The 112,399-nt window shown below is 62.2% G+C and carries 110 protein-coding genes and 1 tRNA gene (1 of these 111 cut by a window edge); 29 read left to right on the top strand and 82 right to left on the bottom strand.

Annotation, left to right across the window (positions count from 1 at the left end; genetic code table 11):
- From acnD to AC07VU_RS15520, 4 genes are all read right to left on the bottom strand, one after another.
- Positions 1-726 carry the 5' portion of a Fe/S-dependent 2-methylisocitrate dehydratase AcnD gene (acnD, locus tag AC07VU_RS15535; RefSeq protein ID WP_495030106.1) on the bottom strand. The gene continues 1,869 nt to the left of window position 1, outside the view, so only the first 726 of its 2,595 coding nucleotides appear in the window; the start codon lies at positions 724-726; its stop codon lies beyond the left edge, outside the window.
- Between the two features lie 102 nt (positions 727-828).
- Complete coding sequence (prpC, locus tag AC07VU_RS15530; RefSeq protein WP_087088669.1) at positions 829-1,956, bottom strand: bifunctional 2-methylcitrate synthase/citrate synthase; 1,128 nt, start codon at positions 1,954-1,956, stop codon at positions 829-831.
- Positions 1,957-2,139: 183 nt separating this feature from the next.
- Positions 2,140-3,036 (bottom strand): methylisocitrate lyase, encoded by an 897-nt coding sequence (gene prpB, locus AC07VU_RS15525; protein ID WP_009042912.1) that lies wholly within the window; start codon positions 3,034-3,036, stop codon positions 2,140-2,142.
- Positions 3,033-3,755 carry a GntR family transcriptional regulator gene (locus AC07VU_RS15520; RefSeq protein WP_274306033.1) on the bottom strand — a complete coding sequence of 241 codons (723 nt, stop codon included), beginning with the start codon at positions 3,753-3,755 and terminating at the stop codon, positions 3,033-3,035. The genes prpB and AC07VU_RS15520 overlap by 4 nt, the downstream gene beginning before the upstream one ends.
- A 269-nt stretch (positions 3,756-4,024) precedes the next feature.
- Between AC07VU_RS15520 and rloA the strand changes: the two genes are divergently transcribed.
- From rloA to pabB, 4 genes are all read left to right on the top strand, one after another.
- Positions 4,025-4,567, top strand: coding sequence for a retropepsin-like aspartic peptidase RloA (rloA, locus tag AC07VU_RS15515; protein ID WP_101337258.1), 543 nt, complete (start codon positions 4,025-4,027; stop codon positions 4,565-4,567).
- A 5-nt stretch (positions 4,568-4,572) separates the two neighbouring features.
- On the top strand, positions 4,573-6,105 hold the full coding sequence (gene rloB / locus AC07VU_RS15510) for an osmotic stress tolerance membrane protein RloB (protein ID WP_007930639.1): 1,533 nt from the start codon (positions 4,573-4,575) through the stop codon (positions 6,103-6,105).
- Entirely contained in the window at positions 6,105-7,091 is a 987-nt protein-coding gene (locus AC07VU_RS15505) for an alpha-L-glutamate ligase-like protein (RefSeq protein WP_007930638.1), read from the top strand. Before rloB ends, AC07VU_RS15505 begins: the two co-directional genes overlap by 1 nt.
- A 243-nt stretch (positions 7,092-7,334) precedes the next feature.
- Positions 7,335-8,678, top strand: coding sequence for an aminodeoxychorismate synthase component I (gene pabB / locus AC07VU_RS15500; protein WP_457275941.1), 1,344 nt, complete (start codon positions 7,335-7,337; stop codon positions 8,676-8,678).
- 119 nt (positions 8,679-8,797) lie between these two features.
- Here the strand turns inward: pabB and thrH are convergent, their stop codons facing one another.
- Positions 8,798-9,415, bottom strand: a complete 618-nt coding sequence (gene thrH / locus AC07VU_RS15495; RefSeq protein WP_009047891.1) for a bifunctional phosphoserine phosphatase/homoserine phosphotransferase ThrH — start codon at positions 9,413-9,415, stop codon at positions 8,798-8,800.
- 169 nt (positions 9,416-9,584) lie between these two features.
- Between thrH and AC07VU_RS15490 the strand changes: the two genes are divergently transcribed.
- The 3 genes from AC07VU_RS15490 to AC07VU_RS15480 all read left to right on the top strand — a co-directional run bounded on the left by AC07VU_RS15490 (position 9,585) and on the right by AC07VU_RS15480 (position 13,196).
- Positions 9,585-10,319 (top strand): phosphoadenylyl-sulfate reductase, encoded by a 735-nt coding sequence (locus AC07VU_RS15490; RefSeq protein WP_277588203.1) that lies wholly within the window; start codon positions 9,585-9,587, stop codon positions 10,317-10,319.
- Between the two features lie 545 nt (positions 10,320-10,864).
- The gene (locus AC07VU_RS15485; protein ID WP_007930634.1) at positions 10,865-12,412 is read left to right on the top strand and encodes an NCS1 family nucleobase:cation symporter-1; all 1,548 of its coding nucleotides are present in this window, start codon (positions 10,865-10,867) and stop codon (positions 12,410-12,412) included.
- A 55-nt stretch (positions 12,413-12,467) separates the two neighbouring features.
- The gene (locus AC07VU_RS15480) at positions 12,468-13,196 is read left to right on the top strand and encodes an aspartate/glutamate racemase family protein (protein WP_053260249.1); all 729 of its coding nucleotides are present in this window, start codon (positions 12,468-12,470) and stop codon (positions 13,194-13,196) included.
- A gap of 57 nt (positions 13,197-13,253) precedes the next feature.
- Here AC07VU_RS15480 and AC07VU_RS15475 read toward each other — a convergent pair whose 3' ends face one another.
- Positions 13,254-14,177, bottom strand: coding sequence for a LysR family transcriptional regulator (locus tag AC07VU_RS15475; RefSeq protein ID WP_457275939.1), 924 nt, complete (start codon positions 14,175-14,177; stop codon positions 13,254-13,256).
- A gap of 127 nt (positions 14,178-14,304) precedes the next feature.
- Here AC07VU_RS15475 and AC07VU_RS15470 point away from each other — a divergent pair, with 127 nt between their 5' ends.
- Positions 14,305-15,051: a 3-oxoacyl-ACP reductase family protein gene (locus tag AC07VU_RS15470; protein ID WP_009042902.1), complete on the top strand. Its 747-nt coding sequence runs from the start codon at positions 14,305-14,307 to the stop codon at positions 15,049-15,051.
- Positions 15,052-15,209: 158 nt separating this feature from the next.
- Here AC07VU_RS15470 and AC07VU_RS15465 read toward each other — a convergent pair whose 3' ends face one another.
- The 9 genes from AC07VU_RS15465 to AC07VU_RS15425 all read right to left on the bottom strand — a co-directional run bounded on the left by AC07VU_RS15465 (position 15,210) and on the right by AC07VU_RS15425 (position 19,345).
- Positions 15,210-15,905 carry an HAD-IA family hydrolase gene (locus tag AC07VU_RS15465; RefSeq protein WP_053260246.1) on the bottom strand — a complete coding sequence of 232 codons (696 nt, stop codon included), beginning with the start codon at positions 15,903-15,905 and terminating at the stop codon, positions 15,210-15,212.
- Positions 15,906-16,095: 190 nt separating this feature from the next.
- Positions 16,096-16,455: a hypothetical protein gene (locus AC07VU_RS15460; RefSeq protein WP_495030105.1), complete on the bottom strand. Its 360-nt coding sequence runs from the start codon at positions 16,453-16,455 to the stop codon at positions 16,096-16,098.
- Positions 16,452-16,640: a hypothetical protein gene (locus AC07VU_RS15455; protein WP_007923002.1), complete on the bottom strand. Its 189-nt coding sequence runs from the start codon at positions 16,638-16,640 to the stop codon at positions 16,452-16,454. The genes AC07VU_RS15460 and AC07VU_RS15455 overlap by 4 nt, the downstream gene beginning before the upstream one ends.
- A gap of 42 nt (positions 16,641-16,682) precedes the next feature.
- The gene (locus tag AC07VU_RS15450; protein ID WP_007923000.1) at positions 16,683-16,841 is read right to left on the bottom strand and encodes a hypothetical protein; all 159 of its coding nucleotides are present in this window, start codon (positions 16,839-16,841) and stop codon (positions 16,683-16,685) included.
- Positions 16,842-16,955: 114 nt separating this feature from the next.
- Entirely contained in the window at positions 16,956-17,372 is a 417-nt protein-coding gene (locus AC07VU_RS15445; protein WP_075118753.1) for a hypothetical protein, read from the bottom strand.
- A 351-nt stretch (positions 17,373-17,723) separates the two neighbouring features.
- Positions 17,724-17,912: a hypothetical protein gene (locus AC07VU_RS15440; protein WP_007922997.1), complete on the bottom strand. Its 189-nt coding sequence runs from the start codon at positions 17,910-17,912 to the stop codon at positions 17,724-17,726.
- Between the two features lie 225 nt (positions 17,913-18,137).
- Positions 18,138-18,605 carry a cupin domain-containing protein gene (locus tag AC07VU_RS15435; protein ID WP_223815873.1) on the bottom strand — a complete coding sequence of 156 codons (468 nt, stop codon included), beginning with the start codon at positions 18,603-18,605 and terminating at the stop codon, positions 18,138-18,140.
- Positions 18,606-18,647: 42 nt separating this feature from the next.
- Complete coding sequence (locus tag AC07VU_RS15430; protein WP_457275936.1) at positions 18,648-18,932, bottom strand: hypothetical protein; 285 nt, start codon at positions 18,930-18,932, stop codon at positions 18,648-18,650.
- A gap of 323 nt (positions 18,933-19,255) precedes the next feature.
- Positions 19,256-19,345, bottom strand: a tRNA-Ser gene (locus AC07VU_RS15425).
- Between the two features lie 318 nt (positions 19,346-19,663).
- Here AC07VU_RS15425 and AC07VU_RS15420 point away from each other — a divergent pair.
- The 3 genes from AC07VU_RS15420 to AC07VU_RS15410 all read left to right on the top strand — a co-directional run bounded on the left by AC07VU_RS15420 (position 19,664) and on the right by AC07VU_RS15410 (position 22,408).
- Positions 19,664-20,353, top strand: coding sequence for a crotonase/enoyl-CoA hydratase family protein (locus AC07VU_RS15420; protein WP_087088707.1), 690 nt, complete (start codon positions 19,664-19,666; stop codon positions 20,351-20,353).
- A gap of 228 nt (positions 20,354-20,581) precedes the next feature.
- Positions 20,582-21,304 carry a lysophospholipid acyltransferase family protein gene (locus AC07VU_RS15415; RefSeq protein ID WP_053260240.1) on the top strand — a complete coding sequence of 241 codons (723 nt, stop codon included), beginning with the start codon at positions 20,582-20,584 and terminating at the stop codon, positions 21,302-21,304.
- Positions 21,305-21,436: 132 nt separating this feature from the next.
- A complete protein-coding gene (locus AC07VU_RS15410) occupies positions 21,437-22,408 on the top strand; it encodes a magnesium and cobalt transport protein CorA (protein ID WP_053260239.1) in 972 nt (323 codons plus the stop codon).
- 80 nt (positions 22,409-22,488) lie between these two features.
- Here the strand turns inward: AC07VU_RS15410 and AC07VU_RS15405 are convergent, their stop codons facing one another.
- The 3 genes from AC07VU_RS15405 to AC07VU_RS15395 all read right to left on the bottom strand — a co-directional run bounded on the left by AC07VU_RS15405 (position 22,489) and on the right by AC07VU_RS15395 (position 26,696).
- Positions 22,489-23,217, bottom strand: coding sequence for an amidotransferase (locus AC07VU_RS15405; RefSeq protein ID WP_495030104.1), 729 nt, complete (start codon positions 23,215-23,217; stop codon positions 22,489-22,491).
- 103 nt (positions 23,218-23,320) lie between these two features.
- Positions 23,321-25,465: a 3-hydroxyacyl-CoA dehydrogenase NAD-binding domain-containing protein gene (locus AC07VU_RS15400; protein ID WP_495030103.1), complete on the bottom strand. Its 2,145-nt coding sequence runs from the start codon at positions 25,463-25,465 to the stop codon at positions 23,321-23,323.
- Between the two features lie 25 nt (positions 25,466-25,490).
- Positions 25,491-26,696, bottom strand: a complete 1,206-nt coding sequence (locus AC07VU_RS15395) for an acetyl-CoA C-acetyltransferase (RefSeq protein WP_495030102.1) — start codon at positions 26,694-26,696, stop codon at positions 25,491-25,493.
- Between the two features lie 687 nt (positions 26,697-27,383).
- On the opposite strand from AC07VU_RS15395, the gene AC07VU_RS15390 reads away from it, so the two are divergent.
- Entirely contained in the window at positions 27,384-28,196 is an 813-nt protein-coding gene (locus AC07VU_RS15390; protein WP_495030101.1) for a c-type cytochrome, read from the top strand.
- Between the two features lie 406 nt (positions 28,197-28,602).
- Here the strand turns inward: AC07VU_RS15390 and AC07VU_RS15385 are convergent, their stop codons facing one another.
- The 11 genes from AC07VU_RS15385 to AC07VU_RS15335 all read right to left on the bottom strand — a co-directional run bounded on the left by AC07VU_RS15385 (position 28,603) and on the right by AC07VU_RS15335 (position 36,611).
- Positions 28,603-28,944: a ribonuclease E inhibitor RraB gene (locus AC07VU_RS15385; protein WP_009042886.1), complete on the bottom strand. Its 342-nt coding sequence runs from the start codon at positions 28,942-28,944 to the stop codon at positions 28,603-28,605.
- A 222-nt stretch (positions 28,945-29,166) separates the two neighbouring features.
- Positions 29,167-29,424 carry a hypothetical protein gene (locus AC07VU_RS15380; protein ID WP_007928144.1) on the bottom strand — a complete coding sequence of 86 codons (258 nt, stop codon included), beginning with the start codon at positions 29,422-29,424 and terminating at the stop codon, positions 29,167-29,169.
- A 113-nt stretch (positions 29,425-29,537) separates the two neighbouring features.
- On the bottom strand, positions 29,538-30,146 hold the full coding sequence (locus tag AC07VU_RS15375; protein WP_007928143.1) for an START domain-containing protein: 609 nt from the start codon (positions 30,144-30,146) through the stop codon (positions 29,538-29,540).
- A 43-nt stretch (positions 30,147-30,189) separates the two neighbouring features.
- Positions 30,190-30,444, bottom strand: a complete 255-nt coding sequence (locus tag AC07VU_RS15370) for a YkgJ family cysteine cluster protein (RefSeq protein ID WP_080710501.1) — start codon at positions 30,442-30,444, stop codon at positions 30,190-30,192.
- Between the two features lie 168 nt (positions 30,445-30,612).
- Positions 30,613-31,125, bottom strand: coding sequence for a translation initiation factor 2 (locus tag AC07VU_RS15365; RefSeq protein WP_114759670.1), 513 nt, complete (start codon positions 31,123-31,125; stop codon positions 30,613-30,615).
- Positions 31,126-31,204: 79 nt separating this feature from the next.
- Positions 31,205-32,644, bottom strand: a complete 1,440-nt coding sequence (locus AC07VU_RS15360) for an aminotransferase-like domain-containing protein (RefSeq protein ID WP_007928140.1) — start codon at positions 32,642-32,644, stop codon at positions 31,205-31,207.
- A gap of 203 nt (positions 32,645-32,847) precedes the next feature.
- The gene (locus AC07VU_RS15355; protein ID WP_053260229.1) at positions 32,848-33,660 is read right to left on the bottom strand and encodes an OmpA family protein; all 813 of its coding nucleotides are present in this window, start codon (positions 33,658-33,660) and stop codon (positions 32,848-32,850) included.
- On the bottom strand, positions 33,657-34,013 hold the full coding sequence (locus AC07VU_RS15350; protein ID WP_009042881.1) for a DUF4398 domain-containing protein: 357 nt from the start codon (positions 34,011-34,013) through the stop codon (positions 33,657-33,659). The genes AC07VU_RS15355 and AC07VU_RS15350 overlap by 4 nt, the downstream gene beginning before the upstream one ends.
- A gap of 9 nt (positions 34,014-34,022) precedes the next feature.
- The gene (locus AC07VU_RS15345) at positions 34,023-34,847 is read right to left on the bottom strand and encodes a substrate-binding periplasmic protein (RefSeq protein ID WP_274306019.1); all 825 of its coding nucleotides are present in this window, start codon (positions 34,845-34,847) and stop codon (positions 34,023-34,025) included.
- 82 nt (positions 34,848-34,929) lie between these two features.
- A complete protein-coding gene (locus AC07VU_RS15340; protein ID WP_277588193.1) occupies positions 34,930-35,859 on the bottom strand; it encodes an electron transfer flavoprotein subunit alpha/FixB family protein in 930 nt (309 codons plus the stop codon).
- Between the two features lie 2 nt (positions 35,860-35,861).
- Positions 35,862-36,611: an electron transfer flavoprotein subunit beta/FixA family protein gene (locus AC07VU_RS15335; protein WP_007928126.1), complete on the bottom strand. Its 750-nt coding sequence runs from the start codon at positions 36,609-36,611 to the stop codon at positions 35,862-35,864.
- A 546-nt stretch (positions 36,612-37,157) separates the two neighbouring features.
- Here AC07VU_RS15335 and AC07VU_RS15330 point away from each other — a divergent pair.
- Complete coding sequence (locus tag AC07VU_RS15330) at positions 37,158-38,822, top strand: electron transfer flavoprotein-ubiquinone oxidoreductase (RefSeq protein ID WP_277588192.1); 1,665 nt, start codon at positions 37,158-37,160, stop codon at positions 38,820-38,822.
- A gap of 175 nt (positions 38,823-38,997) precedes the next feature.
- On the opposite strand, the gene AC07VU_RS15325 is transcribed toward AC07VU_RS15330, so the two are convergent.
- Positions 38,998-39,888: an AraC family transcriptional regulator gene (locus tag AC07VU_RS15325; RefSeq protein WP_495030100.1), complete on the bottom strand. Its 891-nt coding sequence runs from the start codon at positions 39,886-39,888 to the stop codon at positions 38,998-39,000.
- Positions 39,889-40,068: 180 nt separating this feature from the next.
- On the opposite strand from AC07VU_RS15325, the gene AC07VU_RS15320 reads away from it, so the two are divergent.
- On the top strand, positions 40,069-41,121 hold the full coding sequence (locus AC07VU_RS15320; protein WP_495030099.1) for an NAD(P)-dependent alcohol dehydrogenase: 1,053 nt from the start codon (positions 40,069-40,071) through the stop codon (positions 41,119-41,121).
- Between the two features lie 92 nt (positions 41,122-41,213).
- On the opposite strand, the gene AC07VU_RS15315 is transcribed toward AC07VU_RS15320, so the two are convergent.
- From AC07VU_RS15315 to AC07VU_RS15290, 6 genes are all read right to left on the bottom strand, one after another.
- Positions 41,214-42,011: an IclR family transcriptional regulator gene (locus AC07VU_RS15315; RefSeq protein WP_053260224.1), complete on the bottom strand. Its 798-nt coding sequence runs from the start codon at positions 42,009-42,011 to the stop codon at positions 41,214-41,216.
- 55 nt (positions 42,012-42,066) lie between these two features.
- A complete protein-coding gene (locus AC07VU_RS15310; protein ID WP_253363238.1) occupies positions 42,067-43,377 on the bottom strand; it encodes an MFS transporter in 1,311 nt (436 codons plus the stop codon).
- Positions 43,378-43,533: 156 nt separating this feature from the next.
- Complete coding sequence (gene dgoD / locus AC07VU_RS15305) at positions 43,534-44,682, bottom strand: galactonate dehydratase (protein WP_274306015.1); 1,149 nt, start codon at positions 44,680-44,682, stop codon at positions 43,534-43,536.
- Between the two features lie 47 nt (positions 44,683-44,729).
- Positions 44,730-45,350 carry a 2-dehydro-3-deoxy-6-phosphogalactonate aldolase gene (locus AC07VU_RS15300; protein WP_274306014.1) on the bottom strand — a complete coding sequence of 207 codons (621 nt, stop codon included), beginning with the start codon at positions 45,348-45,350 and terminating at the stop codon, positions 44,730-44,732.
- A 13-nt stretch (positions 45,351-45,363) separates the two neighbouring features.
- Entirely contained in the window at positions 45,364-46,362 is a 999-nt protein-coding gene (locus tag AC07VU_RS15295) for a 2-dehydro-3-deoxygalactonokinase (RefSeq protein WP_495030098.1), read from the bottom strand.
- A 462-nt stretch (positions 46,363-46,824) separates the two neighbouring features.
- On the bottom strand, positions 46,825-47,304 hold the full coding sequence (locus AC07VU_RS15290) for a GNAT family N-acetyltransferase (protein ID WP_007928100.1): 480 nt from the start codon (positions 47,302-47,304) through the stop codon (positions 46,825-46,827).
- A 263-nt stretch (positions 47,305-47,567) separates the two neighbouring features.
- Between AC07VU_RS15290 and AC07VU_RS15285 the strand changes: the two genes are divergently transcribed.
- The 3 genes from AC07VU_RS15285 (at position 47,568) to AC07VU_RS15275 (ending at position 49,839) form a co-directional block, all read left to right on the top strand.
- Complete coding sequence (locus tag AC07VU_RS15285; protein WP_495030097.1) at positions 47,568-48,218, top strand: HD domain-containing protein; 651 nt, start codon at positions 47,568-47,570, stop codon at positions 48,216-48,218.
- A 107-nt stretch (positions 48,219-48,325) separates the two neighbouring features.
- Complete coding sequence (locus AC07VU_RS15280) at positions 48,326-49,540, top strand: MFS transporter (RefSeq protein WP_495030096.1); 1,215 nt, start codon at positions 48,326-48,328, stop codon at positions 49,538-49,540.
- 143 nt (positions 49,541-49,683) lie between these two features.
- Positions 49,684-49,839, top strand: coding sequence for a hypothetical protein (locus tag AC07VU_RS15275; protein WP_274306010.1), 156 nt, complete (start codon positions 49,684-49,686; stop codon positions 49,837-49,839).
- A gap of 25 nt (positions 49,840-49,864) precedes the next feature.
- Here AC07VU_RS15275 and AC07VU_RS15270 read toward each other — a convergent pair whose 3' ends face one another.
- The gene (locus tag AC07VU_RS15270; RefSeq protein WP_274306009.1) at positions 49,865-50,845 is read right to left on the bottom strand and encodes a DUF3829 domain-containing protein; all 981 of its coding nucleotides are present in this window, start codon (positions 50,843-50,845) and stop codon (positions 49,865-49,867) included.
- A 396-nt stretch (positions 50,846-51,241) separates the two neighbouring features.
- Between AC07VU_RS15270 and AC07VU_RS15265 the strand changes: the two genes are divergently transcribed.
- On the top strand, positions 51,242-51,622 hold the full coding sequence (locus AC07VU_RS15265; RefSeq protein ID WP_053260217.1) for a Rho termination factor N-terminal domain-containing protein: 381 nt from the start codon (positions 51,242-51,244) through the stop codon (positions 51,620-51,622).
- Between the two features lie 76 nt (positions 51,623-51,698).
- On the opposite strand, the gene AC07VU_RS15260 is transcribed toward AC07VU_RS15265, so the two are convergent.
- The 8 genes from AC07VU_RS15260 to AC07VU_RS15225 form a co-directional block, all read right to left on the bottom strand.
- Complete coding sequence (locus tag AC07VU_RS15260) at positions 51,699-52,631, bottom strand: PfkB family carbohydrate kinase (RefSeq protein WP_495030095.1); 933 nt, start codon at positions 52,629-52,631, stop codon at positions 51,699-51,701.
- The gene (locus AC07VU_RS15255) at positions 52,624-54,090 is read right to left on the bottom strand and encodes a purine-cytosine permease family protein (RefSeq protein WP_495030094.1); all 1,467 of its coding nucleotides are present in this window, start codon (positions 54,088-54,090) and stop codon (positions 52,624-52,626) included. The genes AC07VU_RS15260 and AC07VU_RS15255 overlap by 8 nt, the downstream gene beginning before the upstream one ends.
- A gap of 154 nt (positions 54,091-54,244) precedes the next feature.
- A complete protein-coding gene (locus AC07VU_RS15250) occupies positions 54,245-55,243 on the bottom strand; it encodes an ADP-ribosylglycohydrolase family protein (protein ID WP_495030093.1) in 999 nt (332 codons plus the stop codon).
- Positions 55,240-55,953, bottom strand: a complete 714-nt coding sequence (locus AC07VU_RS15245) for a GntR family transcriptional regulator (protein WP_007928081.1) — start codon at positions 55,951-55,953, stop codon at positions 55,240-55,242. The genes AC07VU_RS15250 and AC07VU_RS15245 overlap by 4 nt, the downstream gene beginning before the upstream one ends.
- Positions 55,954-56,023: 70 nt before the next feature.
- Positions 56,024-56,587 carry a DUF1285 domain-containing protein gene (locus AC07VU_RS15240; RefSeq protein ID WP_274306005.1) on the bottom strand — a complete coding sequence of 188 codons (564 nt, stop codon included), beginning with the start codon at positions 56,585-56,587 and terminating at the stop codon, positions 56,024-56,026.
- Between the two features lie 21 nt (positions 56,588-56,608).
- Positions 56,609-57,211 carry a DUF4823 domain-containing protein gene (locus AC07VU_RS15235; RefSeq protein WP_274306004.1) on the bottom strand — a complete coding sequence of 201 codons (603 nt, stop codon included), beginning with the start codon at positions 57,209-57,211 and terminating at the stop codon, positions 56,609-56,611.
- Between the two features lie 235 nt (positions 57,212-57,446).
- Positions 57,447-58,415 (bottom strand): GTP 3',8-cyclase MoaA, encoded by a 969-nt coding sequence (locus AC07VU_RS15230; RefSeq protein WP_007928078.1) that lies wholly within the window; start codon positions 58,413-58,415, stop codon positions 57,447-57,449.
- A gap of 139 nt (positions 58,416-58,554) precedes the next feature.
- A complete protein-coding gene (locus tag AC07VU_RS15225; protein WP_007928069.1) occupies positions 58,555-59,193 on the bottom strand; it encodes a TetR/AcrR family transcriptional regulator in 639 nt (212 codons plus the stop codon).
- 78 nt (positions 59,194-59,271) lie between these two features.
- Here AC07VU_RS15225 and AC07VU_RS15220 point away from each other — a divergent pair, with 78 nt between their 5' ends.
- The gene (locus tag AC07VU_RS15220) at positions 59,272-60,405 is read left to right on the top strand and encodes an aminotransferase class V-fold PLP-dependent enzyme (protein WP_495030092.1); all 1,134 of its coding nucleotides are present in this window, start codon (positions 59,272-59,274) and stop codon (positions 60,403-60,405) included.
- Positions 60,406-60,622: 217 nt separating this feature from the next.
- On the opposite strand, the gene AC07VU_RS15215 is transcribed toward AC07VU_RS15220, so the two are convergent.
- The 12 genes from AC07VU_RS15215 to AC07VU_RS15160 all read right to left on the bottom strand — a co-directional run bounded on the left by AC07VU_RS15215 (position 60,623) and on the right by AC07VU_RS15160 (position 70,509).
- Positions 60,623-61,408 (bottom strand): TatD family hydrolase, encoded by a 786-nt coding sequence (locus tag AC07VU_RS15215; RefSeq protein WP_277588180.1) that lies wholly within the window; start codon positions 61,406-61,408, stop codon positions 60,623-60,625.
- Positions 61,409-61,490: 82 nt separating this feature from the next.
- On the bottom strand, positions 61,491-62,477 hold the full coding sequence (locus tag AC07VU_RS15210; RefSeq protein WP_053260209.1) for a DNA polymerase III subunit delta': 987 nt from the start codon (positions 62,475-62,477) through the stop codon (positions 61,491-61,493).
- Positions 62,470-63,102 (bottom strand): dTMP kinase, encoded by a 633-nt coding sequence (tmk, locus tag AC07VU_RS15205; RefSeq protein WP_007928062.1) that lies wholly within the window; start codon positions 63,100-63,102, stop codon positions 62,470-62,472. Before tmk ends, AC07VU_RS15210 begins: the two co-directional genes overlap by 8 nt.
- Before the next feature lie 19 nt (positions 63,103-63,121).
- Positions 63,122-64,342, bottom strand: a complete 1,221-nt coding sequence (gene mltG, locus AC07VU_RS15200; protein ID WP_274305999.1) for an endolytic transglycosylase MltG — start codon at positions 64,340-64,342, stop codon at positions 63,122-63,124.
- Between the two features lie 3 nt (positions 64,343-64,345).
- Positions 64,346-65,161, bottom strand: a complete 816-nt coding sequence (pabC, locus tag AC07VU_RS15195; protein WP_457275925.1) for an aminodeoxychorismate lyase — start codon at positions 65,159-65,161, stop codon at positions 64,346-64,348.
- Positions 65,161-66,405, bottom strand: a complete 1,245-nt coding sequence (gene fabF, locus AC07VU_RS15190; protein ID WP_007928055.1) for a beta-ketoacyl-ACP synthase II — start codon at positions 66,403-66,405, stop codon at positions 65,161-65,163. The genes pabC and fabF overlap by 1 nt, the downstream gene beginning before the upstream one ends.
- A 111-nt stretch (positions 66,406-66,516) precedes the next feature.
- Entirely contained in the window at positions 66,517-66,753 is a 237-nt protein-coding gene (gene acpP, locus AC07VU_RS15185) for an acyl carrier protein (RefSeq protein ID WP_003175607.1), read from the bottom strand.
- A 196-nt stretch (positions 66,754-66,949) separates the two neighbouring features.
- Entirely contained in the window at positions 66,950-67,690 is a 741-nt protein-coding gene (gene fabG, locus AC07VU_RS15180) for a 3-oxoacyl-ACP reductase FabG (protein ID WP_053260206.1), read from the bottom strand.
- Positions 67,691-67,706: 16 nt separating this feature from the next.
- Complete coding sequence (gene fabD / locus AC07VU_RS15175; RefSeq protein WP_009047834.1) at positions 67,707-68,645, bottom strand: ACP S-malonyltransferase; 939 nt, start codon at positions 68,643-68,645, stop codon at positions 67,707-67,709.
- A 126-nt stretch (positions 68,646-68,771) separates the two neighbouring features.
- Entirely contained in the window at positions 68,772-69,782 is a 1,011-nt protein-coding gene (plsX, locus tag AC07VU_RS15170; protein ID WP_457275924.1) for a phosphate acyltransferase PlsX, read from the bottom strand.
- A gap of 3 nt (positions 69,783-69,785) precedes the next feature.
- Entirely contained in the window at positions 69,786-69,968 is a 183-nt protein-coding gene (gene rpmF, locus AC07VU_RS15165) for a 50S ribosomal protein L32 (RefSeq protein WP_003179396.1), read from the bottom strand.
- 13 nt (positions 69,969-69,981) lie between these two features.
- The gene (locus AC07VU_RS15160) at positions 69,982-70,509 is read right to left on the bottom strand and encodes a YceD family protein (RefSeq protein WP_007928051.1); all 528 of its coding nucleotides are present in this window, start codon (positions 70,507-70,509) and stop codon (positions 69,982-69,984) included.
- A 105-nt stretch (positions 70,510-70,614) separates the two neighbouring features.
- Between AC07VU_RS15160 and AC07VU_RS15155 the strand changes: the two genes are divergently transcribed.
- Complete coding sequence (locus AC07VU_RS15155) at positions 70,615-71,193, top strand: Maf family protein (protein ID WP_087088753.1); 579 nt, start codon at positions 70,615-70,617, stop codon at positions 71,191-71,193.
- 56 nt (positions 71,194-71,249) lie between these two features.
- On the opposite strand, the gene sppA is transcribed toward AC07VU_RS15155, so the two are convergent.
- The 3 genes from sppA to rluC are packed head-to-tail and all read right to left on the bottom strand — an operon-like array spanning position 71,250 to position 73,866.
- The gene (sppA, locus tag AC07VU_RS15150; protein WP_277588175.1) at positions 71,250-72,239 is read right to left on the bottom strand and encodes a signal peptide peptidase SppA; all 990 of its coding nucleotides are present in this window, start codon (positions 72,237-72,239) and stop codon (positions 71,250-71,252) included.
- 18 nt (positions 72,240-72,257) lie between these two features.
- Positions 72,258-72,920 (bottom strand): HAD-IA family hydrolase, encoded by a 663-nt coding sequence (locus tag AC07VU_RS15145; RefSeq protein WP_123412513.1) that lies wholly within the window; start codon positions 72,918-72,920, stop codon positions 72,258-72,260.
- Positions 72,910-73,866, bottom strand: coding sequence for a 23S rRNA pseudouridine(955/2504/2580) synthase RluC (gene rluC / locus AC07VU_RS15140; protein ID WP_007928042.1), 957 nt, complete (start codon positions 73,864-73,866; stop codon positions 72,910-72,912). The genes AC07VU_RS15145 and rluC overlap by 11 nt, the downstream gene beginning before the upstream one ends.
- A 716-nt stretch (positions 73,867-74,582) precedes the next feature.
- Between rluC and rne the strand changes: the two genes are divergently transcribed.
- Positions 74,583-77,795 carry a ribonuclease E gene (rne, locus tag AC07VU_RS15135; protein WP_495030091.1) on the top strand — a complete coding sequence of 1,071 codons (3,213 nt, stop codon included), beginning with the start codon at positions 74,583-74,585 and terminating at the stop codon, positions 77,793-77,795.
- Positions 77,796-77,898: 103 nt separating this feature from the next.
- Here the strand turns inward: rne and AC07VU_RS15130 are convergent, their stop codons facing one another.
- From AC07VU_RS15130 to AC07VU_RS15075, 12 genes are all read right to left on the bottom strand, one after another.
- A complete protein-coding gene (locus AC07VU_RS15130) occupies positions 77,899-78,492 on the bottom strand; it encodes a nucleotidyltransferase family protein (RefSeq protein WP_495030090.1) in 594 nt (197 codons plus the stop codon).
- Positions 78,489-79,484, bottom strand: coding sequence for an XdhC family protein (locus AC07VU_RS15125; RefSeq protein ID WP_495030089.1), 996 nt, complete (start codon positions 79,482-79,484; stop codon positions 78,489-78,491). The genes AC07VU_RS15130 and AC07VU_RS15125 overlap by 4 nt, the downstream gene beginning before the upstream one ends.
- The gene (locus AC07VU_RS15120; RefSeq protein ID WP_495030088.1) at positions 79,484-81,802 is read right to left on the bottom strand and encodes a xanthine dehydrogenase family protein molybdopterin-binding subunit; all 2,319 of its coding nucleotides are present in this window, start codon (positions 81,800-81,802) and stop codon (positions 79,484-79,486) included. The genes AC07VU_RS15125 and AC07VU_RS15120 overlap by 1 nt, the downstream gene beginning before the upstream one ends.
- Complete coding sequence (locus AC07VU_RS15115) at positions 81,799-82,269, bottom strand: (2Fe-2S)-binding protein (protein ID WP_274305990.1); 471 nt, start codon at positions 82,267-82,269, stop codon at positions 81,799-81,801. The genes AC07VU_RS15120 and AC07VU_RS15115 overlap by 4 nt, the downstream gene beginning before the upstream one ends.
- Positions 82,270-82,517: 248 nt before the next feature.
- Positions 82,518-83,537 carry a UDP-N-acetylmuramate dehydrogenase gene (murB, locus tag AC07VU_RS15110; protein WP_495030087.1) on the bottom strand — a complete coding sequence of 340 codons (1,020 nt, stop codon included), beginning with the start codon at positions 83,535-83,537 and terminating at the stop codon, positions 82,518-82,520.
- Entirely contained in the window at positions 83,534-83,998 is a 465-nt protein-coding gene (locus tag AC07VU_RS15105) for a low molecular weight protein-tyrosine-phosphatase (protein WP_274305988.1), read from the bottom strand. The genes murB and AC07VU_RS15105 overlap by 4 nt, the downstream gene beginning before the upstream one ends.
- On the bottom strand, positions 83,998-84,762 hold the full coding sequence (gene kdsB, locus AC07VU_RS15100) for a 3-deoxy-manno-octulosonate cytidylyltransferase (RefSeq protein WP_495030086.1): 765 nt from the start codon (positions 84,760-84,762) through the stop codon (positions 83,998-84,000). Before kdsB ends, AC07VU_RS15105 begins: the two co-directional genes overlap by 1 nt.
- Positions 84,759-84,944 (bottom strand): Trm112 family protein, encoded by a 186-nt coding sequence (locus AC07VU_RS15095; protein WP_007931663.1) that lies wholly within the window; start codon positions 84,942-84,944, stop codon positions 84,759-84,761. The genes kdsB and AC07VU_RS15095 overlap by 4 nt, the downstream gene beginning before the upstream one ends.
- 22 nt (positions 84,945-84,966) lie before the next feature.
- Positions 84,967-85,977: a tetraacyldisaccharide 4'-kinase gene (gene lpxK / locus AC07VU_RS15090; RefSeq protein WP_277588169.1), complete on the bottom strand. Its 1,011-nt coding sequence runs from the start codon at positions 85,975-85,977 to the stop codon at positions 84,967-84,969.
- Positions 85,977-86,405 (bottom strand): ExbD/TolR family protein, encoded by a 429-nt coding sequence (locus AC07VU_RS15085; RefSeq protein ID WP_277588168.1) that lies wholly within the window; start codon positions 86,403-86,405, stop codon positions 85,977-85,979. The genes lpxK and AC07VU_RS15085 overlap by 1 nt, the downstream gene beginning before the upstream one ends.
- Complete coding sequence (locus tag AC07VU_RS15080; protein ID WP_007931657.1) at positions 86,402-87,037, bottom strand: MotA/TolQ/ExbB proton channel family protein; 636 nt, start codon at positions 87,035-87,037, stop codon at positions 86,402-86,404. Before AC07VU_RS15080 ends, AC07VU_RS15085 begins: the two co-directional genes overlap by 4 nt.
- A gap of 102 nt (positions 87,038-87,139) precedes the next feature.
- Positions 87,140-89,371: a DNA internalization-related competence protein ComEC/Rec2 gene (locus AC07VU_RS15075; protein ID WP_495030085.1), complete on the bottom strand. Its 2,232-nt coding sequence runs from the start codon at positions 89,369-89,371 to the stop codon at positions 87,140-87,142.
- A 148-nt stretch (positions 89,372-89,519) separates the two neighbouring features.
- Between AC07VU_RS15075 and AC07VU_RS15070 the strand changes: the two genes are divergently transcribed.
- The gene (locus AC07VU_RS15070) at positions 89,520-90,035 is read left to right on the top strand and encodes a DUF2062 domain-containing protein (RefSeq protein WP_053260192.1); all 516 of its coding nucleotides are present in this window, start codon (positions 89,520-89,522) and stop codon (positions 90,033-90,035) included.
- Between the two features lie 48 nt (positions 90,036-90,083).
- Here AC07VU_RS15070 and AC07VU_RS15065 read toward each other — a convergent pair whose 3' ends face one another.
- The 4 genes from AC07VU_RS15065 to AC07VU_RS15050 form a co-directional block, all read right to left on the bottom strand.
- Positions 90,084-90,863 carry an ABC transporter permease gene (locus tag AC07VU_RS15065; protein WP_007931651.1) on the bottom strand — a complete coding sequence of 260 codons (780 nt, stop codon included), beginning with the start codon at positions 90,861-90,863 and terminating at the stop codon, positions 90,084-90,086.
- Positions 90,860-91,792, bottom strand: a complete 933-nt coding sequence (locus tag AC07VU_RS15060; RefSeq protein ID WP_007931649.1) for an ABC transporter ATP-binding protein — start codon at positions 91,790-91,792, stop codon at positions 90,860-90,862. Before AC07VU_RS15060 ends, AC07VU_RS15065 begins: the two co-directional genes overlap by 4 nt.
- Positions 91,793-91,924: 132 nt before the next feature.
- Complete coding sequence (locus tag AC07VU_RS15055) at positions 91,925-92,548, bottom strand: glutathione S-transferase family protein (protein ID WP_274305983.1); 624 nt, start codon at positions 92,546-92,548, stop codon at positions 91,925-91,927.
- Between the two features lie 42 nt (positions 92,549-92,590).
- Positions 92,591-93,250, bottom strand: coding sequence for a transglutaminase-like domain-containing protein (locus AC07VU_RS15050; protein ID WP_274305982.1), 660 nt, complete (start codon positions 93,248-93,250; stop codon positions 92,591-92,593).
- A gap of 245 nt (positions 93,251-93,495) precedes the next feature.
- On the opposite strand from AC07VU_RS15050, the gene AC07VU_RS15045 reads away from it, so the two are divergent.
- Both AC07VU_RS15045 and AC07VU_RS15040 read left to right on the top strand, forming a co-directional pair.
- Positions 93,496-95,943, top strand: coding sequence for an acyl-CoA dehydrogenase (locus AC07VU_RS15045; protein WP_274305981.1), 2,448 nt, complete (start codon positions 93,496-93,498; stop codon positions 95,941-95,943).
- 84 nt (positions 95,944-96,027) lie between these two features.
- Entirely contained in the window at positions 96,028-96,435 is a 408-nt protein-coding gene (locus AC07VU_RS15040) for a PA2817 family protein (protein WP_007931642.1), read from the top strand.
- 72 nt (positions 96,436-96,507) lie between these two features.
- Here AC07VU_RS15040 and AC07VU_RS15035 read toward each other — a convergent pair whose 3' ends face one another.
- Positions 96,508-97,491 carry a LysR family transcriptional regulator gene (locus AC07VU_RS15035; protein ID WP_009042832.1) on the bottom strand — a complete coding sequence of 328 codons (984 nt, stop codon included), beginning with the start codon at positions 97,489-97,491 and terminating at the stop codon, positions 96,508-96,510.
- A 91-nt stretch (positions 97,492-97,582) separates the two neighbouring features.
- Between AC07VU_RS15035 and AC07VU_RS15030 the strand changes: the two genes are divergently transcribed.
- The 3 genes from AC07VU_RS15030 (at position 97,583) to AC07VU_RS15020 (ending at position 99,721) form a co-directional block, all read left to right on the top strand.
- Complete coding sequence (locus AC07VU_RS15030; RefSeq protein ID WP_007931638.1) at positions 97,583-98,209, top strand: alanyl-tRNA editing protein; 627 nt, start codon at positions 97,583-97,585, stop codon at positions 98,207-98,209.
- Between the two features lie 101 nt (positions 98,210-98,310).
- Positions 98,311-99,081: a 2OG-Fe(II) oxygenase gene (locus tag AC07VU_RS15025; protein WP_062823195.1), complete on the top strand. Its 771-nt coding sequence runs from the start codon at positions 98,311-98,313 to the stop codon at positions 99,079-99,081.
- Position 99,082: 1 nt separating this feature from the next.
- Complete coding sequence (locus AC07VU_RS15020) at positions 99,083-99,721, top strand: LysE family translocator (RefSeq protein WP_009042830.1); 639 nt, start codon at positions 99,083-99,085, stop codon at positions 99,719-99,721.
- A 79-nt stretch (positions 99,722-99,800) separates the two neighbouring features.
- On the opposite strand, the gene AC07VU_RS15015 is transcribed toward AC07VU_RS15020, so the two are convergent.
- Complete coding sequence (locus AC07VU_RS15015) at positions 99,801-100,622, bottom strand: alpha/beta hydrolase (RefSeq protein ID WP_274305979.1); 822 nt, start codon at positions 100,620-100,622, stop codon at positions 99,801-99,803.
- A gap of 298 nt (positions 100,623-100,920) precedes the next feature.
- Between AC07VU_RS15015 and AC07VU_RS15010 the strand changes: the two genes are divergently transcribed.
- Complete coding sequence (locus AC07VU_RS15010; protein ID WP_274305978.1) at positions 100,921-101,052, top strand: hypothetical protein; 132 nt, start codon at positions 100,921-100,923, stop codon at positions 101,050-101,052.
- 78 nt (positions 101,053-101,130) lie between these two features.
- Here AC07VU_RS15010 and AC07VU_RS15005 read toward each other — a convergent pair whose 3' ends face one another.
- From AC07VU_RS15005 to AC07VU_RS14995, 3 genes are all read right to left on the bottom strand, one after another.
- On the bottom strand, positions 101,131-104,007 hold the full coding sequence (locus tag AC07VU_RS15005; RefSeq protein ID WP_495030084.1) for an ATP-binding protein: 2,877 nt from the start codon (positions 104,005-104,007) through the stop codon (positions 101,131-101,133).
- Positions 104,008-104,324: 317 nt separating this feature from the next.
- Entirely contained in the window at positions 104,325-105,296 is a 972-nt protein-coding gene (locus tag AC07VU_RS15000) for a fimbrial protein (protein ID WP_274305976.1), read from the bottom strand.
- A 107-nt stretch (positions 105,297-105,403) separates the two neighbouring features.
- The gene (locus AC07VU_RS14995; protein ID WP_274305975.1) at positions 105,404-106,120 is read right to left on the bottom strand and encodes a fimbrial biogenesis chaperone; all 717 of its coding nucleotides are present in this window, start codon (positions 106,118-106,120) and stop codon (positions 105,404-105,406) included.
- A 1,076-nt stretch (positions 106,121-107,196) separates the two neighbouring features.
- Between AC07VU_RS14995 and AC07VU_RS14990 the strand changes: the two genes are divergently transcribed.
- Positions 107,197-110,700 carry a GLUG motif-containing protein gene (locus AC07VU_RS14990; protein WP_495030083.1) on the top strand — a complete coding sequence of 1,168 codons (3,504 nt, stop codon included), beginning with the start codon at positions 107,197-107,199 and terminating at the stop codon, positions 110,698-110,700.
- Positions 110,701-110,830: 130 nt separating this feature from the next.
- Here the strand turns inward: AC07VU_RS14990 and AC07VU_RS14985 are convergent, their stop codons facing one another.
- Positions 110,831-112,045 carry a sugar transporter gene (locus AC07VU_RS14985; protein WP_274305973.1) on the bottom strand — a complete coding sequence of 405 codons (1,215 nt, stop codon included), beginning with the start codon at positions 112,043-112,045 and terminating at the stop codon, positions 110,831-110,833.
- Positions 112,046-112,399: the final 354 nt, after the last annotated feature.

Raw genomic sequence — 112,399 nt, 5'->3', positions numbered from 1 at the left:
CAGCTCGACGCCGACGATTTCCGGCAGGCGCATCCAGGACGCCCGGCCGAGCATCACGCTTTCGGCTTCCAGGCCGCCAACGCCGATGGCGATCACGCCCAGGGCATCCACGTGCGGGGTGTGGCTGTCGGTGCCGACGCAAGTATCGGGGAAGGCCACGCCATCGCGCGCCTGGATCACCGGGGACATTTTCTCCAGGTTGATCTGGTGCATGATGCCGTTGCCCGGCGGGATCACGTCGACGTTCTTGAAGGCCTTCTTGGTCCAGTTGATGAAGTGGAAACGGTCTTCGTTGCGCCGGTCTTCCACCGCGCGGTTCTTGGCGAACGCATCCGGGTCGAAGCCGCCGCACTCCACCGCCAGCGAGTGGTCGACGATCAACTGGGTCGGCACCACCGGGTTGACCTGGGCCGGGTCGCCACCCTGGTCGGCGATGGCATCGCGCAGGCCGGCCAGGTCCACCAGGGCGGTCTGGCCAAGAATGTCATGGCACACCACGCGGGCCGGAAACCACGGGAAGTCCAGGTCGCGCTTGCGCTCGATCAGTTGCTTCAGGGAAGCGCTCAGGGTCGCCGGATCGCAGCGCCGCACCAGGTTTTCCGCGAGCACGCGCGAGGTGTACGGCAGGCTGTCGTAGGCGCCGGGCTGGATCGCCTCGACAGCCGCGCGGGTGTCGAAGTAGTCCAGTCGGGTACCGGGTAACGGTTTACGAAATTCAGTGTTCATCGTCAGGACTCGGTCACGGTGATTGCAAAAGGTGGGGCTGGCACCGGCACTGAACCGCCCTCCTGCAGGGCTTCGGGTTCAGCCAGTGACGGCAGCCACCGGTCAGCGACGTTCGATTGGCACGAACTTGCGCTGTTCAACGCCGACGTACTCGGCGCTTGGACGGATGATGCGGTTGTTGGCGCGCTGTTCGAACACGTGGGCGGCCCAGCCGGTCAGGCGCGAGCAGACGAAGATCGGGGTGAACAGCTTGGTCGGGATGCCCATGAAGTGGTACGCCGAGGCATGGTAGAAATCGGCGTTGGGGAACAGCTTCTTCTGCTCCCACATGGTCTTGTCGATGGCTTCGGAAACCGGGAACAACACCTTGTCGCCCACCTCAATGGCGAGCTTTTTCGACCAGCCCTTGATCACCTCGTTGCGCGGGTCGTTGTCTTTGTAGATCGCGTGGCCGAAGCCCATGATCTTGTCCTTGCGCTCGAGCATGCCGAGGGTGCCCTTGATCGCCTCTTCCGGCGAAGCAAAGCGCTCGATCATCTCCATCGCCGCCTCGTTGGCGCCGCCGTGCAGCGGGCCACGCAGGGAACCAATGGCCGCGGTGACACAGGAGTACAAGTCCGACAGGGTCGAGGCACAGACCCGGGCAGTGAAGGTCGAGGCGTTGAATTCGTGCTCGGCGTAGAGGATCAGCGACACGTTCATCACCTTGGTGTGCAGCTCGCTCGGCTTCTTGCCGTGCAGCAAGTGCAGGAAGTGGCTGCCGATGCACGGCTCGTCGGTCACGCAATCGATGCGTTTGCCGTCGTGGCTGAAGCGGTACCAGTAGCACATGATCGCCGGGAAGGCGGCCAGCAGACGGTCAGTTTTGTCGCGCTGCTCGGAGAAATCCTGTTCCGGCTCGATATTGCCGAGGAACGAGCAACCGGTGCGCATCACATCCATCGGATGGGCGTCCGCCGGAATGCGTTCCAGCACTTCCTTGAGCGCCTGCGGCAGGTCGCGCAGCTTGCTCAACTTCCGGGTGTAGGCATCCAGTTGCGCCTGGGTCGGCAGCTCGCCGTACAGCAGCAGGTAGGCCACTTCCTCGAACTGCGCGTCGGCCGCCAGTTCGCGTACGTCGTAACCCCGGTAGGTCAGCCCGGCACCGGCCTGGCCCACGGTCGACAAGGCAGTCTGTCCGGCCACCTGGCCACGCAGGCCAGCGCCACTCAATACTTTTGCTTCGGCCATTGCTCTCTCCAATCTTGAATTTGTTAGGGAATCGGCAAATCGTCAAAACCAATACTGCTTTCTGTAGCCGCTGCCGCAGGCTGCGACAGGACCGAAGGTCCTCCTGCGTCGAGAGGCGCGCCGCGGCCGTGCCGGCCGATCGCAGCCTGCGGCAGCGGCTACAGGTTTTGCATCAGTACGGCATCACCCCTTCTTCTGGGCGAACAGCGCATCGAGCTTCTGCTCGAAGGTGTGGTAGTCGATGCGGTCGTACAGCTCCATGCGGGTCTGCATGGTGTCGATCACGTTCTGCTGGGTACCATCGCGACGGATCGCGGTGTAGACGTTTTCCGCCGCCTTGTTCATGGCGCGGAACGCCGACAGCGGGTACAGCACCAGGGAAACATCCACGGATTTCAGTTGCTCGGTGGTGTACAGCGGCGTGGCGCCGAACTCGGTGATGTTGGCCAGGATCGGCGCTTTCACCCGGCTGGCGAAGATCTTGTACATCTCCAGCTCAGTGATGGCTTCCGGGAACACCATGTCGGCGCCGGCTTCGATGCAGGCGGCGGCGCGATCCAGGGCCGACTCCAGCCCCTCCACCGCCAGGGCGTCGGTGCGGGCCATGATCACGAAGCTGTCGTCGGTGCGGGCATCCACCGCGGCCTTGATGCGATCGACCATTTCCTGCTGGGAAACGATCTCCTTGTTCGGCCGGTGGCCGCAGCGCTTGGCGCCGACCTGGTCCTCGATATGAATCGCCGCCGCGCCGAACTTGATCATCGACTTGACGGTGCGCGCCACGTTGAACGCCGACGAACCGAAACCGGTGTCCACGTCCACCAGCAACGGCAGGTCGCAGACGTCGGTGATGCGGCGCACGTCGGTCAGCACGTCGTCCAGCCCGGTGATGCCCAGGTCCGGCACGCCGAGGGAGCCGGCCGCCACCCCGCCGCCGGACAGGTAGATCGCCTTGAACCCGGCGCGCTTGGCCAGCAGCGCATGGTTGGCATTGATGGCGCCGACCACCTGCAACGGTCGTTCGCTGGCGACCGCATCGCGAAAGCGCTGGCCTGGAGTGCTCTTGTTGTTGGAACTCATGACTCACCTCGTGGAGTGGCTGTCTGCGGGGCGCCGTCCTGGTAATGACGGGCAATGTTGCGTTTGGAAGCACCGATGTGACGGCGCATCAACAACTCGGCCAGTTCGCCGTCGCGATCGGCAATGGCATCGAGAATCCGGTGGTGCTCGGCGAACGCCTGGTGCGGGCGATTGGGCGTGGCGGAAAACTGGATGCGGTACATGCGCACCAGTTGGTACAGCTCGCCGCAGAGCATCTGCGTGAGGGTGCGGTTGCCCGCGCCCTGGATGATCCGGTAATGGAAGTCGAAATCACCTTCCTGCTGGTAGTAGCCGACCCCGGCCTGGAACGCCGCGTCGCGCTCATGGGTATCGAGGACCCGGCGCAGCTCGTCGATTTCCTCGTTGGTCATGCGCTCGGCGGCCAGGCGGCAGGCCATGCCTTCCAGGGATTCGCGGATTTCATAGAGCTCGATCAGTTCGGCCTGGCTCAGGGACACCACCCGCGCCCCGACATGGGGCACCCGCACCAGCAGGCGCTGGCCTTCCAGACGGTGGATCGCCTCGCGCAAGGGGCCACGGCTGATGCCGTAGGTGCGCGCCAGTTCCGGCTCGGAAATCTTGCTGCCCGGGGCGATCTCGCCCTTGACGATGGCCGCCTGAATGCGTCTGAAGACGTTTTCGGACAAGGTTTCCGAATCGTCCTGCGTCACGGCGGGGGGATCGAGCTGATCCAGCATATTGTCGACACCTTGAAAATCAATGCGACAAAAACTAGCCAATACAACCGATGCAGTCAAAGGAAAAATAGATATTGTCGACAATCATCTAATAACCCTTTGCACCAAACCGGCACAAAAGCCCCCGCCCCGCCGCTGGCGCCATAAAACCAGCATGCTAGAATGCCGCCCGCATTTGCCTGTCACATTAATAAGGCAGCACACGAGGGAGCTTGCGCAGCAATGCCAGTCGCCTTGAACTGAAGAACCCATGCAACGCACCAGGATCTATGAGACTCAAGGCCTTCTCCATACTGTTCTGCCTGCTCGGCGTGCCGGGCCTGAGTGCCGCCGCCGGCAAGACCGTTTACGGTCTGAATGAATACGCCAGACTGTCCGGGATCGACCTGGAAGTCGCCGCCAAGCTCGACACCGGCGCCAAGACCGCCTCCCTCAGCGCCCGCGATATCAAGCGCTTCAAGCGCAATGGCGAGTCCTGGGTACGTTTTTACCTGGCCATCGACGCCGCCCATTCCCACCCCATCGAACGTCCGCTGGCCCGCGTCAGCAAGATCAAGCGCCGCGCCGGCGACTATGACCCCGATGAGGAAAACAACAAGAAGTACACCGCGCGCCCGGTCATCGAGCTGGATATCTGCATGGGCGGTGCCCTGCGCAGCATAGAAGTGAACTTGACCGACCGTAGTGCATTCCAATACCCGCTCTTGATCGGTTCCGAAGCGCTCAAGCGCTTCGATGCACTGGTCGACCCCAGTCTTAAATACGCTGCTGGCAAACCTGCCTGCGCCACCGACGCTCATACCGCAGAGTAATTCCAATGCGCTCTCTTACCCTCCATCTGAAAATCCTGATCGCCATCCTGGTGGTGCTGGGCATTTCGATCACGGCCTATCAGATTTTCGTGCTCGGCATCCCGGTGACCGAAGACGCCACCGACGACCTGTGGAACATCGACGCCAAGGTCGAGTTCGTTGCCAACGCCAAGGACCCGATCAAGATCCAGATGTTCGTGCCACCCTTGAGCCGCGACTATGTCAGCCTGAACGAGAGCTTCATCTCCAATAACTACGGGGTGGCGGTGAACCGCGTCGACGGCAACCGCAAGGTGACCTGGTCTGCCCGCCGCGCCAAGGGCAACCAGACCCTCTACTACCGCCTGGTGCTGACCAAGCGCTACACCGCGGAAAAAGCCAAGATCAAGGGCCCGACCTTCCGCGACAGCATCGCCGTCGAAGGCCCGGAAAAGATCGCCGCCGAAGCCTTGCTCGCGCCGATCCGCCAGCACTCGGCCGACGTCGAGACCTTCATCAGCGAAGCCATCAAGCGGGTCAACAACAGCAGCGACGACAACGCCAAGATGCTCCTGGCGGGCGATCCGTCGCCGGCGAACAAGGCCAAGATCGTCGACCTGCTGCTGTCCATCGCCCACGTACCGATGGAAAAGGTCCACACCATCCGCCTGGTGGCCGACCAGCCGCAGGCTCCGGAACTGTGGCTGCGCAGCTTCAACGGTACCGACTGGCTGTACTTCAACCCGGAAACCGGCGAACAAGGCCTGCCCAGCGACCGCCTGTTGTGGTGGATCGGTGACGACAGCCTGATCACCGTCGATGGCGGCAAGAAAGCCACCGTCACCTTCAGCCTGAACAACAGCGAAATGAACGCCATTCGCCTGGCCAAGCTGACCGACGAGAACACCGACGCCAACTTCCTCGAATACTCGCTGTACGGCCTGCCGCTGCAGACCCAGCAGACCTTCATGATCATGGTGATGATCCCGATCGGCGTGCTGGTGATCCTGGTGCTGCGCAACCTGATCGGCCTGCAGACCCTGGGTACCTTCACCCCGGTGCTGATCGCCCTGGCCTTCCGCGAGACCCAGCTGGGCTTCGGCATCGTGCTGTTCACGGTGATCACCGCGCTCGGGCTGTCGCTCAGGTCCTACCTGGAACACCTGAAGCTGCAGATGCTGCCGCGGCTGTCGGTGGTGCTGACCTTCGTCGTGGTGCTGATCGCCGCCATCAGCCTGTTCAGCCACAAGCTCGGCCTGGAACGCGGCCTGTCGGTGGCCCTGTTCCCGATGGTGATCCTGACCATGACCATCGAACGCCTGTCGATCACCTGGGAAGAACGGGGCGCCGGCCATGCGATGAAAGTCGCCATCGGAACGCTGTTCGCCGCCTCCCTGGCGCACCTGATCATGAGCGTGCCGGAGCTGGTCTACTTCGTCTTCACCTTCCCGGCGATGCTGCTGATCCTGGTGGGCTTCATGCTGGCGATGGGTCGCTACCGCGGCTACCGCCTGACCGAGCTGATCCGTTTCAAAGCCTTCGTCAAGGCTGATTCGTAATGTTCGGCCTGTGGAAGACCTGGAAGGCCTTGGAAGCCCGGGGCATCATGGGGATCAATCGGCGTAACGCGGACTACGTGCTCAAGTACAACAAGCGCAGCCTGTACCCGATCGTCGACGACAAGATCATCACCAAGGAGCGCGCGATCAAGGCCGGCATCCATGTGCCGGAACTGTACGGCGTGATCTCCACCGAGAAGGAAATCGACAAGCTCGACGAGATCATCGGCGGGCGCAACGACTTCGTGATCAAGCCGGCGCAAGGCGCCGGCGGCGACGGCATCATCGTGATCGCCGACCGTTTCGAGGGTCGCTACCGCACGGTATCGGGCAAGATCATCAGTCATGAAGAAATCGAACACCACATCTCCAGCATCCTCACCGGCCTCTATTCCCTGGGTGGCCACCGTGACCGGGCGCTGATCGAATACCGGGTGACCCCGGACCAGATCTTCAAGAGCATCAGCTACGAAGGCGTGCCGGACATCCGTATCATCGTGCTCATGGGCTACCCGGTGATGGCCATGCTGCGCCTGCCGACCCGCCAGTCCGGCGGCAAGGCCAACCTGCACCAGGGCGCCATCGGCGTCGGTGTCGACCTGGCTACCGGCTTGACCCTGCGCGGCACCTGGCTGAACAACATCATCGCCAAGCACCCGGACACCACCAATGCGGTGGACGGCGTGCAACTGCCCTACTGGGACGGTTTCATGAAGCTGGCGGCCGGCTGCTACGAGCTGTGCGGCCTGGGCTACATTGGGGTGGACATGGTGCTGGACCAGGAAAAGGGCCCGTTGATCCTCGAACTCAACGCCCGCCCCGGCCTGAACATCCAGATCGCCAACGACTGCGGCCTGACCCAGCGCACCCACGCGGTCGAAGCGCACCTGGCAGAGCTGAAAGCCCGCGGCATCAGCGAAACCGTCGAACAGCGCGTGCAGTTTGCCCAGGACCTGTTCGGCCATATCCCGGCGGTGGAAGGCTGAACCACAGCAACGGAAAACCCTGTAGCCGCTGCCGCAGGCTGCGCCCGACCGCGAAGCGGGCGCCGCTTTCGACATCGCCGAGGACCTTCGGTCCTTTCGTAGCCTTCGGCAGCGGCTACAGGGTATGCGGCGAGACGGGCAATGCGTCGTAAACCGGGCAATCCCCGACATCCCTACTAGGAGCAAATCCCTGAGGGGACTACAATCGCCAGCCGCGCTCCTCCGATGGCTGATCCACCCCGCATGTCGACCTGTTCCGTACACCCTCTGCCCTATCGCACCAACCCCGCCGAGTATTTCGCGGCGATCCGCCATGCCCCTGGCGCCGTCCTGCTCGACAGCGGCCGGCCCAGTGCCGAACGCGGCCGCTATGACCTGCTCAGCGCCTGGCCACGGACGCAGTTGGCCGTCCTCAAGGACGAAAGCGGCGAAGATTTCCTGCAACGCCTGCGGCTCAACCTGGACCAATTGGGCCAGGCGGCGATCCCCGCGCCTTACCAGTTGCCTTTCGCCGGCGGACTGATCGGCTACCTGAGCTACGACTTCGGACGCCATCTGGAACGCCTGCCCAGCCAGGCCCTGGATGACCTGCAACTGCCCGATGCGCGCTTCGGCCTCTACGACTGGGCACTGATCAGCGACCATCAGCAGCGCACCAGCCAACTGGTGTTCCACCCCGCGCTTGCCGCCAGCGAACGCCAGCGCCTGATCGCCCTGTTCGGCCAGGCGCCAGTCAGCGCCAACGACAGCTTCAAGCTCAGCGGGCCGATGCTGCCTGACCTCAGCGCCGCGCAGTACCAACAGGCGTTCGAGCGCATCCAGGCGTACATCCAGGCCGGCGACTGCTATCAGGTCAACTTCGCCCAGCGCTTTCGCGCGCCCTGCGCTGGCGATCCGTGGGTTGCCTACTGCGCGCTGCGGGCGGCCTGCCCGACGCCTTTTTCCGGGTTCCAGAGCCTGCCGGAAGGTGGCGCGGTGCTGAGCCTGTCGCCGGAGCGCTTCGTGCGGATCAGTGAGCGCCAGGTGGAAACCCGGCCGATCAAGGGCACCCGCCCGCGCGGCCAGGATGCCGCCGAAGACACGGCGAACGCCGCCGAGCTGCTGGCCAGCCCCAAGGACCGCGCGGAAAACCTGATGATCGTCGACCTGCTGCGCAACGACCTGGGCCGCACCTGCCGCATCGGCTCGGTGCGGGTACCGGAGCTGTTCAGCCTGGAGAGTTACCCCAACGTGCACCACCTGGTGAGCAGCGTCACCGGCGAGCTGGCGGACGACAAGGACGCCCTGGACCTGATCGCCGGTAGCTTCCCCGGCGGCTCGATCACCGGCGCGCCGAAGATCCGCGCGATGCAGATCATCGACGAGCTGGAGCCGACCCGGCGCGGGCTGTATTGCGGTTCGCTGCTGTACCTGGACGTGCGGGGCGAGATGGACAGCTCGATCGCCATCCGCAGCCTGCTGGTCAAGGATGGGCAAGTCTGCTGCTGGGGCGGTGGCGGGATTGTCGCGGACTCGGACTGGCAGGCCGAGTATCAGGAGTCCATCACCAAGGTGAAGGTCCTGCTGGAGACCTTGCAGAGCCTCTGATCATGCCCCTGTAGCCGCTGCCGAAGGCTGCGATAGGGCCGCAGGCCCTTCAGCGTTAGGGAAGACGCCGCGGCCGTACCGGCCGATCGCAGCCTTCGGCAGCGGCTACAGGTACAGCGTTACAGGCTCAATTCGCGGTTCGACGCCTTGAGGAACTCCTGCTTCAGCTCGGCAAAGCTGTGCACCGCCGGGAACTGTGGAAACTCGCGAATCACGTTGTCCGGGGCATGGAACAGAATGCCGGCATCGGCCTCGCCGAGCATGCTGGTGTCGTTGTACGAATCCCCCGCCGCAATCACCCGGTAATACAGGCTCTTGAAGGCCAGCACCGACTGGCGCTTGGGGTCTTTCTGGCGCAGCTGGTAACCGGTCACCCGGCCACTGTCGTCGGTGACCAGGCGGTGGCACAACAGCGTGGGAAAGCCCAGCTGGCGCATCAGCGGCTGGGAAAACTCATAGAAGGTGTCGGACAGAATCACCACCTGGAAACGCTCGCGCAACCAGTCGACGAACTCGATGGCGCCGTCCAGCGGCTTGAGGGTGGCGATCACTTCCTGAATGTCCGACAGCTTCAGGCCGTGCTCGTCGAGAATCCGCAGGCGCTGCTTCATCAGCACGTCGTAATCGGGAATATCCCGGGTGGTCGCCTTGAGGGATTCAATCCCGGTTTTTTCGGCAAAGGCGATCCAGATTTCCGGGACCAGTACACCTTCCAGGTCGAGACAGGCAATTTCCACAGGACACTCCCATTTGTATTGGTTATTCGAGCGAGCAAAAGGACTGCCGAACTCTAGCGATTCGCCCTGGCCCACGCAACGCGAGGAGCGCGCCAGCCGGGGGCGGATTTTGTTACCATCGCCAGTATCTAGAGCGCTCAGCGCCACCGACCTGTAGGAAACCGCCCTGATGAGCCCATCGTTCAATGTCGCTGAACTCGCCGCGACCTATGCCCAAAAATCCGCCCAGGACATTCTCAAACTGGCATTCGCCGAGTTTGGCGATGACCTGTGGATCTCTTTCAGTGGTGCCGAGGATGTGGTGCTGGTGGACATGGCTTGGAAGCTGAACAAGAACGTCAAGGTGTTCAGCCTCGACACCGGGCGCCTGCACCCGGAAACCTACCGCTTCATCGAGCAGGTACGCGAGCACTACAAGATCGACATCGAAGTGGTTTCGCCGGACCACACCAAGCTCGAACCCTTCGTCAAGGAGAAAGGCCTGTTCAGCTTCTACAAGGATGGCCACGGCGAGTGCTGCGGCATCCGCAAGATCGAACCGCTGCGCCGCAAGCTGTCCACCGTCAGCGCCTGGGCCACCGGCCAGCGCCGCGACCAGAGCCCGGGTACCCGCAGCCAGGTGGCGGTACTGGAGATCGACAGCGCCTTCTCCACCCCGGAGCGCACCCTGTACAAGTTCAACCCGCTGGCGCAGATGACCAGCGAAGAGATCTGGGGGTACATCCGCATGCTCGAGCTGCCGTACAACAGCCTGCACGAACGCGGCTTCATCAGCATCGGCTGCGAGCCTTGCACCCGCCCTGTGCTGCCGAACCAGCATGAGCGCGAAGGCCGCTGGTGGTGGGAAGAAGCCACGCAGAAGGAATGCGGCCTGCACGCCGGCAATATCATCAGCAAGGGCTAAAGCCCCCAATTCCTCTTTCTTCTGTAAGAACGAAGCTTGCTCGCGAGACGGTGTATCTGACACACCGCTTCGCGAGCAAGCTTCGCTCCTGCAGAAGCCCCTCCTCCCGGTAAAAATCTTGTACACATAAGTGTCACCACAGGTGCCATTTTTGTGTGCACTTTATGCCTCTACGCCCCAAAAAGTTACACCCTCCTCCCTGGGCCATTCTCCACCGCGCTCACACCCTGCCCCCTCGAAAAATAAATACCTGTTCAATCGGTCAATTTATAGTTTCGCAGTTTCAGTTACTTAGAAAATCTTAAGAACAGACCGAAATTATCGGTCGCTTGCTTAGATTGGGATCTGGCACGGAAGTGGCTTAGGTCGATTCGCATCTTGTATACAACTTAAATAAAAAATACATACACTTTATATCCGCAAGCCGGGTTCCCGAATCCGCCTGCAGATGCCCAGAACCCAGTGATTCCCGGACTGCGCCGAAGACTGCCGAGCCTTGCGCTCAAGCACAGTCAGCGCGGGTCCGCGATCAGGAGCCTGCCGGAATGCGTACCAGTCCTTCCAATAACATCGCACTGGATTTGCCCTCCTCCCATACCCACGCCAACCTCGACCCCAGCATCGCCCACGACACCGCTTCGCCAGTCGACCTCAGCCCGCGCCTGCACAACCGCGACCTGGCGCCGACCAAGGTCGAAGGCCGGCGCTGGGGTGGCTACAGCATCTTTGCCCTGTGGACCAATGACGTGCACAACATCGCCAATTACTCCTTCGCCATCGGCCTGTACGCCCTGGGCCTGGGCGGCTGGCAGATCCTCCTGTCCCTGGGGATCGGCGCGGCGCTGGTGTACTTCTTCATGAACCTGTCCGGCTACATGGGCCAGAAGACCGGCGTGCCCTTCCCGGTGATCAGCCGTATCAGCTTCGGCATCCATGGCGCGCAGATTCCGGCGCTGATCCGCGCGGTGATCGCCATCGCCTGGTTCGGTATCCAGACCTACCTGGCCTCGGTGGTGTTCCGGGTATTGCTCACAGCCATCCACCCCGGCTTCGCCGACTACGACCACAACTCGATCCTCGGCCTGTCGAGCCTGGGCTGGGTGTGTTTCGTGGCGATCTGGCTGGTGCAGCTGGCGATCCTCGCCTACGGCATGGAGATGGTCCGGCGCTATGAGGCCTTTGCCGGCCCGGTGATCCTGGTGACCGTTGCCGCCCTCGCCGCCTGGATGTACACCCAAGCCAACGCCAGCATCGCCTGGTCGATCCATGAGCCGCTGAGCGGTGGCGAGATGTGGCGCCAGATCTTCGCCGGCGGCGCGCTGTGGCTGGCGATCTACGGCACACTGGTGCTCAACTTCTGCGACTTCGCCCGCTCCTCGCCCTGCCGCCGGACCATCAAGATTGGCAATTTCTGGGGGCTGCCGGTGAACATCCTGGTGTTCGCAGCCATCACCGTATTGCTCTGCGGCGCGCAGTTCCAGATCAACGGCAAGATCATCGAAAGCCCGACCGAAATCATCGCCTCGATCCCCAACACCTTCTTTCTGGTGCTCGGTTGCCTGGCATTCCTGATCGTCACCGTGGCGGTGAACATCATGGCCAACTTCGTCGCCCCGGCCTTCGTGCTCAGCAACCTGGCGCCGAAATACCTGACCTTCCGCCGCGCCGGGCTGATCAGCGCGACCCTCGCGGTGCTGATCCTGCCGTGGAACCTCTACAACAGCCCGCTGGTGATCGTGTACTTCCTGTCCGGGCTCGGTGCCCTGCTGGGGCCGCTGTACGGGGTGATCATGGTCGACTACTGGCTGCTGCGCAAAGGCCGGATCAACGTGCCCGAGCTGTACAGCGAGCACCCGCAAGGCGCGTATTTCTACAGCCATGGGGTCAACCTGCGGGCGGTGGCGGCATTCGTTCCCTCGGCGCTGATCGCCATCGTCCTGGCCCTGGTGCCGGGGTTTGCCAGCGTCTCGCCCTTCTCCTGGCTGATCGGCGCCGGCATTGCCGGCCTGCTGTACCTGATCGTCGCCAAACGCCAGCCCTACTATGCGGATGTCAGCGGTGAATCCATCGCCGTCGATAACGTCAGCCACTAACCTTGAACGGCCCGTCTGCGGCGGGCCCCGAATGCCTCAACGATAAGGACAGCCCATGCGAATTCTCGTGGTCAACGTCAACACCACCGACTCCATCACCCAGGCCATCGCCCGCCAGGCCCAGGCCGTGGCCGCGCCCGGCACCGAAATCATCGGCCTGACCCCACACTTCGGCGCCGACTCCATCGAAGGCAACTTCGAAAGCTACCTGGCCGCCATCGCCGTCATGGACCGCGTGTTGTCCTACGACCAGCCCTACGACGCGGTGATCCAGGCCGGTTATGGCGAGCACGGCCGCGAAGGCTTGCAGGAGCTGCTCAACGTGCCGGTGGTGGACATCACTGACGCCGGCGCCAGCACCGCGATGTTCCTCGGCCACGCCTATTCGGTGGTGACGACCCTGGATCGCACCGTACCGCTGATCGAGGACCGCCTGAAACTCTCCGGCCTGTACGACCGCTGCGCCTCGGTTCGAGCCAGCGGGCTGGCGGTGCTGGAGCTGGAAGAAGACCCGACGCGTGCCGTGGAAGCCATCGTGCGCCAGGCCGAACTGGCGGTCAGCGAAGACAAGGCCGAGGTGATCTGCCTGGGCTGTGGCGGCATGGCCGGCCTGGACGAACAGATCCGCCAGCGCACCGGCGTGCCGGTGGTGGACGGCGTGACCGCGGCGGTGACCATCGCCGAATCCCTGGTGCGCCTGGGGCTGTCCACCTCCAAGGTACGCACCTACGCCACGCCACGGCCAAAAACCATCATCGGCTGGCCCGGGCGCTTCGGGCGCTGAGCCTTCGCCTGTCGCGAGCAAACCCGCTCCTGCCGGGAAGCGGGTTTGCTCGCCTCTTCAAACCGCGCTGAAGCGTTGCTCCAGGCCCTGCTCGGCGAACTGCTCGATCACGAAGTCGACGAAGGCCCGGGTCTTGCCCGGCAACAGTTTGTGCTCGGCGTAATAGATCGAGATGTTGCCGTCGTCGACGTACCAGTCCGGCAATACCCGCACCAGGGTGCCGGCGTTCAAGTAACCGACGGCGAACGGCATGCTCACCAGGGCCACCCCCAGGCCCTGGGCGGCAGCGGCGCAGGCCGCTTCCGAATCGCTCATGGTCATCCGCGCCTTCAGGCTCAACGGGCTTTGCTGCCGGGTGCGGCTGGTCAGGGCCCAGGAGCGCACCCGCCCGGTCTGTGGCGAGCGGATCAGGATGCCTTCGCAATGTTGCAAATCCTCGGGCTGCTTGACCGCCGCGCAGCGCGCCAGATAGTCCGGCGAGGCCACCAGGATGCGGTGAGCCGGGGTCAGCCGTCGCGCCACCACCCCCTGGGGCAGCTCAAAGCCGCCGCCGATCGCCGCGTCGAAACCCTGGCCGATCAGGTCCACCTGACGGTTATCGAAATGCCAGTCCGGGCTGATCTCTGGGAAACGCCGCAGGAATTCGCCGAGCATGGGCACGATGTACAGGCGTCCGAACACCGTGCCCATGCTGACTTTCAGGGTGCCCGCCGGGCGCCCTTCGGCGCTGGCCAGGTTGGCCACCGCGTTCTGGATGGTGTACAGGCTGGCGCTGACCTCGCCAAGAAACAGTTTGCCGGCCTCGGTCAGGGTCAGGCTGCGGGTGCTGCGCTGAAACAGCCGGACCCCGAGCCGGGCCTCGAGCTTGGCCACGCTTTTACCCACCGCGGCAGGGGTCAGGCTCAAGCGTCGAGCGGCTTCGGCAAAACTGCCGACTTCGGCGCTGCGCACAAAGCATTCGATGCTGCTGAAGGTTTCCATGGTGCCTCACTATAAACTTATGGTTTACACAGACTAGAGCGATTCCTATCTACACAGCACCTAATCCGAAGTCGATACTCGACTCCAACCACAAGGCAGCCCGCCTTGGACTTTTTTGGAGAACGACATGACCACTCAATCCCTCAGCGGCAAAGTAGCCCTGGTTCAAGGCGGTTCCCGCGGCATCGGCGCGGCCATCGTGCAACGCCTGGCGGCCGAAGGCGCCGCCGTCGCCTTCACCTATGTCAGCTCTACCACCAAGGCCGAAGCCTTGCAGGACAGCATCACCGCCGCTGGCGGCAAGGCCCTGGCGATCCTCGCCGACAGCGCCGATGCCGCGGCCATCCGCCAGGCGGTCGAGAGCACGGTCGAAACCTTTGGTCGCCTAGACATCCTGGTCAACAACGCCGGCGTCCTGGCTATCGGCCCGCTGGAAGACTTCAAGCTGGAAGACTTCGACCGGACCCTGGCCATCAACATCCGCAGCGTGTTTGTCGCCACCCAGGAAGCGGCCCGGCATATGGGCGAAGGCTCGCGCATCATCAACATCGGCAGCACCAACGCCGAGCGCATGCCCTTTGCCGGTGGCGGTACCTATGCCATGAGCAAGTCAGCCCTGGTCGGCCTGACCAAAGGCCTGTCCCGCGACCTCGGCCCACGAGGCATCACCATCAACAATGTGCAACCCGGCCCGGTCGACACCGACATGAACCCGGCCCACGGCGACTTCGCCGAAAGCCTGATCCCGCTGATGGCCATCGGGCGCTATGGTCACGCGGAAGAAATCGCCAGCTTCGTGGCTTACCTGGCAGGCCCGGAAGCGGGTTACATCACCGGCGCCAGTCTGACGATCGACGGCGGCTTCAGCGCCTGATTCCTGCGCCCATGAAAAACGCCGGGCCACCCTCATCAGGTGGCCCGGCGTTTTTGTAGCCGCTGCCGCAGGCTGCGATCGACTCCACAGAAGGCGCCGCACTTGAGACCGCTGAAGCCCTGGCGGGCTTATCGCAGCCTGCGGCAGCGGCTACAGGTTCAGGACCACGCCAACTGAGGCAAACCACAGGCCGCCGGCTGGAACCCCTTCAGCGAACGCAGAATGGCATCGGCATGGGCGTACTTGGCGTCCGCCATCGCCGGATCGGGAATGGCAATCGCGGTCATCCCCGCCGCCTTCGCCGCGGTGACACCGAAGGGCGAATCCTCGAACACCAGGCAATCCTCGGGGGCAACGCCCAGGCGCCGTGCGGCGGTCAGGAAGATGTCCGGCGCCGGCTTGGCCGCGCCCACTTCCGGGTCGTCGGCGGTGACTATGGTGTCGAACAGCGCGAACCAGTCGCCGTGCAAGGTGGTTTTCTGGGCGAAAGACTGGCGCGAAGAACTGGTGCCCACGGCAATCGGCACATTATTGGCCTTGAGGTGCTGCACCAGTTCCTGCGCGCCCGGCATCGCCAGCGCCCGGGGAAAGCGTTCGCGCATAAGCGGCTCGCGAATCACCAGGAACTCCTCGGGCGTGATCGGCAGGTCCAGGGCTTGCACCACATAGCGGGCCAGGTCCGCGGCGCCACGGCCAATGATGTTCTGCTTGATCGTCCAATCGAAGGTGCGGCCATAACGATCGGCGATGATCTGCGTCACCTCGGTGTAGATGCCTTCGGTGTCCAGCAGCAAACCGTCCATATCGAAAATCACGGCCTTGATCGGGCCCACGTCATTCAACTGTGCATTCATCGCATCTGATCCGTTAACAAAAAACATCCCGGGGAGCGGCTCAGGTACGGCCAGTTTTTTGCCCGATTAAAGGGTTCAGCAGCATAGCCGCGGCGGATGACGGGGAGCAACCTCAGGCCAGCGCGCAGGCAGACAAAAGCCCGGACAGGCCGGGCTCGCTGGTCTCGACATCATGAGTGAACAAAGCACGCTAGCGTCCTGCCCGTCCGCTGCCGCCTCCGGCACCGCCAGTGCCACCGCCCGCGCTGCCGGTTCCACCACCGGCACCGCCACCGCCGATGATGGAACCATTGACGCCAGTGGAGCCCATGCCGCCCTGGCCGGAAGAGCCGCGCGACTTGTCGGCCCGTGAACGGCTGTCCGTGACACCTACACCATTCCCGCCCAGTGCTCCTGGCCGCAGCATGAGATCGTTGCCGGAACCGCCCTCGAACGACCGCAGCGGAGGATTGGCCGGGGCCCGTCCGTCAGCGGATTCTGCCAGGCTGGAGAAACAGAAAATCGACACCAGGGCGACCAGCACCAGGCTCAGCAGTTTTGTGCGGCTCACGACGCGCCTCCCGGAGCGGTGCGCCGTTTGCCCCTGGCCGCCTTGCGCTGCGGCTCGGGTCGAGACAGCTCCTGTTCGGCGTTGGCATCCGGGAGGATCTGCTCGGGGCTCAGCGCATCCGTGGGGGAAGGCAGCGGATATTCGGGCGTGTCATCCCGGTCGATTGGTTTCGGATCATGCTTCATAGGCACCTCACACCGCTCATGCCGGCGTGCTGGAAGCAGACTTCACGGGCCCTTTTCCTCCGACTCGTCTGCCTCATCGTCATCGCTCAGCGGGACCAGGGCGTCATCCATCAGCGAACCTGGGTCTTCATTGCCCGGATCGTTGACCAGGGGCACGCCCGAGGAGTCGTCTTCTTTCTTGCCAGCAGTTTCCGGAGTCATGGCAAACCTCGTCGACACAATGTGTCCATCATTGAATTCGAGGGGCTGGAGCGATATTCGTTCCCATAAAAAAGCCCGGCACAAGGCCGGGCTTTTTTACGCACTGCTGCAGAATCAATCGTGCTTGTGCTTGTGTTTATTCTTGTGCTTTTTGCCGCCGCCGGAGTGATGGCCATCGTCACCCATGCTGCTGCCCAAAGCGCCACCGGCCGCGCCGCCCAGGCCTGCGCCGATGGTCGAGCCAGTGCTGCCGCCCAGTTTGTTGCCAATCACCGAGCCACCGGCCGAACCCAGCCCGCCACCAATGGCCGCCTCGGTACGGCTGCCTTTACGGGCACCGACCGCACTGCCGGCAGCGCCGCCAAGACCCGCACCCACCGCGGCGCCCGTGCTGCCGCCAATCTGTTGTCCCACCACATTGCCCAGCGCGCCACCCAAACCGCCGCCGACCGCAGCAGTGCCATCACCGGCGGCCATCGCACCTTGAGCAGCCAGAAGCCCCAAAACCAGAGCAGGCAGTGTTAAACGCATGATGTAAACCTCGAAAAAGATGCTGGAGAGTCATTCTATAGCGGTGTCTGACTAAAGCTGAGCGGCGACAGCAGAACGCTGTGATCCTTTTAGTCACAGTGTTGGACCGTTTTTGCGCAAAGAGTTTTCAGTCAGGCAAAAAAAAGCCCGCTGGGGAGACGGGCTAATAGGATTTGCTTTAACGGATGAGTCGAGCCTACGCAGTCGTTTGTGAATAAATTGTGAAAAACCCGTCGCCCTGTGCAACAGATAAGACGAAAGGTCCAACTTCATTCAAATCAATCGCGGCGGCCCATTGTTCAGGTAACAAAAACCCCGCCCGGAAGCGGGGTCGTTCGGTATGTATGAAGGCTACCTTCTCTTAGGAAGCGCCGCTTTCGGGAAAAACTTTGTCTGGGTCACCCTGGGTAATGCACTGGCCCTGGTCTTGCCTACCGACGCCTTGGCCGGTGGCTCACTGTCAAACGCTGCCTGACCGCAGCGCACCAGGTTGTTGATTGGGAACTCATCCCCGTTGTCCTCGATATAAGGATCGCTCATCTCCCTGCTCCCTCCAACAACCGGTCGATACCGGCAAGCACCTGACTGCCTAGAAAATATCGACCGTCACGGCGCTTCAGACTAGACGGTCATTTAAGGACTTGTAGTTCACAAAGAGAAAAGACCGACGAATGGCCCAAGCTGGAGTTCTTCGTCCAAGGGTATGGATCGTCGTTGAAAAAGGAGCTGATGGTGTGCATCAGCTCCTTTGCGACTGTGTTTCGCCTAGACCTTACGAGCGTAGTTGCTGGCCCCGAACCAATCGACCACCACCACGGTTTCATCCCCCACCACCCAGGCGTCGTGACCTTTAGGCAGGGAGGTGATATCACCCGGCCCGGCGATGATTTCGGTACCGTCATCCATCAGGATCGCCAGCCTGCCGGCCACGTGATACTGAAAATGCGGTGCCTGGCAACTCGGTGTCTGCGCCAGCGGTTTAATGTCGTTCGACCAGCGCCAGCCCGGCTTGAAAGTGAAGCGTCCCACTTCACACTGACCGATCTTCAGGATCTCTGCCTTGCCATTGGAAAACTCGCGGGTCTCATCCGGTTCGGAGAAGGATTTATGCTCGGTGACCTGTTCGTGCGTGGACATGATGGTGTTCTCGATTGAGTAGCTGCAAAGCCTGCCGACGCCGGCAATATCACCCCGCGCCCGCAGACAACCAGCATCGCCCCACTCGATGCGCATGACCATTCTAGACCTGAAAGCGTGGATCGCCTGCGACAAACGCTAAACGTAAGGTTGCCCGCCAACCCCCCGAGGCAGACGCTGCAACCCGGCCATGGCCGTCAGCCGCTGGGTCCAGGCTGCACGCCAGTCGCTTGCCGCGTGTTCTGCCTTGGCTTTGCGCGCCGCTCGACGTGCCGCATTGCGCTGATTCTTACGGGCTTCCTTGAACACCTCGGTATTGCGGCAACTGCGGCATTTGACCCGCGCCGGCTCGGTGCTGGATATGAGATTGGAACCCTTGTGGCCGCAGGCAAGATGCCCGGCGACCTTGAAGTGAATGACCATTGCGCGTCTCCTCGTAGCCAGTACGGGGCACAGAAAACCGCACGCTGATGCCCGCCTGATATCGGCGGAAAACCTCACCCTCAAGGTGACCTGAGCGCCAGGCTTCGCAGGGGTAACAAAGCCAAAGACCACTCAAGTATCCAGCGTGATCGATACCTTGCTGGAGCAACTTTGGCTGTTGCGAACTCGTAATGATTTTGACCATCACGGGGAAACGGCGTTCAGCAAAGAAGCCGCTCGCCCACTGCCGCGATTAAGCAGCCCCAGAAAGCACAAAACCCCTGACTTCTCGAGGAAATCAGGGGTTTTGCGTAGATCGAATATGGCGGTTGAGGAGGGATTCGAACCCTCGATACAGTTTCCTGTATACACACTTTCCAGGCGTGCTCCTTAAGCCACTCGGACACCCAACCGTGTCTCGTCAAACCGATTCAGTCTGTCGAGGCGCGCTAATGTAGTCGAAAGCTTTTCTGATGGCAAAGGTTTTTTTCAGAATTTTCATGCGCTTAAGACATTTCTTCGGATTCCGGTACTGCGCTGGCATCAGCGCCATGGCAAACCGGCCAATCTCTGGCCTGGCTGACAGCTATATAAGAGGGCCGATCCGCGCCCCAGGTGGCCGGCTACGCTTGTCAGGCCAGAAAGGGCTGACTCACCAGTCAGTCACAGCGCTTTACCTGACCTGTGACCGTGGGTAACGTCTGCCCCACTTCAATACAAGGAATTGCGTCATGAGTGAGTTGATTTCTTACCACCTCGAAGACGGTATCGCGACCCTGACCTTGAGCAATGGCAAGGTCAATGCCATTTCCCCGGACGTGATTGCCGCCTTCAATGCCGCGCTGGACCAGGCCGTTACCGATCGCGCGGTGGTGATCATCACCGGGCAGCCCGGCATTCTGTCGGGTGGCTACGACCTGAAAGTGATGACCGCCGGCCCTAAAGAAGCCGTGAGCCTGGTGACCTCGGGTTCGACCCTGGCCCGTCGCCTGCTGTCGCACCCCTTCCCCGTCATCGTCGCCTGCCCTGGGCACGCCGTGGCCAAGGGCGCGTTCCTGCTGCTGTCCGCGGACTACCGCATCGGCGTCGAAGGCCCGTTCAGCATCGGCCTGAACGAAGTGCAGATCGGCATGACCATGCACCACGCCGGCATCGAGCTGGCCCGTGACCGCCTGCGCAAATCCGCACTGCACCGCTCGGTGATCAATGGCGAGATGTTCGACCCACAAGGCGCGGTGGATGCCGGCTTCCTCGATAAGGTGGTCAGCATTGAGGAACTGCAAGGCGCCGCCCTGGCCGCCGCGCGTCAGTTGAAGAAGATCAATATGACCGCCCACAAGAACACCAAGCTGAAAGTGCGCAAGGCGCTGCTGGAAGCCCTGGACAACGCGATCATTCTCGACCAGGAACACCTGGGCTGAAGCCTGGGCCCGCCGCCCACCAGCCCGACCTGCGCGTCGGGCTTTTTTATGCCCGCACCTTTATGCACGCACCGCGAGAAAGACTGTGCGACGCTCTAGTTCGCCGCTGAGCAAAGAGTCGGAAACATGCGCTTAAACATCGGCCATCTTCTCCTTCTATACAGGTAATTGCCGAAAACAGTGCACATCCGTACACTGCGCCACCTTTTGTCCCCGGTAGGCCTGTAGATGCTGTATCTGTTTCGTATGTTATTGATGGGCCTGCATTTTGTTGCAGCGGGGATTCTCGGCGTGGTGCTGGGGCTATGTCGCCCGTTCAACCCGGATAACAGCCGCCTGTGCGCGCGCCTGTATGCCTTGCCGGCCATGTGCATTCTGCGCCTGCGGGTCAAGGCCGAAGTCGGGCCGCTGATGGACAAGCCCAAGAGCTGCGTGATCATCGCCAACCACCAGTCCAACTACGACCTGTTCGTGTTCGGCAACGTGGTGCCCCGGCGCACCGTGTGCATCGGTAAAAAGAGCCTGAAATGGGTGCCGCTGTTCGGCCAGTTGTTCTGGCTGGCGGGCAATGTGTTGATCGACCGTGGCAACGCGCACAAGGCGCGCCGCTCGATGTTGACCACCACCCACACCCTGCAACACAAGGACACCTCGATCTGGGTCTTCCCGGAAGGCACCCGCAACCTCGGCGAGGACCTGCTGCCGTTCAAGAAAGGCGCCTTCCAGATGGCCATCGCCGCCGGCGTGCCGATCGTCCCGGTGTGCGCCAGCAGCTACATCCGCCACATGCGCCTCAACCGCTGGCGCAGTGGCAGGATCCTGATCCGCTCGCTGCCGGCGATCCCCACCGCCGGGCTGAGCCTGGACGACATGCCGAGGCTGATCGAGCAGTGTCGCGAACAGATGCGCGAATGCATCGAGTCGATGGACCGCCAGCTACAGGCCGTCTGAAAACAGCCCGCCGCGTGCGGGGCTTGTTTATTGCCGGCGAACTCCACCCAACAGGCTGACTCTGATCAGTCATGGGGCTAAGCTGCACGAAGTCTCATTCCTCATTTCGATAAGAAGAAGCGAACAGGAACCATGGGTAGAGTTGTTGCCGCCGCAGTCTACAGCGCGGGTAAAAGAGTCACGGACATCACCCTCGACGAAGGGGCGGCCTGGGCCGCCAAACCCGGGCACTTCGTCTGGATCGGTCTCGAAGAACCCAACGCCCAGGAACTGGCCAATCTGCAACGCCAGTTCAACCTGCACGAGCTGGCCATCGAGGACGCCCTGGAAAAACACAGCCGACCGAAACTCGAAACCTTCGGCGACGCACTGTTTATCGTCACCTACTCCCCGGTGCGCGAAGCCGGCAAGCTGGAGTTCATCGAAACCCATATCTTTGCCGGCAACGGCTACATCATCACTGCCCGCAATGGCCACTCCAAATCCTATGGCTTCGTGCGCCAGCGCTGCGAGGCACGACCGCTGCTGCTGGAGCACGGCGAAGACTTCGTGCTCTACGCGCTACTGGATTTCGTCACCGAGAACTACCAGCCGGTCAGCGAAGCAATCCATGCCGAGATCGACGAACTGGAGCACAGCGTGCTGTGCAGTTCGCTCAACGAGCGGGATATCCAGCACCTCCACAGCCTGCGCCGCGATGTGCTGCGCCTGCGCCGCTATGTAGCACCCATGGTGGAGATCAGCGAAGAGCTGCAGAAGCTCAGCTTCCCCTTTATTGACAAGAACATGCGCCCGTACTTTCGCGACGTGCAGATCCATGTCACCCGGCAGATGGAAGACCTGGCGACCTTGCGTGATATCGCCAGCCAGACCATCGAGATCGGCGTCCTGCTGGAGGCCTCGCGACAAAGCGTGGTGCAACGCAAGTTCGCCGCCTGGGCGGCGATCCTGGCGTTCCCGACCGCGGTGGCGGGGATCTACGGAATGAACTTCGACAACATGCCCGAGCTGAAGATGCACTACGGCTACTTCGGTGTGCTGGCGTTTCTGGTGCTGGGCTGTACGGGGTTATGGGCGAGCTTCAAGCGCTCGGGGTGGCTCTGACAGCAGAGCCGGGCCGGACGCTCCTGCAAGGGCCTTGAAGCCGTTGTAGAAGCGAGCCGGCCGGCGATGCGACTATGGATTCAAACCGATCCGGCCTGCGGCTTGTGCGCCACAAAACGCATCATCCACTCGGCAACGGTGCTGCCGTGATGATCCCGGCCCAGACTGGCGATGCCCTTTTGATAGACCTGTTCGCCCAGGTGCTGCTGGCGCAGGTCCAGCAAGGCCCGCGAATAGTCATGGATGAACTCCGGGTGGCCCTGGAAGCACAGCACCTGATCATTGATGTGATAGGCCGCGAACGGGCAAAAATCGCTGGAAGCGATGACCGTGGCGTTTTCCGGCAAGGCAGTCACCTGGTCCTGATGGCTGATCAACAGCGTCAACTCTTCCACCACCGGGCTCATCCACGGCGCCTTGGCCGCCAGCTTGTAGTTGTGGGTACCCACGCCCCAGCCCTGGGTCGCGCGCTCGCTCTTGCCGCCCAGCAGCAACGCCAGCAACTGATGGCCAAAGCAGATGCCCAGCAGCTTGTCGCCGCGCTTATAACGCTCCAGCAGGTAGGTCTTGAGAGTTTGAATCCAAGGGTCGGTACCGAAGGAGTCGGCCTTGCTCCCCGTGACCAGGTAAGCATCGAAGCTTTGGTCGTCGCTCGGGTAGTGGCCCTGCATCACGTTGTAGACGGTAAATTCGGCAGCGATGGGCTGCTGTGAAAACAGGCGCTGAAACATCTGCCCGTAACCCTGATATTGATCGACCAATTCTGGACGCAGGATGTCGGTTTCCAGAATGCAGATGCGTAGCGACATAAAAAATACCTGACACGTGATGGGAATAATGAACACCCCAGAGCCTGCCTTGAAACGCCCGATCAAGGCAAGCCCCGCGATGCATCACTTTATCCCTTCAGCCTCAGAACAACTGGCCCTTGGCGGCCTTCTCCAGCAGCAGCGCCGGCGGCGCGAAACGCTCGCCATATTGCTCGGCCAGGTACTGGGCCCGGGCGATAAAGTCCTTCAGGCCGTACTGGTTGATGAACTGCAAGGCCCCGCCGGTCCAGGCTGCGAAGCCGATACCGAAAATCGAACCGATATTGGCATCGGCCGTCGAGCGCAACACGCCCTCCTCCACACAACGCACGGTTTCGATGGCCTGCACGAACAACAATCGGTCGCGCACGTCCTGCGGCGAAATCTGCCCGTCGGCTTTCTCGAAGCGGGTTTTCAGTTGCGGCCACAAATGCTTCTGCCCCCCGGCCGGGTAATCGTAGAAACCACCGCCCGCCGCCTTGCCTGGGCGCCTGTACTCATTGAGCAGCAGGTCGATCACGGCGAAGGCCGGATGCTCCGGCAACGGCTTGCCTTCGGCCTGCAGGTCCTTGGCAGTCTGTTGGCGGATATGGCTCAGCAGGCTCAGGGAAACCTCGTCGCAGATCGCCAGCGGGCCGATCGGCATGCCCGCCTTGCGCGCCTCGGTCTCGATCATCGGCGCGGCCACACCCTCACCGAGCATGGCAATGCCTTCGTTGGTGAAGGTACCGAACACCCGCGAAGTGAAAAAGCCGCGGCTGTCGTTGACCACGATCGGGGTCTTCTTGATCTGCTGGACGAAGTCGAAACCGCGCGCCAGGGTTTCGTCGCTGGTCTGCTCGCCCTTGATGATTTCCACCAGGGGCATTTTTTCCACCGGGCTGAAGAAATGCAGGCCGATGAACTTGCCTTGATCCGGTACGGCCCTGGCGAGGCCGCTGATCGGCAAGGTCGAGGTGTTGGACGCAATCACCGCCTGTGCCCCCACCACCTGCTGCGCCGCCGCCGAGACCCTGGCCTTGAGCTCGCGATCCTCGAACACCGCCTCGATGATCAGGTCACACCCGGCCAGGTCGGCGTCCTGCTCGGTGGTGCGGATCCGCGCCAGCGTGGCGTCACGCTGTTCGGCGCTCAATTGGCCACGGGCGACCTTCTTCTCCAGCAGCCCCGCCGAATGGGCCTTGCCCTTCTCGGCGGCCGCCAGGCTGATGTCCTTGAGCACCACCTCGATGCCGGCCACGGCACTGACATAGGCGATCCCGGCGCCCATCATCCCGGCACCCAGCACCCCGACCTTGCGGGTCACATAGGGCGCGAAGCCTTGGGGCCGGGAGCCACCGGCATTGATCTCGTTGAGCTGGAACCAGAAGGTGCCGATCATGTTTTTCGCCACCTGGCCGGTGGTCAGCTCGGTGAAATAGCGGGCTTCGATCAACTGCGCAGTATCGAAATCGACCTGGGCGCCCTCCACTGCCGCACAAAGGATTTTTTCCGGCGCCGGCAGGCAGCCCTGGGTCTTGCTGCGCAGGATCGATGGTGCGATGGCCAGCATCTGCGCGACTTTCGGGTGCGACGGCGTGCCCCCGGGGATCTGGTAGCCAGCCACGTCCCAGCGCTGTTTGGTCGCCGGGTTGGCGACAATCCACGCCCTGGCCTTGGCCAGCAGGTCGTCGCGGTCGCTGGCCAGTTGGTCGATCAGGCCGGCTTTCAGCGCCTGCTGCGGTCGGACCTTCTTGCCCTCCAGCAGATACGGCAGGGCTTTTTCCAGCCCCAGCAAACGCACCATGCGCACCACCCCGCCACCGCCCGGCAGCAGGCCGAGGGTCACTTCCGGCAGGCCGACCTGCAGCGACGAATCGTCCAGCGCCACTCGGTGATGGCAGGCCAGGCAGATCTCCCAGCCACCGCCCAGGGCCGCGCCGTTGATCGCCGCTACCACGGGCTTGCCCAGGGTCTCCAGGGCCCGCAGCTGGCCCTTGAGAGTCAGCACCATGTCATAGAAGGCCTGGGCTTCGGGCTTGCCGACCTTGATCAATTCATTGAGGTCACCGCCGGCGAAGAAGGTCTTTTTCGCCGAAGTGACGATTACCCCGGCAATCGATTCCTGCTCGGCTTGCAGGCGGGCCACGCAAGCGGCCATGGCCTCGCGGTACACCGCGTTCATGGTGTTGGCGCTCTGGCCCGGCATGTCGATGGTCAGAACGACGATCTGGTCCTGGCCCTTTTCGTAACGGATGGCTTGGGTCATGAAAGTGTTTCCTTGAAGTCAGGGCTCAGAGGCGTTCGATGATGGTGGCGATACCCATGCCGCCGCCGACGCAGAGGGTCGCCAGGCCGTAACGCTGGCGCCGCGCTTCCAGCTCGTCGAGCAAGGTGCCGAGGATCGCGCAGCCGGTGGCGCCCAGCGGGTGGCCCATGGCGATGGAACCGCCATTGACGTTGACCTTTTCCGGGTCGATGGCCATGTCCTTGATGAACTTCAGCACCACCGAGGCGAAGGCCTCGTTGACCTCGAACAGGTCGATGTCCTCGACCCGCAGCCCAGCCTTGGCCAGCGCCTTGCGCGTGGCCGGCGCCGGCCCGGTGAGCATGATGGTCGGATCGGTGCTGGTGACCGCCGTGGCGACGATCCGCGCCCGCGGCTTGAGGCCCAGCGCCTGGCCCTTGGCCTCGGAACCGATCAGCATCAGCGCCGCGCCATCGACTATCCCTGAGCTGTTGCCCGGGGTGTGCACGTGGTGGATGCGCTCGACATGGCTGTAGACCCGCAAGGCGGTGGCGTCGAAGCCCATCTGGCCGATCATCTCGAAGCTGGGCTTGAGCTTGCCCAGACCTTCGAGGGTGGAATCGGCGCGTATGAACTCATCATGATCCAGCAGGACGATGCCGTTCTGGTCCTGCACCGGCACCAGGGACTTGCTGAAAGCCCCCGCCGCCCTGGCCCGCGCGGCCTTCTGCTGGGACTGCAGGGCAAAGCTGTCGACATCCTCACGGCTGAAGCCTTCCAGGGTGGCGATCAGGTCCGCGCCTATGCCTTGCGGGGTGAAATGGCTGTGCATATTGGTTTGCGGGTCGAGCACCCAGGCACCGCCGTCGCTGCCCATGGGCACCCGCGACATCGACTCGACGCCGCCGACCACCACCAGGTCCTCGAAGCCGGAGCGCACTTTCATCGCGCCCAGGTTCACCGCCTCGAGGCCCGAGGCGCAAAAGCGGTTGATCTGCACTCCGGCCACGCTGACGTCCCAGTCGGCGACCAGCGCTGCGGTCTTGGCGATATCGGCCCCCTGGTCGCCAATCGGCGTCACGCAGCCGAGCACGATGTCGTCGACCTGGCTGGTGTCGAGTCCGGTACGCCGCTGCAGGGCATCGAGCAACCCGGCCAGCAGGTTCACCGGCTTGACGCTGTGCAGGGCGCCGTCGGCCTTGCCTTTGCCACGGGGGGTGCGTAATGCATCGAATATCAAAGCCTGGGTCATGACGTCCTCGAACCGCTGTGCAGATGAATGATGACAGGGCTCCCACTCTTGGCCCCGAGGGCCCCGGATTCAATGACCGATGCGCTCACTGACCTTGACGGTCACGCTCAGACGAACGGTAGTGAGCTAATGGATTCCGCCCGCCGCATAACGGAACTGTCTAGACAAAGGCCGGGCAAGAAGATGGCAATAAGCCTCATGCGTTTTTTAAAGCATCCGCCTATTAGCTGATATGAAATGGATCTAAGCCAAGGGTTACAAGGCCCCTAAGGTAGGAACTGTAGGCAGTGAATCGTTGCAGCCGGGTCTTGCCGGTGCACGTGTAAGAAAAGGGACACATCGCCTGACCAGAGTGAAGCGGCAGGCATGCATTTGATGTTCAGGAATAACAACAAAAGGCATTCAGCCATGTTCAAGCATTCGAAAGTCCGTCAAGCGGGGCTCATTCTGTTCGCAACCACCTTGCTTCTGATTTTGCCGAATCTCACCAAAGTGATCGGCTAGAGGCGTGGCCATCCCGTCACGCAATTGCATCTTTGTGCTCCGGTTCGCTACCGAGGCGGGCGCTTGTGTGCCACTCTTTCTGACGCCGCGGCCACGCTGAATCAGGGTGTCGTCGCACCTATCAGAAAACTGGAGACAGGCCGTACGCGCTGCTCTCCACCCCAGCGACGGAACAGCGATCAATTGAAATCTCTTATCCTCCTGTGCAGCGCCCTGCTGCTCACCACACCCGTGCATGCCGCGCAGCTGACCCTGGAACTGGGGGCCGACAGTCGCACCTGGCAGACCGAAGAACTGCTCAAGCACCCTCAGGCCCGGAGCATCACAGTCAAGGATGACGTGTCGTACAAACGCGACATGAGTTACCGCGCGGTGCCGATCTCGGCCCTGCTCACCGGCATCAAGGCTGATGACCATCTGCAGGCTGTCGCCCTGGACGGTTTCGCCGCCGAGTTGCCCGCCGCCCCCCTGCTCAACCAGGACGGCGCCCAGGCCTGGCTGGCCATCGAAGACCCGGCCAAGCCCTGGCCGCCCCTGGCTGAAGGCAAGCACAGCGCCGGGCCTTTTTACCTGGTGTGGACCAACCCGCAGGCCGGTCATATCAGCCCCGAGCAATGGCCGTTCGAAGTGGCGAGTATCAAGCGCCTGGCGCCGGTGGCCGAGCGTTTCCCGGCCCTGCGCCCGGACCCCAAACTGGCGGCCGGCGACCCGGTGAACCAGGGCTTCGCCCTGTTCCAGAAGAACTGCCTGGCTTGCCATCGCCTCAACGGCGCCGGCGACTCGCAGTTCGGCCCGGACCTGAATATCCCCTACAGCCCCACCGAGTATTTCGGTGCGGACTTCCTCAAGCGTTATATCCGTGACCCACAGAGCCTGCGCCGCTGGCCACAGGCGAAGATGCCGGCCTTCGCAAGCAGCGTATTGCCGGATGCCGAGCTGGAGTTGCTGGTGGGGTATCTGAAGCATATGGCGGGACGTAAGCAGCCTGGGCAATAAAGCTGGCTTGGGGAGATGCTGTCCAGAATGCCATCGCAGGCAAGCCTCGCTCCTTACAGTCGGGCCTGCTCCCCGGCAAGCGCTCCATTGCAATGCAGTGGCTATCGACGGCATAGCCAGACTTGATTTCACCGCTTGGGCAAAACTGCGCAAAATTCGCTGCAACAGCGCAGATGACTTCAGTACCACCACGGTGCGCAGTCGATGCCCCACCCTTCATGGCGCCAATGGCAGCCGGACCCGGAATGTCCCCGACCGGTTTCCTCTCCTACCGGTCTTCCCTTTTGGCCACCCTCAGCGGGTGGCCTTTTTTTACCCACTTTTTTTTGTAGGATCCCGGGGGCAGAAACGAAATCGGCCGACCCGAAGGTCAGCCGATGCTGAGTCTTGACGCTATTCATATGCACTAAACGAGTCGCCCTCGAACCTCCTGCTTCACGCCCCAACCTTCAATGATCCCGCCCAGGGGCGCAACCACCGCTTCAAAGTCCTGCTCGAAATCGCCGATGCCGCCGTAGGTGGCGTACATCACCTTGCTCAGCTCCAGGTACCAGGCGCCGTCATCGCGCACGCTGACCTGGGCATTCAAGGATTCACCGCGGAACTGCCCTGCCGCCCTGCGTGCCCGCTCCTCGTCCGGAAAAATGGCGTAGAACTCGATGGGATGGAATCGTGAAAAGTCGAAACCGCCTTCTTTCATGCGGCGCAGCACGCTGCTGCTGATGTCTTCTTGATAGGCTGTGCTCATGAAACGTCCTCCTCAAACCGATGGATAGACTTTCCGTACTCCCTTGCCTGTCACCGCACGGTGCAGGCTTGCGGCGAGAAGATCGCCGCCAGGAAACAAGCATGTAGCTGACAAGACCAGACCTTAGCGATTCATTCGCTGATCTCGAATGCAGAGTAGCGCCAAGACGCAGGCGCTGCCAAGGTCTGGGTTAAAGCTCGGTGGAGCTTTGCGCATTAAAGATTAAATCGGCGTAATGCTGAGGATTTGAATGCTGTTCTGATCTTTCAGGCTCTTGAGCGTAGGGTCGTCGGTGCGCCCTTCCAGATCGTTGAGGTCAAGCTCGGCCGGAACCGGCAGAAGCTTTGCGCGAATCAATTGTGCCGCCTCCTCCATGCTGGGCTGCTGCTCACAGTCGAACTGCTCGACTGACTGGACACCATGATCGTCAACGAAAGTGACTTGCCACTTTTGCATCAGTGCCTCCTTGATGAAGCCCATGGATGGACTCACAAGATGTCGACCCTGAAGAACCAAGGATCGTTCAAACCAAAGGCCCGGCGGTGCCATTAAAAAAGGCTGCCCTGGGGCAGCCTTTTCGCAACGATCGGCGTTTACGGTTTCTCGGCGCGCGCCTTCAATGCCTTGAGGGTGTTGAACGGCGCATCCACGACAAACTTGTTGGCCAGCCAGGACGGCACGCTGCCGCCCGGTTCGGTGTGCACCTGATAGGTCACTTCGACCTGGTCCGCGCCCTTGGGCACGAACTTCCAGAAGCCTTCGACCTGGGCGACACGCACGAAACCTTTCTCCTCGGGAAGGTAGGTCGGTACGCCTTCGAGCTTGCGGGTCAGGCTGCCATCGGCCGCTTCGCTGGTGGTGACGTGCAGCACCGAATCACGCGGCGTGACCGGCCACGGGGTATTGAACTGGGTGTAGGTCCAGCTCTGCTCACCTTCGTGCTTGAGCAGTTTCTGCGACTTGCACTCGTGGATCCAGGCGCAGGCGCCCGTCACGTCGTCCTGCAAAGCGCGCAGCTTGGCCACGCTGGTTTTCATGGTGGTCACGCCCCGGTAGGCCTTGTATTTGGAGCCGGCCACTTCACTCAAGGAGACCTTGATGCCGTCTTCATCCTTGGCCGTTTGCCAATCTTCGGCGTGGGCGGTTGCCGACAGCAGAACGGTCAACCCACAGAGCACAGCAATTCGATGCAGCGAACCCATTGTCTTATTCCTTATTGTTGAAGTTCCGTTCATTTCAAACACTTCATGCCGCCGTCATTTGCTCCCACCAGCCCAACAAGCGGATAGCCTCTTCCCGGCTGCCGCCACAGACTTCTACATCGGCCTGGAACGCACCACAGACGGCGGGCCGTTCGGGTTGGCCGAACAAGCCGCACAGCAGTTCGACAGAAAGATGGATGCAACGTTCTCCGGCCGGTTTGCCATTGGGCATTCCGGGAATCGGGGTACTGATGGAAGGGGCAATGCAACAGGCGCCACAGCCTTCACGGCAGTTCATGACGACAAGCTCCTCGCGACGGGCAAAGTATTGAAATGACGCGGACTAGAGTAACCGCTAAAACAGCCGTTTGAAATTGGCCGCCCACGGGTTTTTACGCTCAGGCTCGCGTGACTGACCAGTCTCCGACAAAGCGTCAGGGCTGCGGGTCACAGTCAGGATGAGGGTTTACTGCTTGAACTCGAAATCCAGCGCCGCGCCTTCCACATCACGCCGTTCGTCATTGCGCAGTTGCAACTGCATTTCATTGCTCAGCAAGCGCCCGTTGAGCTGGAACGGACTGTCGTCCTTGGGTTTCTCGCCGAACATCGGCGGCAGCAACGGGGTGCGCTTGGGCTGGTTGACCGAACCGATCGGCTGCAATTGCTTGACCATTTCCGGCGGCAGGCTCAGATCCACATTGGCCGAAGGCAAACGCGTCTTCACGATCTCACTGGCAGGCTTGGACTTGGAAGCGATCGGCGCGCGCCTTTTCTGTACCTTGGCCTTGGGCTTGGCCTTGCTGGTCGCTGCCGCCTTCTTTACCGGCGCGGCTTTCTTGGCTGCCGCGGTTTTCTGCGATTTATTCGCGGTGGCGCTTGCCGCGACCTTTTCCTGGGCCGGAGCCGCCAGAACGCTGGCCGTGCCGAAAGCACTCAATACACTGACCAATACCCAGGCAACAGGAAAAATCGCTTTCATAGAGAGACAACAGGATCGGCGGCAAAGAGCCATATGCTCGCCTGTTGTCCGCGCGAAAACAAGCGCGGTAACCGATCCTTCAAAAACCGCCCGCGGCCTCCTGACACAGCTGGCTGGCCAGCATGCCCAAGGTCATCAGTGCCCGTTCGGCCTCGCGATTCCATGGGGTACCGCAGTTGAGGCGAATGCAGTGGTTGAACTGCTCGGTATTACTGAAGATCAGCCCCGGCGCGATACTGATGCCCTGCTGCAATGCCCGGACATGCAATTCCTGGGTATTGACCCGCCCCGGCAGGCTGACCCAGAGAATGAAACCGCCGTTCGGACGGGTAATCTGCGTGCCCTCCGGGAAGTACTGCTGCACCGCCAGCTGAAAAGCGCTGAGGTTCTTGCGGTACTCCTGGCGAATGAAACGCAGATGCCGGTCGTAACCGCCGTTCTCCAGATAGGCCGCGACGCCCATCTGGGTGACGCTGCAGGCCGAATGAGTGCTGAAGGTCTGCAAGCGCTGGATTTCCTGCTGGAACTTGCCGGCAATCATCCAGCCGATGCGCACGCCGGGTGACAGGGTCTTGGAAAAGCTCGAGCAATAGATCACCCGATCCAGCCGGTCATAGGCTTTCAGCGCCTTGGTACGACCGACCTCGAACATCAGTTCGCCGTAGATGTCATCTTCGACCACCTGGATATCGAAATCCGAGGCCAGGCGCAGCAGTTGTTTCTGCCGCTCTTCCGGCATGGTGCCGCCCAGTGGATTGCTCAGGCGCGTGGTCAACACCAGGGCCTTGATCGACCACTGGTTGGCCGCCAGTTGCAGCGCTTCCAGGCTCATGCCGGTGGAAGGGTCGCTGGGAATCTCGATGACCTTGAGCCCCAGCAGGTCGGCCAGTTGCAGCAGGCCGTAGTAAGTCGGCGACTCCGCGGCGATCAGGTCGCCCGGGCGGGTCAGCACGCGCAACGACATCTGCAGGGCATCCACGCAGCCGTGGGTGATCACCACTTCGGAGGGGTCGACCACCACGCCAGCGTCGCGCATGCGAATCGCCACCTGTCGGCGCAACGGCTCGAAGCCGGGGCTGAACATGTAGCTGAAGGCGCGCGGGCTGTGGAAACGGGTGACCTTGGCCAGTTGCTGGTGCAACGCCCGCACCGGCAAGTAATCGACGCTGGGCACCGCGGCGCCCAGCGGAAACACGCCTTCACGGCGCGACTCCACCAACACCTGATGAATGATGCTGCTGCGAGTCACCAGGCCCGGCCGTTCGACCCGGGCGATGTCCGGGGTCGGCGCGGTCAGCGCCGGGGTCTGGTGCACGTAATAGCCCGACTGCGGACGGGCGCGGATCAGCCCCTGATCCTCGAGATTGGCGTAAGCCTGGAGCACCGTGGCGTGGCTGACGTTGAGCTGGGAACTCATCTTGCGTACCGAAGGTACGCGTTCCCCGGGCTGGTACACACCACGACGGATATCTTCAGCCAGCTGCTGAGCGATACGTTGATAAAGCAAGAGATTGGTCATGACGCTGCACTCGATTTCACCGGCATTTTATTCTTGTGGATGACGATACCGGAACAGTTCATAAGTGTACTGGGACAGTTGCCACAATAGTCGACCATACAGGGCAGTGTCAGCAAAAACTGTACTGTTTTGTGTGCCAATCGTCAGGCACAAAAAACCCCGGCTCCGCAGGGGAAAACCGGGTTGTCTTGAGCCGCTGCGTCTTAGCGCGCGGCGCCCAACTGGCCTTTCTCGTCGGAGAAGACAATTTCTACCCGACGGTTCTGCGCCCGCCCACGTTCCGAGGCGTTGGCCTCGACGGGGTACTCATCGCCATAACCTTCAACCTGGACCCGTTTCTCCTCGACGCCCAGGTCCACCAGGATATCGGCCACGGCCTGCGCCCGGTCGCGGGACAGTTTCAGATTGCTCTGTTTGTCGCCGGTGTTGTCCGTGTAGCCCTCGATCCGCACCACACGCTTGGGGTTGAGCTGGAGAAACTGCACGACCTTGAGCACGGTACGATTGGCCGAGCTCTTCAGCTCCGCTTCGCCGGTGTCGAACAACACATCGCCCAGGGTCATCACCAGCCCGCGATCGGTCTGGGTCGTGGCCAGGTTGATGATCTGCTCTTCCAGCCACTTGCCCTGCTGCTGCACGCTCAGCAATTTGGCCTCGCGCAGGGCCAGTTGCAGGCGCTGGCGTTCGAGTTCGAGCTTGGCCGCCTGCTCCTGGTTCAGCGCCTGGTTGGTGTGCTCGCGGGCGATTTCGCTGTAGCGCTGGCTGAGGTAGGCGTAGTGCACCACATCCGAACCGCTGCCCCAGTAGCTGGACAGGCGATCGGCCCGGGCCAGGGACTCACCGGCACGGATCACATCCTTGGGCGCGATGCGCAGCACATTGGAATCTTCCTTGACCTTCTGGAAGTCCTCGCCAGCCTGTTCCAGCGCTGCTTCGCTGCGTTGCCCGGCGCAGCCGTAGAGGCCGGTGCAGGCGATCAGCAGCACGCCACTCAATACCTGGGTCAGACGAATCATTGGGCATCTCCCAACTGCTTGCGCAGACGAGTGATGCGAGTCTGGACGAGGTTCAGCTGTTCCTGGCTTTTCAGGGTCAGGACCCGCGCCTCGGCCAGGCGCGCATCCAGTTCCGCCTGCTCGGCACGCATGCGCGCGTGCTTGAACGACTCTTCCTGCATGTTGCGTTGGGCGCGGGCGAATTTGTCCTCGGCCAGTTTCATTTCCGGCACATCCTCTGCCGTGGCTCCCACGGCCTTGGCCTGGGCCAGGGTTTGTTCGGTCAGGCGCATTTGTTCATTCGGCGCCGGATCGGCTGCGCAACCCGCCAGAGCCAGGACGGCCAGGGCAGCGAAAAGAGGTCGAATACTCACTAGAAATCCCTACTGTTTGGGGGTGCTGACAGGTTGCTGCAACTGTGCCTTCCAACGCTCGAGATTGCGCTGCAGCACGGCTTCCGTCAGACCGGACGCGGGCAATTCTGTCATCTTTTTTGCCAACTGTCCGCGCAACCATGGGTCGTTGCAGGCGGAGTTGTGCGAGATGGCCAGGAACAGGCCAGGTTTGTCGGCAGGCTGCGGGAATGCCAGCAGATCGTTGGCCATGCCCAGCGACTGGGCCAGGGCCATGCCGGCGTAGCGTCCGGCCAGTACGTACTCCACCTCCCCCAGCAACAGTTTCTGGAATGCCTGGGTCAGGTTCGGCATGCGGGTCAGGCTCAATTGCTCCTTGGCGAAGGCCTCGAAGGGCGGCGTTAGGCGCGCCCTTTCCGACAATGCGCCGGTATGCCCATGCAGGTCCGACGGCTGGCTGTAGCTCAGCGTCGAGCCCTTGCGGGTCCAGACCAGGAAATCGTTCTCCAGCAGCGGCGGATGAATGTAGTCCAGCGCTTCCAGCTCACTCACCGTCAGCGGCGCGTCGGCCAGCATGTCCATACGCCCGCTGCGCACTTCGTCCAGGGCAGCGGAACGTTTGCCGGCATACAACAACTCGACCTTGATCCCCAGTTCCTGCGCCACGTGTTGCAGCAGTTCGGCGCTGGCGCCAATCAGGTGGCTGGGGTCCTGCGGGTCGCGCCACAGATACGGCGGGGCATCCGGACTGCCGGTCACCACCAGGCGCTCGCATTTACCGGCGGCCATCGACGACAACGGCATCAGTATCAGTCCCAGCAGCACTGACAGGCCACCCAGGCGGCGCAGATCCATGGCGAAATTCTCCCACTCAAATCCCAGACAATAAAAAAGCCCGGCCAAAAGACCGGGCTCTCTTATAAGTGAAGCCGCTGGATTAGACCAGCTTCTCCAGCTCTGGTACGGCTTCGAACAAGTCCGCCACCAGGCCGTAATCGGCCACCTGGAAGATCGGCGCTTCTTCGTCCTTGTTGATCGCAACGATCACCTTGGAGTCTTTCATACCGGCCAGGTGCTGGATCGCGCCGGAAATACCGACGGCGATGTACAGCTGTGGCGCAACGATCTTGCCGGTCTGGCCGACCTGCATGTCGTTGGGTACGAAACCTGCGTCGACCGCGGCGCGCGAAGCACCCACGGCAGCGCCCAGCTTGTCGGCCAGGGCGTACAGGTGTTTGAAGTTGTCGCCGTTCTGCATGCCGCGGCCGCCGGAAATGACAATCTTGGCAGCAGTCAGTTCAGGACGGTCGGACTTGGCCAGCTCTTCGCCGACGAAACTCGACTTGCCCGCATCGTGAGCGGCAGCAACCGCTTCGACAACGGCCGAACCGCCTTCGGCGGCAACCGGATCGAAACCGGTGGCGCGCACGGTGATGACCTTCACGGCGGCGTTCGATTGCACGGTAGCGATGGCGTTACCGGCATAGATCGGACGCTTGAAGGTGTCGGCGCTTTCTACCGAGATGATCTCGGAGATCTGGTCGACGTCCAGCTGCGCGGCCACGCGCGGCAGGATGTTTTTGCCGTTGGAAGTGGCGGCGGCCAGGATGTGGCTGTAGCCCTTGCCCAGCTCTGCAACCAGAGGGGCAACGTTTTCCGGCAGTTGGTGAGCGTAAGCGGCGTTGTCGGCCGACAGGACTTTGCTCACGCCAGCGATTTTCGCCGCGGCTTCAGCCACGGCGCCAGCGCCCTGGCCGGCGACCAGAACGTGGATGTCGCCACCGATTTTGGCAGCGGCGGCAACGGTGTTCAGGGTGGCCGGAGCCAGCACCTTGTTGTCGTGTTCAGCGATTACCAAGATAGTCATGATCAGATTACCTTCGCTTCGTTTTTCAGTTTCTCGACCAGTTCAGCGACCGACTTGACCTTGATGCCCGCGCTGCGTGCAGCCGGCGCTTCGACCTTCAGGGTCTTGTTGGTAGAGGCGGTGGAAACGCCCAAAGCATCAGGAGTCAGCACTTCAAGCGGCTTCTTCTTGGCTTTCATGATGTTTGGCAGAGACGCGTAGCGCGGCTCGTTCAAACGCAGGTCGGTGGTGACGATCGCTGGCAGGTTCAGCGAAACGGTTTGCAAGCCGCCGTCGATTTCACGGGTCACGGCAACCTTGTCGCCCGACACTTCGACCTTGGAGGCGAAGGTGCCTTGAGCGTAACCGCTCAGGGCTGCCAGCATCTGGCCGGTCTGGTTGTTGTCGCTGTCGATGGCTTGCTTGCCAAGGATCACCAGCTGAGGCTGTTCCTTGTCGACCACGGCCTTGAGCAGCTTGGCCACGGCCAGGGAGTTCAGTTCATCAGCGGACTCGACGAGGATGGCACGATCGGCACCCAGCGCCAGGGCGGTACGCAGTTGCTCTTGAGCAGTAGCGGGACCGATGGAGACGACGACGATTTCAGTCGCTACGCCTTTTTCTTTCAGGCGTACGGCTTCTTCCACTGCGATTTCGCAGAAAGGGTTCATCGACATCTTGACGTTGGCGAGGTCGACGCCGGAATTGTCCGCCTTGACGCGAACCTTGACGTTGTAATCGACAACGCGTTTGACAGCTACAAGAACCTTCATGGATTCCTCGTTACTCTCCGGTGAAAAGAAAGTCGCCTAGGCGAACCTGGCGGTTGATGCTCATCGGGCACAAGGGCACCTCTAAAAACGCTGGCATGGACTCTTGCAACAGCAGACAGATGACCTTGCTCACGGGATGATGACCGTTCGTCAGTGGCGACTGATCGGTCATTCTTTATCGCGGCGTGTAAACTGCGCGTTGCGTCACCTTGTACTGCCTTCGCCCTGTCTTTAGAGGTGCTCTTGAAACCAACAGTCAGCCTACGGCGAGCGCAAAACCGACCGTATCTTGACCGGAACGCCTATTCTGGTCAATACGCCAAAATGGCCAGTCATAAGCCGCGCTTCTTTGATTTACATGGGCTGCAGCAAATTCAAACAAACGTTTGTATTGGACGCTAAGAGTGGTGTAGATATAATGCGCCGCCTAGAGAGAAAGGCGGGTCGTTCATTGTCCCCTCCCCTGTTTGGCGGAGAAAACCATCGATGCGACACCCAACCTCCAATTAGAAAAAAACCGTTGAGCCTTGAGTAGGAGATAGCCTAGTGGAACGCGAATACATGGAATTCGACGTGGTCATCGTCGGTGCCGGCCCCGCTGGCTTGTCCGCCGCCTGCCGACTGAAGCAGAAGGCCGCCGAAGCCGGTAAGGAAATCAGCGTCTGCGTGGTCGAGAAAGGCTCCGAAGTCGGTGCTCACATTCTTTCCGGCGCCGTGTTCGAACCGCGCGCCCTGAACGAACTGTTTCCGGACTGGAAGGAGCTCGGCGCCCCGCTGAACACCCCGGTCAAGCGCGATGACATCTATGTCCTGAAAAACGCCGGCAGCGCGACCAAAGTTCCCGACTTCTTTGTGCCCAAGACCATGCACAACGAAGGCAACTACATCATCTCCCTGGGCAACCTGTGCCGCTGGCTGGCCCAGCAGGCCGAGAACCTGGGCGTGGAAATCTACCCGGGCTTCGCCGCCCAGGAAGCGCTGTTCGACGAGAACGGCGTGGTCCGCGGGATCATCACCGGCGACCTGGGTGTCGACCGCGAAGGCAATCCGAAGGAAGGCCTGTACACCCCCGGCATGGAACTGCGTGGCAAGTACACCCTGTTCGCCGAAGGCTGCCGTGGCCACATCGGCAAACAACTGATCAAGCGCTTCAACCTGGACAGCGACGCCGACGCCCAGCACTACGGCATCGGCCTCAAGGAAATCTGGGAAATCGATCCGGCCAAGCATCAGCCAGGCCTGGTGGTCCACACCGCCGGCTGGCCGCTGGACATCATGGGCACCGAGAACACTGGCGGCTCCTTCCTTTATCACCTGGAAAACAACCAGGTGGTGGTCGGTCTGATCGTCGACCTGTCCTACAGCAACACCTACCTGTCGCCGTTCGACGAATTCCAGCGCCTCAAGCATCACCCGGTGCTCAAGCAGTACCTCGAAGGCGGCAAGCGCGTCAGCTACGGCGCGCGCGCCATCTGCAAAGGCGGCCTGAACTCGCTGCCGAAGATGGTGTTCAAGGGCGGCGCGCTGATCGGTTGCGACCTGGGCACCCTGAACTTCGCCAAGATCAAGGGCAGCCACACCGCCATGAAGTCCGGCATGCTCGCCGCTGACGCCGTGGCCGATGCGCTGTTCGCCGGTTCCGAAGGCGCCGACGAGCTGAACACCTATGTAGAAGCGTTCAAGTCCAGCTGGCTGTACGAAGAACTGTTCGCCAGCCGCAACTTCGGCCCGGCGATCCACAAGTACGGCGCCATCGTCGGCGGCGGTTTCAACTGGGTCGACCAGAACCTCTTCGGTGGCAAGCTGCCGTTTACCCTGCACGACACCAAGCCGGACTACGCCTGCCTGAAGCTGGCCGCGGACTGCAAGAAGATCGACTACCCGAAACCGGACGGCAAGCTCAGCTTCGACAAACTCAGTTCGGTGTTCATCTCGGGCACCAACCATGAAGAAGAACAGCCTTGCCACCTGAAGCTGACCGATCCGAGCATCCCGATCGGCAAGAACCTGCCGCTGTACGATGAGCCTGCTCAACGCTACTGCCCGGCCGGGGTGTATGAAGTGATCACCAAGGAAGACGGCGAGAAGCGCTTCCAGATCAACGCCCAGAACTGTGTGCACTGCAAGACCTGCGACATCAAGGACCCTGCGCAGAACATCACCTGGGTCGCGCCGGAAGGCGCAGGCGGTCCGACTTACCCGAACATGTAAGGCGTACGCTTGAAGAAAAAAGGCTCCCGAATGGGGGCCTTTTTTATTGCCGGCGCCACTGCCCTGCTTCTGTAGGAGCACAGCTTGCGTGCGATAAGGCCTTGGCGATGTATCTGTCAGACCGTCTCACCCTTCATCACGGGCAAGCCTCGCTCCTCCAGACGAGCGCTTCCCATCACGCAGCTCGCTCATCCCCCGGATTGCGCTCGAAGTAACGCTTGTATTCACGACTGAATTGCGAGGTGCTCTGGTAGCCCACCCGATGCGCCACCTGGGCCACGCCCAACCCCTCTCCCAGCAGCAACTGCTGCGCCTTGAGCAAGCGCAGGCGCTTGAGGTACTGCACCGGCGACAGCAGTGTGCTGCGCTTGAAGTGCTCATGAAAGGTCGAGGTGCTCATGTTCGCGCAACGGGCCAGCGTCTCGACGTTCAGCGGCTCGGTGTAATGCTCGTGCAAGTGATTCAGCGAGGCCGCCACCCGGGCAAACTGCCCGTGCTGCTCCACCAGCGCGCGCAGTACATCGGCCTGCGGCCCGCGCAAGACGGTGAACATCAATTCGCGCAAGCGCGCCTGGCCCATCACCTTGCACTCCAGAGGATCGTGCAGGCAGCGCAGCAGGCGCTCCACGCAACCGCGCATCGTGTCATCGAGCACCACCGAGGTCATCGACTCCGGGGTCTGCGCCTGGGCGCTGCGCCCCGCGGCAACGCCCATCGCCAGCACCAGCTCGCCCAACAGCGCCCGGTCGATGGCGATGGACACTCCCAGCAATGGCGCATTGGGCATGGCGAAGGTCTCGCACTCGAAGGGCACCGACAGCGCCTGGATCAGGTAATGCCCAGCGCCGTACTCCAGGGTCCGCGGGCCCAGGTACGCCAGCTTGCTGCCCTGGGCGATGATCATCAGGCTCGGCTCGTAGATATGCGGGCCGCGGGCCACGTCGCAACTGGCTCGCAACACCTGGACCCCGGGCAGCCCCGTGGGAACGAAACCGTCGCGGGTCGCAAGAGGCTGGATCAGGGACACCAGGGTGGCATTGGCATCGAGATGGCGGGTCAACAACATGGGAAAAACTTCACGGAAAAAGGGATGAAAACATCATCGCAGGTCTGCACGCCAATGCCGCGCGCAAATGGCCGATGGCGGAGGAATAGGCATGACATGCCGAGGAATCGCCATGTTCGCGCCAGGCAGCGGCGCCGAAAATGGCCCGCCTCACCTGTCAGTGCTTTTGCGAGGTTCATCATGTACACAGCCATCGGTTACGCCGCCCAGTCCGCCACCACTCCCCTCGCCCCCATGAGTTTTCAGCGCCGCAGCCCGCGTCCCGACGACGTGGCCATCGAGATTCTCTACTGCGGCGTCTGCCACTCCGATATCCACCAGGCCCGCAATGAATGGGGCATCGCCGTGTACCCGCTGATGCCGGGCCACGAAATCGTCGGCAAGGTCACCGCCGTCGGCGCCCAAGTGACCAGGCATAAGGTGGGCGACCTGGTCGGCGTCGGCTGCATGGTCGACTCCTGCCGGCATTGCGAAGCCTGCGCCGCCAACCTGGAGCAATACTGCCTGGAAGGCCCGACCATGACCTACGCCACCCCGGACCGGGTCGACGGCAGCAACACCATGGGCGGGTACTCCGACAGCATCGTGGTCAGCGAGCACTTTGTCGTGCGCATTCCCGAGAAACTCGACCTGGCCAGCGCCGCGCCGATCCTCTGCGCGGGCATCACCACCTACTCGCCGCTCAAGCATTACGGGGTAAAGGCCGGCGACAAGGTGGGCATTCTCGGCATGGGCGGCCTGGGCCACATGGGCATCAAGTTCGCCAAGGCCCTGGGCGCAGAAGTGACCCTGTTCACCCGTTCGGCGAGCAAGGCCGAGGAAGCCCGTCGCCAGGGCGCCGATCATGTGATCGTCTCTACCGATGCCGAGCAGATGAAGGCCGCGGCCGGCCGCTTCGACTTCCTGCTGGACACCATCCCGGTGCCACACGACCTCAACCCCTACCTGGATACCCTGCGTTTTGACGGCGTACACATCCTGGTCGGCCTGATCGAACCGGTGGACCCGCCCGTACACGCGGCCAAGCTGGTACTGGGCCGTCGCGTGCTGGCCGGCTCGCTGATCGGCGGTATCGCCGAAACCCAGGAAGTGCTGGATTTCTGCGCCGAGCACAACATCACCTGCGACATCGAAATGCTCGACATCCGCCAGATCAACGAGGCTTACGCGCGGATGATCGCCGGCGATGTGAAATACCGCTTCGTCATCGACATGGCGACCCTCAAGCAATAAACGCGACCCAGTAGGAGCGAGGCTTGCCCGCGATGGCGATGGACCTGGAAGAATGCCATCGCGGGCAAGCTTCGCGCCTATGGAAGCCTGAGTCAGCCGCCGAGTTCGGCGGAGATGCCAGCGGCGGCCTGTTTGATCACCGGGATCAGTTCGGCCATCTTTTCCAGCGGCATGTACGGCACGGTGCTGGCGATGCTGATACCGGCGACGATCTGGCCGCTGGCATCGCGGACCGGCGCCGCCACGCAACGGATCGACGGTTCGTTGTCCTCCAGGTCGAAGGCATACCCCCCCGCCACATAGTCCTGCATACGCTGCTGGAACTGCTCCCAGGTCGGCTCTTCGTGCTGCGGCCAGAGCGCATTCCTGCCCCCCGCCGGCAGGCTCGCTTCATATAAGCGCTGCCACTCCTGGGGCGTGCTATCGAGCAGCAGCGCCTTGCCGATCCCGGTGCGCGCCAGCGGCATGCGATGGCCGACCCGCGAACGCATTTCCGGGCCGTTGCGCCCCGGGTTCTTGTGCAGGTACAGCACATCGTCGTCTTCGCGGATTGCCAGGTGAATGGTGTCGCCGGTCAACGCCGACAGCTCATCAAGGAATGGCCTGGCCAGGGTCACCAACGGCAAGGCCTCGCGGGCCTGGAAACCCAGCTCGATCAGCTTCGGCCCCAGCAGGTAGCCGACCTGCGGCACTACCCTCAAATAACGCTCGTCCACCAGGCAACTGGCCAGGCGATGGGTGGTGCTGCGGGTGGTGCCGATCAGCCGGGCGATTTCCTTGAGGTCGCGGGCACCGCTGGCCACGGCCTGCACCACCGCCAGGCCACGGAGCAATGTCTGGGTACCGGTGGGGGCGGCATCCTTGGCGGTCTTTGCTGCGTCGTCCTGCATATCCAGCCTTCCGAGGGTGAGAACGGGCGGCATTATGGTCGCCCGCCCCCCGCCACTACAACTCGATACGCTCGACCTTGCCCACCAGCAGCACGTAGGACAGGGCCCCCGCCAGCGCCAGCACGGCAATGTAGGTAATGGCCGGGGCAAAGGAGTCGCCACTGGCCAGGAAGCCGATGACGATCGGCGTGGCGATCGCCGACAGGTTGCCGATGAAGTTGAACACCCCGCCGGTCAGCCCCAGCAACCGCGCCGGCGCCAGGGTCGAGACCAGCGACCAGGTGATCGAGGCCAGGCCGTTGCCGAAGAACGCCAGCGCCAGGAAGGCGATCACCAGCGGTGTCGACTCGACGAAATTGGCGCCAATGATCGAGGTGGAAATCAGCAGCCCGCCAATGATCGGCAGCTTGCGGGCAAAACCCACCGAGGCGCCGCGCCGGATCAGCCAGTCGGAGAAGAACCCGGAACACAGCACGCCGACAAAGGCCGCGAGGAACGGCAGCGACGCCAGCAGGCCGGACTTGATGAAATCCATGCCGCGGTACTTCACCAGGTAAGTGGGAAACCAGGTGAGGAAAAACCACAGGGTCGAATTGAGGCAGAACTGCCCCAGATAGATGCCCCACAGCTTGCGCTTGCTCAGGACAATCCCCAGGTCGGTCCAGCTGAAACGCGCCTTGCTCCTGGCCGTCTCACGCTGGATATCCACCAGGCCGCCGCCCTGGCGGATCAGGTCGATTTCCGCCGGGTTGGCGCCCTTGAAATCCCGTGGTTCGCGATACACCGCGTACCAGATCGCCGCCCACAGAATGCCCACCGCACCGGTGACGACAAACACCATGTGCCAGCCAAAGGCATGCTGCAGCCAGGCCAGCACCGGGGTGAGAAAAGCCAGCCCGACAAACTGCCCGGAAGTGTAAAAGCCGATGGCCGTGGCACGCTCGCGCTCGGGAAACCAGGTGGTCACCACCCGGCTGTTGATCGGATAGGCCGGCGCCTCCAGCGCGCCCACCGCCATGCGCAGGACGAACAGGGCGATAAAGCTGGCGGCGAAGCCGAGCATCACGGTCGCCAGCGACCACAGCAGCAGTGCCGCCGTGTAGAGAATGCGTGGCGGTACGCGGTCCACCAGCCAGCCACCGGGGATCTGCATGGCGGCGTAGGTCCAGCCGAAGGCCGAGAAAATCAGCCCGACGTGGATCGGGTCGATGCCCAGGTCGCGGGTCAAGGCCGGCGCGGCGATCGACAGGTTGCTGCGGTCCAGGTAGTTGATCACCACCGTGATGAACAACAGCACCATGATGAAAAAACGCTTGCGGCTCGGCGCGACCAGCGACGCCTGCCCGGTGAAGGTTTGCGGTTGCATGGGGATGCCTCTTCTTATGGTTATTGAGGGCAATGTTTCTCTGTACCTGTAGGAGCGAGCTTGCTCGCGATGGCGTCGGTTGCTTCACAGCGATAAGAAGTCAGCCCCTGTCGCCTGCATCGCGAGCAAGCTCGCCCCTATCAGCAATGAATCAACTCACCATTCGGCGAAGCTGCCGTCGGCGTGGCGCCAGATCGGGTTGCGCCAGCGGTGGCCGATGGCCGCGCGCTCGATGACGTATTCCTCGTTGATCTCGATGCCCAGGCCCGGGCCGTTGGGAATCTTCACCATGCCTTGCTGGTAGTCGAAGACGCGCGGGTCCTTGACGTAATCCAGCAGGTCGTTGCTTTCGTTGTAATGGATGCCCAGGCTCTGCTCCTGGATGAAGGCGTTGTAGCAAGCCGCGTCCAGTTGCAGGCAGGCGGCCAGGGCAATCGGCCCCAGCGGGCAATGCAGGGCCAGGGCCACGTCGTAGGCTTCGGCCATGTTGGCGATCTTGCGGGTCTCGGTGATGCCGCCGGCATGGGAAGCATCCGGCTGGATGATGTCGACGTAACCTTCGCTGAGCACCCGTTTGAAATCCCAGCGCGAGAACAGCCGCTCGCCCAGGGCGATCGGGGTATTGGTCAGCGGCGCCAGTTCCTTGAGGGCCTCGTAGTTTTCGCTGAGCACCGGTTCTTCGATAAACATCAGCTTGTAGGGATCGAGTTCCTTCATCAGCACCTTGGCCATGGGCTTGTGCACCCGGCCATGGAAATCGACGCCGATCCCGACGTTGGGGCCGACTGCGTCACGCACCGCGGCTACGTTGGCCAGGGCCAGGTCGACCTTGTCGAAGGTGTCGAGGAACTGCAGCTCTTCGGTGCCGTTCATCTTCACCGCGGTAAAACCACGCGCCACCGCCTCTTTGGCGGCACGCGCGGTGTCGGCCGGACGGTCGCCGCCGATCCACGAATAGACGCGGATCTTGTCCCGCACCTGGCCGCCCAGCAGGTCGCTGACCGACACCCCCAGGGCCTTGCCCTTGATGTCCCACAGCGCCTGGTCGATACCGGCCAGGGCACTCATGTGGATGGCGCCGCCGCGGTAGAAGCCGCCGCGGTAGAGCACGGTCCAGATGTCCTCGATATTGCGCGGGTCCTTGCCGATCAGGTAATCGGACAACTCGTCCACGGCGGCGGCCACCGTGTGCGCCCGCCCTTCGACCACGGGCTCGCCCCAGCCGGTGACGCCCTCGTCGGTCTCGACCTTGAGAAAGCACCAGCGCGGCGGAACGATAAAGGTGGTCAGTTTGGTGATTTTCATCTTCTTGTCTCTCTTGTCGGATGCAGCGCCAAGGGCGCCAAAAAGTCTTAACGCAGCGCATTCCAGGCGGCGACATAGGCCTTGGCGCGGGTCGCCACCTCGTCGGCGCTCATCCCTGGCTTGAACAACCCGGAGCCCAGGCCGAAGCCCTTGACCCCGGCGTCGACGAACACCTGCATGTTGTCCGGGGTGATCCCGCCTACCGGTAGCAACACGGTGCCGGCCGGCAATACCGCGAGCCAGGCCTTGACCACCGCCGGGCCCATCTGCTCGGCGGGAAACAGCTTGAGCACGTCGGCGCCTTCGGCCAGCGCGGCAAAGGCCTCGGTCGGCGTGGCCACGCCGGGCGACAGATAGAGGCCGGCGGCCCTGGCCGCGCGCAGCACCTTGGGATCGCTGTGGGGCATGACGATCACCTGGCCACCCGCGGCCTTGACCTGCTCGACCTGCTCCGGGGTCAGCACCGTGCCGGCGCCGATCAGGCAATCGGCGGGCAAGGCGTCGCGCAGGATGCGGATGCTGTCAAAGGGTTGCGGCGAATTGAGCGGCACCTCGATAACCCGAAACCCCGCCTGATACAGCGCCTCGCCGATGGCCGCCGCTTCTGGCGGACGCAGCCCCCGGAGAATGGCAATCAGGCCATTATGTGCCAGTGCTTGCTTGAGCATGTCGGACCTCTTTTCAAGGGTGAGCGCAAGGGACGCGCGTCAGCAGCCCGGCCGCTTCGGCCAGGTGCCATAGACCGCGTTCGGTGGCCTGTTCGGCCAGGATTGCCCGGGGAAAACCGCAGGCGGACAAGGCCCGGCTGTAACGGGCGCAAAGCTGGGAATTGCCGATCAGCACGATCGGCGGCAACGGGTCGCTGTGGCGCCGGCGCCGCTGCACAGAGGCCAATGCGCAAAGTTCGTGGCCGATCAGCAGGCCCGACAGATAGTCCGGCTGGGCGCGGCCGCTGAGTTCACCGGTCAATCCCAGGCTGCGGGCGCTGAACAGGGTCGACAGCGGGCCGATCTCGCCCTCGGCGGACAAGGCCACCTGCACGCCGCGGTCGAAGGCCTCGGCGTCGAATGCCGCGCCACGCTCCTGGGTGCGGCCGAGAATGCTATGTTGACTGAGCACGGCGAACAGCTCGCCGGTCATGAAGGTGTCGAAATGGACGATGCAGCCATCGACCACCTGCACCCATTTGGAATGACTGCCGGGCAGGCCGATCAGCACGTCGCTCCCTGCCCCGTCTGGCAGCTGCGGCAGCCCCCCCAGCACCTGGGTTTCTTCGCCCCGCATCACGTTCGGCAAGCGCGAACGCTGGATCACCCCCGGCACGATATGCACGTCCACCCCGCGCCGACTGCGCAAGGTCACCAGGGCCTGCCCGAGCTGGGCGACATCCGCCGGGGTCTCGCAGTAACTGGCCTCGCGCCAGCCCTGGGCGCTGCCGACCATGCCGCAGGCAATCACCGGCAGTCCCGGCTGCGCGTCGAGCCAGTCACCGCAGGCCTCATCGAAGGCCAGTTCAAAACCATCGTCGCAGCGCTGGCCGGCAATCATCCGCGCCACCTTCGGCAACTGCATGACCCCCGAGGTCAACGCGCGCTGTTCCAGCACCTGGCCGCCTGCTGCGAGTTTGTAAGCACGAAGGGACGTGGTTCCCCAATCGAGCGCGATCAATTGCGCCTGCATCGCTTCACCTGTGAGTTGTTTTTGGCAGTGAGTGCGTAAGAGCTGATGGCGGCGACTATAAACCCGACCCGAATAAAATCTCAATATATAAATATCATTCCCATATTATGGGATAATACACTGTAACCGCTGCCGAAGACTGCGATAGGACCGAAGGTCCTCCAGCGGGCTCAAGATCCTGCGCCTGCTGCGACGCAATGCCGCCCAGGCCGGACGCAACCTCGCAGGATTGGCAGCGGCTACAGGGCTTGGCGTCGGCAGGCCGGGCGGATGTTAATCAGGGGGCTAGGCGCGTGCTGCGCCGGATATATCAGAGGAGGTCGAAGCTAAGCCGACCAGAGGCGATGCCCCCGGGGGCATCGAAACGGGGGAATTTGAGTTCAGCGAAGACCCTGCGCCAGGGGCGGCCTTGTGGGTCACTTGTTGCCGGGGCGGCATTTCGGGGTTGGGTAAAGCGGCCGGTCAGCCCTGGGCGAACGCGCGCAACACATCGCCATCCATGCGGTACCTTACCCACTCTTCCTGGGGCTGGGCGCCCAGGGATTTGTAGAACTGGATCGCCGGTTCGTTCCACTCCAGCACGCTCCACTCGAAGCGCCCGCAACCGTTGTCGCAGGCGATCCGCGCCAGGTGCCGCAGCAGCTGTTTGCCAGCGCCGCCGCCACGTTGTGCGGGGGTGATGTAGAGGTCTTCCAGGTACAGGCAGTTGCTGCCCAGCCAGGTGGAATAACTGAAGAAAAACACCGCGAAGCCGATCGGCACGCCATCGCGCAGGCAGATCAGGCCGTGGGCCGTGGCGCCCTCGCTGAACAGGCTGCGCTCGATGTCGGCGACGCTGGCGATGACCTCATGGCGAGCACGTTCGTAATCGGCCAACTCCCTGATGAAGGCAAGGATTTGCGGTGCATCGCTGGGCACGGCTGGACGGATTTCGACGGACATCGGCGGGTCTCGGTTGGAAGGCAGGCGGCCATATTAGATCGACAGGGGAAGGACATGCACGGGTATTTCACAGGGATATGCCTGGAGGTCGTGACGGGTGATTGTCCATGTCGGAATTGCCCGATACCTGTAGCCGCTGCCGCTGGCTGCGATCGGTCGCGAAGCGCACGGCACTTTTATCGAAGCCCGAAAGTCCCGCGGGCCTTATCGCAGCCTGCGGCAGCGGCTACAGTGTGCGCCTGTATTTTTACTGCCTGGCTGAAATGACTTCCGACGCTTTTGCTCCCCTGCCCGATCTCGCCAACACCCTGCTGCCCTATGCGCTGGAGCCCGTCGACGACGGCGCCCACGACCTGTCGCACCTGCAACGGGTGTGGGCCAATGTGCGGCGCATCGCCCGGGAAGACGGCGGCGATCTGCAAGTGCTGCTGGCCGCCACGCTGCTGCACGACTGCGTCGCCGTGGAAAAGAGCTCACCGCTGCGCGCCCAGGCCTCGCGCCTGTCGGCGGAAAAGGCCTCGGCCCTGCTGCACCGACTGGGCTGGCCCGAAGCGAAGATCGCCGCGGTGGCCCACGCCATCGAAGCCCACAGTTTTTCCGCCACCATCGAGGCTCGCACCCTGGAGGCGAAGATCCTGCAGGACGCCGACCGTCTCGACGCCCTGGGCGCTCTCGGTGTGGCCCGCACCTTCTATGTCGGCGGCCGGTTGAACCGAGCCTTCTACGACCCCTACGACCCGCACGCCGAACACCGCGGCTACGACGACCTGAACTTCACCCTCGACCACTTCCACACCAAGCTGCTGCACTTGGCCGAGGGTTTCCAGACCGTGACCGGCGCGCGCCTGGCGCAGGTGCGCCATGCCCGCCTGAAGCGCTTCATGGACGAATTCATCGACGAGATCGGTGGCTGACTTACTCCGCTGCGGGCTAATCCTGAAGCCTGCAAGATCACAACTAACGCGACAGCCGCCCATGGTAGAACGGCGCCTCATGAATCCAACAAGAACGAGGCCTGCGCATGTCCAGCGCTACCCCACCCCCCATGGTTCCAGCCAGGCTGTTCGGGCTGTTCTGCGTTGCCAGCTACCTGCTGTCGCTGTCCTATGGCTCGACCTTCCTGCTCTCGCTGCTGATCGGCTCGCGCGGTGGCAATGAGCACGATGCCGGCAGCGTGATTTCGGTCGCCATGCTCAGCACCTTGGTCGCCGTGATCTTCTCCGGGCACCTGTCGGACCTGCTGGGCGCCGCGCGCTCGATTGCCCTGTTCGGCTGCCTGCTGGTGGTCGCCAGCCTGGGCTTTGCCCTGGCGCCGGGCTTCGGCGATGCCCTGCTGTTTTTCGGCCTGACCCTGGGCCTGGGCTGGGGCGTGTTCTACACCCTGGGGCCGATCATCGTGGCGATGATGGTGGCGCCGGCGCAGCGGGCCAGGTTCTTCGCCCTGTTGTCGGGCAGCATGATGAGCGGCATCGGCTCGGCCCCGTTGCTGGGGCGACTGGCCAATGCCCTGGGCTACCCGTTGAGCACGGCGTTTCTGCTTGCCGCGGCCGCCAGCCTGATCGGCGTGCTGATCTTCTGGCGCCTGGGCGCGATGCTGAAAAGACACCCCAGCCATCTGGGGACCGGCGTGGCGAAAATCAGTTGCGCCAGCAGCGCTCGGGTGCTCTCGTCGAAGGCGTTGTTCCCGATCCTCATGGTCGCTCTCGGCGGCTGCGTATTCGGTGGCCTGTCGAGTTTCCAGACCAGCTACGCGGCCTCCCGCTCGCTGGACTATTCGCTGTTCTTTCTCGGCTTCATGGCAGCCGCCATCGGCAGCCGTTTGCTGATCGCCGGCTTCGTGGTCAAGCGCGACGCCTATCGCGCGGCATGCCTGCTCTCGGGGCTGATGCTGGGGTCGATCCTGATGTTCCAGCTGCTGGTCGATGACGCGGTGAGTTATCTGCTGGCCGCCGTGGTGCTGGGGATCGGCTACGGCCTGACGTACTCGGTGATCAACGGCCTGGCCGCCAACGAAGCTCCGCCCGGCGACACCTCGCAAGCCTTGCTGCTGTTCAGCCTGGCCTACTTCATCGGGGTATTCGGTTTTCCGCTGCTGGCCGGGCGGATCATCGTCGAACAGGGCATGTCGGCGCTGATGCTCACGGTGCTGGGCATCGCGCTGCTGAATTGGCTGATCAGCGTCGGGCGCCTGGTCTGGCGCGGGCTGAAACCCGAAGGGGTCGCGCAGAACACCTGAACTGTTCGTCGCTCATCAGGCACCCATCAAAATCGCCGGCAGCCCAAGATCAGGTAGCGACTCAAAAAAAACCATGGAGGCGACATCATGATCAACTCCAGGCTGACCTGGCCGGACTGCTGTCCTCGGCGGAGGAACTCGGCTTGATCCAGGAGGGCCATGTCAACCGCGACCAGGCGGGCGAACATATCGTGGACCCACCGATCAAGCTGACGGCTACCGGCGTCGAAATGGCCCGCAAACTGGACGCCTGGCCGACGGCCGCGGGCAGCCGCTCAGCGTTACTGGCGCCCGCGTGACGACGCGGGCGCCAGCCACCTCGACTCAGCAGGTCGGATGGTTGAAGCGATTGATCATGTTGCCGTAGGTGCGGTTGTAGCGGTTGGCCGAGCGGACGATACTCGAACTCTGCATGTGTGCCGGCAGGTTCTTCATCGCGCCCTCGGGAGCGCGCTTGTACACCCCGTCCTTGACATCACGGACGATCGAACGCGACTGGCCGATGAACTCATTGATTTCCAGCATGCCGCCACCGCACGACTTGCCGCTCTGTGCGGCCTGGGCGCTGACCTTGCCATTCCAGCCCGCGGCCGCGTCGGCCACCAGTGCCAGGGACTTCTCGAAGGCCGCCAGGGCCTGCGGATCGTTCGGTTCGGCGAACAGCGTCTCGGCATCCGCGGTGTTGAGTTTGCCGTAGTAGATCAGCCCGGCACGGTAGTAGGCCGCGGTGTCTTTCGGCGCCTCATCGAATGCCTGCTTGGTCAGCGCCAGGTCACGCGCCCCAAGGCCGGCGTAGAAGTCCTGCTCCTTTTCGCTGACCGCGGTCAGGGCGGCCAGGTAGGCCTGGCCCTGGCGACGGGCCAGGTCGCCGTTGTCGCTCAGGTAGCCCTTGGAAGTGGCGTAGTTCTGCAGTTCATGGCTCAAGGGCGAGAGGGTTTTCAGGGCCGCGGAAAAGGCCTGGGCCGCCTGGTCCACTTCCGGGATCGGCGTATCGATGGCCAGGGCGCCGTCCAGGGCCCGGCTCAGGCGATCGATGAGGATATCGTTGCCAATGCTGAAGGCAGTGATCGGCGCCTTGCCCGCCAGGGCCGGCACCTCGTACTGCTGGTAACGCTGGAGGAAGGTCTGGAAGGATTCGCTGATGCTGTTCGCCGCACCGACGTACTGGTTGTATTTCTCTATTTCCTGTTGCCGGGTATCGACCTGCGCGACGGGCTGGCTGACCTTTTCACTCTTGTCGCCACAACCGGCCAGCAGCACGCTGCCGCCCAACAGAGCCGCAGCCAAAAACATCCGGGTATTCATTGGTTCATTCCTTTAAAAACAGGCCACGACCAACCGCACGGCAGCGACAGACCGGTGACGGGGTTGGATGGGCACAACAGGGGATTGACGGCAGGCGTGCCGTGTCGATCAGCCGCCCCTGATCTGGGGCGTGAGAATCATCCATGAGTAACTCGCGAAAAGGCCTGAGAATTCGTCAGACGCATCCATTTCCGGGGCAGGCATTGTGCGAGACTTCCCCCGCCCTGGCAAACCTCGGGCCGCCCTGGCCTGCCCCTCTTGCGCGAAATGCCGTGCTTCTGTGATAGCGATCACACCCTCTGGCAGGGTATCCAGAGCCCATCCGTCGATTCCCGGGCACTTATCGGCCTTTTCCCCGCCCCAACTTCAGGTACCCATTGCCAAAGGAGAGCCCTCATGCCTCGTGGAAGCAAAGCCAAATACACCGCCGAACAGAAGCGCAAGGCCGCGCATATCGAAGCCGGCTACGAAGCCAAGGGCGTGCCCAAGGACGAGGCCGAAGCCCGCGCCTGGGCCACGGTGAACAAGCAGTCCGGTGGAGGGGAACGGGCCGGCGGTTCCGGGCAACGCACACCGGCCTCGGAAAAAACCGCCGCGCGCCAGTCCTCGGCCAGGCGTGCCGTCGCCAGCCGTGAAGGACATGCCCGCAACAGCACGACGTCGCTGAGCACCCAGACGAAGGACAGCCTGCTAAAGGAGGCCCGAACGAAGAACATTCGCGGCCGCTCGACCATGAGCAAGCAGGAACTGATCGAGGCATTGCGCAAGGCGGGATAAACCATGGATCGCGAGCAGGCCTACTCCCGGCGGGAACGAGCTTGCTCGCGATCGCTCTCGTTCAGCCGGCAAACGCCTAGGCTCGGACGCTATCCCCATTGACCAGCGCATCCACCTCCGCTGCACCCGGCGCGGTGGCCGGCCCCCAGCGGGTCACCGCCAGGGCCGCCGCGGCGTTGGCCCGGCGCGCCGCCTGCAACGGTTCCAGCCCCTGCGCCAGCGCTGCGACGAAGACTCCGGCATGGGCATCGCCAGCGCCGTTGCTGTCCACCGCCCGAACCTTGAAGCCCGGCACATGGGCGCTATGGCCATGCTGGCTGACCCAGCAGCCCTGCGGCCCGTCCCTGACCACCAGCAACACCTCCTGCGACAGTTCGTCATGCAGGTGTCGCAGGGCTTCGGCGATGGTCGAGGTCCCGGTGAAGCGCAAGGCCTCGACGCTGTTGCTGGTCCAGATATCGATACGCGGCAGCAGCCGGCGCATGGCCGCGGAGTCCGGCGATTCCACCAGCGGGCCCGGATCGAACACCACCTGGATCCCCTGCGGCAAGGCCAGCAGCCAGTCCAGCAAAGCCTCGGCCTTGCCGACATGCAGCAGGCTGTAGCCGCTGACATAGACAAAGTCATCGGCCTGCACCGCGACACCGTCCAGGTCCTCGGCCGACAGCTGGCCTTCCACCCCGATATAGGAAATGAAGCTGCGTTCGGCCGTGGCTTCGGTCAGCGCCACGCACAGGCCGGTGTCCTCGGTGCGGCTGGCCTCGAGAGCGATCCGGATGCCCTCGGCGCGCATCGCCTCACGTGCCAGATCCCCGAAGCGACCGTTGCCGTGTCGCCCCAGGTACAGCACCGGCAAGCCGTTACGCTGGGCGGCAGCCATCACGTTGAAGCCGCCGCCGGCCTCGAAGCTGGCGGACTGCGCCAGCACATCGCCGCCGGAGCTCGGCAGGCGCTCCACGGACATCACCAGATCGACGATAACCTGGCCGGTGTGCAGCATTCTAGGCATTGGCATTCTCGACAAAAGCACCGCGGCGATCCCTGGCCCCGCCAAGCGCGGCATACACGCCGCCGGCTACCAGGAAGGTGACGATCCAGCCCAGGCCGTTATGGCCCAGCCAGGAATCGGCCAGCGGCCCGGCGAACCAGACGTTGTCGGCGCTGGTGCCGATGGTGGTGAAGCTGAAACCCAGCACTATAGCCAGTGCCCAGGCACCGAAGGCCCGCCATTCGACACCGCCGCGATACCAGTAGGCGCTGCTCGGGCTGACGTCCAGCAGATCCTTGGGGCTGTAGTAGTGACGGTGGATCAGGTCGACCACGAAGATCCCGACCCAGGCGGTTAGAGGCACCGCCAGCAAGGAAATGAAGGTAATGAACGGCCCATAGAAACTCTCGGCGATCAGCATGAAGTAGATGGAACCGGCGAAGATCGCCACGATGTCCACCACCACCGCGTACACCCGCTTGACCTTGAGCCCCAGGGTCAGGGTGGTCAGGCCGGCCGAGTACACCGACAGGTTGTTCGACAGCAGCAGACCGCCGAAAGCGGTGATCAGGTACGGCACCGCCATCCAGGTCGGCAGCATGTCGCGAATCGCCACGATCGGGTCGGTGGCCGAGGCCAGGTCATCGTTGCCCACCGACAGCAGGCCACCCAGGGTAATCAGCAGCACCAGCGGAATGCCGGCGCCGAAGGCCGCCGATGCCACCAGGCGCGAGGCCTTGACGCTACTGTGCTGGTAACGCGACATGTCGGCACCGGTATTGGCCCAGCCGATACCGGTGCCCGCGGCCATGGTGCCGATACCGATGATCATCGCGCTCAACGGCGCCGGGGTGGCGTTGAACACCGCGCTCCAGTCGATGGTGGCGCAGAGGAAGCCGCCCACCAGCAGGTTCAGCGCACCGAACACATAGGTGGCCCACTTCTGGATCACCAGCAAGGTGGCGTGTCCGAGGCCGGAGACGGCCAGGGTCAGCAGCACGAAAATGCCGATGAACAGCAGGGTCAGCAGCGGCGCACTCTTGGCTTCCACCGGCGAGCCGAACAGGATCGAACACAGCGACAGCAGGACGAAGGCAGCGGTAGTGGTGTTGACGGTTTCCCAGCCCACCCGCGACATCAGCGACACCAGGGTCGGGCCGATATTGCCGCGCACGCCGAAGATCGCCCGCGACAGCGTCAGGCTCGGCGCCCGCCCGCGACGCCCGGCGATGGAGATGATCCCCACCACCGCGAACGAACCGGCGGCGCCGAGGATGGCAACGATGATCGCCTGCCAGATCGACAGGCCACGAAAGGCCACCAGGGTCGCCCCCAGCGGCAAGCCGAGGATGCTGATATTGGCGGCGAACCAGACCCAGAACAGTTGCAGCGGATGGCCGTTGCACTCGCCTTCCGGCACCGGCTCGATGCCGCGGGTTTCCAGTTGCCCGGCGCTTTGCCCGGGGTTCGATGCACTCATGAAAAAACTCCTGTTGCCTTTGTTGTGATTGTCGGCAATTTCGGAAGTCGATCAGACATCCCGGCATTCCTAGCCGTATTCCTGCTATCCATGGCAAATAGGCCTCAGCGACGGCTCGCGCAGGTGGTGGGAGCCTTGGTCATGCAGCCAGTCTTTAACGCAGGGCCAGCAGCCCCTGCACCAGCGGTTCGAGGTCCAGGTCGTTGACCTGCTTGATCTGCTCGATCAAGGCGGCCGGCCAGCACTCCATCCCCTGGCAGGCACCGAGCATCGCGCCGAGGATGGCGGCAATGGTATCGGTGTCGCCCCCAAGGCTCGCGGCCATGCACAGCGCCTCGAACTCCTGCAGCTCGCTGATGGCCACCTGATGCGCCAGGGCGAAGGACACCACCACCGATTCCTGGGACGCGACGGAGGTGCCGATCACGTCGTACAGCAGATCGGCCAGCAGCGCCTTGTCGCTTTCGACACTGAGGGTGCGCGCCCAACTGATGCGCGTGGCGATACGGCCGCCAGCCACCCAGTGACCATGCCGCTCCGCTTCCAGGGCGATCTGCACACCGATCTGCAAGGCGTCGCCCAGCGGCACGCCATTGATCCCGGCGGACACTACCGCCGCCACCGCCGCCGCGCTGGAGATACCCAGCGTAGTGTTATGGGTGACCTGGCAAGCTTCCACCACCGCGCGGATGAAGCCCTGGACATCGTCGACGTTCGCCGCGATGCCCACCGGGGTGATGCGCATCGCCGCGCCGTTGGTGGTGCCGTAGCGCCCGGCCTCTTCCGCGGTATGGCCGGCGAGGATCATCTCGATGGCGCGCTTGGTCGAGGGGCCCAAAAGGTCCTGGGAGCCCTTGGCCTGCATCGCCGCTTCCCACTCGATCAGGCTGTGGGCCAGCGCCGCCGGTTCGATCCGGCCCTTGCCCGCGACCAGCAGGTCGCCGACCAGGATCGCCTGCTCGGTGTCGTCGGTGATCGAGCCCTTGGGCATGTTGGCGGCAATCGGCTGATCGGGGCCGGCGTCCTCTAGGCGATGGATGGCACCGAAACGCTGCTTGATCTGCTGTCGGCTCAAGGATTGGGTCGGCATGCCCAGGGCATCGCCCAGGGCCAGCCCGTAAAAGGCGCCCAGCGCGCGATCCAGCGGGATCATTTCTGCGCTCCGAATTCCAGGTGCAGGCGAAAGTGCAGCGGGTCGAGAAAACTCTCCACCTGCTCCATGAAACGCCCGCGGCGGTCATAGGTGGTCCGCAGGGCCTTGAGAAACACACTGCCGGCCGGACGTCCCAGCAGTCGTGCCTCTTCTTCACCCAGTGGCTCGGCGCCGATCCATTGATCGCCGCGCTCGCCGATATAGCCGTAGGCGGCCAGGGTAATGGTCAGGGAATCATCGATCAGCCCTACTCGCGGCAGGCTTTCCAGGCCTCCGGTGGCAGGCATCAGGGAACGTTCAAGGGAAACCACGGTGCCGTCGGTAGAGCGTCGGCGCCGGTCCAGGGCGATGAACTGGTCAGTGCCGAAGCGACTGAGCAGGTCGGGACGCTGCACCGCTTCCAGGCGCAGCAGCTCGGTGTTGATCAGCGCCCCGCTATCCGCCAGGGCCTGGGCCCAGCCGTTTTGCTGGTCCAGCACCACACCGTCAAAGGTGACGATGGAGCCGACCCCGCTCTGGGTGGCGATGTAGTTGCGGCGTTTGAGTTCGGCCAGGGCCTCGCGCAAGGTGCCACGACTCACCGAGAATTCCTGGGCCAACTGATGCTCGCCCGGCAGCAGGAAACCGTCCTCCATGAGGCCGCTTTCGATGCGTCGGATCAGTTCATCGACCACGCGTTTTTTCTTGTCAAATCGAACATGTCTAATCATGTACAAATTGATACCCGAAACGGGATCTTCGTCGCAAGATATTTATTCGATCAACAAGAGGTTTCGCAGCTCAGGGCTCCAGGCCGATCGGGAAGAACACCCCGCCGCTCCAGACGCCCAGCCAGTTCTGACCGTCGATCGGACGGCTCACCGCCAGCTCCACCAGTTGATAGAACACGTTGCGGTGCACCAGCGCCTCCAGATTGCTGCGTACATGAACGTAAGGCGCCGGCTCCTGGGTTTGCGGGTCGATTACCACCCGCAGCGGATGCTCGCTGCCGGCGCTGACCTGCTCGTCGACGTTGGTGGTAAAGCGCAGGACCTGGGCCTCGCCTTCCCCTTCAACCTCCAGGGTGACGGCGACAAAGGGCGCGTCATCGACCTTGATGCCGACCTTTTCCACCGGGGTGATCAGGAAATAGTCGTCGCCGTCGCGGCGAATGATAGTGGAGAACAGCTTAACCATCGGTTTGCGGCCAATGGGGGTACCCAGGTAGTACCAGGTGCCGTCGCGGGCGATACGCATGTCGATATCGCCACAGAAGTCGGGGTTCCACAGGTGGACCGGCGGCAAGCCCTTCTGCGCCTTGGGAATCTGCGCCAACAGATCGCTGGCTTTGCCCGGACCACTCATACTGCTCTCCTCGTGCTTGGCTTAATCGCTCAAGCCTAACAGGCTGCGAGCGTATTGTTCGAGCGGCGGGCCAAGCAGGTCTTCCGGCTTTTTGTCGTGGAACGTCAGTAAACCGCCACGACTGCGAATCCGTGCGGTGTCGATCAGATACTGGGTACTAGTCTCGATCAGCATGATCTGAATCACGCCGTTGTCGATCCCCAGGCGATCCACGGCCTCCTGGTCGAACCATTCATCGGAGTTGCCGATGCGGTCGTCGGCCTTGGCAAAACGGGTGTACAGCAGGTAATGCGCACCCACCTCACGGGCCTCGGCCATGGCCTGGTCCAGGCCTTCCGGCGCCCGGGCGCGGCGGATCATGGGGAAGTATTCGATAAAGCCCTTGAAGGCTTCCTCGGCCACCACGTTGGGGCGCGGGTAAGCGCTACCCGGCGGCGCAAAGGCGCCCTGGGCGATGAAAATGAACGAGTCCGGTTGAACACGGAACGAGTTGGAGCGCTGGGTATTACTGTGATCGAGAAAACCCGCATCACTCATGTGATAGCGAACGCCCTCGCCCATATCGCTGACATTCATGCAGCCGCCGAGCCCCAAAAAAGCCAGCAGCAAAACCAGGCTACGCATCCTTCCCTCCAGAAGCCGGTGACGGAAAACCGGCGAATGGCCACGAGATGCAGCTTCCGCGCCAGCTCATGCTCCTCTAGCCGCTGCCGCAGGCTGCGAATGGCTGCGCAGCAGCCACAAACCTGGTGAAGGCTATTGGCTGGAGAGAAATGGGTCGCCTGGATTGGCGAGGGCTACGCCCTCGATCGCAGCCTGCGGCAGCGGCTACAGAGGACGGGGATCAGGGAGATGGGGTTTAGCCGCCGATGATTTTCATCACCGTCGCACCACCGGAGAATGCCACGTCCTGCTTGTCGCCCAAGGCTTTGACCAGCAAGCGCTGCAAGGCTGGCAAGGCCTGGTGGCGCGGCTTGTCCAGCAGATCGCCGACGTAATGCCGATTACTCGACGACAGGCAACCGTGCAGCCAGCCGGTGGACGACAGCCGCAGGCGCGAGCAGGTCCGGCAGAACGGTACGCTTTCGTTGGCGATCACGCCGAAATGACCCTGCCCCGGAATTTCATAGCGTACTGCGGTGGCGTCCACCGGCGCATCGGCCTGCAGGTATTCATAGCGCTCGCCGATCAGGCTCAGCAGTTGCTGCAGACTGACGAACTGCTGCAGGAAAGCGTTGGAATCGCTGGCCAGGTGGCCCATGCGCATCAGTTCGATAAAGCGCAGTTCATAGCCACGCTCCAGGCAGTAGTCGAGCAGCGGCATTACCTGGTCCAGGTTCTGCCCGCGCAGCGGCACCATATTGACCTTGATTTTCATGCCCGCCGCGCGAGCCTGGTCCATGCCGTCGAGCACGGTCGCCAGATCGCCGCCACGCGCAATGCCGCGGAAAGCCGAGGCGTCCAGGGTATCGAGGGAAACATTGATACGCCGGATACCGGCATCCACCAGCAACGGCAGCTTGCGTGCGAGCAATTGGCCATTGGTGGTCAGGCTGATGTCTTCCAGCCCCATTTGCCCCACCGCCGCCATGAAGGCTTCGAGTTTCGGACTGACCAGGGGCTCGCCGCCGGTGATCCGCAGGCGTTCGATGCCTGCGGCCTCGATCAGATAGGCCACGCCGCGCGCCATGGCCTCGGCCGACAACTCGTCCTGGGCAGCCACCAGCCGCTTGCCGTTGGGCACGCAGTAGGTACAAGCGTAGTTGCAGGCAGAAGTCAGGCTGATACGCAGATTGCGAAAACGCCTGCCTTGACGATCAACGATCATGGATGACTCCGGCGAAGGAAGAGTGAACCGACCAAAACCTGACTCAAAAATCAGGTTTTGGCAAGTCCCATGCCTGAGTATATTCCTGGGACACTGCGCCATATAGAGAAATCATGGCGCCATAAGACCACTGAATGAATCAGCTGCCGGAGCTATCGGGGTCGCGCTTGCGCTTGTTGCCCATGCGCACGCCGATGTCCATCAGGAACTGGAAGAAGCCTTCCTGGTCTTCCAGCACGTTGCTCCAGAACGGCGAGTGATACAGCGCCACCGCGCCATGCACCAGCGCCCAGGCCGCACAATAGTGGAAGTAAGGCGGTACGTCTTCGAGCTTGCCTTCGCTGATGCGGCCCTTGATCAACAAGGTCAGGCGTTCGAAGTTGGAAGCACGGATCTTGTGCAGCTCCTCGACCATTTCCGGCACCTGGTTGCCCTTGACCACTTTCTCTTCCAGGCGATCGAACAGCCGGTAACGCTGTGGATCACGCATGCGGAATTCGAAGTAGGCCCGGGACAGGGCTTCCTTATCCTTGTCGACATCGGCAGAGTGCAGCAGCTCGTTCAGGTCGCGCTCATAATCGAGCATCAGGCGCAGATAAATCTCCGCCTTGGACTTGAAGTGCTTGTAGATGGTCCCTTTGCCGATACCAACGGCATCAGCGATCATCTCGACGGTGACGCTGTCTTCACCTTGATCGAGGAACAGCTTGAGCGCGGTATCGAGAATTTCTTGCTCACGGCGACGAAACTCACGGACCTTACGAGGTTCTTTCTGCATAAGAAAAGGTCTGTCGGGGTCAAAATCGAAGCCGCGTATTATGCCTAAATTGCGCCAAAATGCACGGATCATCCGACCATGACTATGTTTCTTGATGAATTTGTACAGGCCCCGGGCCTGCGTTATTTGAATCACGCAGCTGTCGCCCCCTGGCCGAATCGGGCCGCCGAAGCCGTGGCGCGCTTCGCCAAAGAGAACGTTTTGCTGGGCGCACGGGACTATCCGGACTGGATGGCCCTTGAACAACGCCTGCGCGAACGCTTGATGCGCCTGCTAAATGCACCGTCAACGGATGACATCGCGCTGGTCAAAAATACTTCGGAGGCGCTGTCATTCGTCGCCTTTGGTCTGCCTTGGGAACAAGGTGACCAGATCGTCATCAGCGACGAGGAATTCCCCTCCAACCGCGTCGTCTGGGAAGCCCTGACCAGCCAGGGTGTGGAAGTGCTGCAGGTCGGCCTCAAGGGCGACGATCCGGAAGGCGCTCTGCTGGCCGCCTGCGGGCCGCGCACCCGGCTGATGGCGATCAGCGCGGTGCAGTTCGCCAGCGGCCTGCGCCTGGACCTGCAGCGCCTGGGCGCCGGCTGCAAACAACAGAACGTGCTGTTCTGCATCGACGCCATCCAGCAACTGGGCGCCCAACCCTTCGATGTCCAGGCCTATCAATGCGACTTCGCCATGGCCGACGGCCACAAATGGATGCTCGGGCCTGAAGGCCTCGGTGTGTTCTATTGCCGCAGCGAGCTGCGCGCGCAGCTCAAGCTCCATGAGTTCGGCTGGCACATGCTGGAACACATGGGCGATTACAGCCGCAGCGCATGGGAACCGGCCAAGAGCGCGCGGCGCTTCGAGTGCGGCAGCCCGAACATGCTCGGCGCCATGGCCCTGGAAGCAAGCCTGTCGTTATTGGAAGAAGTGGGCATGGAACACGTGGCGACCTTGATCGCCGAACGGGTCCAGTGGCTCCAGGATGGCCTGAATGCTATCCCCGGCGTACGCCTGCACACCCCGCTCAACCCCGCCCGACGCGGCGGAATTTTTTCGTTCAGTATCGATGGCATCGATAATCAGGCAGTTCATGAGGCGCTGCAACAGCAGCAGGTGGTGTGTATTCCCCGTGGCCCCGGGGTTAGACTTTCACCGCATTTCTATACCGAAAAGCGCGTAATCGACGAGACTCTCGCCATTGTGGCTGACATCGCCCGGCAATGAGAACTCAAGCGAAGCGCTCGTATTCCAAATTTGTTTAAGAAACGAGCAAGGCCAACTGGACTGAATTCAATAGTGATCAATACTTGAAATGTCGGCGTGACATCTCCCCCAAGTGAAGCGCCGATGAAGGTACCAAGGGATGGTGTGCCTTTGTTTTACTCCTAATGGTCTTAACCCGGATTCACCCCCCAGAACCCGGGTTTTTTTTGCCTGCGATTCAGCCCTTGACGTGCGCCAGCGGGAACAGACGCTTGAAGTTCTCGGTGGTCTGTTCGGCAAAACGCTCGTAGGGCTCCCCACGCAGCATGGCCAGGAACTCGGCGACTTCACGCACGTACTGCGGCAGGTTGGGCTTGCCGCGATAAGGAATCGGCGCCAGGTACGGCGAATCGGTTTCCACCAGCAAACGGTCGGCCGGCACCTGGCGCGCCACGTCCCGCAGTGCATCGGCATTGCGGAAAGTGACAATCCCGGACAGGGAAATGTAGAAACCCAGGTCCAGCGCGGCCTTGGCCATGTCCCAGTCTTCGGTGAAGCAGTGCAGGACCCCGGCTTGCGGCAACGCCGCTTCGCGCAGCAGAGTCAGGGTATCGGCGCGCGCGCCACGGGTGTGGACGATCACCGGCTTGCCGGTCTGCTGGGCGGCTTGCAGGTGCAGGCGGAAGGATTCCTGCTGCAACTGCGCGGCTTCCGGCTCGTAGTGGTAATCCAGGCCGGTCTCGCCGATGGCCACCACCCGCGGGTGATTCAACTCCCGCAGCAGCCAGTCGAGGGCTGGCGCGGCGCCAGGCTGGACATCCAGGGGATGGACACCCACCGAGCAATCGACGTCGTCATAACGCTCAGCCAAAGCCTTGACGTCGGCCGCATTGTCGGCGCTGACGCCAATGCACAGGAAATGCCCGACACCGCGCTGACGAGCCGCGTCCAGGGCGGCATCCAGGGAGCCGTCATGGGCGGCGAGATCGAGGCGATCGAGGTGACAATGGGAATCTACAAGCATAAGAAGCGACAACCACATTCGGTCAATGAACAGGCCGGCCCGAGCGGCAGCCGGAGATTCGGTTTATTTCCAGACGCCACCGTCAGTTGCGGCCAGGCAGTGCGGCCCACTGCACCAGCAAGGCTTCGAGCAACAGCACCCGATTGAGGTTGGCCTTGTTCAACACCTTCTGGCGCTGCGCAAGGATCCAGTCCTGGATCTCCAGAACCTTGGCCTGGGAGGACTTCTGCGCGAGGTACTGCACCACTTTGCGCATATCGGCCAATCCCAGCCCATCCTCGTCCTGCGTCAGCTGATAACGCAGGATCAGGCTCGACCAGTCGCAAAACCAGTCGAACAGCAGTAGCAAGGGTATCGCATTCCAGCCTTCGGCCAGTTGGGTCGGCGATTGCTGCTGCTTGAGCAACTTCTTCACCCCGTCGACCACCTGCGCCCGCTGCTCGCGCGCGCCCTGGGCTTGCAGGCTGACAGCCGCCAGGGGCGAACCGGCCGCCAGGGTCAACAGCTCGACCCGCTCCTCTTCCGAGCAGTCCGGCAGGGCCTTGCTCAGCCATTGCAGGCTCATGGCCTCACTGGGCAGAGGACAGGCCTGCTGCACGCAGCGACTCTTGATGGTCGGCAACAAACGGCTCGGCTGGTGGCTGACCAGCAGCAACACCGTATCGCCGGACGGCTCTTCGAGGCTTTTCAGCAGCGCGTTGGAAGCGTTGATGTTCATCGACTCCACCGGCTCGATCAGCACCACCTTGCGCCCGCCCAATTGCGCAGTCTGCACCACGAAGCTGACCAGCTCGCGCACCTGGTCAACCTTGATCGCCTTGTCCGCTTCCTCCGGCTCCAGCACGTAGTTGTCCGGATGGCTGCCGGCCTGCAGCAGCAAGCACGACTTGCATTGCCCGCAGGCATCCAGTCCGGCCGGACGCTGGCACAGCAGACGCGCCATCAGGCGCTCGGCCAGCGCACGCTTGCCGATGCCCGCCGGGCCATGGAGCAGATAGGCGTGGGCATGCTGCGCTCGGCCCGCCAGCTGCTGCCAGAGTTCGTCCTGCCAGGGAAAGGCCTCAGCCACGGTGCAGCTCCAGCAATTTCGGCAACAGGGCGTCCAGTGCTTGCTGGACCTGGGACAGCGGCTGCGCCGCATCCACCAACAGGTAACGCGCCGGATCGGCTGCCGCGCGCTTCAGGTATGCCTGGCGTACCGCATCGAAGAATACCCGACCTTCCAGCTCGAAACGGTCCAGACGGCCACGGGCACTGGCGCGGGCCAGACCCACTTCGACCGGCAGGTCGAACACCAGGGTCAGGTCGGGTCGCAGCTCACCCTGAACGAACTGCTCCAGGGTCGCGATGCGCTCCACGGACAAACCACGACCACCGCCCTGATAGGCGTAGGTGGAATCGGTAAAACGGTCGCACAACACCACCGCGCCACGGGCCAGCGCCGGACGAATCACCTCGGCCAGATGCTGGGCGCGCGCGGCGAACACCAGCAACAGCTCGGTATCGGGATTCATGACCTCGTCGCCAGGGGTCAGCAGCACCTCGCGGATCCGCTCGGCCAAGGGCGTACCGCCCGGCTCGCGAGTCAGCAACACCTCGATGCCAGCGGCGCGCAGGCGCTCGGCCAGGTATTCGCGGTTGGTGCTCTTACCCGCGCCTTCCGGGCCTTCCAGAGTAATAAACAAGCCAGTCACAGGCAGTCCTTAATCAAAGTCATTGCGGGCTTTTCGGCTCGGGCTCGACGGGAGTTTCGAGCGGTGCTTGCGGCGGTACTTCCGGGCTCACTTGGGGAGCCTCCTGAGAAGGCTCTTCAGGGGACGCCTGCGGAACCGCCTCGGGCGCTGTATCGGGTGACGCCGCCGGAGTCGACTCCGGAGCTTCGGAAGCCGCCGGGCTGCCCGCCGGTGTCGGGCTGGAACGATAATCGGCGCGACGCTTGAGCTGGAACTCGCGCACGGCATTGTTATGCGCATCCAGATCGTCGGAGAACACATGGCTGCCATCGCCACGCGCCACGAAATACAGACTGCTGCCCGGCACCGGGTTGAGCGCGGCATGGATCGCCTCGCGACCGACCATGGCGATCGGCGTCGGCGGCAAGCCACTGATCACGTAGGTGTTGTAGGGGGTCGCTTCCTTCAGCAGGGCGCGGGTCAACTTACCGTTGTAACGCTCGCCCAGACCATAGATCACCGTCGGATCGGTTTGCAGCAACATACCCACCTGCATGCGGCGCACGAATACCCCGGCAATCTGTCCGCGCTCCTGGGCCACTCCGGTTTCCTTCTCCACCAGCGAGGCCATGATCAGCGCCTGATAAGGCTCGGTATAAGGCACATCGGCCGAGCGCTTGTTCCATTCCTTGGCCAGCACCTCGTCCAGGCGGCTGTAGGCTTTTTCCAGCAGCTCGACATCGGTCATCCCACGTACGAAACGGTAGGTATCGGGAAAGAACCGGCCTTCGGGGAAAACGCCACCATGACCGAGTTTTTCCATGACTTCACTGTCACTCAACCCATTCAGGGTCTGCTCGAGCTTGTCATGCTTGGCCAACGCCGCGCGCACCTGACGGAAGGTCCAGCCTTCCACCAGGGTCAGGCTGTACTGCACCACTTCACCACGCTGCCAGACCCCGATCAGGCCATGCGCGGTCATCCCTGGGGTCATGCGGTATTCGCCGCTGTGCAGTGGCTGTCCTTCCATGTTGAAGCGCCAGTACAGGCGCAGCCAGAACGCGTCCTTGAGAACGCCATTGGCTTCCATACGGTTGAAGGTACCGCCTGGCGTCGAGCCGGCCGGCACGTCGAGCAATTGCTCTTGGGTCAGGTTGAGAGGCTGCTCCAGCGCCGAGTTCAACTTCCAGGCCGAGGCGCCCAGCGCCAGACCTGCCAGAACCAGTCCGGTCTCCAGCAGAAGCAATAGTTTACGTCTCACAAATCAGGCATCCAGTAGCGTGCGGGCAATGCGTTGCAGTTTACGGGTGAGCGGTCCGGCCGACCAGCGCAGTGCGCCACAGGCAAGCACCGGCCAAATGCCATAGACACTGTTGCAGACAAAGACCTCGTCGGCCTGTTGCAACTGTTCGAGACTGATGTCGGCGATTTCCGTGGGGATAGCCAAGGACGCGGCCTGAAACAATATTTCAGCGCGCATCACTCCGGCGACCCCGCAACGGCTCAGATCGGCCGTGAACAAGGCACCGTCGCGCACCAGGAACAGATTGCTGAACACGCCCTCGATCACCCGCCCGGAAACGTCGAGCATCAGGCCTTCGGCATGCTCGCCGTCCTGCCACTCGGAACGGGCAAGAACCTGCTCCAGTCGGTTGAGGTGCTTAAGGCCGGCGAGCAAGGGCTGCTCGGACAGGCGGGTGGTGCAAGGGAACAGTCGAACCCCCTGCTCGGCATACGCCGCCGGATAAGCGGCCGGCGCATTACCCTGGAGGATTCGCCGCGGCTGCGCCCGCGGATCGGCGGCATAACCGCGCTGGCTGTCACCCCGGGTGAGGATCAGCTTGAGCACGCCCTCCCCCAGCAGCGAGGCGTAGGCGGTGAGCTCGCTGCGGATCAACGCCTGATCGACAGCGATGGCCAGGCGCGAACAGCCCTCGGCCAGGCGCAGCAGGTGCCGCTTCAGCAACAAGGGCTGGCCCGCCTTCACCGCGATGGTCTCGAACAGACCATCGCCATAAGCCAGGCCACGGTCCTTGAGCGACAGTACGTCAGCCGGCTGACCGTCGACCCAGCTGTCCATCAGCCGGCGAACCGGCGGAACACCAGGGAGCCGTTGGTACCGCCGAACCCGAAGGAGTTGGACAGCACCACGTCGATGTCCATGTTGCGCGCGGTGTGCGGCACGAAATCCAGGTCGCAACCTTCGTCCGGCTCATCGAGGTTGATGGTCGGTGGCGCTGCCTGGCTGTTGATCGCCAGCACACTGAAGATGGCCTCGATGGCACCCGCGGCACCCAGCAGATGGCCGGTCATGGACTTGGTGGAGCTGATCGCCAGCTTGTAGGCGTGATCGCCGAACACACTCTTGATCGCCTCGGCTTCCGCCAGGTCACCGGCAGGTGTCGAAGTACCGTGGGCATTGATGTACTGCACCTGCTCGACGTTCAGCTTGGCGTCACGCAGCGCATTGGCAATGCAACGCGCCGCGCCGGCGCCATCGGCGGGTGGCGAAGTCATGTGGTAGGCATCGCCGCTCATGCCAAAACCGATCAGTTCGGCATAGATGGTCGCGCCACGGGCCTTGGCATGCTCCAGCTCTTCGAGCACCAGCGCGCCGGCACCGTCGGACAGCACGAAGCCATCACGCCCCTTGTCCCAAGGACGGCTGGCACGGGTTGGCTCGTCATTGCGGGTCGACAGTGCGCGGGATGCGCCAAAGCCGCCCATGCCCAGGCCGCAGGCGGCCATTTCAGCGCCACCGGCGATCATCACGTCAGCTTCGCCAAAGGCAATATTGCGGGCCGCCATGCCAATGCAGTGGGTACCTGTGGTGCAGGCCGTGGAAATGGCGTAGTTCGGCCCCTGGGCACCCAGATGGATGGACAGGAATCCGGAAATCATATTGATGATCGAGCCAGGCACGAAGAACGGAGAAATTCGACGCGGGCCGGAATCATGCAGCGTACGGCTGGTTTCCTCGATATTGGTCAAACCGCCAATACCCGAGCCCATGGCAACGCCGATTCGCTCGCGGTTGGCATCGGTCACTTCCAGGCCGGCATTACGCACTGCCTGAAAACCGGCCGCCAAGCCGTATTGAATGAACAGGTCGAGCTTGCGGGCCTCTTTGACCGACAGGTATTCCTCGACATTGAAGCCCTTTACCGAGCCGCCAAAACGGGTGGAATAGGCAGAAAGGTCGGTGTGTTCGATCAGACCAATGCCACTGCGGCCAGCCAGAATGCCCTGCCAGCTGCTCGGAACATCCGTACCCAGTGGCGACAACATACCCATACCGGTGACTACGACGCGTCTACGCGACACAGCACTCTCCTTTTTTCTAATGACGACACTTTGCATCAGGCCTAAAGAAAAAACCGCACGCCGTAACGGCAGTGCGGTTTTTCCATGACAGCAAAAGACGACTAAATACGATTAGGCCTGGTGGCTGGTAACGTAGTCGATAGCTGCTTGAACGGTAGTGATCTTTTCAGCTTCTTCGTCAGGGATTTCGGTCTCGAATTCCTCTTCCAGAGCCATCACCAGCTCAACGGTGTCAAGGGAGTCGGCACCCAGGTCTTCAACGAAGGAAGCGGTGTTAACAACTTCTTCTTCTTTAACGCCCAGTTGCTCAGCAACGATTTTCTTGACGCGCTCTTCGATGGTGCTCATACCTTGTTTTCACTCCTAATGGACAAATTCAGGCAGCTGGCCAGTGGGTAAGTGTATAGAAAGGCTTTTCAGCTTTTCAACTGAAAGCTTCACTCCTCAAACCCTTTGGCCACCTGCCTATAAATTGATTGCAGCTTTATAACGGATTTTAGACAGCTCGTATGACATTTTTTTGAAGCAATCCGTCACATTTAACTCACATGTACATCCCGCCGTTCACCGGGATTGTAGCCCCGGTCACGTATGCCGCACCGTCGGATGCAAGAAAAGCGACCACTTGCGCGATCTCTTGAGCCTGCCCCAGACGACCCAGCGGAATTTGTGTTTGCAGCGCTTCACGCTGCGCTTCAGGCAAGTCGCGGGTCATGTCGGTATCGATGAAACCCGGAGTCACCGAATTCACGGTAACCGACCGCGAGCCGACCTCACGCGCCAGAGCACGGCTGAAACCTTCCAGACCGGCCTTGGCGGTGGCGTAGTTTACTTGGCCAGCGTTGCCCATGGCACCCACCACCGAACCGATACTGATGATTCGACCCCAGCGAGCCTTGGTCATGCCGCGCAGAACGCCCTTGGACAGGCGATACAGGCTGTTCAGATTGGTATCGATCACGTCGTACCACTCGTCGTCTTTCATGCGCATCATCAGGTTGTCACGGGTAATACCGGCGTTGTTCACCAGGATCGCCGGCGCGCCGAACTGCTCCTGAATACTGGCCAGTACGGCAGCAACGGACTCGTCGCTGGTGACATTGAGTTCAAGGCCAGTGCCTTGAATGCCGTTTTCCTTCAACGTGGCAGCAATAGCCTCGGCGCCCGAAGCGGAGGTTGCGGTACCCACAACGATCGCGCCCAGGCGACCCAGCTCAAGCGCGATGGCCTGGCCAATACCGCGGCTGGCGCCGGTAACCAATGCAACTTTACCTTGCAGACTCATGCAGGCTTCTCCTAATTCAGACCAACGCTGCGCGAGCGGCAGCGAAGGCATCTGGGGTGTTCAGGTTAGAGGTCGATACGCCTTCGGCGCAGCGCTTGTTGAGACCCGCCAGGACCTTGCCCGGACCGCACTCGACCAGCTGGGTAGCGCCCTTGGCGGCCAGGGTCTGCACCGACTCCACCCAACGCACCGGCTTGTACAGCTGCTCCAGCAGGTCGCGCTTGAGGGTTTCGAGATCCGGCGCCACATCAGCGCTGACGTTCTGTACCAACGGAATCTGTGGCGCCTGCCAGTTGATGGCGGCAATCGACTCGGCGAAACGCTCGGCAGCCGGACGCATCAGCTCGCAGTGTGATGGCACGCTGACGGGCAATGGCATGGCGCGCTTGGCGCCACGCGCCTTGCAACCCTCGATGGCGCGCTCGACAGCAGCCTTGGCGCCGGCGATCACCACCTGGCCCGGGGAGTTGAAATTGACCGCGCTGACCACTTCGCCTTGTGCGGCTTCGGCACAAGCGGCCAGCACATCGGCATCTTCCAGGCCGAGAATCGCCGCCATGCCGCCCTGCCCTGCAGGAACGGCTTCTTGCATCAACTGGCCGCGACGCTCTACCAGCTTCACGGCTTCGCCCAGAGTCAGGCTGCCAGCGGCAACCAGCGCGCTGTATTCACCCAGGCTGTGGCCGGCAACGAATGCCGGGCGCGCCCCGCCTTCCGCCAGCCATAGACGCCACAGGGCGATAGAGGCGGTCAGAATGGCCGGCTGGGTTTTGTCGGTTTGATTGAGCAGCTCTTCGGGACCCTCTTGGGTCAAGGCCCAGAGATCGTAGCCCAGAGCATCGGAAGCTTCTTTGAAGGTTTCGAGGATCAACGGGTACTGCGCGCCCAACTCGGCCAACATGCCGAGGGACTGCGAGCCCTGTCCAGGAAAGACGAATGCGAGGGATGCAGACATGTAACAAGCCCCTAATGATCTTGTCGTCGGAGAATTGACGCCCCACCGTGGTGGACGCAAGAAACTGAGAGTTGGATGGCCAATTGAACTGAGCGGTCACATTTAAGCATTTCCGAGTGCAAACGCCTAAAGCAACAGATCTTCGAGCCGCCCATGCAGGCGCTCCGGGAGGTTTTCCTGGATCTCGATCAACGCCCGTTGAATCGCACTCTGGAAACCCTGAACCCCTGCCGAACCGTGGCTTTTCACGACTATTCCCTGCAAGCCGAGAAAACTCGCACCATTGTGTCGCGCCGGCGCCAGATCGGCCTGCAGACGCCGCATCAGCGGCAGCGCCAGAGCACCGACCACACGGGAAACCGCGTTTTGCTTGAACAGGGATTCGATACGCGCGGCAATCATGGTCGCCAGCCCCTCGCTGGACTTGAGCAGGATATTGCCGACAAAACCGTCGCACACCACCACGTCCGCCTCGCCGCGATACAACCCGTCGCCCTCGACAAAACCGATGTAATTCAGACCCCGGGCATTCTGCAGCAGGCTAGCTGCCAGCTTGACCTGCTGATTGCCCTTGATGTCTTCAGTACCGATATTGAGCAACGCCACTCGCGGACGAACGACCCCCAGCGTCTCGGCTGCCACCGAGCCCATGACCGCGAACTGAAACAGGTGCTCGGCGCTGCAATCGACGTTTGCCCCCAGATCCAGCAGTTGGCAATAGCCGCGCTGGGTTGGAATAGCCGCCACCATCGCCGGACGATCGATGCCCGGAAGGGTTTTCAACACATAACGCGACAACGCCATCAGCGCACCGGTATTGCCGGCGCTGACACAGGCCTGGGCCTTGCCATCACGCAGCAGCTCTAACGCCACCCGCATGGAGGAGTCCGGCTTGCCACGCAGAGCCTGGGAAGGTTTTTCATCCATGCCAATGACCTCTGCGGCGGGCACAACCGTCAGGCGCGCGCGATCCACAGCCGAATGACCGGAAATCAGTTCTTCTAGAAGGAAAGGTTGACCGACAAGGGCCAGGTGCAGCGAGGGGGTGACAGACAGGCAAGCAAGGCTGGCCTGAACAATGCTGCGGGGACCGAAGTCCCCGCCCATTGCGTCAATCGCGATGACTTGAGCGGACAAGGATTACTCGTCAGCGCCCTTGTCGATCACTTTACGACCACGGTATACGCCTTCTGGCGATACGTGGTGACGCAGGTGAACTTCACCAGTGGTCTTTTCTACGGACAGGGTGCTAGCCTCGAGAGCGTCGTGCGAACGACGCATGTCACGGGCAGAGCGGGATTTTTTGTTCTGCTGAACAGCCATAATTGATTAACTCCTAAACGTTTGGGTCACGCTTTAACTGCGCCAATACACTGAACGGGTTGGACCGCGTTACCTCGTCCTCGCTCGGTTCGGGCTCATCGAGACCCGCCGGCTGCTGGCATTCTTCCGGATGATGAGCAGGCACGATGGGCAAGGCGAGCAAAAGCTCCTCCTCGATCAAAGCCTGCAGATCCAAAGGATCTTCGCCCAGTTCCAGCACGTCATAACCTTTCGGCAACGACTGGGTATTCGCACCCTCCTTCACCACAGCGTAACTGCATTCGCTGTGGATCGGCAGGGTGACCAGCTCAAGACAACGCTGGCAAACCATTTTGACTTCAGTGTCGATAAAGCTGTGGATCACCACAGATTTACGTTCATCTCGTTCAAAAACGAATTTAGCCTGCACCGTACCGACATCGTCGGAAAGCGGGTCGCAGAGTCTCTTCAAATCGGCCAGCAGCAGTTCACCTTGAAGGGTGGTGCCACGGTCAGCCAATTTGCGCGGGTCAACGTGAGGTGGAATCGGGTCATTCAACATAGGCGCAGCATTATAGGGATGCCCCCGGCCATGTCAAAGGAAATTCAGCCCTGTCCGTCACTTGCAAGCCCCGCTAGAATTCGCGGCCAGCCTCAGGAGATGCGCATGCTGCCTTTATTACTTGCCTCAAGCTCGGCCTACCGGCGCGAATTGCTCACCCGCCTGCGCCTGCCATTTACCTGCAGTTCTCCAGATATCGACGAAAGCCACCGCCCCGGGGAATCCGCCAGCGGCCTGGTCAAGCGCCTCGCCGAAGAGAAAGCCCGAGCACTGGCCGCCACCCACCCGGGACACTTGATCATTGGCTCGGACCAGGTCGCGGTGCTCGGCGAGCGCATCATCGGCAAGCCCCACACATTCGAAAAGGCGCGCGAGCAATTGCTCGCCGCCAGCGGCGCCAGCGTGACCTTTCTCACCGGCCTGGCCCTGCTCAACAGCAAGAGCGGCCACTGCCAGGTCGACTGCATACCCTTCACCGTGCATATGCGCGAGCTGAGCCCTGCCCGCATCGAACGCTACCTGCACGCCGAACAGCCTTATGACTGTGCCGGCAGCTTCAAGGCCGAGGGCCTGGGCATCAGCCTGTTCCGCAGCACCGAGGGCAGCGACGCCAGCAGCCTGATCGGCCTGCCGCTGATCCGCCTGGTAGACATGCTGCTCGCCGAAAGCGTGGAAATCCCCTGACCACCCACACTAAAAAAGCCGGCCCATAGGGCCGGCTCTTTTTTAAAACAGCGCAATCAACGCAGTGTCGGCCCCTGAAAGCCCATCCACATGGCCAGATGCTCGGCAACACTGGCGCCCAGCTTTTTCGAGAAGCGATCGAAAGGCGACTCCTGCACGGTGAAATCCACCAACTCCTTCTCGCCGACCACATCCCGGGCAACCGAGCTGGCACTCCCCAGCCCATCGATCAAGCCCAGTTGCAGCGCCTGCTCGCCGGACCAGACCAGGCCGGAGAACAGCTCCGGATGATCCTTGTCCTTGAGACGCTCGCCACGCCCCTGCTTGACGCTGGCGATGAACTGGCGATGAGTGGTATCCAGCACCCCCTGCCAGAACTGGGTTTCCTCGGGCTTCTGCGGCTGGAACGGATCCAGGAACGACTTGTGCTCACCCGAGGTGTAGGTACGACGCTCCACACCCAGCTTCTCCATGGTGCCGACGAAACCATAACCGGCCGCCGTAACCCCAATGGAACCGACCAGGCTCGCCTTGTCGGCATAAATCTGATCGGCAGCGCTGGCAATGTAGTAGGCGCCGGAAGCCCCCAGGTCGGAAATCACTGCATACACCTTGATATCCGGATGCAAGCCACGCAGGCGACGGATTTCGTCATAGACATAACCCGACTGCACCGGGCTACCGCCAGGACTGTTGATACGCAGCACAATGCCTTTGACCTTCGAGTCCTCGAAAGCCGCACGCAAGCCGGTCACGATGTTGTCGGCGCTCGCCGACTCCTTGTCCGCGATCACGCCCGTCACCTCGATCAACGCCGTGTAACCGCCCCCGCGGGTGGCGGTTTTTTCCATATCCATCAACGGCGTAAACAGCGCCAGGGCCACAAGCAGATAAACAAAGGTCAGGAGCTTGAAGAAAATCCCCCAGCGCCGCGAACGCCGCTGCTCTTGCACACCGGCCAGCAGGGTCTTTTCCAGCAGCTTCCAGCTCTTGTCGTCAGCACTGTCGGCAGCCGATTTACTCGGCGCTTTCCATTCGTCGCTCATGCTTTTACCCCAAAAGACTCAATTGCCCCGCTGGCCGAGCCAGGCATGCAATTGAGGAAAACTATCGATAGACAGGCGCGGCTCGTAAGCCTGCAAGGCCTCCAGCGATTGCGCGCCATAACCGACCGCAACCGATGCCATGCCTGCGTTACGCGCCATCAGCAGGTCGAAAGAGGAATCCCCGACCATCAACGCCTGCTCGGGGCGCACCTCGCAATGAGCCAGGATCTGCTCGAGCATCAACGGATGAGGCTTGCTCGCGGTTTCGTCGGCAGCGCGGGTGATGTCGAAATAATCTTCCCAGCCATGCGCCTTCAACACCCGATCCAGGCCACGCCGCGCCTTACCGGTCGCGACCGCCAGATGATATCCCTCGCGCCGGAAAGCTTCGAGAGACTGCACCACTCCGGCGAACAACGGAGAAGGCTCAGACTCGAGAGCGATGTAGTGATCGGCATAGTGCTGACGAAAATCTACCAGCTCGGCATCGCTGATGTGCGGATACAGCGTGCGGATCGCCTCCGGCAATCCCAGGCCGATAATGCCCTTGACCGCAAAATCGTCGCACCGGGCAAACCCCGAGCGATCAGAGGCCACATGCATGGCCTCGACTATCCGACCAATGGAGTCTGCCAGGGTGCCGTCCCAATCAAAGATCAGCAGTTTGTAATCAGGGTGCACTCAGGCGCTCCACGGTCTTGGCCCACATTTCATCCACCGGCGCCTGCAATTTCAGCTCGCCGCCATCGGGCAACGGCACGGTCAGCATGTAGGCATGCAGAAACAGGCGCTTACCGCCCAGGTCGCGGATTTCCTTGGTGAAATCGTCATCGCCATACTTGCTGTCGCCGGCAATGCAATGCCCGGCATGCAGGGTATGCACACGGATCTGGTGAGTACGACCGGTCACCGGCTTGGCTTCGACCATGGTGGCGAAGTCACCGAAGCGGCGCAGCACCTTGAACACGGTCAAGGCCTCCTTGCCCTCTTCATTCACTTCGACCATGCGCTCGCCGGAACGCAGGTTGCTCTTGAGCAGCGGTGCACGGACCTGCTTGATCGAGGTCGCCCAGTTGCCGCGCACCAGCGCCATGTAGCGCTTGTCGACACCATCGCCGCGCAAGGCTTCATGCAAATGACGCAGCATGCTGCGTTTCTTGGCGATCATCAGCAGGCCGGAAGTATCGCGGTCGAGGCGATGGACCAGCTCCAGCTCCTTGGCGTCCGGACGCAACTGACGAAAGGCTTCGATCACCCCGAAATTCAGACCGCTGCCGCCATGCACAGCGATGCCGGCGGGCTTGTTGATCACGATCAGGGCTTTGTCTTCATAGACAATCGAAGCCTCCAGGCGCTGCAACAACCCCTGCGCCACGGGCACAGGTTCGTCACGCTCCGGCACGCGCACCGGCGGCACGCGCACGATATCGCCCGCCTGCAGCTTGTATTCGGGCTTGATCCGGCCCTTGTTCACCCGCACTTCGCCTTTGCGCAAAATGCGGTAAATCAAGGTCTTGGGCACGCCTTTGAGCCGAGCGAGGAGGAAATTGTCGATTCGTTGGCCGGCATATTCCGGCGAGACCTCAAGCAGTTGAACGCCTGGGGTCGAGGGGGCAGTAGTCGTCATGGCGCAAATGATAACAATTTTTTATGGAATTGAAGCACTTAATGATTACTGCTATAGTCGCGAACGCCGCCAAAAGCGGCCTGGACAGCGGACCAACGGCCAACAGCCGGCCCTGACCAACGCAATTCACCAGGATGCGAGGCCGTCCTACGGGGCTTTCGCTACGAACGGTGGAGTTTTGCAGTTGTAACAAGCGCAGGTGACATGAGGCCTGAAGCACGCCGAAAAGCAGAGTTTCCACTCGCCTTTCGAGCAAATATTCACGGCCAGTTCACAAAGTGCAGTCAGCTACGAACGAACCCGAGCGAGCGCTTCGGAAACACCGCCTAAATTAGCCATGATGCGTGAGTTCCCCTTTCGGAGCTCACGGTAAATGCCAACCCGCTGCGGATTCTGCGCGCGGCAGCACCCGAATTATCAGGGATACGTGTAGGGTGGAGATGCACAACCGTCGGACTGTGTAGCATTAGGCTTTATCAAGACGCTTCATCTCGTCCACAGTCGCCGGTTGATTCCTCCTCCTGATTGAGCTTTTGCTTAAGAGGTGCCTTTTGTCACCCCAGCAAGCAGGACGCGTGAGTCGCGAGTTCGCCCCAACTGGCCGGATTTCGCTAGACACTGGAGCGGCCAACCGCTCCTGACGCACCTGACACCGACCGTGAGAAGTCGTGTGTGCCGAACGCCGTTTCCGGCAGCCCGGAAACCGACGGTACTACATGAAAAGAATGCTGATTAACGCAACTCAACCCGAAGAGTTGCGTGTTGCACTGGTAGATGGCCAACGCCTCTACGACCTGGACATCGAATCCGGTGCACGCGAGCAGAAGAAGGCCAACATCTATAAAGGCCGTATCACTCGCATCGAACCAAGCCTCGAGGCTGCCTTTGTCGATTTCGGCTCTGAGCGCCACGGCTTCCTGCCCCTCAAAGAAATCTCCCGCGAATACTTCAAGAAAGCTCCCGAAGGCCGCGTCAATATCAAGGACGTCCTGAGCGAAGGCCAGGAAGTCATCGTTCAGGTCGAAAAAGAAGAACGTGGCAACAAGGGTGCAGCCCTGACCACCTTCATCAGCCTGGCCGGTCGTTACCTGGTGCTGATGCCGAACAACCCGCGTGCCGGTGGCATCTCCCGTCGCATCGAAGGCGAAGAGCGCAACGAACTGCGCGAAGCCTTGAACGGCCTGGTCGCCCCTGCCGACATGGGCCTGATCGTTCGCACTGCCGGCCTGGGCCGCAGCAGCGAAGAGATGCAGTGGGACCTCGACTACCTGCTGCAACTCTGGACCGCCATCAAAGAAGCCTCGCTGGACCGCGCAGCGCCTTTCCTGATCTACCAGGAAAGCAACGTGATCATCCGAGCCATCCGTGACTACCTGCGCCAGGACATCGGCGAAGTGCTGATCGACAGCGTTGAAGCCCAGGACGAAGCCCTGACCTTCATCCGCCAGGTGATGCCGCAGTACGCCAGCAAGATCAAGCTGTACGAAGACAGCGTTCCGCTGTTCAACCGTTTCCAGATCGAAAGCCAGATCGAAACCGCCTTCCAGCGCGTCGTCGAACTGCCTTCCGGCGGCTCCATCGTTATCGATCCGACCGAAGCCCTGGTGTCCATCGACATCAACTCGGCGCGCGCCACCAAAGGCAGCGACATCGAAGAAACCGCCCTGCAGACCAACCTGGAAGCAGCGGAAGAAATCGCTCGCCAGCTGCGCCTGCGTGACATCGGCGGCCTGATCGTCATCGACTTCATCGACATGACGCCGGCCAAGAACCAGCGCGCCGTGGAAGAGAAAGTCCGCGAATGCCTGGAAGCCGACCGCGCTCGCGTCCAGGTCGGTCGCATCTCGCGCTTCGGCCTGCTGGAAATGTCCCGCCAGCGCCTGCGTCCATCCCTCGGCGAAAGCAGCGGCATCGTCTGCCCCCGCTGCAACGGCACCGGCATCATCCGCGACGTCGAATCGCTGTCGCTGGCGATCCTGCGCCTGATCGAAGAAGAAGCCCTGAAAGACCGCACCGCCGAAGTTCGCGCCCAAGTGCCGATTCCGGTTGCTGCCTTCCTGCTCAACGAAAAACGTAATTCGATCACCAAGATCGAACTGCGCACCCGTGCTCGTATCGTCATTCTGCCGAACGACCATCTCGAAACGCCGCACTTCGAAGTCCAGCGTCTGCGTGATGACAGCCCGGAAGCCGGCATCAACCAGTCCAGCTACGAAATCGCCGCTGCCGCTGCCGAAGCCGAAGAAGTCCAGCCAGCCGCCGCGACCCGCACCCTGGTTCGCCAGGAAGCCGCCGTCAAGACCGCTCCAGCCCGCGCCAACGCACCGGTTCCAACCGAAGTGGCCGCCGCCCCGGTTGCCGCTCCGGCCGCCGTTGCCGAGCCAAGCCTGTTCAAGGGCCTGGTGAAATCCCTGGTCAGCCTGTTCGCCACCAAGGAAGAGCCAGCCGCTCCGATCATGGTTGAAAAGCCGGCCACCGAACGTCCTGCGCGCAACGAAGAACGCCGCAACGGTCGTCAGCAGAGCCGCAATCGCAACGGTCGCCGCGACGAAGAGCGCAAGCCACGCGAAGAACGCGCCCCTCGTGAAGAGCGCGCACCGCGCGAAGCCCGCGAAGAGCGTCAGCCACGCGAAGTCCGCGAGGCTCGCGAGGAAGTCCAGGCCACCGCTCGCGAAGAGCGCGCGCCACGTCCGCCACGGGAAGAGCGTCAACCACGCCCACCACGTGAAGACCGCAAGCCACGCGGCGAGCGTGAAGAACGCGTGCGTGAACTGCGTGAACCGCTGGACGCTGCTCCTGCCGCTGCCGCTGTCGCCGAAGAACGTCCGGCTCGTCAGCCACGCGAAGAGCGTCAACCGCGTCCACCGCGTGAAGAGCGCCAACCTCGCGCCGAACAGGCCGCTGCCGTAGCTGAAGAGGAGCTGCTGCCGAACGAAGAGCAACTGCAGGAAGACGGTCAGGAGAACGCCGAGGGCGATCGTCCACGCCGCCGCTCCCGTGGCCAGCGTCGTCGCAGCAACCGTCGTGAGCGTCAGCGTGACGCCAACGGCAATGTGATCGAAGGTTCGGAAGAAAACAGCGAAGAGCCAAGCAGCACCGATCTGGCCGCAGGCCTGGCGGTAACTGCTGCCGTTGCCAGCACCGTGATCAGCGCCCCGGCCGAAGCCCAGGCTCACGAGCAGGCCGAACGTGCCACCGCTGCCGTCCAGGAAGCTGCACCGATCGTCGAAGCACCGGTCGTCGAGGCCACCACTGCGGTAGAGATTCCAGCAGCACCTGCTGTCGAAGTCGCCCAGGTTCGTGAAGAACAGCACGAAGAACAGGCTGCGCAACCTGCAATTGTTGCAGAACAACCTGCAGTCGTTGCCGAGCCAGTGGTCGAAGCGCCAGTCGCCGAAGCACCAGCGGCAGAGCCAGCCCAGGAAGCGCCTCGTGCCTTCGAGCGTGCCGCCGAGGCGATCGTTGCCGAAGCGCCTGCACCAGTCGCAGAAGTTGTGGCTGAAACAGTCGTGGCTGCTGAACCTGTAGTTGCCGAGCCTGTGGCTGCCGCACCGGCAGCGCCGGTTGAGGCGCCTGCCGCCGAAGTGGCTGCACTGGTTGTCGAGGCCGCTCCGGTCAGCGCCCTGACCAGCACCGGTCGCGCGCCAAACGACCCACGTGAAGTGCGTCGTCGCAAGCGCGAAGCCGAGCGTCTGCAGAAGGAAGCCGAGCTGGCTGCCGCTGCCGCCGCTGAAGCTCCGGCAGAAGCCGTAGTGGCTGCCGAGCCTGCGCCGGTGGTTGCCGAGGCGTTCGAGGTAGCTCCTGCTGCCGAACCAGCCATCGAGCAACCTGCGCCTGCCGCCGACGAAGCCCCGCGCTCCGTCGAAGAAGTGGTAGAGCACAAGCCCAAGGCCCAGGAAGAAGAGCACGAGCCTAAACCCCTCGTCTGATTCCTAGCCCGATAAAAAGCCCCGCCTGGTCACCCAGGCGGGGCTTTTTTATGCCTGCAATTTTTCGATCAACATGTCCGCCGCGAAAGCGAGCCCAGCGATCTCAACCAGTAAAAACCAACGCCTGCGGCACATCCACGTCCCACAACACGCCAGCATCCGCCAGTTCCACCTCGACAACCTGCCCCGCGGCAAACAATGGCCTGGCTCCCCGATCCCCGGAAAGACCCTGCAACGCCTGACCAAAGGCCGCGCCAAAAGCCACCGGGTGACCATAGGCCCCCTTATAAACAGGCACCCGGATCATTTGTTCGCCCAGTTCCCGCACCACGCTCTCGATACTCGACGGCAGGATAAAGGGCATATCTCCCAGCACCACCAGCCAACCACTGGCATCGGCGCAGGCTGCGACGGCGGCCGCGAGGCTGTCGCCCATGCCCGGCGAATCCAGAAGCATCACCTGGCAGCCATAGGCTTCGGCCAAGGCAATCACCTCGGTACGGTCCGGCGTTGTCACCAGGATTCTACAGGCCAGCAGTGCGGGCAAGTTCCTCAGGACCTGCTCGACTACCGGCCTGATCACCGCATCTCGTCCCAGACATGGAGCCAGCAACTTGTCTTGCCCGCCCCCCGCCGCCTGTCGGAAACGACTGCCCTGCCCCGCGGCCAGGATGACCGCGCACAGCGACTCGCTCACGCGCTCACCTGCGCAGCCACTTGGGGCGGCTTTTTCTGCAACAGGTCGATGCCGTTCTTGATGGCAACGATCTCCGACATCACCGACAGGGCAATCTCCGCCGGTGTATGGCTGCCGATATGCAGGCCGATGGGCCCGTGCAAGCGTTCGATGGCCTGCGGCTCCAGCCCCAGCTGGGCCAGATTCTCCCGACGCTTCTGACTATTGACCCGAGAGCCCAGCGCCCCGACGTAAAACGCCCGGGAATTGAGCGCGGTCAACAGCGCCATGTCATCCAGCCTGGGGTCATGGGTCAGCGCGACAATGGCCGTACGCTCGTCAGTCTCGATATTCAGCACCGCATCGTCCGGCATTCCCGGCACAAAACGCCCGTGCTGCTCTTCCCAACCGTAGACAAACTCCTTGCGCGGATCGCAAATCAGCACTTCGAAGTCCAGCAGCCGCGCCATTTCCGCCACATACCGCGACAACTGCCCGGCGCCGATCAGCAACAGCCGCCAGCGCGGGCCATAGATCGCCCGCAGGGTGGTGTCATCGCAGCTCAGCACATCGGTCTTGCTGGCCGGCTTTAGCAGCACTTCACCGCTGCTCAGGTTCAACTCCCGGGCGACGATTTCATGCGCCTCGCAACGAGCCAGCAGTTCCGCGACCCAGGCCGGGTCGCCAACCCGCTCCTCGGTCAGGCGCAAGGTGCCGCCGCACGGCAGGCCAAAACGCGCGGCCTCCTCGCGGGTCACGCCATAGGTCACCAACTGTACTGGCGGCCCGTCCAGAGGCAGGCGGCCATCGTGCAAACGGGCGATCAGGTCGTCCTCGATACAACCGCCCGAGACCGAGCCGATCACCATGCCGTCTTCACGCAAAGCCAGCATGGCCCCCAGTGGCCGCGGCGCGCTGCCCCAGGTCTGGACCACGCTGTACAAGGTCACGCGCTGCCCCGCGCGGCGCCATTCCAGCACGCTGCGCAGGACATTCAGGTCGACGCTGTCCATCAGGCCTTGCCCGCCTGTTGCCAGCCCTGCAGCTGGTAACGCACCGGCAGGTTGCGGATGCGCTTGCCGGTGGCGGCAAAGATCGCGTTACACAGGGCCGGCGCGATCGGCGGCACGCCCGGCTCACCGACACCACCCAACGGCACATCGCCCGGTGGCGTCACCAGATGCACGGCCACTTCCTTCGGTGCCAGGGACATGCGCGCCACTTCATACATATGGAAGTTGTCCTGCTGGACCTTGCCGTCCTTGAAGCTGATCTCGCCCACCACCGCATTGCCCAGTCCCATCACACAGGCGCCCTCGAACTGCGAGCGGATACGCTCGGGATTGATCTGCGGACCGCAGTCCACGGCGATATCGGCCTTGTGCACGATCAAGGTGCCATCATCCTTGACCTCGACTTCGATCACCGCCGCCACGTAAGTGACGAAACTGTAATGCACCGCCAGCCCCAGGCCGCGGCCCTTGGGCTGGCTGCGACCCCAGCCCGCCGCCTTGGCCGCCGTCTCCAGCACGCCACGCATACGGGCGGTGTCGATCGGGTAACGCTCCGGCGACTCACCGTAGTTCCACTCTTCGCTCAAGGTCCGTGGGTCGATCTGACGATCCGGCCCCAGCAGCTTGAGCTGGTACTTCAATGGGTCCTGACCCGCCTTGTGAGCCAGCTCGTCGACAAAGCTCTGGATGGCGAAACCGTGGGGGATGTTCGACACCGAGCGATACCAGCCAACCCGGGTATGCGCAGCGGCCTCGGGGTTTTCCAGGCGCACGTTGGGAATCGCATAGGCCAGGTTGGTAAAGCCCATGCCCAGTTCGAAGGCGGCCTCATGGTTCATGCCCGGGGCGAACAGCGCGGTGATGCTCGGCGCCACGGTGCGGTGCAGCCAGCCGGACGGCATGCCGTCCTTGTTCAGGCTGGCCTTGAGGTATTCCGCCGACACGGTGTGGAAGTAGGAGTTGTGAATATCGTCTTCGCGGGTCCATTGCACCCGTACCGCCTTGCCCGGCACTTCCTTGGCGAGGATCGCCGCCTCGAGGATGAAGTCGGGCTTGGATTTACGCCCGAAACCACCGCCGAGCAAGGTGATGTTGACCGTCACCTTGTCGAAGGGAATGCCCAGGCGCTCGGCAATACGTTCGCGGGTCACCTGTGGCGCCTGGCTCGGAGCCCAGGCTTCGCACTGGCCGTCCTGGAAGCGCGCCACGGCGACCATCGGCTCCATCGGCGCCTGCGCCAGGTGCGGCAGGTAGTAAGAGGCCTCCAGGCTGCTGTCGGCGCTGCTCATGGCGTCGTCGATATTGCCAGTGCTGCGCACTACCTTGCCGGGCTTGAGCGCCGCGGCTTCCAGCTCCTTGCGGTAGGCAATCGAGTCGTAGCCGGCGTTGACGCCATCGTCCCACTCGATCTTCAACGCATCGCGACCCTTGATCGCTGCCCAGGTATTGCTGGCGATCACTGCCACGCCGCCCAGCGGCTGGAACTCGGAAGGCAGCGGACGACTGTCGATCTGCACCACCTTGATCACGCCCGGCACCTTCAGCGCCGCGCTACCATCGAAGGATTTGACCTTGCCGCCATAGACCTGTGGGCGTGCAACCGTCGCGAAGAGCATGCCGTCGAAATGCACGTCGGCGCCGTAGACCGCCTGGCCATTGACGATATCCGCACCATCGATGGCGCGGGTGCCCTCCTTGCCGATGTAGCGGAATTCGCTGGGTTGCTTCAGCCGCAGGCTGTCGCGGGCCGGCACCGCCAGGGCGCTCGCCGCGGCGGCCAGGGCGCCGTAGCCCAGTTCACGGCCGCTCGGCTGGTGGACCACTTTATGCAACTGCGCCCGGCACTCGGCCAGCGGGACTTTCCATTGTTCGGCCGCTGCCTGTTCGAGCATGGTCCGCGCCGCCGCACCGCAGCGCCGCATCGGCTCGTACCAATGGCGCATGCTGCGCGAACCGTCGGTGTCCTGGTTACCGAACAGCGCCTCGTCGCCCGGCGCCTGCTTGACCTTCACCAGCGCCCAGTCGGCCTCCAGTTCGTCAGCGACCACCATGCTCAGGCTGGTACGCACACCCTGGCCCATTTCCGAACGGTTGCAGAGCACGGTCACGCTGCCGTCGGCGGCGATGCTCACGTACACCTTGGGATCATCGACCCAGCCGTTGGGCATGCCGTCGGCACCGAACTTCTTCTCTTCGGCGAAAGCGTCCTGCCAGCCCCAGCTGGCCGCCAGCACCAGTGCGCCGGTGGCTCCGACGCCTTTGAGAAAACCGCGGCGGCTGAGGTTGCTCAAGGCAAAATCATTCGGCAGCTGGCTCATGCCTTGGCCTCCTTCAGGTGGGTGGAGGCCTGGCGGATCGCCGTCTTGATCCGGTTGTAGGTGCCGCAGCGGCAGATGTTGCCGACCATGGCGGCTTCGATCTGTTCGTCACTGGGGTTGGGGTTGACCTTGAGCAAGGCAGTGGCCGACATGATCTGCCCGCCCTGGCAGTAGCCGCACTGGGCCACCGCGCTGTCCAGCCAGGCCTGCTGCACGGCTTTGCCGACTGGGTCGCTGTGCAGGTTGTCGATGGTGCTGACGTTCTGCCCGACCACCGAGCCGATCGGCGTGATGCAACTGCGCGCCGGGGCGCCGTCGATATGGATGGTGCACGCGCCGCACAGGCCCATGCCGCAACCGAACTTGGTGCCGTTGTAGCCCGCCACGTCGCGGATAGCCCAGAGCAGCGGCATGTCCTCGGTGACATCCAGTGGGTGATCTTGACCGTTGAGTTTCAGGGTAATCATGGGCACGCCCGCATATTTTCCGTTTATGGGGTCGAGCAATCTGCCGTTGAGTACAACGACTTGCAGGAGCAGATCGACTCAGGCTAATGGGCTCTCTTATGAAGACGGGGAGTCTTCACCGGGCCTTTGGGGGTACAAATAGTTGCATTGTTAGCAGGCTAAGTTAAGCCGCAATTAACAAAAAAGCCTTGCAGGGTGTGAACCCGTGCAAGGCTTTGCTGGCGCGTCTTGAGCTTAGCTCAACAGGCTCAATAGAGATTGGGCTCCATCTCCAGCTGAACATGGAAGCGCTCGGCAATATCCTGCTGGATCCTTCGTGCCAGGCTTAACAGCTGCAAGCCCGTGGCACCGCCATAGTTGACCAGCACCAGCGACTGCAAACGATGCACCCCGGCATCGCCATCGCGAAAGCCCTTCCAGCCCGCCTGTTCGATCAACCAACCAGCGGCCAGCTTCACCTGCCCGTCCGCCTGTGGATAACCCACCAGCCCCGCATGCCGCTGCCTGATCTCGGCCGCCAGCGCAGCGGACACCACCGGGTTTTTGAAGAAACTGCCGGCATTGCCCAGTACCGCCGGGTCCGGCAGTTTTTCGCTGCGGATGCTGCAAATGGCGCGACTGACATCGCTGGCCGTCGGCTGCTCGATGCCCTGCTCGCTCAAGCGCTGGCGCACCGGGCCATACTCCAGGTGCAGATGCTCGCTGCGGGCCAGGGCAAAACGCACCCGCAGAATCAGCCAGCGGCCAGCCTCTTGCTTGAACAGGCTATCGCGGTAGGCGAACTGACATTCCTCCAGGCTGAAATCGCGCAACTCGCCGCTCTGCCGATCCAGTGCGGTCAGGCCGGCGAACACATCCTTGATCTCGACCCCGTAGGCACCGATGTTCTGCATCGGTGCGGCGCCCACAGTCCCCGGAATCAGGCTGAGGTTTTCCAGGCCGGACAAGCCCTGTTGCAAGGTCCACTGCACGAAGGGATGCCAGGTTTCACCCGCTTCGGCTTCGACTACTACCTGCTGGCCATCGTCGCTCAGCAGACGAATGCCACGGGTACTCATGTGCAAGACCAGCGCTGGAATATCCGCGGTCAGCAGCAGGTTGCTGCCGCCGCCAATCACCAGCAGCGGCAGTCGATGCTGCGCCGAACAGGCCAGCGCCTCACGCACGTCAGCGTCGCTGTGGACCTCGGCGAACAGCTGCGCGCGCACATCGACGCCGAAGGTGTTGAAGGGCTTGAGGGAAACCTGGGACTGCAGATGCAAGCTCATAGCCGCCCCTTCAGCTCGATCACCAGCCGGTCGCTGGCGTACTCGATCAAGTCCAGCACCTGCTCGAAACCTTGTTCACCGTCGTAGTAAGGATCCGGCACTTCGTCCACCGCCGCCTCGTAGCGGCGCAGGAACAGGTCCAGCTCGGCCTTGCCCTGGGCCGGCTGCAGCGTCTTGAGGTTGCGCAGGTTGCTCTCGTCCATGGCCAGGATCAGGTCGTAGCGAGCAAAGTCCGCGCTGCTGACTTGCTGCGCGCGCTGGGCCGACAGGTCGTAGCCGCGCAACAGCGCCGCGCGCTGGCTGCGCTTGTCCGGCGCCTTGCCGATGTGCCATTCGCCGGTGCCCGCGGACGCGACTTCGACCCGGTCGGCCAGCCCCGCTTCACGTAACTTGTGGCGCAGTACGCCCTCCGCCGTCGGCGAACGGCAGATATTGCCCAGGCAGACAAACAGAACCCGCATCAGGCCTCCAGCAGGCGACGAATGCGCTCAAGGTCTTCGGCGGTATCGACACCACCAGGCGGGGCTTCCAGGGCATCGGCGACATGGATACGCACGCCGTGCCACAAGGCCCGCAACTGCTCCAGCGACTCGGTGTTCTCCAGCCAGCACGGGCCCCAGCTGACGAAGTCATGCAGGAAGCCGGCGCGGTAGGCATAGATACCGATATGGCGGCGATACGGCACGCCTTCCGGCAGCAGGTCGCGATTCTTCGCAAAGGCGTCGCGCGCCCACGGCAAGGTGGCGCGGCTGAAGGTCAGGGCCAAACCATTGATGTCGCTGACCACCTTGACCACGTTCGGGTTGAACAGGGTCTCGAGGTCTTCGATCGGCTCGGCCAGGGTGGCCATGCTCGCTTCAGTGTGGGCGGCCAGGTTGGCGGCCACCTGGTCGATCACCGCCGGCGGGATCAACGGCTCGTCGCCCTGGACGTTGACCACGATGGCGTCCGCGTCCAGGCCCAATTGGCTGGCGACTTCCGCCAGGCGATCGGTACCGGAGTTGTGGTCCTCGCGGGTCAACACCGCTTCGGCACCGAAGCCCTGGCAAGCCTCGACGATTCGCGCATCATCGGTCGCTACCACCACACGCTGGGCGGCGCTCTTGCAGGCCTGTTCCCAGACGTGCTGGATCATCGGCTTGCCGGCGATCATCTGCAGCGGTTTACCCGGCAGGCGGGTGGAGGCGAATCGGGCTGGAATGACAACGGTAAAGGCTGTGGTCATTTATCCAGGCGCTCGTCGGTGCTGAGGGTGCGGGCTTCGCTTTCCAGCATGACCGGGATGCCATCGCGAATCGGATAGGCCAGGCCGGCGCCCTTGCTGATCAGCTCGGTCTTGTCGGCGCTGAGCTTGAGCGGTCCCTTGCAGATCGGGCAAGCGAGGATATCGAGCAATTTGGTGTCCATGAGAATTCCCTGGATAGAAGCGTTAAGGCAGAAGACGAGCGGGCAACAGGCGCATCAGCTGCGTATCGAACCAGGCCACGAAGGCCGGGGATGGCACAGCATCCACCGCCAGGTACCACCAGTCGGGAGCCGCGAAGGCACGGCACTTCACCGCATCCTTTTCGGTCATGACCAGCGGCAACGCCGGGGTGAAACTCAGCGCCTGCGCGCTGTATTCGGCGTGGTCGGCGAAAGCATGCGGGACAGGCTGCCAGTGTAGCGTTTCAAGGGTAGTGAAGAAACGTTGCGGATTGCCGATACCGGCCACCGCGTGCAATGCCTGCCCCGGCGCGAAGTGCTCAAGCCCGCGGCGTTCGCCGCTTTGCAGATTGACCAGGGCGGTGGGCAGCAGGCGAAAGGCGAAGCCATCCTCGCGATCGTCGCTGGCGCCGTTGTAGAGCACTGCGTCGACGCTTTGCAGGCGCTCGACCGGCTCGCGCAGCGGCCCGGCCGGCAGGCAACGCCGGTTGCCCAGCCCGCGCGCGGCGTCGATCAGCACCAGTTCGAGGTCGCGGGCCATGCGGTAATGCTGCATGCCGTCGTCGGAGAGAATCAGGTCCAGCGGCTCGGCGGCCAGCAGGGCTCGCACGGCGCGACTGCGATCGGGATCGATCATCAGCGGCACGCCGCTGCGCTGGACGATCAGCAAAGGCTCGTCGCCGGCGACAGCGGCGCTCTGCTCGGCGGTGACCCGCCATGGCCACTGCGGCGGCTTGGCGCCGTAACCACGGCTGACCACGCCGACCCGCAGCCCGCTGCGCTGGCAATGCTCGATCAGCCACAGGATCAGCGGCGTCTTGCCGGTACCGCCCACGGTGATATTGCCGACCACCACCAGCGGCACCGGCGGCTGGTAAACATTGCCCTCACCGGCCAGGAAGCGTTCGCGCTTGCGCACCACCACCCGGCGATAGAGCCACTCCAGGGGCTGCAGCAGTTTCAGCGCGGGATGGCCGTTGTACCAGGCAGCGAGCAAACGATCGGACATGGCCATCAGGGTGCTGGCGCCGCCTCGACGGTGGTCATGCGCAGATGGCTGAAACCGAGCTTGCCGGCAGCGTCCATCGCGGTAATGACGGCCTGGTGCTGGGCCTTGCCGTCGGCACTGATGGACAGCGGCAGGTTGGTGTCACCCGCCGACTCCTTCTGCAAGGCTTCGATCAGGCTGCCCAGGTCGCTCTTGGGCAGCACCTGGTTGTTCACCGAAAACACCCCGTCGGCGCTGATGGCGATATCCAGCTGCTTGGTCTGCTGGTCTTCGGCCGGCGAGCCGCTGACGGCCTCCGGCAACTCGACGCGCAACTGGGTTTCCCGGGTAAAGGTGGTGGTCACGACGAAAAACAGCAGCAGGATAAACACCACGTCGATCAACGACGCGAGGTTGATATCGATGGTTTCCCGTGGCTTGCGGCGGAATTTCACGCTTTGCCCTCGGCCAGATCGACGTCGCGGTCGCCCTGCACCACTTCGACCAGCTTGATGGCTTCCTGCTCCATACCCACCACCAGCTCATCGACCCGGCGTTGCAGGAAACGGTGGAAGAACACCGCCGGGATACCGACCATCAGGCCGGACGCGGTGGTGATCAGCGCCTTGGAGATACCACCGGCCAGCACCGCGGCGTTGCTGGTCATGCCCGAGCCCATGAACGAACTGAAAATATCGATCATGCCCAGCACCGTACCCAGCAAGCCCAACAGCGGCGCCATGGCGGCGATGGTGCCGAGGGCATTGAGGTAGCGCTCCAGTTCGTGGATGACCCGGGCGGCGGCTTCCTCGATGCACTCTTTCATGACCTCGCGGCCATGCTTGGAGTTGGCCAGGCCGGCGGCCAGGATCTCGCCCAGGGGCGAATGGGCGCGCAGTTCCTTGAGCTTGTCCTTGTTCAGCTGTTTGTCCTTGATCCAGCGCCACACCTGGCCCAGCAGATGAGGCGGGGTGACGCGGCTGGCCCGCAGGGTCCACAGACGCTCGGCAATGATGCCGACCGCGACAATGGAACTCAGAATGATCGGCAACATCATCCAGCCGCCGGATTTGACCAATTCCCACACAGTGACAGTCCCCTCGAAAAAGTGCGCCACTCTAACATAGGGGCCGAATGCACCGAAGAACCTGATGTCGCATGCCTTCAGGCTTTAATAACTCTCGGTTATTTAAGGAGATAGTGGCCATTTGCGCCAAAAGCGCCGCTGTGCCCGCAGGCTCGTCGGTTCGGTGTAGGTGCCCAGCATCAACCGTAGCGCTCCTTGCTCCGCGCTGTCGTAAATGGCGGTCCCTTGCTGGCGATAACGTTCGACGACCTGCGGGTGCGGATGCCCGAACCCATTGCCGTGCCCACGGGAAATCAGCACCACCGAAGGCGCAAGGGCCTTGAGCAGGGCCGCGGACGACGAACTGCGGCTGCCATGGTGCGGCGCCTGCAACCAGTGGGTCTCGACGGCCAGCGGGGTATCCAGTAAGGCGCGCTCGGCCAGGGCATCGATATCCCCCGTCAGCAGCAAACGCTCGCCCTGGGCCTCGACCTGCATCACGCAGGACTTCTGGTTACCGTTCTGCGCACCTGCCCATTGCCACAGGGAAAAACGCACCCCGTCCCATTGCCACTGCTCACCGCTGGCGCAAGGCTCTGCCGGTAAATGGGCCGGCAAACCCTCGGGATCGCCGCTGACCAGCCTGGCCACCGGCAGGCCGCGCTGGATGGCGTCGGCGCCACCGGCATGATCGGCATCGGCGTGGCTGAGCAGCATCAGGTCGAGGCGCGCGACGCCCAGCTTGCGCATGGACGGCAGCACTACCCGCGCGCCCAGGTCGGAGTCGCCAAAACGCGGACCGGCGTCATACAGCATCGCGTGCTCGCGAGTCCGTACCAGCACCGCCAGGCCCTGCCCGACATCCAGCTGCCAGACTTCCGCCTCGCCATATGGCAGCGTGTTTTTCGGCGGGAACACCACCAACAACAGCATCGGCCAGCCCAAGGGACGCAGCGGCACGCCCGCAGGCAGCAACAGCAGCAAGGCTCCCAGCGCGCTGATGCTCCAGGCCCAGAGCGGTATGGCCGGCGCTATCCACGCCGGCCACTGGGCAGCCAGCAGGGTCAGGCCGCGGAACAGCAGGTCCAGCAAGCCACCGGCCAGCCAGAGCAAGCCTTCGCCCAGGTAAGGCACCGCCAGCAACAAGGTGCCGAGCAACGCCGGCGGCAGCACCAGCAGGCTGATCCAGGGTTCCGCCAGCAGATTGGCCAGCGGCCCGCTGAGACTGATGGGCAACCCCAGCGCCAGCAGCACCGGGCACAGGCCGATGGCGATCAACCATTGAATACGGGTCCAGGACTGCCACCAGCGCCAGCCTCCCAGGCGCCCGCCGAAGACCAGGATCAACACCGCCACCGCGGTAAAGGACAGCCAGAACCCTGGTTGCAGGCTGGCCAGCGGCTCGAACAACAACACCGCATTCAATGCCAGCAGGAACGGCCACCAGGCGCCCAGGTGGCGAAAGCGCAGACGCCAGATCAGCACCAGGGCAACCATCACGCAGGCACGGCGCACCGGCACATCGAACCCCGCCAGCAACCCGTACCCCAGGGCCGAGGCGAACGCCAGCCCGCAGGCCCAGGGCAGCCAGGGCCAGCGTCCGGGCCACAGGCCGTAACGGGCCAGCCCCGCCACCAGGGCGTACATCACCGCGGCCAGCAAGCTGATGTGCTGCCCGGAAATCACCATCAGGTGCACGGTCCCGGTGTCTTGCAAGACACGCCAGTCTTCCTGGCTCAAGCCCGAGCCGTCGCCCAGTACCAGGGCCGCCAGGCCGCCGGCGCGCCCATGGGCATCGACTTGCAGCAAGCGCTGGCGAATGCGCGCACGCCAACTCTCCCGGGTGGCGGCCAGCAATTGCCCATCCTTGACCGTACCCGTGGCGCCGATGCGCTGGGCCAGCAACCAGGCCTCGTGATCGAAGGCTTGCAGATTGACCAGGCCGGCAGGTCGCTTGAGCTTCACCGCCAGGCGCCAGCGTTCGCCGCTGTGCACCGGCGGCCCGCCATACCAGGCCAGGCGCAGGCGTTGCGGGATCCGGCCGCGCCGCGCCCGCCCGTCTTCCAGCTCGAAACGCACCAGCCCCTCGGCCTGCTGCGGCAACCCCACCACTCGACCTTCGAGCCAGCGAGTCTGCCCGTCGAGTGGTTCCGCCAAACGATCATCCAGCGCCGATTGCGCGCTGATGCAGGCCCACGCCAAGCCCAACAGAAAAAGGGCCAATGGATAGGTGCGAAACGGTAGCAGCATCAAGGCCACTACCGGCAGCACTGCCAGCCATCCGATCGCTGGCAGCGCCGGCAAAAAGCGCAGGCTCAAAAGCCCCGCCGCAAACGCCAGCATCCCTGTGCGCATAAGCCCGTCCTTGAGCAGTTTTTGAGTGTTGCCACTCCTTGGCTTAGCTCAGCGGACCGGGGGCCGGCTTTATCATTTGTCACAAAGTCTGAATGGGCGCCTTCTAGAATCCGGGCATACTTGCCGCTTGAACTGACCGAGAAGCCTTATGCCCCGGCGCCTATTCAAACGTTACATGCCAGATCCGACCAGCATCAGGGAACACAAGTCCTTACGCTTTCTTGGCACGTTGCTGCATGACCCCAACCTCTGGCACCTCAACCGGCACTCCGTGGCGCGCGCCATGGCGGTCGGCCTGTTCGCGGCCTTTATGCCGATCCCGGCGCAAATGCTGCTGGCAGCCGTGCTGGCCATTTCTGTGCGCGGCAACATGCCGATTGCCGTGAGCCTGGTCTGGCTGACCAATCCGATCACCATGCCGCCGGTGTTCTTCTGCACCTATCAGGTCGGTGCCTGGTTGATGAACGTACCCGCCCGGACCCTGCCCGACGAGCTGACCTGGGAGTGGATCAGCGGCGAACTCTCGACCCTTTGGCAACCGTTCCTGCTGGGCTCGCTGGTGGCTGGCCTGGTGCTGGGCGCCCTCGCCTATTGCCTGACGATGCTGTACTGGCGCTGGTGGGTCAGCCGGCAATGGCGCCGCCGCAAGCAGAGCCGGCTGTAGAAACGCAAACGGCCTCCCGAGGGAGGCCGTTGTCGTTTCTGCGCGGGCTTACTGGCGCATGCCGCGACCGCTGACCAGCAGGCGGGCACAACCGAAGTACAGGACCACGGTCGCCACCAGCATGAAGGTAATGGCCACGCTGATCTGGATGTCGGAAACCCCGAGGATGCCGAAACGGAAGGCGTTGACCATATGCAGCACCGGGTTGGCCAGCGACACCGTCTGCCAGAACGGTGGCAGCAGGGTGATGGAGTAGAACACCCCGCCCAGGTAGGTCAGCGGGGTCAGCACGAAGGTCGGGATGATCGAGATATCGTCGAAGTTGCGCGCGAACACCGCGTTGATAAAGCCCAACAGCGAAAAGATCGTCGCGGTGAGGACCACCACCAGCAAGGTGATGCCCAGGTGATGCACCTGCAGGTGGGTGAAGAACAGCGACAGCAGGGTCACGATCACGCCCACCGCCAGCCCCCGCAGGACACCGCCCAGGGTGTAGCCGATGAGGATGGTGTGCGGCGACACCGGCGACACCATCAACTCCTCGATGGAGCGCTGGAACTTGCTGCCGAAGAAACTCGAGACCACGTTGCCGTAGGAGTTGGTGATCACCGACATCATGATCAGGCCCGGCACGATGTACTCCATGTAGGTGAAACCACCCATGTCGCCGATCTGCCGGCCGATCAGGTTGCCGAAAATCACGAAGTACAGAACCATGGTGATCGCCGGCGGCAGCAGGGTCTGCGGCCAGATCCGGGTAAAACGCCGGACTTCGCGATAGACGATGGTGTTGAGCGCGACAAGGTTGGGCCGTAGCTCGGAACTCATACCGCCACCTTCGACAGGTTTTTCTCCACCAGGGACACGAACAGCTCCTCAAGGCGATTGGTTTTGTTACGCAGGCTCAGCACTTCGATGTTCTGCTGGGCCAACTGGCTGAACAGCGCGGTGATGCCCACGGCTTTGTCGACCTGGACTTCCAGGGTGTGGCTGTCCAGCAGTTTGCTTGGATAACCGATCAGTTGCGGCGCCACCTTCAGGTCGGTCTTCAGGTCGAGCAGGAAGGTTTCCACATGCAGCTGGCTGAGCAACTGACGCATGCTGGTGTTCTCGACGATGGTGCCGTGGTCGATGATGCCGATATTGCGGCACAGCTGCTCAGCCTCCTCCAGGTAATGGGTGGTGAGGATGATGGTGATGCCTTTCTGGTTCAGCTCGGTGAGGAAGGTCCACATCGAACGGCGCAGCTCGATGTCCACGCCGGCAGTCGGTTCGTCGAGGATCAACAGGCGCGGCTCGTGCACCAGGGCGCGGGCAATCATCAGGCGGCGCTTCATGCCGCCGGACAGCGAGCGCGACGGCACATCGCGCTTGTCCCACAAGCCGAGCTGGGTCAGGTACTGCTCGGCCCGCTCCTTGGCGACCTTGGTCGGGATACCGTAGTAACCGGCCTGGGTCACCACGATGTCGAAGGTTTTCTCGAACTGGTTGAAGTTGAATTCCTGTGGCACCACGCCGATGCAACGCTTGAGCGCGGCGGGCTCGCGGTCCAGGTCATGGCCGAAGACATTCACCGTGCCGCTGGTCTTGTTGACCAGGGTCGAGAGGATGCCGATGGTGGTGGATTTGCCGGCACCGTTAGGGCCGAGCAAGGCGAAGAAGTCACCTTCGGCGACATCCAGATCGATACCACTCAGGGCCTGGAAACCGTTGCCGTAGGTTTTGGTTAGCTGCCGGATGGACAGAGCGGAACTCATATCGGATTTACGCACCAAGAAGGGAGAACATTATAAGTAAGGGCGGACCGCCTGCATTGCAACGGCGCCGGATACACCCAATGGTGCTTGCCGACGCCGCACAAGTACAGTCACCCGTATTGATAGTCAGTATTAAGTCAACGCGGTCATCACCGCCTTGCGGTAGGCCGGACGCTGTTGCAGGCGAACGTACCAGGCTTGCAGATTAGACAATTGCGGGCGCTCGATGGGCATTTCGAACCAGGCATAAATGAAGCTGCCCAGAGGGATATCGCCGATGCCGATTTCCTCGCCGGACAGGTAGGGATGTTCGGCCAGGGCCTGGTCGACCACGGCCAGCAGTTCGCCGCAGCCGTTCAGCGCGGCATTGATCTTGTCCCAGTCCTGCTGCTGTGCCGGCGTGCGCAGCACACCCCAGAACAGGTGCCGGAAGGGTTCGGCGAAAGTCGAGGTGGTCCAGTCCATCCACTTCTCGGCCGAAGCCCGCGCCTGTACATCGCTCGGGTACCAGGCCGTGCCGGCGGCATAGCGCGCGGCGAGATAACGCACGATGGTGTTGGACTCCCACAGCACAAAGCCGTCGTCCTCGATCAGCGGAATCCGCCCATTGGGATTCATCGCCCGATATTCCGGGGTATCCACCACACCGAAGGCACCACCGGCATCCACCGCTTCGTAGGTCAGCCCGAGCTCTTCGGCGCACCACAATGCTTTCCTGACATTCGACGAGTTTTTCCGACCCCAGATCTTCAGCATGACCGCTCCTCAGTGATGAATGCCGAGGCAGTCTACGCCGGATCAGACCTGACTCAAATCACTCTGCATGTCGCCCAGCAGCAACGGCATCTGCTCGGCGAACAGATGCGGATAACACTTTTCCAGGTGTTTGAAGAAGAAGGTCTCGGGGACGTCGGCGAATTGTCCGTGGTCCAGCACGTATTCCATCATCTGCTCGCCCTGGCGATTGAACGGGTGGAACACGCTGTCATGGCGGCCATCGAACTCCAGTGGCGCTACATCGTACATCTCGCAGAGTTTCCGGTTGAACGCCGGCGTGGCCTTGACCCAGCGTCCTTGCAGGTACAGCTCGGTATAGCCGTGCATGGCAAACACATCACTGCGCAGCAACTCCAGCAAACGCGGGGTCGACAAGTGATTGCGCACGTCCGCCAGGCCGATCCGCGCGGCGATCCCGCAATGCCGCGCGCAGCCGGCAAGCAGGGTGGCCTTGGGCACGCAGTAACTTTCGCCAGTAGCCAGGGCATGGCTGCCACATAGGGTCTCGGGATCGCGACTGAAGGTGTAGGGGTTGTAGCGCACGGCCTCGCGCACCGCGTAATAGAGGTTCACCGCCTGCTCCAGCGGATCGCTGCTGGCGCCACGATGAGTTTCCGCGAACTCCACCACTGCGGGGTGGTCACTATCGATGAAGCGGCTGGGACTCAGGTACTCGTGCATGGGGATGATCTCCGAGTGAAGTCCCGAGTCTAACGACGGCCTCATCCCAGCGATAACGACGTTTCGGCCAAATATCAGAGGCTGCCGCTTCGAGCCTGACAAGATCGACACGCTGCTGACCCGATGCCTGACGTCTGCGTCCGCTTCTTCTTACCGCCGCAAGCGCACTGCCCTGTCACCCCTTTTGTCGGATGCCGACTAAGCTCTGTGGGTGATTTTGCCCCTGGTTTCACGGAGGATTAAATATGCTGTTGTTGTGGATACTGGTTCTGCTGGTCGGTATTGCCTACCTGGCCCACCGCCGCATTGCGCCCCTGCCCGCCCTGGGTGTGGTGGCCGTCTACCTGCTGGCCATGGGCGCCTTCAGCCGTGCACCGGGCTGGCTGCTGCTGATCTTCTGGGTATTGCTGGCCGCGGCGGCAGCCCCCTTGCTACTGCCCGACCTGCGCCGCAAGTACTTCAGCGCCCCGCTGTTCAGTTGGTTCCAGAAAGTCCTGCCACCGATGTCGCAAACCGAACGCGACGCCATCGATGCCGGCACGGTCTGGTGGGACGGTGAACTGTTCAGCGGCCGTCCGGACTGGGACAAGCTGCTGGCCTACCCGAAAGCGCAACTGAGCGAAGAGGAACAGGCCTTCATCGACGGCCCCACCGAAGAGCTGTGCGCCATGGTCAGCGACTGGCAGATCGGCCAGTCCATGGACCTGCCGCCCGCCGCCTGGGAGCACATCAAGCAACACGGTTTCTTTGCCCTGATCATCCCCAAGGAGTTCGGTGGCAAGGGCTTCTCCGCCTATGCCCACTCACAGGTGGCGATGAAACTGGCGACCCGCAGCGGCGACCTGGCGTCCACCGTGATGGTCCCCAACTCCCTCGGCCCGGCCGAACTGCTGCTGCATTACGGCACCGACGAACAGCGTAATCACTACCTGCCGCGGCTGGCCCGTGGCGACGATATTCCCTGTTTCGCCCTCACCGGCCCGCTGGCCGGTTCCGACGCCGGCGCCATGCCCGATACCGGAGTGATCTGCAAAGGCCAATGGCAAGGCGAAGAAACCCTCGGCCTGCGCCTGAATTGGGAAAAGCGCTACATCACCCTGGGCCCGGTCGCCACGCTCCTCGGCCTGGCCTTCAAGGCCTATGACCCGGACCATCTGCTGGGTGACGATGAAGACCTGGGGATCAGCCTGGCGCTGATTCCGACCGACACCCCCGGTGTGGAAATCGGCCGCCGCCACCTGCCGCTCGGCGCGGCCTTCATGAACGGCCCGAACTCCGGCAAGGACGTGTTCATCCCCCTGGACTTCCTTATCGGCGGCCAGGAAATGCTCGGCAAGGGCTGGATGATGCTGATGAACTGCCTGTCGGTCGGCCGCTCCATTTCCCTGCCGGCCGTCGGCACCGGCGCGGCCAAGTTCACCAGCCTGGTGACCGGCCAATATGCCCAGGTGCGTGAGCAGTTCAACGTCCCGCTCAATGCCTTCGAAGGTATCCAGGAAGCCCTGGCCCGCATCGGCGGCAACGCCTGGCTGATGGACAGCGCGCGCATGCTCACGGCCAATGCGGTCGACCTCGGGGAAAAACCCTCGGTACTGTCGGCGATTCTCAAGTACCACCTGACCGAGCGCGGCCGCGAATGCATCGGCCACGCGATGGACGTGCACGGCGGCAAGGCCATCATCATGGGCCCGAACAACTACCTGGGTCGCAGCTGGCAAGGCGCGCCGATCTTCATCACCGTGGAAGGCGCGAACATCCTCTCGCGCAACCTGATGATCTTCGGCCAGGGCGCCATTCGCTGCCATCCGTTCGTGCTCAAGGAAATGGCCCTGGCCGGTCGCGAAGACCACGATCAGGCGCTGGTCGAATTCGACGGCCTGCTGCTCAAGCACATCGGTTTTGCCGTGGGCAACGCGGCCAGCACCCTGGTGCTGAACCTGGGCCTGGGGCACTTCGAACAGGCGCCGGGGGACAAGCTCAGCCAAGGTTATTTCCGCGCCCTCAACCGCCAGGCCGCGGCCTTCGCCATGCTGGCCGACCTGAGCATGATGTTGCTGGGCGGCGAGCTGAAGCGTCGCGAACGCCTGTCGGCACGCCTCGGCGATGTGCTCAGCCACATGTACCTCGCCTCCGCCGCACTCAAGCGCTACCACGACCTGGATTCGCCGGAGCATCTGCGGTCGCTGTTCACCTGGGCCATGGAAGAAAGCCTCGGCCAGTCGGAACGGGCCCTGGACGAACTGCTCGAGAACTTCCCGAACCGGGTGCTGGGTTGCCTGCTGCGGGTGGTGGTCTTCCCGTTCGGCCGCCGTCACAAAGGTCCGTCCGACCAGCTGGACGCCGAGGTCGCCGCGATCATCGGCCGGGCCAAGGGCGACCCGACCCTGGAAGAGCTGCTGGCCGGCTGCTACCGCCCACAATCGGCGCAGGACCCGGTCGGCGCCCTGCAACACGCCTTCGACTTGTTGAGCGCCAGTCACCCGCTGCAGAAAAAACTGCACGAGGCGCTGAAAAGTGGCCAGGTCAAACCGGTGGCCGGCGAGCATGCCATCGACGCCGCGCTGGAGGCCGGCGTGTTGCAGCCAGTCGAAGCCCAGACCCTGCGCGAGGCTGAAGCCGCCCGCCGCAAAGTCATCGATGTCGATGACTTCGCCAAGGAAGAGCTGACCCTGAGCGAAGGGAAAACCCGCTAAGACGCAGGACCGTCAGGCGGATTATGAAACCGGGCGCGGGAGCTATATACTCCCGCGCCCGTTTTGCTGTTGAGGACTCATGTCATGTCCAACGTCGTCGCCGATCATCTCGTCCTGCTCGACCATTTGCGCAGTATCCTGGTCGCCGTGGGTGAAGCCGAGCAGGTTCCCGAAGAAAGCCATGCCTTGTTCCTGGAACGCTTCGACGAACTGCGCGCCTCGCTGCCGATCGACCCGATTGAAAGCCAGTACCTGGGCCAGGATCTGCTGTGCCAGGTGATGCAGCGTTATCCACAGGTCGCCCATCTGGTACCGCGCGACCTGCTGTGGTTCTTCGCTGGGGATTGCCTGCATTACATGCCCGACGAGGAAATCGACCTGTACCAGGCGCTCGAAGAGCGTCGCTACGAGGCCGAGCAGAATGATGAACCGTTCGACTGGAACCAGGAAAAGCAGCTGCTGGCGCTCTCCGCCCAGGACAGCAAGCACTGAGTCCGGCCCGGACACTACAAAGACCCGCACGGTTGAACCGGCGGGCCTTTTTTCTACCCATGAGCGGCTGGCTCAACCCGCGCCATCGCCTTCGGGCTGTTCGTAGCCTTTCGCCTCCTGCTTGCCCTGCCGGCTCAAGGTCGGCTCCTTGGCCAGGCACTCCACCAGGTAATCGATGAATACCCGCAGCTTCGGCGGCAGGTAACGGGTTGGCGAATGCAACAGCCAGGCACCGCCATGGTAGGAAGCGAGAAACGTCCAGTCCGGTAGAACCTGCACCAGCAAGCCCTGCTCCAGGGCATGCCGCGCGGTGAAGTACGGCAAGCTGCCGATGCCGATATGCTCCAGCACCGCCCCCAGCCGTACCCCAGTGTGATTGGCCGCATAACGCCCACGCACACCAACCGTCACCGACTTGCTGCCCTTCTTGAACTTCCAGCGCGCATCGCTGGGGGTTTCACCCAGGTAAATACAACTGTGGTTGAGCAGATCGTGGGGATGGCTGGGCGTCCCGTGCTCGGCCAGGTACTGCGGCGTGGCGCACAGCATATGATCGATGGTCAGCAACTGGCGTCCGACCAGCCCCGCCGGCGGCCGATCGGTGATGCGGATGGCCAGGTCCACGTTGTCGTCGATCAGGTCGATGTTGCGATCTTCCAATAACAGCTCGACATCGACCTTGGGGTAACGCCGCAGAAACTCGGGCATGTACGGATGCACGACAAAACGCCCCACGGCCTTGGGCACGCTGACCCGCACCAGCCCTTCGGCCTCGTGGGTGAACTGACCGCTGATTTCCATCACCGACTTGGCGGCGCTGACCATCTCGCTGCAGCGCTTGAACACCTCCTCGCCCCCTTCGCTCAAGCGCAACTTGCGCGTGGTGCGTTGCAGCAAGCGAGTCGCCAGCGCCTTCTCCAGACGGGAAATGCTGCGGCTCACCGCCGACGGTGACGAGCCCAGCTGGCGGGCGGCTTCGGAGAAGCTGCCGACCTCGACGACCTTGACGAAAATCGCCATTTCGCCCAGCAGCGGAAGGGGAAGATTTATGCTCACAGCACAACAGTCCTTTGAGGTTTGAACGGATTATCACGCAATTCCGCCGCGCCATATAATTAAAAAAGGTATTTTAATAAGGGCACGGAATATGACGCTTCGCCTCTTTTTTCATAATGATGAACTCAAGGCCAACGTTGAAGTGCTCGAATGCACCCCGCAGGACAACGAATTCGCGGTGATCCTGCGTGCCACGATCTTTCATCCCCAAGGCGGCGGCCAACCCTGCGACACCGGCTGGATCGGCGAAAGCCAGGTGTTGCGCGTGGTCCAGGAACCCGAGCGAATCATTCATTACGTCAGCCAGCCAGTGCAACCGGGCATGGTCCAGGTCCAGGTCGATGAACAGCGCCGCCAGTTCAATACCCGCATGCACTCGGCCGGGCACCTGATCGGCCACTTCGGCGAAACTCGCGGCTGGGTCCCGGTCAAGGCTCATCACTGGCCTGGCGAGGGCCGCGTGTCCTTCAAGCCCGGGGACAGCCCGCAGGAACTCGACGTCGACAGCCTGCAGAGTGGCATCGATCACTGGATTGCCGCCGACCTGCCGCGCCTGGTCTCGCTGCGTGAAGGCTCGCGGGAAATCGGTTTCGGCGAGCTTCCCGCCTATGGCTGCGGAGGGACCCACGTGAAGCGCCTGAAGGAATTGGGCAACGTCACTATCGCCTCCCTCTCGCAGAAAAAAGGAATGCTTTCGGTTCACTACCACGTGGACTGATTCATCGGCGGTGTCGCCTTGCACATCACGCGACGCATCGCCTGACACAGGGGAAACCCGCGTGCGCGGGTTCGACGATTATCGGATAGAGGGATCTGCAGATGATGCTTGACGTCGAGCGTCTCGATGAGACGTGCATAAAGAAACTGGCCCAGGAACAAGTGCTCGCCCTGCGCATCAAGAATTTCCTGCCGCACACCCAGGCGATCCAGCTGGGTGACAAGATTCTCGCTCCCGGCTTCGAGGGCTACATCAATGCCCCCAGCATCGGGCGGATCGGTATGGCGTTTTATGAGGCGGAAAACCAGCCGCTGTTGATCGAAGACTATTTCGAACGCGCCACCGCCAACATCGCCGAACTGCGCACGCGTTGCGCGCCCTACGCGTCTCCCGTCGACACCCTGCGCTGCATGCTCGACGAGTCCTGGCCGGCCGGCGCCCACCTGGAAAACCTGTACGGGCGCAAGATGTACGTTGGCCTGTCGCGGGTGGTGAAACCCGGGGTGTGCTTCCTTGCCCATCACGACATTTTCGCCAAGGACGCCCCCGACAGCTTCCAGGCCCACAGCCTGGAGGCGCAGTTCGCCTGCAACCTCTACCTGAACATGCCCGACGCGGGTGGCGCCCTGCAGATGTGGAATCACGATATTTCCCCGGACCAGTTCGACGACATGCGCGGCGACAGCTACGGCATCGATCCCGCCCTGCTCGGCACACCCTCGCTGGAGATCCGCCCGGAGCCTGGGGATTTCATCATGTTCAACTCAAGGCGCATGCACGCAGTCACCCCGGGGGTGGCCAACCCGCGCCTGAGCCTTTCCTTTTTTGTCGGCTATCGCGGCAGCTCGTCCCCCCTGACCTTCTGGAGTTGAAATGCTTTCCAACTATCTAGGCGAATTCCTGGCCCTGGCGACCATCCACTTTCTCGCCGTGGTGGCTCCCGGGCCTGACTTTGCCGTGACCATCCGCCAGAGCGTGCGCTTTGGCCGGGTGGTCGGGCTGTGCACGGCCATCGGTATCGGCGCGGGAATTTCCGTGCATGTGCTGTACACCCTGCTGGGGGTCGGAGCACTGATGCACACCACGCCATGGCTGCTGAACGTGGCCAAGGTGGTGGGCGGCGCCTACATCCTTTATCTCGGCGTTAGCCTGTTGCGCAGCAAACCCAAGACATCGATCGAGGGCAGCGACACGAACAACGATCAGGTGCAGCGGCAGACCTTGCCCAAGGCCTTCATGACCGGTTTCCTGACCAACGCCACCAACCCCAAGGCCACGCTGTTCTTCCTGGCGATTTTCACCACGGTGATCAGCGCCACCACGCCCCTCAAGGTGCAGGCGCTCTACGGTGTATGGATGTGTTGTGTGAACGCGCTGTGGTTCGTGATCGTCGCGCTGTTCTTTTCCAGCCCGAGGGTGCGCTTGCTGTTCATGCGCATGGGCCACTGGTTCGAGCGAACCATGGGAGTGATTCTGATTCTGTTCGCCGGGCGCCTGATCCTGTCGATGTAAGTCGCACCCCAACGTCCTGCTCAAGCGAGCCGCCAGCAACTGGCGGCTCGACACAGGCTTGCTCAGTTCCGATCCACGATCAGCTGGCGGATGACAAAGCCTGAAGCAAGACTCCCTGCGGTTTTGCCATTTCGTCCAGTACTGAAAAGTGCGTGCAGCCCGGCACGTGAATCAGCTGCACAGACTCTCCTCGGGCCAACGCTTGCTGGGCGTATTCATCAGACTGGCGGACCAGTTCCGACAGTTCGTCGGCACCTACCGCCACCCATGTATGGGCGCCCTTGTCGATATGGTGCAGCGGGCTATAGGTGTTGATCTCCGCTTCCGAGAGACTCAGTTTCTGGTTGAGCCACGACAGGCTTATGGGTTCCAGGTCGACCAGTGCGCTGATCGCCAGGACATCGGTCACCCATGGGTGCGAACGGAACTGGATCGCCAGGTGGCCTCCAGCCGAGTGCCCGCTCAGGACCACCTTGTGCCCCGCAATACCCAGGTGATCAACGTCGGCCTGGAGATGCTCGAGCAGGCTGCCAATCTCGCTGACGATCTGTGTCATCGAGGCTTGCGGTGCGAGCGTATATTCGGCCAGGACGACGTTGAACCCCGCAGCCAGGGGACCGGCGGCGATGAAGGCGAAATCTTCCTTGCTGCAATTCTGCCAATACCCGCCATGGATGAAGATGAACGTCGGAGCGTCAGCTTTTCCACAGGGCAACCAGTCATAACGCTGCCTGGAACCGGTGCCGTAAGGCAGATTAAGCCGGCCGGCCACAGAGGCGTAGAAACTGGCGCTACGCGCCTGCAGGGCTGCGTAGATACCGGGGAAATCCGGCACTGCCTCGGTGTTGTTATACGCCGCGTCGAGCTGGGCTTGATTCATGTCGCGATAGAGAATGGTCATGGTCATCTCCGATGGAAGGAATGTTTAAAAGGGCTTGGTCAGCGGCCTGCGGTTCGTGCGGACGTGTCCGTCATCCGGCAGGTTTCAGGAGAGCGGCTTCGCTGTCCACGGCTGCTCTCTGTGAGAGGAGTGCCACGCGTGGTTGGGGACTGTAGGCAGGGTGGTGTGCGGAACGCGGCTCGAATGCGCTAAAGAATGAGTGGAGCCCAGGTCAGACGTAAATCAGCCGAATCTTAAATTTCTCTAAGATTTATCCTGCCATGGCCGCCCTGGGCGAACGGCGCAATGGCATATCAAAGTGAAGCGCGAAGATATTCAAGCGGGGGCTATGCAGGCCAGCGCGATGCTGGAGGCAGCAGGCTTCAAGGCAGGTATGACGGTGTATGAAGGACGCATCACGCTATCTGGAGCAGCATCGGTGCTTTTCTAGCCCCCCTGGCGACGAGTGCAAAAGCTGGCGCTGAGTGCGTCCGGCCCCAATACTGTCCTGGTGACCGGTTCGTCGCGCTCAAGCCCGCGCAGGGGCTCGTTGAGTATTCTCCAGGGCCTGCCTCAGCACCTGCTGGGTCAGAGGCTTGAACACCACCTCATCCATCCCGGCGGCCAGGCAGCGCTGGATTTCCGCGTCCTCGGCACTGGCGGTCGCCCCCAGGATCCAGCAGCGCCGGCGACCGTCCTCACGCTCCATCTGGCGGATGCGCACGGTCAAGTCATAGCCGCCCAGGCGTGGCATCTGGCTGTCGGTGATCAACACATCGTACTCGGCGGCCAACCAGGCTTCCCACGCCGCCTGCCCATCCTCGACCAGCGTCACGCGATGCCCCAGAACCAGCAATTGCTCTTCCAGCGTCAGCCGGCTGAACGCATTGTCCTCAGCAACGAGGATATTCAGCGAAAGCGGCTCCATGCTCGCCTGCGCTACTTCTGCCACGGCTTCGGCAGGCGCCTCGGCCAGGGGCAGTTGCAGGGTCACGCTGAAGCAGGAGCCTATATCCGGTTCGCTGCTCAGGACGATAGTGCCGCCCATGAGTTCGACCAGCCGCCGGGTGATATTCAGCCCCAGCCCACTGCCAAAGGTTTGCCCGGCCTGAGCCGAACTGACCTGGGAGAATGGCTGGAACAATCTGGCCTGGTCCTGCTCCGAGATGCCGATCCCGCTGTCGATGACCTCCAGCAACAGGTGCAGATGTTCTGCCTCCCGGCTGCCCGAGGCATGCAGCGTCACCCGGCCGCGCTCGGTGAACTTGATGGCATTGCTCAGCAGGTTGAACAGCACCTGTTTCAAATGCAGCGGGTCGATCAGCACCCATTGCTCCATGTCGCCGGTGAACCGCATCTCGAACGCCAGCTGCTTTTGTCGCGCCATGCCGACCACCAGGGGCTCGATCGCTTCGATCTGGGCCTTGAGCTGCACCGCCTCCGGCGCAGAGTCGATCATCCCCGACTCGATCCGGTTCAGGTCGAGCACATTGCCGAGCAACAGCAGCAGCCCCTGTGCCGCCTCCTGCGCGACGGCCAGCGACGCCAGGTCCAGCTCGCCCCGTTCGGCCTTCTGCTGCACCACTTCCTGCAGGCCGATAATGGCGTTCAGCGGAGTACGGATCTCATGGCTCATGGTGGACAAAAAGATGCTCTTGGCCTCGTTGGCCGCTTCGGCCTTCTCCCGCGCCAGCGCCAGCTCGCCTTCGGCCTGGCGGGTCTTGCGCACCTGTCGGGTCAGGTAGAAACCCCAGATCAGCGACAACAGGACCAGCAAGCCGAAGACACCGCCAAGCCGGAGGATATTACTGCGATGATCCCGCCAGAAATGGCTGCCCAAGGTGGAAATACGCGGCTCCCACTGTTCCACGATGTCCGCCACTTCCTCCGGGGTGATCGCCACCTGAGCCTTCTCCAGGATGCTGCGCAGTTCTTCCTGCCCCTTCAGCACCCCAAGGCTGACCGGTCGGGAGAATTCGTCGAGAATGCCGATTACGCGCAAGCGGTTGTTGAAACGCTGGGCGGACAGGAAACGACCGGCGTAATCACTACCGATGAACGCGTCGCTACGCCCGTCGTCGACACTGCGCATCGCCTCCAGAAAGTTGGGATAGATCTGTAAGCGGATATCCGGATAGTTCTGCTGGATGATCTGGTTAACGAAATAACCCGGGACGCTGGCCAGGCGCTTGCCTTGCAGGTCATTCAGGCTATGGAAAGGACTGCCCTGGGTACGGGCTGCCTTGGGTCCGGCCATCAGTACCACCGAGCTCCTCAGATAAGGAAGAAGGATATCCATATAGGCCTCGGTGTCGGTGTCGGCAGACGTAACCGAGGTCATCAGGGTCTTGCCCTCGGTTATCTGCGCGTTCATCTCGGCATAATTCTGCGCGCGGACAGGGCGGAACGTCAGGCCGCTGCGCTGGCTGAGCAACTTGAGATAGTCGGGGCCGATACCCCGCACCTGCCCACTGTTGTCCAATTGTCCCAAGGCGCCGAGAGAGTCATGGACAGTCACCGGGACTTCCGGATGGGCGTCCAGCCAACGATTTTCGGCGGGGGTCAGCGTCACGCGCTGCTGAGTCAGGCGCAGGCTGCTCCCCGCACTCCAATTGCGCAGAATACTTTCGCTATGGCGCGAGCGAATGGACGGCAGGGCTCGTTCGATCACGGCATGCAGGCGAGTATCGGAGGCGCGCACCAGGAAGCCGAAAGCACGGCTTTCCACTGGTGCGAAGTTTTCAATGTGCAGGTCCAGCAGGTAGTTGATGTTGATCAGATAGTGGGCGGACACCGCATCATCGATCACCCCATCGACCTCTCCCAGGCTCAACGCCTCGAGCGCGCGCAGCGGCGAAGCGAATGGCAGGATCTGGCTGTTCGGATAAACGGCGGAGACCTTTTCCTCGACACGATAGCCGGCAAACACCCCCAGCCGAGTGCCAGTTGCCTGTGGGTCGAAAGGGTGGCGTTCGGTTGTCACCAGCACGGCTTGGTTCGGTTCATAGGCCTGGGTCAGTAGCAGACCGTTATCCTCGGCATCCATCGCGGAGCCACCGCCGACCAGGTCAATCTCACCATTGTGCAGCGCGGTCAGCGCCGCCTGCCGGGAAGGGAATCGACGGACCTTGGGAGGGATCTCGAACAACAAGGCGAGGTAATCCGCGGTGACGCCCTGGAAACGATTGACATCGAGCATGCCCAGCGGCGGATAGTCGGGCAGTGCCACCCCGATCGTGAGTGGACCTCTGCTTGCCAGCCACTGTCGATCTACTTCACTCAGCCATGGCCGGCTGGTCACTGCCACCCTTGCGACGAGGGAGATGTCAGGCTCCTGTGCGGCCAGAACGGGTGATAGAACAAGTAACAGGCAGAGAGCGACCATCCGACAACACGCTGGAATCATGGAATACCTTCCTGTGAATCGAACCCCGGCAACCTGCGCAAATGGGCTGTTGTCCCACGAGCAATAGCGTCACCCTCTTATGGAGAGTGCCGCTTTGATCTGTGGCAATGGGGGATGGATCAAGAGTGATCCGTCGGTATTCTAGCCGGGCGCCGGCGGTTGTGAAATCGAGCGGTGGGAGCCTCGCGCGCGCGCCCTTCTATTTACTCTCTGGTGCGCTCGGAAAAGCCGGATAACCGAGGGCTGGCGACAGCGATCCGGCCGAGGCCGGGATCAGGTCGGCGAGCAAAAGGATTGCTACCCACCGCCAACAACGATCAGTTGTAGTTAAGAACGAAGCTCATGGTCGCATCGCCCTTGCCCGGTTTTATCTCGCCACCTGTCGGAACGTATTTGGCACTGCCGGAGAACCGGTAAATGGAGCCTTCCGCGATCTCCCGGTTCCAATCGAGGGCGATGGACCTGGAGATAGCGAATGGCAACTTGACGCCCTTGTCGTTGACCAGGGAAATGCCCACCCCCGATGCGACCCCCGCCTGACCTAGCTGGGCAAGTTTGAGCAGGCCGTCGGCCTGAGAATTGCCTTCGAAGTAGACTTTTACCGGAACTTTCGTGTCAGGTTTCAAGCCTTCGCAGCGGACATCGAAGTTGAATGGCACCTCTTTGACGCTTCCCTTCTTGAGGTTGTCGATAGTCTGCTTGCCCATGGGGACATTGACCGCCGCTCCTACTGATTCGCATCCAGCGAAAAATATATCGTTGACCAGTTCGGTAGCACCTTGTGATCTGACCACAACTGATAAACCACCGACTGCCCATGTCACGTTGAACTTCATAGAGGCATTTCCCGATGCTACGCCACGACCGGTACGAACGAACACAACATCCATTAAGTCGGGCACAACCGGCATTCCATTCAGCACGACCTGAAAGGAATATGGGACACAGAAAGTTGTGGTACCTGTACCCAGTGTCAGACAGAACTTGACCCCGACGCCCTCGATACCTGTTTCATAAACATTTGGCAGCGCCGAAGGCAACAACGCAGTGTCCGCCACAATAGAGACAACATTACCTGGCCCAGAGCATTGGACGCTCTGATAAGGCCAGAGGGTCAATCTATGCTTGGCAAGCTCCTGCCCAATGGCGGCTGCCTTGATGATCGTTTTGGAGGGAAGAGTAATATCCTTTGTAAGCTGCGGTGGAGTACCCATCCAGTTGCAAGCCGCAAATGCATCCTGAGCAGACAGAACGGATAAGAACAACAAGGTAAGTATCAGGTTGCGCATATATACAGCCTCCTCTCCCAAGCCCCATTTAGAGCCCAGGTACAAGTCAATAATGGCTAAAGAAAAGTAGCGAAAACTCTCTCGTCGCCACCAGATGACGCCAGGCCTTAGCCGGAAATGGCGCCGTCGTATTCGAGGACTCCACCGAAATCGCCGATGACTTCGAATTCAACCTTGAGGTCGTTAGCCTGGACGCCGTTCGGCAGCTCCGCCATCTCGACCCGGGAAGTCGTGGCCGGCGCGATCATATCGATCGGCGCGGTGAAACTCTTGTTTCCCATCCGCAGCGTGATCGCGGCAAAAGACAGGTGGAAAGCCGACGGGTTGGTCACTTCCAGATAGGGCTTGCCGTCTTTGGCAAGCAGGCGCCACTTCAGCTGTTGCGGGGCCTCCGTGACCTTGCCCGGTAGCCCGGCCGGCCGGTAGAACAGCTTGAGGCGCTGCTGCACGGCGATTTGCAGGGTATTTTCCTCCCGGGACTTTTGCGGAACCTCCCGCACGTTCAGCCAGTACACCGACTCCTTGTCGGTCGGCAGGCCTTTGCCGCTGTACAGGATGCGCAACACCTGCTGCTGTTCGCCAGCCAGGCGCTTGAGTACCGGGGTGATGGCGAAAGGCACATCCTCGCTTTTGTCGGCCGACTCGACCCAGGCCTGGAACATCAGGTCCTCGGCCGCGCTGTTCTTGATCACCAGGGACGCTTCCTTGCTCGGCGCCGCAAGCACCACACGGGTGTTTTCCAGGTTGATGCCGGCCTGGGAGAAAGCAGGAAAAAACAGGGCGAAACTGGCCAGAATCAATCCGGCGATGGCTGGAGTCTTCACGGTAATTCTCTACCTCGATATGTGTCGAAGGACAGAACCCCGTTGTTACGCGCCATGCAAAAACAGCGATGGACTCGACAAGGCGAACCGTGCGGGCATTCGTGACGTTCGAGAAAGTCAGGAGGCAGGAAAACTACAGTAGATAGGCGTCGCAAGCAGTAGGACAATTCCTAAAAGGAACAACGTGCTCACTCATCTGCGAAAGCAGAAAAGAGCGAACAGAAGAAGCAATCGCCCTCAGAGTCCATATCGCTAGATATCTGCCTGCGTATCAGTGCTTTCTAAAAACAAGTCTTTTCGTTCCAGAAGCTCCAGGCTGAGGATATTTCCATTACCCCCTGACATTCGAAATGTCATGCCGTCATGGACCTGATATTTCCCGACATGCATGAAGTATCAACCCTGTCTGTTTACATCCTGATTTTAACTTAGAAACCCCTCTCACAGGACAAAAGCACCGCAGCCCGAACCGCCCATGCTCGACGATCGAGAAGGCCTGCCAGGCAGGCTTAAAGCCCTGACCCGCTGATTTTTAGATGCCTCCCAAAGCGGAGAAAGCGGCGGTTTCCCCAGGGAATCGCGCCTCTGATTCTGCCACGCCATCGGGCATCAGGCTGCAAGGACTTCAATATGACGAGCGCAGTAGCTTGCCGTCTTACTTCAACTAGGAAAGCGCCGTATACCAGTTAAGAAAGTTCTGGTTTTTAATTTTATTTCCTTTTGTTAATTAATACACCCCTCTGAGAAACCAGGCATTTACATGCAAATAACTCCAGCCCTCAACGCTGGCGCGTACAGGCTCGCAATCAACTCTCCCGCGAAATCAGATAGTCATTCGAAACAGTCGAATAGCCATTTTTAGACGTTATGTAACAAGTCTCATCTGACAAAAAAGCTCATGAGTCTCCCTCGCTTCGAAGCCCATGAAATCAAGCGCGGATTGAGACAAACAACTTGCCCTCCCGACTGGAGGGAATGGCGCTGCGGCTTTGCGTGATCGCCTCGGCGCCCGCCCCGTATCCGTTTTACCCGTTCTGCTGGGGGGATCAGCAGAGTATTCATATAGAGGAAGCATCATGAACAAAAGCTATGCACTGATCTGGAACCAGGCCACTGGTTGCTGGAACGTCGCCAGCGAAGGAACCCGACGCCGGGGTAAATCCAGCCGCCTCAAGGTCGTGATCGCCGCCGGCTTCTCGCTGCTGGGTCTGCTGGCCCAGGCTCCGGCCTTCGCCCTGCCGGGTGGCGCGGCGGTAGTCGCGGGCGACGCCAGCATCCATACCACCTCCGACGGCAAACACATGAGCGTCGACCAACAGAGCAACAAGCTGATCACCAACTGGAACGAGTTCAGCGTCGCTGGCGACGAAAGCGTCAGCTTCCACCAACCCGGCAGTAGCTCGATCGCCCTCAACCGGGTATTGGGCACCAATGGCAGCGATATCCAGGGCCGCATCGATGCCAACGGTAAGGTGTTCCTGATCAACCCCAATGGCGTGGTCTTCGGCAAGTCCGCCCAGGTCAACGTCGGCGGCCTGGTGGCCTCCACCCAGAACATCAGTGACAAGGACTTCCTCGACGGCACCTACCGCTTTGCCGGGAATTCCAGCTCTGCCGTGAGCAACGCCGGCCAGATCACCGCCAGCGAGGGCGGTAGCGTCGCGTTGCTAGGTGCCCAGGTCAGCAACAGCGGGGTGATCCAGGCGCAGATGGGCAGTGTCGCGCTGGGCGCGGGCAAGGACTTCAGCGTCAACTTCGACGGCAACGGCCTGCTCAACCTGCAGGTGAACGGTGCCGCGGTAGATGCCCTGGTACAGAACGGTGGCCTGCTCAAGGCCGATGGCGGCCAGGTGTTGATGACCGCCAGCAGCGCCAGCAGCCTGCTGAACAATGTGGTGAGCAACCAGGGCGTAATCGAGGCCAAGACCTTGCAGAACAAGGCCGGCAAGATTGTCCTGGACGGTGGCGACAATGGCATCGTCCAGGTAGCCGGCCGCCAGGACGCCAGCGCCCTTGGCGGCCAGGGCAACGGTGGCGTGGTGGAAAACCGCGGCGCCCTGGTCGAAGTGCAACTGGCTGCGCAAGTGGATACGCACGCCGACAAGGGCACAACCGGTACCTGGAAGATCAGCGCGGCCGAGGTGAGCGCTTCCAAGACAGAGAATCCGTCCACGCGTGGATTGGTCATTGACGGCGGTATCAACGGCAACAACGGAACGGGCGGCACCACCGGCGCTGCCCCTACCCTGCACGCCGATACCCTGGCCCAGAACCTGGCCCGGACCAACGTTGAACTGAGCAGCAAGGGCAACCTGTCGGTCAACAAGGCGGTGTCCTGGAACAGCGGCAACAAGCTCGGCCTGACCGCCGAACGCGGCGACGTCCAGGTGAATGCGGCATTGAGCGCCACCGGTGCCGGCGCAGCCCTGGCCCTGAATGCCGCGCAGGGCGGCATCCGCCTGAATGACAATGTCGCTCTAACCGGAACGGGAGCGAGCCTGGAGCTGAATTCCAAAAACGGCCACGGCCTCAAGGATGACAAGAGCGTCACCCTCTCCGGTGCGGATACCCGCTTCAGCGCCAACGGCGAGTCCTACCAAGTGGTGCAGAACCTGCAACAGTTGCGCGATATCGAAAACAACATGAATGGCCGCTATGTACTGGGTAACCAGATCACCGGCCAAGGCAGCTTCAAAACGCTTGGCGAAGGCCGCTCCTTCACCGGCAAGCTCGATGGCCTGGGCAATACCATCAGCGACCTGTCGATCTATGGCAACACCGCCTTTGTCGGGCTGTTCGGTACCAACCTGGGGCAGATCAGCAACCTGAACCTCGAACACATTTCAGCCAGCGGCGCCTCTTCCACCCACTACAACACCCAGGTCGGCACGCTTGCCGCGGTGAATATGGGTAGCATCCGCAACGTCAAGGCCAAGGATGTACGGGTGACCGGAGCCTCTCACCTCAACTCGCTGGGTGGCCTGGTAGCGCTCAACCTGGCCGGCGACATCGCCAACTCCTCGGCCAGCGGTCAGGTGATCGGCAACCAGCACACCTTTGCAATGGGCGGCTTGGTGGGTGAAAACATCACCAACCCCGATGGCGTGGCAAAAATCACCAATAGCCATGCCGATGTCAGCCTCAGGGGGCAGATGAATGGTGATTCCAGAAGCGCAGGTGGATTGGTGGGTTCGAACCGCGGAGTCATCGACAACGCCTCCAGTGCTGGCACGATCAACCTCGCCGGCGCCAACCTGAACATCGGCGGCCTGGTCGGCGAGAATACGGGCGATGGTAGCATCAGCAACTCCCGCTCCAGCACCAATGTCTCGGGTAGCCGGGCTGGTCGGATCGGTGGCCTGGTTGGCTCCAACCAGGGTTCGCTGGCCAACTCTCATGCCAGCGGCGACGTAACCGGCAATGGCACGGAAGCGATCGGCGGCCTGGTGGGCAAGAACCTGGGTGGTTCGATTGCCAACAGTTCTGCCAGCAACAACGTGTCCGACCGATACAGTAGCAATGTAGGCGGCCTGGTTGGTCACAACCAGGGCGGCCGCATCGATAACGCTTCGGCCTCCGGCACGGTGAAAGGCGGTAGGAATGCCAATATAGGCGGCCTGATCGGCACGAACCAGGACGGCTTGATCAGCAACAGCTCGGCCAAAGGCAATGTATCCGGTCTGTACGGTAGCAATGTGGGCGGCCTGATTGGCTACAACCGGAGCAGTCATATCGATAATGTAACGGTCGCCGGCACGGTGAAAGGCGATAGCAATGCAAATATCGGCGGGCTGATCGGCTACAGCGAAAAGTCCTCCATCGCTAATGCCTCCTCCACCTCCCAGTCTGTTACAGGCGGCGATGATGCCCGTATCGGCGGTCTCGTCGGCCATAGCCAGAATGACAATATCGCCAACTCATCGGTATCCACCACCGTGACCGGCTACCACCGCAGCCGGATCGGCGGCCTGGTCGGGTACAGCCAGAATACCGATATCACCGACACCTCGGCATCCGCTATGGTGGAGGGCCGCGACAATAGCCAGGTCGGCGGTCTGGTCGGTCACGGCCAGGACAGCCGTATCAACAATTCCTCGGCATTGGTCACGGTGAACGGCGATGCCAATAGCCAGGTCGGCGGCCTGGTCGGCTATAGCCAAGGTAGCGATATCAACAATGCCACGGTATCCGCCACGGTGAGTGGTGGTACAACTAGCCTGGTCGGCGGCCTGGTTGGCAGGCAACAGGGCAAGATCGGCAACTCCTCCGTCAAAGGCTCGGTCAAAGGCGGCACTCAAAGCAGCGTGGGAGGTCTGGCCGGGCAGAATGAAGGAGAGATCAGCAACTCCAGAACTACCAGCAACGTCAGCGGCGGTTATGGCGCACGCTTGGGCGGGCTTGTGGGGGTGAACTTCGGTAAGGTGCACCTGTCCTCGGCAGGCGGCAAGATCGATGGTTCTCACGCCTTCGGACAGTTCTACGGTGGCCTGGTCGGCATCGACTTCAATTCGAACCAGCCATCCAACAACAGCGTCTTTGGTGAAGCGACCAAGGTGCCGCAGGTTGGCCTGCAGTTCTGAGAACTGAAGCTCTGCCCCCCGTCATAGGGAGGCAGGGCTTGTTGTCTGATTGAAAAGAGGGGGTAATGATTCAGCCGAATCATTACCCCCTCTTTTTGTCCGGCGCCTCTCGGCGCCTTGCTCCAGAGCCCTACTTCTCTGTCGCGACCTCAATACCGTCGGCGCCCGGAACGCTGGACCGGGTCAGGCGGTAGATGGATGCGCAGTAGAGCAGCAACGCCAAGGTCGCCAGCAAGCCGCCGGCCAAGCCGATATAGGCGAACCCGAGTTGGCCCCCTACCCAGCTGCCAAGCAGTGCGCCGCCGCCGATGCCGATATTGTAGATCCCCGAAAACAGCGCCATTGCCACATCGGTAGCATCCGGAGCGAGCACCAGGACCCTGGACTGCAGCGCCAGCCCGAAGCCCATGATCGCCATCCCCCAGATCAGGCTGAGCCCGCCCAGGTACGAGACCTCCCCGCTCAACGGCAACAGCAATGCCAGGCACAGAATGAGCGACGCCACCGTCACCAGCAGAAAGCGCTGCGGGCTGTAGCGGTGAAACCTGCTGAACAACAGCGAGCCGAAGATACCGGCGCCACCGAACAGCAGCAGGATGAGGGTCACCACATCGCCACTCAAGCCGGCCACCACCTTAATGAAAGGCTCGATGTAGCTATAGGCCGTGAACTGCGCGGTGACCACCAGGGCCGTCAGTACATAGAGCGCCATCAGCGCAGGCCGCTTGAACAGCACCGGCAGGCTTCTGAGGGAACCCGAGTTCTGGCTGGGCAACAACGGCAGGCTCCTGGCCAGCCAGAACACCAGCGCGGTAGCCAGGCCAGCAATCACGATAAAGGTGGTCCGCCAGCCCATGGCCTCGCCCAGCAACCTGCCGAGGGGAATACCCAGCACCATTGCCAAGGAAGTACCGGTGGCCAGCAAGCCCAGGGCCTGGACCTGTTTTCCCGGCGGTGCCAGACGCACCGCCAGGGACGCGGTAATGGACCAGAACAGCGCATGGGACAAGGCCACACCGACCCGGCTCAGCAACAGCATGCCGAAACTCGTGGCCAGCCCCGACAGGATGTGACTGGCGATAAACATCCCAAACAGCACGAGCAACAGCTTGCGTCGCTCGACGTTGCGCGTCAGCAGCATGACCGGTAGCGAAGTCAGAGACACTATCCAGGCATAGAGAGTGAGCATCAGACCGACCCGGGCCGTCGACAGGTCGAAGCTGCTGCCGATCGAGCTCAATAGCCCGACGGGGACGAACTCCGTGGTGTTGAACACAAAGGCCGCCAACGTCAGTGCGATGACCGCCCGCCAATTTCCCTTAGTTGTCGCCACGGAGATACTCATTTAAAGGTGCACCACTCTATCGATGGTCAATCAGGCCCTGACCTTCGCAAACCCTGTGCCAAACACCCACTCACAAAGGCAGGGCGCACGGTCAGAAACATGTAGGCGCCGAACAGGATCTGCGCCAGCGTACAGGACAAGGGGAAAGCAGCGTCATCCCGCACTACAGAGGAGCAACGGACCGAAACGCGGCCACTGCCGACGGAAACGAAAAAAGGGTCCCGAATGGGACCCTTTTTCGATGAGCTACAGACCTTTGAGAATCTGTAGCTCTATGTTTGGAGCGGGAAACGAGACTCGAACTCGCGACCCCGACCTTGGCAAGGTCGTGCTCTACCAACTGAGCTATTCCCG

The sequence above is a fragment of the Pseudomonas sp. GW821-FHT02B10 genome (assembly GCF_059421865.1).
This window is presented reverse-complemented; position numbering and strand designations above follow the sequence as displayed.

What these genes read in the sequence shown, in the direction of transcription:
- AC07VU_RS15395 (WP_495030102.1), bottom strand. Translation starts at nt 26,696, where the DNA reads ATGACCCAGGCTTTGATATTCGATGCATTACGCACCCCCCGTGGCAAA.
- prpB (WP_009042912.1), bottom strand. Translation starts at nt 3,036, where the DNA reads ATGAGTTCCAACAACAAGAGCACTCCAGGCCAGCGCTTTCGCGATGCG.
- AC07VU_RS15315 (WP_053260224.1), bottom strand. Translation starts at nt 42,011, where the DNA reads ATGCAGGACGACGCAGCAAAGACCGCCAAGGATGCCGCCCCCACCGGT.
- AC07VU_RS15055 (WP_274305983.1), bottom strand. Translation starts at nt 92,548, where the DNA reads ATGCTGAAGATCTGGGGTCGGAAAAACTCGTCGAATGTCAGGAAAGCA.
- AC07VU_RS15300 (WP_274306014.1), bottom strand. Translation starts at nt 45,350, where the DNA reads ATGCTCAAGCAAGCACTGGCACATAATGGCCTGATTGCCATTCTCCGG.
- murB (WP_495030087.1), bottom strand. Translation starts at nt 83,537, where the DNA reads ATGAGCTTGCATCTGCAGTCCCAGGTTTCCCTCAAGCCCTTCAACACC.
- AC07VU_RS15470 (WP_009042902.1), top strand. Translation starts at nt 14,305, where the DNA reads ATGACCACTCAATCCCTCAGCGGCAAAGTAGCCCTGGTTCAAGGCGGT.
- AC07VU_RS15450 (WP_007923000.1), bottom strand. Translation starts at nt 16,841, where the DNA reads ATGACTCCGGAAACTGCTGGCAAGAAAGAAGACGACTCCTCGGGCGTG.
- pabC (WP_457275925.1), bottom strand. Translation starts at nt 65,161, where the DNA reads ATGGACAGCTGGGTCGACGGTCAGCCGGCTGACGTACTGTCGCTCAAG.
- sppA (WP_277588175.1), bottom strand. Translation starts at nt 72,239, where the DNA reads ATGAGCGACGAATGGAAAGCGCCGAGTAAATCGGCTGCCGACAGTGCT.
- AC07VU_RS15015 (WP_274305979.1), bottom strand. Translation starts at nt 100,622, where the DNA reads ATGACCATTCTCTATCGCGACATGAATCAAGCCCAGCTCGACGCGGCG.
- AC07VU_RS14990 (WP_495030083.1), top strand. Translation starts at nt 107,197, where the DNA reads ATGAACAAAAGCTATGCACTGATCTGGAACCAGGCCACTGGTTGCTGG.
- AC07VU_RS15405 (WP_495030104.1), bottom strand. Translation starts at nt 23,217, where the DNA reads ATGTCGCTACGCATCTGCATTCTGGAAACCGACATCCTGCGTCCAGAA.
- AC07VU_RS15095 (WP_007931663.1), bottom strand. Translation starts at nt 84,944, where the DNA reads ATGGACACCAAATTGCTCGATATCCTCGCTTGCCCGATCTGCAAGGGA.
- AC07VU_RS15050 (WP_274305982.1), bottom strand. Translation starts at nt 93,250, where the DNA reads ATGCACGAGTACCTGAGTCCCAGCCGCTTCATCGATAGTGACCACCCC.
- kdsB (WP_495030086.1), bottom strand. Translation starts at nt 84,762, where the DNA reads ATGACCACAGCCTTTACCGTTGTCATTCCAGCCCGATTCGCCTCCACC.
- AC07VU_RS15360 (WP_007928140.1), bottom strand. Translation starts at nt 32,644, where the DNA reads ATGACCAATCTCTTGCTTTATCAACGTATCGCTCAGCAGCTGGCTGAA.
- AC07VU_RS15160 (WP_007928051.1), bottom strand. Translation starts at nt 70,509, where the DNA reads ATGTTGAATGACCCGATTCCACCTCACGTTGACCCGCGCAAATTGGCT.
- AC07VU_RS15370 (WP_080710501.1), bottom strand. Translation starts at nt 30,444, where the DNA reads ATGAACTGCCGTGAAGGCTGTGGCGCCTGTTGCATTGCCCCTTCCATC.
- AC07VU_RS15375 (WP_007928143.1), bottom strand. Translation starts at nt 30,146, where the DNA reads ATGGGTTCGCTGCATCGAATTGCTGTGCTCTGTGGGTTGACCGTTCTG.
- AC07VU_RS15430 (WP_457275936.1), bottom strand. Translation starts at nt 18,932, where the DNA reads ATGGTCATTCACTTCAAGGTCGCCGGGCATCTTGCCTGCGGCCACAAG.
- rluC (WP_007928042.1), bottom strand. Translation starts at nt 73,866, where the DNA reads ATGACGACTACTGCCCCCTCGACCCCAGGCGTTCAACTGCTTGAGGTC.
- AC07VU_RS15125 (WP_495030089.1), bottom strand. Translation starts at nt 79,484, where the DNA reads ATGGACAGCGTCGACCTGAATGTCCTGCGCAGCGTGCTGGAATGGCGC.
- AC07VU_RS15380 (WP_007928144.1), bottom strand. Translation starts at nt 29,424, where the DNA reads ATGGGCTTCATCAAGGAGGCACTGATGCAAAAGTGGCAAGTCACTTTC.
- AC07VU_RS15280 (WP_495030096.1), top strand. Translation starts at nt 48,326, where the DNA reads ATGTCCAGCGCTACCCCACCCCCCATGGTTCCAGCCAGGCTGTTCGGG.
- AC07VU_RS15225 (WP_007928069.1), bottom strand. Translation starts at nt 59,193, where the DNA reads ATGCAGAAAGAACCTCGTAAGGTCCGTGAGTTTCGTCGCCGTGAGCAA.
- AC07VU_RS15105 (WP_274305988.1), bottom strand. Translation starts at nt 83,998, where the DNA reads ATGCGGGTTCTGTTTGTCTGCCTGGGCAATATCTGCCGTTCGCCGACG.
- AC07VU_RS15250 (WP_495030093.1), bottom strand. Translation starts at nt 55,243, where the DNA reads ATGATCCCGCTGGATCGCGCGCTGGGCGCCTTTTACGGGCTGGCCCTG.
- AC07VU_RS15000 (WP_274305976.1), bottom strand. Translation starts at nt 105,296, where the DNA reads ATGCGCAACCTGATACTTACCTTGTTGTTCTTATCCGTTCTGTCTGCT.
- AC07VU_RS15270 (WP_274306009.1), bottom strand. Translation starts at nt 50,845, where the DNA reads ATGAATACCCGGATGTTTTTGGCTGCGGCTCTGTTGGGCGGCAGCGTG.
- AC07VU_RS15480 (WP_053260249.1), top strand. Translation starts at nt 12,468, where the DNA reads ATGCGAATTCTCGTGGTCAACGTCAACACCACCGACTCCATCACCCAG.
- AC07VU_RS15505 (WP_007930638.1), top strand. Translation starts at nt 6,105, where the DNA reads ATGTTCGGCCTGTGGAAGACCTGGAAGGCCTTGGAAGCCCGGGGCATC.
- AC07VU_RS15290 (WP_007928100.1), bottom strand. Translation starts at nt 47,304, where the DNA reads ATGTCCGTCGAAATCCGTCCAGCCGTGCCCAGCGATGCACCGCAAATC.
- lpxK (WP_277588169.1), bottom strand. Translation starts at nt 85,977, where the DNA reads ATGGCCATGTCCGATCGTTTGCTCGCTGCCTGGTACAACGGCCATCCC.
- AC07VU_RS15025 (WP_062823195.1), top strand. Translation starts at nt 98,311, where the DNA reads ATGATGCTTGACGTCGAGCGTCTCGATGAGACGTGCATAAAGAAACTG.
- rloB (WP_007930639.1), top strand. Translation starts at nt 4,573, where the DNA reads ATGCGCTCTCTTACCCTCCATCTGAAAATCCTGATCGCCATCCTGGTG.
- fabD (WP_009047834.1), bottom strand. Translation starts at nt 68,645, where the DNA reads ATGTCTGCATCCCTCGCATTCGTCTTTCCTGGACAGGGCTCGCAGTCC.
- AC07VU_RS15285 (WP_495030097.1), top strand. Translation starts at nt 47,568, where the DNA reads ATGACTTCCGACGCTTTTGCTCCCCTGCCCGATCTCGCCAACACCCTG.
- AC07VU_RS15120 (WP_495030088.1), bottom strand. Translation starts at nt 81,802, where the DNA reads ATGAGCCAGCTGCCGAATGATTTTGCCTTGAGCAACCTCAGCCGCCGC.
- AC07VU_RS15265 (WP_053260217.1), top strand. Translation starts at nt 51,242, where the DNA reads ATGCCTCGTGGAAGCAAAGCCAAATACACCGCCGAACAGAAGCGCAAG.
- AC07VU_RS15020 (WP_009042830.1), top strand. Translation starts at nt 99,083, where the DNA reads ATGCTTTCCAACTATCTAGGCGAATTCCTGGCCCTGGCGACCATCCAC.
- AC07VU_RS15030 (WP_007931638.1), top strand. Translation starts at nt 97,583, where the DNA reads ATGACGCTTCGCCTCTTTTTTCATAATGATGAACTCAAGGCCAACGTT.
- AC07VU_RS15295 (WP_495030098.1), bottom strand. Translation starts at nt 46,362, where the DNA reads ATGCAGGCGCAATTGATCGCGCTCGATTGGGGAACCACGTCCCTTCGT.
- AC07VU_RS15045 (WP_274305981.1), top strand. Translation starts at nt 93,496, where the DNA reads ATGCTGTTGTTGTGGATACTGGTTCTGCTGGTCGGTATTGCCTACCTG.
- AC07VU_RS15220 (WP_495030092.1), top strand. Translation starts at nt 59,272, where the DNA reads ATGACTATGTTTCTTGATGAATTTGTACAGGCCCCGGGCCTGCGTTAT.
- AC07VU_RS15260 (WP_495030095.1), bottom strand. Translation starts at nt 52,631, where the DNA reads ATGCCTAGAATGCTGCACACCGGCCAGGTTATCGTCGATCTGGTGATG.
- AC07VU_RS15445 (WP_075118753.1), bottom strand. Translation starts at nt 17,372, where the DNA reads ATGCGTTTAACACTGCCTGCTCTGGTTTTGGGGCTTCTGGCTGCTCAA.
- AC07VU_RS15420 (WP_087088707.1), top strand. Translation starts at nt 19,664, where the DNA reads ATGAGTGAGTTGATTTCTTACCACCTCGAAGACGGTATCGCGACCCTG.
- AC07VU_RS15440 (WP_007922997.1), bottom strand. Translation starts at nt 17,912, where the DNA reads ATGAGCGATCCTTATATCGAGGACAACGGGGATGAGTTCCCAATCAAC.
- AC07VU_RS15485 (WP_007930634.1), top strand. Translation starts at nt 10,865, where the DNA reads ATGCGTACCAGTCCTTCCAATAACATCGCACTGGATTTGCCCTCCTCC.
- AC07VU_RS15060 (WP_007931649.1), bottom strand. Translation starts at nt 91,792, where the DNA reads ATGAGTTCCGCTCTGTCCATCCGGCAGCTAACCAAAACCTACGGCAAC.
- AC07VU_RS15490 (WP_277588203.1), top strand. Translation starts at nt 9,585, where the DNA reads ATGAGCCCATCGTTCAATGTCGCTGAACTCGCCGCGACCTATGCCCAA.
- AC07VU_RS15455 (WP_007923002.1), bottom strand. Translation starts at nt 16,640, where the DNA reads ATGAAGCATGATCCGAAACCAATCGACCGGGATGACACGCCCGAATAT.
- AC07VU_RS15005 (WP_495030084.1), bottom strand. Translation starts at nt 104,007, where the DNA reads ATGATTCCAGCGTGTTGTCGGATGGTCGCTCTCTGCCTGTTACTTGTT.
- AC07VU_RS15310 (WP_253363238.1), bottom strand. Translation starts at nt 43,377, where the DNA reads ATGCAACCGCAAACCTTCACCGGGCAGGCGTCGCTGGTCGCGCCGAGC.
- AC07VU_RS15415 (WP_053260240.1), top strand. Translation starts at nt 20,582, where the DNA reads ATGCTGTATCTGTTTCGTATGTTATTGATGGGCCTGCATTTTGTTGCA.
- AC07VU_RS15465 (WP_053260246.1), bottom strand. Translation starts at nt 15,905, where the DNA reads ATGAATGCACAGTTGAATGACGTGGGCCCGATCAAGGCCGTGATTTTC.
- AC07VU_RS15385 (WP_009042886.1), bottom strand. Translation starts at nt 28,944, where the DNA reads ATGAGCACAGCCTATCAAGAAGACATCAGCAGCAGCGTGCTGCGCCGC.
- dgoD (WP_274306015.1), bottom strand. Translation starts at nt 44,682, where the DNA reads ATGAAAATCACCAAACTGACCACCTTTATCGTTCCGCCGCGCTGGTGC.
- AC07VU_RS15245 (WP_007928081.1), bottom strand. Translation starts at nt 55,953, where the DNA reads ATGATTAGACATGTTCGATTTGACAAGAAAAAACGCGTGGTCGATGAA.
- acpP (WP_003175607.1), bottom strand. Translation starts at nt 66,753, where the DNA reads ATGAGCACCATCGAAGAGCGCGTCAAGAAAATCGTTGCTGAGCAACTG.
- AC07VU_RS15365 (WP_114759670.1), bottom strand. Translation starts at nt 31,125, where the DNA reads ATGAAAGCGATTTTTCCTGTTGCCTGGGTATTGGTCAGTGTATTGAGT.
- AC07VU_RS15070 (WP_053260192.1), top strand. Translation starts at nt 89,520, where the DNA reads ATGCCCCGGCGCCTATTCAAACGTTACATGCCAGATCCGACCAGCATC.
- AC07VU_RS15345 (WP_274306019.1), bottom strand. Translation starts at nt 34,847, where the DNA reads ATGGATCTGCGCCGCCTGGGTGGCCTGTCAGTGCTGCTGGGACTGATA.
- AC07VU_RS15075 (WP_495030085.1), bottom strand. Translation starts at nt 89,371, where the DNA reads ATGCGCACAGGGATGCTGGCGTTTGCGGCGGGGCTTTTGAGCCTGCGC.
- AC07VU_RS15520 (WP_274306033.1), bottom strand. Translation starts at nt 3,755, where the DNA reads ATGCTGGATCAGCTCGATCCCCCCGCCGTGACGCAGGACGATTCGGAA.
- rpmF (WP_003179396.1), bottom strand. Translation starts at nt 69,968, where the DNA reads ATGGCTGTTCAGCAGAACAAAAAATCCCGCTCTGCCCGTGACATGCGT.
- AC07VU_RS15475 (WP_457275939.1), bottom strand. Translation starts at nt 14,177, where the DNA reads ATGGAAACCTTCAGCAGCATCGAATGCTTTGTGCGCAGCGCCGAAGTC.
- rne (WP_495030091.1), top strand. Translation starts at nt 74,583, where the DNA reads ATGAAAAGAATGCTGATTAACGCAACTCAACCCGAAGAGTTGCGTGTT.
- AC07VU_RS15410 (WP_053260239.1), top strand. Translation starts at nt 21,437, where the DNA reads ATGGGTAGAGTTGTTGCCGCCGCAGTCTACAGCGCGGGTAAAAGAGTC.
- AC07VU_RS15335 (WP_007928126.1), bottom strand. Translation starts at nt 36,611, where the DNA reads ATGAAGGTTCTTGTAGCTGTCAAACGCGTTGTCGATTACAACGTCAAG.
- rloA (WP_101337258.1), top strand. Translation starts at nt 4,025, where the DNA reads ATGAGACTCAAGGCCTTCTCCATACTGTTCTGCCTGCTCGGCGTGCCG.
- AC07VU_RS15435 (WP_223815873.1), bottom strand. Translation starts at nt 18,605, where the DNA reads ATGCGCATCGAGTGGGGCGATGCTGGTTGTCTGCGGGCGCGGGGTGAT.
- AC07VU_RS15400 (WP_495030103.1), bottom strand. Translation starts at nt 25,465, where the DNA reads ATGACCCAAGCCATCCGTTACGAAAAGGGCCAGGACCAGATCGTCGTT.
- AC07VU_RS15325 (WP_495030100.1), bottom strand. Translation starts at nt 39,888, where the DNA reads ATGTTGTTGACCCGCCATCTCGATGCCAATGCCACCCTGGTGTCCCTG.
- AC07VU_RS15065 (WP_007931651.1), bottom strand. Translation starts at nt 90,863, where the DNA reads ATGAGTTCCGAGCTACGGCCCAACCTTGTCGCGCTCAACACCATCGTC.
- AC07VU_RS15215 (WP_277588180.1), bottom strand. Translation starts at nt 61,408, where the DNA reads ATGCTTGTAGATTCCCATTGTCACCTCGATCGCCTCGATCTCGCCGCC.
- pabB (WP_457275941.1), top strand. Translation starts at nt 7,335, where the DNA reads ATGTCGACCTGTTCCGTACACCCTCTGCCCTATCGCACCAACCCCGCC.
- AC07VU_RS15040 (WP_007931642.1), top strand. Translation starts at nt 96,028, where the DNA reads ATGTCCAACGTCGTCGCCGATCATCTCGTCCTGCTCGACCATTTGCGC.
- fabG (WP_053260206.1), bottom strand. Translation starts at nt 67,690, where the DNA reads ATGAGTCTGCAAGGTAAAGTTGCATTGGTTACCGGCGCCAGCCGCGGT.
- AC07VU_RS15355 (WP_053260229.1), bottom strand. Translation starts at nt 33,660, where the DNA reads ATGATTCGTCTGACCCAGGTATTGAGTGGCGTGCTGCTGATCGCCTGC.
- AC07VU_RS15340 (WP_277588193.1), bottom strand. Translation starts at nt 35,859, where the DNA reads ATGACTATCTTGGTAATCGCTGAACACGACAACAAGGTGCTGGCTCCG.
- AC07VU_RS15235 (WP_274306004.1), bottom strand. Translation starts at nt 57,211, where the DNA reads ATGCGTAGCCTGGTTTTGCTGCTGGCTTTTTTGGGGCTCGGCGGCTGC.
- AC07VU_RS15230 (WP_007928078.1), bottom strand. Translation starts at nt 58,415, where the DNA reads ATGATCGTTGATCGTCAAGGCAGGCGTTTTCGCAATCTGCGTATCAGC.
- prpC (WP_087088669.1), bottom strand. Translation starts at nt 1,956, where the DNA reads ATGGCCGAAGCAAAAGTATTGAGTGGCGCTGGCCTGCGTGGCCAGGTG.
- AC07VU_RS15320 (WP_495030099.1), top strand. Translation starts at nt 40,069, where the DNA reads ATGTACACAGCCATCGGTTACGCCGCCCAGTCCGCCACCACTCCCCTC.
- AC07VU_RS15155 (WP_087088753.1), top strand. Translation starts at nt 70,615, where the DNA reads ATGCTGCCTTTATTACTTGCCTCAAGCTCGGCCTACCGGCGCGAATTG.
- AC07VU_RS15115 (WP_274305990.1), bottom strand. Translation starts at nt 82,269, where the DNA reads ATGATTACCCTGAAACTCAACGGTCAAGATCACCCACTGGATGTCACC.
- AC07VU_RS15240 (WP_274306005.1), bottom strand. Translation starts at nt 56,587, where the DNA reads ATGAGTGGTCCGGGCAAAGCCAGCGATCTGTTGGCGCAGATTCCCAAG.
- AC07VU_RS14985 (WP_274305973.1), bottom strand. Translation starts at nt 112,045, where the DNA reads ATGAGTATCTCCGTGGCGACAACTAAGGGAAATTGGCGGGCGGTCATC.
- AC07VU_RS15255 (WP_495030094.1), bottom strand. Translation starts at nt 54,090, where the DNA reads ATGAGTGCATCGAACCCCGGGCAAAGCGCCGGGCAACTGGAAACCCGC.